The following is a 113,466-nucleotide window of genomic DNA, read 5'->3' on the forward strand; positions in this document are numbered from 1 at the left end:
TTACACCGACAAGAATGGTACGAAGTCGACGGCGCTTGTCATGCGGCGTGATCTTCGTTAGTTCCTGTAGGAATGCAACGCGCCGCGGCGCCTCGAAACGGAAGCATCTGAAAGCCTGACGACGTGATTGACCTTTCAAAAACCCTGGAAGAACTATGTGCCGAGCGCGGAATGCGCATGACCGATCAGCGTCGTGTGATTGCCCGCGTGCTCCAGGAATCTGCCGATCATCCCGATGTCGAGGAGCTCTACCGCCGGTCGTCCGCCGTTGATCCGCGCATCTCGATCTCGACCGTCTACAGGACCGTCAAGCTGTTCGAAGATGCCGGGATCATCGAGAGACACGATTTCCGCGATGGCCGGTCGCGCTACGAGACGATGCCGGAAGAGCACCATGATCACCTGATCGATCTCAAGCACGGCGTGGTGATCGAGTTTCATTCCCCGGAAATCGAGGCGTTGCAGGAAAAGATTGCCCGTGAGCACGGCTTCAAGCTGGTGGACCACAGGCTTGAACTCTACGGTGTTCCCCTCAAATCGGAAGACCACTGAGTGCAAGGTGCCACGGAGCGAATGAAGCGATGACGTGGCTGCGAATCTTCTATCTGGTTGTCATTCTGGCTTTGGTAACGCTGGTGCTGCTGCCGGCGCAGTTGATCTGTCTTGCTCTCGATTTGCCCTTGAGACGCCGCCTGCCGAGACTGTGGCACCGGGTTGCGTGCCACGCGCTCGGCATCAAGGTGCATGTCCACGGCTCGGTCGAGGCGGCAAAGCCGCTGCTTCTGGTGGTCAATCACGTGTCCTGGAAGGATATCATGATCCTGGGCAGCGTCGTGGATGTGGCGTTTATCGCAAAGAACGAAGTTCGCAACTGGCCCATCTTCGGCCTTCTGGCCCGTTTGCAGAAAACCGTCTTCGTTGCCCGTGAGGACAAGCGCAAGGCCGGGGCGCAGGTCAATGAGATTGCGCAACGTCTGGCAGGTGGGGAAATCATCGTTCTGTTTCCCGAAGGCACGACGTCTGACGGCAACCGCCTTCTGCCCGTCAAATCGTCGCTGTTCGGCGCTGCATCGAGTGCCGCCGATCAGGTGCCCGGACAGATGGTCAATGTCCAGCCGGTCGCCATCGCCTATACCGGCATTCAGGGCATGGCCATGGGGCGCTATCACCGCAGCGTTGCGGCTTGGCCCGGCACCATCGAGCTTCTTCCCTCGCTGATGGGCTTGATGCAGGCCGGTAACATCGATGTCGACCTGTGTTTCGGCGAACCGATTCCCTTCCATCGCGGCGACAATCGCAAGGCATTGAGCATGAGCGCGACGACGGCCATACGCGACATGTTGAATTTCGCTTTGCGCGGCGGGTGGCGAAAGTCTCGCTGACAACGCATTTTTCTGTTTAATATGGCTCTCAAAATCATTAGATAGCGGCCATGACCCAGGAAACGATCGGCCTTGAGGCCCCAATTTCTCTTCGCGAAGGCGCAAACAGCCGCAAGGTCTTCATCAAGACCTACGGCTGTCAGATGAACGTCTACGACTCCGTGCGCATGAGCGATGCTCTGGCAAAGGATGGTTACGTCCAGACCGAAGACATGGGCGAGGCGGATCTGGTTCTTCTCAACACCTGTCACATCCGGGAAAAGGCCGCCGAGAAAGTCTATTCCGCGCTGGGCCGCCTGCGTGACATGAAGAAATCCCGTGAAGAGCAGGGGCGTGAGTTCATGATCGGCGTGGCCGGTTGTGTGGCGCAGGCCGAAGGCGAGGAAATCCTGCGCCGTGCACCGGCCGTGGATGTCGTGATCGGACCGCAGACCTATCACCGTTTGCCCGAAGCCTTGAAGCGCGTGCGCGGCGGTGAGCGCGTGATCGAAACCGAATATGCCGTTGAAGACAAGTTCGACCATTTGCCGGTTGCCGAAAAGTCAAAGCTGCGCGCGCGTGGCGTAACCGCATTTCTGACGGTGCAGGAAGGTTGCGACAAGTTCTGCACCTTCTGCGTGGTGCCTTATACACGCGGTTCGGAAGTTTCCCGACCCGTCCACCAGATTGTCGATGAAGCCATGAAGCTGGCCGATGCCGGTGTGCGTGAGATCACGCTGCTGGGCCAGAACGTCAACGCCTGGCGCGGAACCGGCGCCAATGGCGAGCAGTGGGGCCTTGCCGATCTGCTCTACCGGCTGGCCGAAATCCCCGGTCTTGCCCGCCTGCGGTACACGACCAGCCATCCGCGCGACATGGATGACCGCCTGATCGGCGCCCATCGCGACCTGCGCAATCTCATGCCCTATCTTCATCTGCCGGTGCAGTCGGGCTCGGATCGTATTCTCAAAGCCATGAACCGTCGCCATACGGGCGATGAATATATTAGACTTATCGAAAAGATTCGTGCCGTCCGCCCTGATATTGCCATGTCCGGGGACTTTATTGTCGGTTTCCCCGGTGAGACGGATCAGGATTTCGAAGATACGCTCGCAATTGTGGAAAAGGTTAATTATGCGCAGGCCTTTTCGTTCAAATATTCGACACGCCCCGGCACGCCCGGTGCAGATTTGACCGATCAGGTTCCAGAAGACGTCAAGGCCGAAAGGCTGGAGCGACTACAGGCTTTGTTGTTGAAACAACAGCATGATTTTGCCGCATCGCTGGTCGGCAGGACCATGGATATTCTGCTCGAAAAGCCAGGTAGAATGCCGGGACAGTTGATTGGAAGATCTCCTTGGCTTCAATCTGTGAATGTTAATGCAAAAGACATGAAAATCGGCGACATTATTCATGTACGAATCACCGCAACGGGTCCAAACAGCTTGTTTGCCGAGGTGGCATCGAGCTAGAGTGAGGAACCCACACTGATTAGGACGGGAGCCTGACCGCTTGAACGCACACGAATTGGTATCACCCTCATCGCGCCAGCCACGCCCAGCCGCGACCGACGCCAATCACTTCGTCCTCACGTTCGAGAATAACAGGATAGCGGGAGAGCTATTCGGTCAGTTCGATCAAAACCTGAAATTGCTGGAACAGCGACTGAACATCGATGCACGCCCGCGCGGCAACTCCGTTGCCATTACCGGTGAGCTGGTCGCGACCAACCAGGCACGCAGGGCGCTGGATTTCCTCTATCAACGCCTGCTGAAGGGCGGAAGCGTCGAGGAGTCCGATGTCGAAGGCGCCATCCGCATGGCGGTTGCTGCCGACGACCAGCTGACGCTGCCGACCATGGAGCGCAAGGCGAAGATTTCCATGGCCCAGATTTCCACCCGAAAGAAGACGATTGCGGCGCGCACGCCGACGCAGGACGTCTATATGCGGGCGCTGGAGCAATCGGAACTTGTCTTCGGTGTCGGCCCTGCCGGTACGGGCAAGACCTATCTGGCCGTGGCGCACGCCGCACAGCTTCTGGAACGTGGTGTGGTCGACCGCATCATCCTGTCGCGCCCGGCTGTGGAAGCGGGCGAGCGTCTGGGCTTCCTGCCCGGCGACATGAAGGAAAAGGTCGATCCCTATCTGCGCCCGCTCTATGACGCGCTCTACGACATGATGCCGGGTGACAAGGTGGAGCGTGCCATTCAGGCGGGCGTCATCGAAATCGCGCCACTGGCCTTCATGCGTGGCCGCACGCTCGCCAATGCCGCCGTCATTCTCGATGAGGCCCAGAACACCACGACGATGCAGATGAAGATGTTTCTGACACGTCTGGGTGAAAACGGCCGCATGATCGTGACGGGTGACCCGAGCCAGGTGGACTTGCCACGCGGCATGAAATCGGGCCTCGTTGAGGCGCTGCAAATCCTTCCCGATGTCGAGGGCGTATCCATCGTCCGCTTCAAGGATGTGGATGTGGTTCGTCATCCCATGGTCGCTCGCATCGTTCGTGCCTATGAAGCGCAGACGGCAGTGCCGGATGAAAGCCTGCCAAGAGGCATGTGACAGACGAATGACCGCATTGGATATTCAGGTCAGCGTCGAAGCCGACCGCTGGCCTTCAGAAGATGAATTGCTGGCATTCAGCAGCCGGGTCCTTGATCCGGCTGTCGACTTTCTGAAAACGGAAGAGAAGCAGCCCTTTCCGAAGGTGCCGACCGAGCTGTCGCTGGTCTTCACCAATGATGAAGCCATCCGGGAAATCAACGCCGAATGGCGCGACAAGGACAAGCCGACCAATGTCCTTTCCTTCCCGGCCTATCCAATCGAGCCCGGCGACATGCCAGGCCCCATGCTGGGCGACATCGTGATCGCGCGTGAAACGGTGGAGCGCGAAGCACTTGATCTGGAGAAGAGTTTCGAGGATCATTTGACGCATCTTCTGGTGCATGGCTTTCTGCACCTCATCGGTTACGACCACATCGAAACCGATGAAGCAGAAGAAATGGAAGGGCTTGAGACTCGCATTTTGGCCAAGCTTGGTCTATCTGATCCCTATGCGGGACAGGAACCGCTTTGATTTGACAGTTTGGGACAATGAACGAACATTCTGCAAGACCGCCCGCAGAGGGCAAGGACACAGGGGAACAATCCTCATCGGAGGAGGGCAGTAGTCCCTTACGTCAGGATTATCAGGCCAAGCCGCGGGCAAGCCTCTGGTCGCGCATAGCGCGGCTGTTGAAGCCCTCTCAGGGTGAGCGTCTCAGAGAAGACATTACCGACGCCCTGATGACCGACACCGAGATCGGTGCCGCGTTCACGCCCGAAGAGCGGGCAATGCTCAACAACATCCTGCGTTTCCGGGAAGTCCGGGTCGAAGACATCATGATCCCGCGCGTCGATATTGACGGGCTCGATCAGGACATGACCATTGGCGAGGCGATGATCCTGTTTGAAGAAACGGGACGTTCGCGTATGCCCGTCTATGATGAGACGCTGGACAACCCCAAGGGCATGATCCATATACGCGATCTTCTGTCCTTTATCGGCAGGCAGGCCAGAAACAAGCGCCGTGCCGGCTCGAGAGTGTCTCCGGGTGGCGAAGCAAAGGCAGCGAAATCGCCGCGGGCGAATTTTGATCTGGCACGGGTCGATCTGGAAAAGACGCTGGCAGAAGCGGGCATCATCCGCAAGATCCTGTTTGCGCCGCCGTCCATGCTTGCCTCAACGCTTCTGAAAACGATGCAGGCGCAACGCACCCAGCTGGCGCTCGTCATCGATGAGTATGGCGGCACCGACGGTCTGGTCAGCCACGAAGATATCGTTGAAATGGTGGTTGGCGACATCGACGACGAGCACGACAAGGATGAGACGATGTTCTCGCGCCTGTCTGCGGATGTGCTGATTGCCGATGCGCGCGCCGAGTTGACCGAACTTGCAGAAGCAATCGGACCGGATTTCGACGTGCGGGAGCATATCGAGGAACTCGATACCCTTGGCGGACTGATTTTCTTTGCTCTTGGCCGCATCCCGGTCAAGGGAGAGGTCGTCAGGGCGGTGTCCGGCTTCGAATTTCATATTCTCGATGCCGATTCCAGACGCATCAAGGGTGTTCGCATCGTGCGCAACCAGTCGTCTTCCGGTGAGGACGATCAGGCACCGGCCGATGCCGCGAGCACGGTGATGATGACGCTTGCCCCCCCGGAAAACAGAACCGACAACGCTTCGGTCTAGGGCTGGGAGCCCTGGCCCAAAGCTGCGGAATAATGTTCGCAGCTTTGAGCTCGCGGAGGTGAGGTCTGCCGGGGGCGCTGCTCGATGCGGTGGACGTTCCCTTCATTTTAAAGTAAGTCCGATCAAAGAGACAGTGTCGCCTGCTATGTCACGTGTCGGACGGTGCCTTGTAAGGTGGAGACTGCATGGAGCGGCTGGCTGGCAAAATCATGTTGAGCAATGGTTTTGGCCGCGTAGCGATTGCCGTGCTTGCCGGTGCAATCGGAGCGCTTGCGCTGCCGCCTGTCGGCTTCTTCGCCGCGATGTTTGTCTCCTTCACGCTGCTGGTATGGTTGATCGATGGCACCACCGGTGGCCCGGACGGCGGGGGCTGGTCTCGCGGCTTGAGAACCTTCCTTATCGGCTGGCTGTTCGGTCTGGGTTATTTCGTTGCCGGTCTGTGGTGGCTTAGCAATGCCCTGCTTCTGGAGGCGGATGAATTCGCCTGGGCCCTGCCGCTCGCCATGCTGGGTCTTCCCGCCTGCCTTGCCATTTTTTACGGGCTGGCGACCATGCTGGCCAATCTCCTCTGGTCGGATGGCTGGGGAAGAATTGCAGCCCTGTCTGCGTCTTTCGGCCTGATCGAGTGGCTGCGAAGCTTCGTGCTGACCGGCTTTCCCTGGAATGCGGTCGGTTACGGCCTGATGCCGGTCCCCCTGATGATGCAGACGTCCAATCTCGTCGGCATTTTCGGCATGTCCGTCATAGCGGTCTTCCTGTTTTCCAGCCCCGCCCTGATCGGGACGAAAAAGGGACTCATCCCCGGGCTTGCTCTGGCTGCCCTGATGCTGGCGTTTCACCTCGGCTACGGGGCCTATCGCCTGTCGCTGCCGCCCTCCGATGCCGCTGTCGCCACGACGGTCCGGATTGTCCAGCCCAGCATCGACCAGTCGAGGAAGATGCTGAACGAGGATCGGCTGGAGATTTTCCGGGAACATCTGCGTCTTTCCGCACTGCCGCCGCAGCCGGGCCAGAAACGGCCGGATCTGATCGTCTGGCCGGAAACCTCCGTGCCCTTCATTCTGAGCCAGAACCCGGATGCCCTGCAAGACATTGCCAATACGCTTGAGGACGGACAGATCCTGCTCACCGGCGCTGTGCGCATGGAAAATGCCGGTGCCGGTCAGGCGCAGCGCTACTATAATTCCGTCTACGCCATCGATAGTCAGGGCCAGATCATCGGCGCGACCGACAAGGTTCATCTTGTCCCGTTTGGCGAATATGTCCCCTTCGAAGACTTGCTGCGGCGCTGGGGGATCAACAATCTCGTCAGCCTGCCGGGTGGATTTTCCGCTGCGGCAAGCCGGGAGGCGATAACCCTTCCTTCGGGCCAGTCGCTGACGTCCTTCATCTGCTACGAGATCATTTTCCCCGGCGAAGTCCCTGCTGACATCGGAAACTCGGCTGCGATTGTCAACGTGACCAATGACGGATGGTTCGGCGATACGCCCGGCCCATATCAGCATTTCCAGCAGGCGAGGCTGAGGGCAGTCGAGACCGGGATGCCTGTGATTCGCGCGGCCAATACGGGTATTTCGGCGGTCATAGACCCTGTGGGGCGAATTGTCGCAGGGTTGGACTACGGTCAAGTCGGAATAATCGATTCCACCCTGGGTGGCCACGCCGCTGGCGTTGTTACCGCAGATATGCGACAGATACACTTTTGGTTGTTGTTTTTGGTATTGCTCGTTGTATCGTTGTTTTCGCGAATGGGTTTGATGAAACGGAAGAATTGACCAAAAACCCCTAAAATTGCATAGTGAACTTGTCAGGTTGCACAACGCTCATGATATATTCTGTTGCGCAACAATCTAACAGTTCAGGATCTGCACAGGCGTGTAGTCGACAACCCGAAGAAATTGAATGTCAGGATCCCCGTAAATGACAGAAAACAAGAAGAAGCCGAACCCGATTGACATTCACGTCGGGAGCCGTATCCGCCTCCGACGCACGATGCTGGGTATGAGCCAGGAAAAGCTGGGTGAAAGCCTGGGAATCACATTCCAGCAAATCCAGAAGTACGAAAAAGGCACAAACCGGGTCGGCGCGAGCCGTCTGCAGAACATTTCCGGAATTCTGAACGTTCCCGTCTCCTTCTTTTTCGAAGATGCACCTGGCGATCAGGCCGTGGGCGCCTCTGGAATGGCAGAAGCAAGCAGCTCCAACTACGTGGTTGATTTCCTGTCATCCTCCGAAGGACTTCAGTTGAACCGCGCCTTCGTCAAGATCAGCGACCCAAAGGTTCGTCGCCGTATCGTCGACCTCGTCAAGGCGCTGGCCGCCGAAGGCGACGCCGAATAAGCCTCGGTTTAACGCACTGTGAACCTTGATAACGGCCCTTCGGGGCCGTTTTTTATTGCGTAAGGATGGGTTAGGAATTCTCATATAAAGATATATTTATGTCGTTGTGTCCTTGTTTTTTGCGAGCAAAATGACTAACAAACCGGTAGACACTTCTTTGAGGGGAATCCCGAATGCGCGCCAATTACCTGTTCACCAGCGAGTCTGTAGCTGAAGGTCACCCTGACAAGGTTTGTGACCGCATTTCCGACGAAATCGTCGATCTCATCTATCGTGAAGCCGCCAAGACTGGCGTTGATCCGTGGACCGTGCGCATCGCATGTGAAACGCTTGCGACAACCAACCGTGTCGTCATCGCCGGTGAGGTGCGCGTGCCCGATACGCTGCTGAAGAAGGACAAGGAAGGCAACGTCCTCAAGGACGCCGCTGGCCACCCCATGATCAACCCCGCCAAGTTCAAGGCCGCCGCCCGCAAGGCGATCAGGGATATCGGCTATGAGCAGGACGGCTTCCATTGGAAGACGGCCAAGATCGACGTGCTGTTGCACCCGCAGTCTGCCGACATTGCGCAGGGCGTGGACAATGCTTCGGACAAGCAGGGCGACGAAGGCGCTGGCGACCAGGGCATCATGTTCGGTTATGCCTGCAAGGAAACGCCTGACCTGATGCCGGCCCCGATCTATTATTCCCACCGCATTCTTCAGCTTCTCGCCACCGCCCGCAAGAGCGGCGAAGGCGAAGCGGCAAAGCTCGGACCCGATGCAAAGAGCCAGGTGACCGTGCGTTACGTCGATGGCAAGGCTTCAGAGGCCGTGTCCATCGTGCTTTCCACGCAGCATCTGGACCCAAGCTGGGACTCCAAGAAGGTGCGTTCGGTTGTTGAACCCTACATCCGCGAGGCATTGGGCGACCTCAAGATCGCCAATGATTGCCAGTGGTACATCAACCCGACCGGCAAGTTCGTGATCGGTGGTCCCGATGGCGATGCGGGCCTGACGGGCCGCAAGATCATCGTTGACACCTATGGTGGCGCAGCGCCGCATGGCGGCGGTGCATTCTCCGGCAAGGACACGACGAAGGTCGACCGTTCCGCAGCCTATGCAGCCCGCTACATCGCCAAGAACGTCGTGGCCGCTGGCCTGGCAGAACGCTGCACGATCCAGCTGTCCTACGCTATCGGCGTTGCACAGCCACTGTCGGTCTATGTCGATCTGCACCAGACCGGCAAGCTGAGCGAAGACGAGGTCGAAGCCGCGATCCGCAAGGTCATGGACCTGTCTCCGTCCGGCATCCGCCGTCACCTCGACCTCAACAAGCCGATCTATGCCAAGACATCCTCCTACGGACATTTCGGTCGCAAGGCCGGTCGCGACGGTTCCTTCTCCTGGGAGAAGCTGGATCTGGTCAAGCCGCTCAAGGATGCTTTGAAGGCTGCCTGAGCATCTGGCCGATAGCCCGATTGGTATTCGCTCGGTCCATGCCGGGAGGAAAATTGGAGCAGGCATGCGTGCACCCGGACGCGCATTGCCATCCAAGGCTTGTCAATCAGCGTCGATTGAGAGATACGGTCTGAACGTTTTGAACCCGCACGGCGCGAAAAACAGGCGCCGTGCGGGTTATCCATTTGTCTGAGAGTGTTGGAAATGACGGAAGAGCGGCGTTCACGCGCAACGGAAGCGTTTTTTGGAAGGCGTAAGGGCAAGCCGCTGCGCAACCAGCAGGTCGATACCATCGAGACCCTTCTGCCGCTTTTGAAGGTGGACCTGGCGACGCAGCCGCCCAAGAACCTATCCGCTCTCTTTCCTGCCGATGTGAAATCCATTCGCCTCGAAATCGGCTTTGGCGGCGGCGAGCATCTGGTTCACCGCGCCTCTGAAAACCCCTCAACCGGCTTTATCGGCGTCGAGCCCTTCGTCAATTCCATGGCAAAGCTTCTTGGCAGCGTGCGTGAGCGCGAGCTGATGAACATCCGCCTTTACGATGATGATGCGACGCAGCTTCTGGACTGGCTGCCGGATGCCTGCATCGACCATATCGATCTGCTCTATCCGGATCCATGGCCGAAGAAGAAGCACTGGAAGCGGCGCTTCGTTTCCGACGTCAATCTGGCCCGCTTTCACCGTGTGCTGAAACCCGGCGGCAAATTCTGCTTCGCGTCAGACATCGACACCTACATCAACTGGACGCTACAGCATTGCGCCGCGCATGGAGGTTTCGAGTGGACAGCGCAGGTGTCTGCCGACTGGACGACGCCGTTCGATACATGGCCGGGCACGCGCTATGAGAACAAGGCGAAGCGCGAGGGTCGCAGCTCCGCCTATCTCACATTCATCCGACGCTGAGCGTCAGATTTTCGCATCCACCTCTGATGCGACCGGAATGGATGGCTGTGCGCCTTCCCGCGTGCAGGCGAGCGATCCGGCGACGGCTGCGCGGCGAAGCGCCGCCTCGAAATCAAGCCCCGCATCGAGGCTGGCGGCGAGATAGCCGCAGAATGTATCACCCGCACCCACCGTATCAACCGGCTCGATCTTCAGGCCCTTGGCCCGGACCAGCTTGCCATTACGGATGGCGATGACGCCTTCTGCTCCCAGCGTGACGATAAGCGTCTGGCCGGTCTCGTCATGAAGGGCGGCAAGTTCCTTTTCTCGCCCATCGGACGACAGGTCGCTCTTGCCGATCAGCAGTTCGAATTCGGTTTCGTTGGCAATGACGATATCCGCCATCCGTGACAGACGCTGAGCCTGCGACGTCAGCGGTGCCGTGTTGATGATGGTCGTCACACGCTTTGCCTTGGCGGCTTTCAAGGCAGCTTCGATGGCCTGTGCCGGTATTTCAAATTGCAGCATCAGAATATCGCCAGCCGCCATTTCAGAGACGGCACGGTCGGCATCGCTCTCCGAGACCTCGCCATTGGCCGCAGGAATGACCGAAATCATGTTCTCGCCGCCCTCACCGATGAGGATGACGGCGGTGCCGGTGGGCTCGGCGACGGTCTTGACGAGTGCGAGATCGGCCCGCGCGTCCCGCAACAATGTGAGGGCGGGTGCGGCAAAAGCATCGTCGCCGATGGCGCCCGCCATCTTCACGGTAGCGCCAGCGCGCCGCGCAGCCAGCGCCTGATTTGCGCCCTTGCCGCCTGCGGCGGTGGAGAAGGTCTTGCCCGTCACGGTCTCACCGGGCTTCGGCAGGCGGTCGGAAATGGCAACGAGGTCCATGTTGATGGAGCCGAAAACTGTGATCATGCGGGTTGTTCCGAAATAAGGATTAAGCGAGTTGGAATGAGCGCAGACTTTGCCGAGTGGATCACTCGTCGTCAACCACTCTCAGCTTCGCCACATTGGAGCGGCCCTCGGCCAGACGGCGCAGCTGCTCGGCCTCAATATGGGCGATTTCCTTCTGGGACGGCGAAAAATCAAGGCTCTCGATTTTCACGCCGCGTGCCAGAACCTTTTCCGAAGAGGTCAGCATCATATCCACGTCCTTCTGCGCCAGCCCGAAATGGGCTTGCAGCTTGCGGGTCCGCTCATCCAGACGGCGTACATCATCCATCAAAAGCGCGACTTCGCCCTGAATGAGATGCGCCTGTTCGCGCATTCTCTGGTCTTTCAGCACAGACTGGATGACCTGAACGGACAGCATCAGCAGGGAGGGGGACACGATGACGACGCGGGAGCGGTGCGCGCGCTGCACCAGCGGCTCAAAATGCTGGTGGATGTCGGCAAAGATGGATTCCGATGGCACGAAGATGAAGGCCGTATCCTGTGTCTCGCCGGAAATCAGATATTTCTCAGCCACATCGCGGATATGCACTTCCATGTCGCGACGGAACTGCTGTGTAGCCGCACGCTTGGCCTCGGGCGCATCGTCGGCCTTCAACGCATTCCATGCCTCGAGCGGGAATTTCGCATCGATGACGAGCGGAGGCGCGTTGTTGGGCATCCTGATGGTGCAATCGGGCCGGAAGCCGTTGGAGAGGGTTGGCTGCAACTGGTAGGAGCCTGACGGCAGAGCATCGGCAATCAGGGCTTCCATGCGCGCCTGCCCGAACGCGCCCCGCGTCTGCTTGTTGGAGAGAATGGCCTGCAGCCCGATCACGTCCTTGGCGAGATCCTGAATATTGCCCTGCGCGGCATCGATGACCGCGAGCCGCTCCTGCAGCTTGCTGAGGTTCTCATGCGTGGAGCGCGTCTGTTCCGTCAAAGTTGAGCCGATCCGCTGCGACATGCCATCGAGCCGCTCGTTCAACGTCTGGCTCATTTCGTTCTGGCGCGCGCTCAAGGTTTCGGTCATCGCGGCGATACGACCGTGGAGCTCCGACTGCGTTCTCAAGAGTTCGGTAATCTCGTCGCGGGATTGATCGACCGGCGGCGGTTGGCGGCGCCAGGCGAAGATTGCGGCGACAAGACAGCCCGCCACGACGATGCCGAGCAAAGCACCGACCGATATCTGGAGGTTACCGAGACTGAAAGCTGTGGTACCAAATGCGGCGAGATCAATGTTCATGAGCAAATCTAACAGATTTCCGGTGATTCGTAAGATCAAACCAAGAACATTTATCGGGCCGAAATGAGTCCTGACCTGCCTCTAAAACAGGATCTCCGGGCCTCTATTTTTTGTTTCCTAGAAAGATGAGATGGGTTATGGGAAGCCATGACCATCAAACCGCTCATTATTCTGCCTGATCCTCTGTTGCGCGAGAAATCCAAGCCTGTCGAACAGGTGGATGCCGAGATCGTGCGTCTTGCCGACGATATGCTGGAAACCATGTATGATGCGCCCGGTATTGGCCTGGCTGCCATCCAGATCGGCGTTCCCCGCCGTATGCTTGTCATCGATATTTCCCGCGAAGACGAGGAAAGAAAGCCGGTTGTCTTCATCAATCCGGAAATCCTCAAAGTTTCCGATGAGGTTTCGACCTATGAGGAGGGCTGTCTTTCCATTCCGGACTATTATGCCGAGGTGGAACGCCCTGCCGCACTGACCGTTGAATATATCGACCGGGACGGCAAGAAGCAGACAGTGGAAGCGGACGGCCTGCTGGCCACCTGCCTGCAGCATGAGATCGACCATCTCAATGGCGTCCTGTTCATCGATCATATTTCCCGGTTGAAGCGGGATATGGTCATCAAGAAATTCACCAAAGCGGCCCGCGCAAAAATCTAGGTCTCCGGCTGAAGGTTGGACGTGCGGCCAGCAGGGCAGGGGACGAACATGTCATTGCGCATCATTTTCATGGGCACACCGGAATTCTCCGTTCCCACCCTGCGCGCGCTCGTCGATGCGGGTCATGATATTGCTGCGGTCTATACGCAGCCACCAAGGCCCGGCGGGCGTCGCGGACTGGATCTGCAGAAATCCCCCGTTCATCAGGCTGCCGAATTGCTCGGCCTTCCCGTTCTGACGCCCCTCAATTTCAAGGCGGAAGAGGACAGGGCGCAGTTTACGGCCCTCAACGCGGATGTCGCGGTCGTCGTCGCCTATGGGCTGCTGCTGCCGGAAGCGATTTTGAGCGGAACGCGCCTTGGGTGCTACAACGGCCATGCATCACTCCTGCCGCGCTGGCGCGGCGCTGCTCCCATTCAACGCGCCATCATGGCAGGCGATACTGAAACCGGCATGATGGTGATGCAGATGGAAAAGGGGCTGGATACCGGCCCCGTTGCGCTGACCGCTCATGTCGCCATCGAGCCGAACATGACGGCTGGCGAATTGCATGACAGCCTGATGCTGGCAGGTGCGCGGCTGATGCGTGAAGCCATGCTGAAACTGGAAGATGGCGATCTGCCGCTGACACCCCAGGCGGAAGACGGCGTTCTCTACGCTGCCAAGATCGACAAGGCCGAAACGCGCATCCAGTTTTCCCGATCGAGCCAGGATGTGCACAATCATATTCGTGGCCTCTCGCCCTTTCCGGGCGCTTGGTTCGAGATGGAGATTGGCGGCAAGCCGGAGCGGGTCAAAGTTCTGGCAACGGAGATGGCGACCGGCATGGGTGAGGCCGGTTCCGTGCTGGATGATGCGCTCACCATCGCTTGCGCAAGCGGGGCGGTGCGGCTTCTGCGGCTGCAAAAGGCAGGCGGCAAGCCGATGCTGGCTGCAGATTTCCTGCGCGGCACGCCCGTCTCCGTCGGAACGAGGCTCGGCTGATGCCACGCTTTCGCATGACTGTCGAATATGATGGCTCGCCCTATTTCGGCTGGCAGAGGCAGAGCAATGGGCCATCGGTTCAGGGTGCGCTCGAAGCTGCCGTTTTGTCGCTGACGAAGGAAAGCGTCAGCTTTCGCGGTGCTGGCCGTACCGATTCCGGTGTCCATGCAAAAGGGCAGGTCACGCATGTCGATCTGTCGCGGGATTGGGAACCCTACAAGCTGCGCAATGCGCTGAATGCCCATCTTGCCATGGCGGGCGAGGCCATATCGGTTCTGGATGTCGACGCCGTCACGGAGGATTTCGACGCGCGTTTTTCCGCCTTGCGCCGTCACTATCTCTACCGGATCATCTGCCGCAAATCACGGCTGGCGCTGGAGCACAAGCGGGCCTGGTGGGTGTCGAAAGACCTCGATCATATCAGGATGCATGAGGCGGCCCAAGTGCTTGTCGGGCGGCACGATTTCACCACCTTCCGTTCCGTGCATTGCCAGGCCAACAGCCCTATAAGGACGCTCGACCGTCTGGATGTGACACGTGATGGCGACCTGATCGAGATACGCGCGACGGCGCAAAGCTTTCTGCACAACCAGATCCGGTCTTTTGCCGGCACGCTGAAGCTTGCGGGTGAGGGAGCGATGAGTGTCGATGACGTCGCGGCAGCGCTGGAAGCCCGCGACCGCAAGGCCTGCGGTCCGGTGGCGCCACCGGATGGCCTCTATTTCATGCAGGTGGATTATCCCGACGTGATACCGCAGCGTCTGCCCAGAACGGAGACGGCGGTTGCGGATGACGATCTGTGATGATCGCGCCTGTGTAAGCTTCAGCTCGGATAGACGCCAAGGAAGCGTTGCAGCAGTTCCGACAGGATCATGCCGGGAATGAGCAGCGTCATGACGACGGCGGCGACCAGCAATGGCTGATCGCGTATGAAGAACTTGACGATGCGCGAAAAGCTGAAGACCAGCATCAGCAACAGGGCAAACCACAGGATCGCAACAATGCCCTGCAAACGCGGCAGGAACAGCGCAATCAGGATCAATGTTGCATAGCCGTAGGAAAAAGGAAGCGACAGCCAGTTGGCGACCACGACCAGCGCGTTGAACTTCTGCTTTGCGCCATAGGCAAGCAACAAAATTCCGATCAGGATCAGCGGCACCATCCAGCAGATGGCCTCGACCATGGCAAGGCGCAGGAAAAAGATTCCGCCGGTTCCAAGACCTCGCGGCAGCGTCGCGACATAGGCTTCATGCCACCAGTACCAGGACAGCGCCATGGACGGCAGGCACCAGAGCGCGGCGTAGAAGGAGCGGAACATGCCGCGTTCCGTCAGGTCGAGCAGGCGTCCGCCTGCGGGATCTCCCAGGAACAGCAGCCACAATCCCCGAAGATAGAGAGAGACTTCACTAGCTGACGGCATGGTCGAACCAACGCTCGATGAAGGTTTGATAGATGCGGGTCAGCGTTTCCAGGTCTTCAACGGCCACGCGCTCATCCACCATATGCATGGTCTGGCCGACAAGGCCGAATTCCACCACAGGGCAATAATCCTTGATGAAGCGCGCATCCGATGTGCCGCCCGTTGTGGACAGCTTCGGCTCTTTGCCAGTCACGGCAGCCACGGCGCCGGACAGGGACGAGATCAGGGCATTGTTGCGCGTAAGGAAAACATGCGATGGCCGATCCGCCCAGACCAGATCATATCTGACGGGAGAACGGTCCGGCCGCAGGTCGCCTGTGGCGGCGGCTTCATCGAGGCGGCGGATGATTTCCGCACGCAGGGTCTCCGCCGTCCATGTGTCGTTGAAGCGAATGTTGAAGGCAGCGGTTGCTCTGGCGGGAATGACGTTGGTCGCCGCATTGCCGGTATCGACCGTCGTTACCTCCAGATTGGACGGCTGGAAGTTGTCCGTGCCATTGTCGAAGGCCGGGCTCATCAAGGCATGGGTCAATTGCAGCAATCCACGCACGGGATTGTCGGCAAGGTGCGGATAGGCCGCATGGCCCTGAACGCCGTGAACCGTAATGTGGCCCGAGAGCGATCCACGCCGTCCGATCTTGATCATGTCACCGAGCTGATCGGGATTGGTCGGTTCGCCAACCACGCAGGCATCCCAGGTCTCACCTTTGGCGGCGGCCCATTCAAGCAGCTTGGAGGTGCCGTTGATGGACGGGCCTTCCTCGTCGCCGGTAATCAGGAAGGACATCGAACCCTTCGGCTGCCCGTGTTTTTCGATATGGCGGGCAATGGCTGCGACGAAGCAGGCGATACCGCCCTTCATGTCGACGGCGCCGCGTCCGAACATGTCTCCGTCAGCGATCTCTGCCGCGAAAGGCGGGTGGCTCCACGCTGCCTCATCTCCCACCGGCACCACGTCGGTATGGCCCGCAAACATGAGATGCGGACCTTCGCTGCCGATGCGGGCGTAGAGATTTTCGACGTCGGGCGTGCCTTCCTCCGTCGCCGTCATGCGCTCAACGGCAAAGCCGAGGGGAGTGAGCAGGCTCTGAAGCAAAGCAAGCGCGCCACCCTCTGCGGGCGTTACCGAGGGGCAACGAATGAGAGCGGCCAGATTGGCGACGGGATCGGTGGCATTCATGCGTCGGTCTACTTCCCTTAGTCGCGCAGCAACTCGTTGATGGCGGTCTTGGAGCGTGTCTTCTCATCGACGGTCTTGACGATGACGGCGCAGTAGAGGCTTGGGCCCATTTCGCCATTCGGGAAGGGCTTGCCCGGCATGGTGCCAGCGACAACCACGGAATAGGGCGGCACTTCGCCATAGGTAATGGAGCCGGTGGCGCGATCGACGATCTTGGTGGACTTGCCGATGAAGACGCCCATGCCGAGAACGGCACCTTCGCGAATGATGCAGCCTTCAACCACTTCGGAGCGTGCGCCGATGAAGCAATTGTCCTCGATGATGGTCGGGCCCGCCTGAAGCGGCTCCAGAACGCCACCAATGCCGACGCCGCCGGACAGGTGAACATGCTTGCCGATCTGTGCGCACGAGCCAACGGTCGCCCAGGTATCGACCATGGTACCTTCACCCACATAGGCGCCGAGATTGACGAAGGATGGCATCAGCACGACATTCTTGCCGATATAGGCCGAGCGGCGAACGACAGCATTCGGCACGGCCCGGAAACCTGCGCCGCGGAACTGGTTTTCGCCCCAGTTCTCGAATTTGGAAGGCACCTTGTCCCACCAGGTGGATTCACCCGGACCGCCGGTCACGATTTCCATGTCGTTGAGACGGAAGGACAGAAGCACGGCCTTTTTCAGCCATTGATTGACCTTCCAGCTACCATCGGCCTGCCGTTCGGCAACGCGTGCTTCGCCGGTATCGAGAAGGTTCAGAGATGTTTCGACGGCATCCCGAATTTCACCCTTGGTCGAGAGATTGACGCTATCACGATTATCGAATGCGGTTTCGATGATGCTTTCAAGGGAGCCATGTTCCAGGTTGCTCATGAGAATTCCTTAAACTTCGATGACTATCGTCAATGCTGGGAAACATCCGCACCGCTGGCCGGACATGGCCAACTGCTCTAAGCGAGTGTTCGAAGGGCGTCAATGTGATTTGGCGCGGGCATATGAAAGGCATGACGATGGCGAAATTGAAAAACGGCAAATTGCGGCGCAAGGACGGTGTCTGGGATCCGTTGAAGCGCAGTTCCGACGACAAGCAGAGCGCTGAAGGCATCCCCAAGACGCCACAATCGGATTCGCCATCCTATCGTCTTGCCTTCAACGATCCCGATTTCCTTTGCCGCGAGGAATTGCGTCCGGTCAGGCTGCAGCTGGAGCTCCTGAAAACGGAAATGATGCTGGCCGAAAGGGGCATCAAATCGACCGTGGTCATGTTCGGCGGTGCCCGCATTCCCCAGCCCGGCGGCGAGGCTTGGGCGGCGCGCAATGAAACGCAGCGCAAGAACCTCGAAGCTGCATCCGTCTATTATGATGAGGCCCGCAAATTCGCCAAGCTCTGCGCAACCGAAGCACAGAAATACGACCACCGCGAATATGTCGTCGTGACCGGCGGTGGCCCGGGCGTCATGGAAGCGGGCAATCGCGGTGCATCGGAGGCGGGCGCGCCCTCAATCGGCCTTAACATCCTGCTGCCGCATGAGCAGGCGCCTAATCCCTATGTCACGCCGGAACTCAGCTTCAACTTCCACTATTTCGCCATCCGCAAGATGCATTTTCTCATGCGCGCAAAGGCCATCGTGGTCTTCCCCGGCGGGTTCGGCACAATGGATGAGCTGTTCGAAGCGCTGACGCTGATCCAGACCAAGCGCATGGCGCCCATTCCGCTGGTCCTGTTCGGAGAAGCCTTCTGGCGCTCCGTCATCAACTTCAAGGCGCTGGCCGATTTCGGAACCATTGCGCCTGAGGACATGGAGCTTCTGCATTTTGCCGAAACGGCTGATGATGCATGGAAGGTGATTGCCGATTTTTATGAGCTTTGAGTGAGGCGCTCCTTTGCCTCCCTCAACCAGCACATGATCGCAATGGACCCCGGCCCAAGGCCGGGGTGACGGAAGAGACCAATCAGATCCGCGCAAAACGCTCTGTCAGAAGCGCAAAGAAGCCATCGGCATTGACATCCCGCATCACGCGGGCATTCGGCTTGCGGCCCGTTACCTTCCACCAATCGACAACCGTCATGCCGATGGTGAGCTCAGAGTTCACCTCGATCTCGACATTGCAATCGCGACCATCGAACAGGTCCGGCTTGATGAGATAGGCAATGACGGTGGGGTCATGCAGCGGACCGCCATCCGAGCCGTATTTTTCGATGTCGAAACGCTCGAAGAATTCCAGCATCTCGGCCATGGCAATGGCCGGACGGGTGCCGATATCGCGAATGGCTGCCACGCGGGTCTTGGTGGTCAAGAGCTTGTGGGTCACGTCGAGCGGCATCATGACCAGCGGAATGCCGGAGCGGAACACGATATCTGCGGCCTGCGGATCGACATAGATGTTGAATTCGGCAGCGGGCGTGATGTTTCCGCCCTCGAAAAAGCCGCCGCCCATCAGCACCAGTTCCTTGACGCGCGGGGCAATATCGGGTGCCTTCTGCAGGGCGGTCGCGATATTGGTCAGGGCACCCAGCGTGCAGAGCGTGATCGTGCCTTCGGGTTCGCGACGCAGGGTTTCGATGATGAAGTCAACGGCGTGTTGGCCCTGAGCCGTCATTGTCGGCTCAGGCAGGACAGGGCCATCGAGACCAGTGCTGCCGTGCACATGTTCCGCCGTGATCGGATCACGCACCAGCGGGCGGGCGCAGCCTTCATAGACAGGGATTTCGGTGCGGCCGCACAGTTCCAGAACGATGCGGATATTGCGGCTTGTCAGCTTCAGCGGCACGTTGCCAGCAACCGCGCAAAGACCGAGGATCTCGATCTCTTCCGGACTGCCGAGCGCCAGCATGATGGCAGCAGCGTCATCCTGACCTGGGTCGGTGTCGATAATGATTTTTCGTCGCTCGGTCATGATTTTCCCGTTTCTGATGAACTGCCTTTTCAGGCTTGTTTTTAGAGCTTGTCAAGCTTGCGGCCATGGCAACTTTTCGCACGTCGGCATTCTTGCGCTGCAAAATTTGCGTTACCATATTCAGGAAAGCTGCCGCAAACGGGGCTGACGATCGTCGCTTGGATACAAGGACTGCGATATATGAGCCGCATGACACCCTTCACACACCCGCTGATGCTGGGTTTCGACGCCATGGAAAAAACGCTGGAGCGAATGGCCAAGGCGAATGATGGCTATCCTCCCTATAATATCGAGCGTCTTGCAGCCGAGGGCGACAGCCCTGAGCGCTTGCGCATTACCATCGCTGTCGCCGGTTTTTCCGAAGAGGATCTGGAAGTAACGACAGCCGACAACCAGCTGGTCATTCGTGGACGCCAGCAGGAACAGGATGCCCGGGACTATCTCTACAGGGGCATCGCTGCGCGGCAGTTTCAACGCGTCTTCGTTCTGGCTGATGGTATGCAGGTCAATGATGCGCGTCTGCGCAACGGCCTGCTGTCCATCGATCTGACGCGGCCAGAAATCTCCAACGTAGTGAAGAAAATTAACATTTCCGTCTCACACTAGGATTCTGCAGGCAAGTGCCGCATCGCGGCGCAGCGGCTGATGAATGTGGAGGCTGAAATGCTTTTAAAAGAAGCGCATGCGCGTTTGACCAAATCCCAGTTGGCTCATATCGGGGCAGGTGAAGTCGGATATATCCGGAAAATGCGCGCCGAAGAAGTGAACCGCTGTTTTCCCGAAGCGCCCAATATCGATCCGGGTCTTGATCTCTGGGCTCTGTTCGGCGCGGATGGCACGCCAATTCTTCTGACGGACAATCGGTCGAGCACCTTCTTCAAGGCCGCCGAAGACGAGCTGCGCACCATCAGCGTCCATTGATGGCCGCGCCAGCGCAAGATGCCCGACACGCCGGGCGGCAGCGCGCAACAATCGATGTTTTCAAGAAAGGCGCCGAAGGGCGCCTTTTGCATTTTCATCACATGACATCTTCTGGCGGTCTGCCGGGGCGGGCACGATAGCGCGGGAAGGTCCAGCCGAAGATCAGCGCACCGCTTCTGATGGCAAATGCGGTCAGAACACCTGCTGCTGAAGCAATCAGAAGCGGCAGGCCGATGGCATGGGCGGCGGTAAAGACGCAGGCGCCCATCAGGGCGCAGCTGATATAGACTTCGGGCCTGAGGAGAACGGATGGTTCACCGGCAAGAATGTCGCGCAACACCCCTCCGAATGTGGCTGTCATCGTGCCGGTGACGATGGCGACGGTGGGCGAGCCCGTAACGGCAAGCCCCTTGGCCGCACCCATGACGCAATAGGCCGAAAGGCCGATGGCATCGAGCCAGATCAGCAGGCGGTAGCGGGATTCGAGAAGGTGGGCCGTCAGATAGACCAGCCCTGCAACAGCAACGCACACCAGAATATAGGTTGGATTGACCACCCAGAAAACCGGCGCGCGCCCGAGAACGAGGTCACGCAGCGTGCCGCCGCCAATGCCGGTGACGGCCGCAAAGAACAGGAAGCCGATGAGGTCGAGCTGTTTACGCGACGCGGCAAGCGCGCCCGTTGCGGCAAACACCGCCACTCCGGCATAATCGAGAAAGGCCAGAAGGGTCACGAAAGGCACTCCTCGAAAGTTGCCGCGCGGTCAGTGCCGCGCAAGGGCCAGAACTTAATGTCCATCGCCGGTTCAATATATGTCGTTGCTCATGCTTCGGCATCCATAGCGGAAACAGTCCCAAAGGAAAATGCCGTGAAACGCCTTCTCATCACAACACTCCAGGCTCTGGTGTTTCTTGCCGTGCCTGTCGTCTCTCTGGCCCAGCAACAGCTGGTGACCGATCCTGAGATCTATGAGAAGGACCATTTCCGCTCCGAGTGCAAGGTCGCTGAATTCGGCGAAGGCTTCCTGACGCGGCTGGACATCAACAATGATGGCTTGATGGATGCGGTCACCAATCGCGGCGAACTGACATGCGATGGCGACAAGGCCCGCAGCTGCAACGAAGACGGCTGCCCCTTCAATTTTTATGTGCAGGTCAAGGAAGGCGGTTATCTCATGATCGCGACCGCCACGATCTACAGCTATGACTTTGTTCAGCGGTTCGGCAATATGGTCTTCGTTCTGAAAATGCATCCCCGCTATTGCGAACGCACCGACAGCGCGCCTTGCGAGATGACAGTCCGTGTTCGCGGGACCAACTTCGTGACGATTTCCAAGAAATAGCTCGGCAGAAGGGTCAGTTCACCCGTCTGATGGTGACGTTCTGATTGTACCTGCGCCGCAGTGAGCGGGGCATGAAACCGGTGGCAGCGGCGACGGCAAACACCGCTGCGCTGACAGCGGCAAGAGCGACCGTCGGGTAACTGCGTGCCACGATGGCGCCGCACACCGCACCCGTGATCATGCCGAGCCATGGCACGATCTGTATCGTCCAGTCGATTTTTCTTTCGCCGAGCATGAAGCGGCCGATTCCGCGTCCGAAGCGGGAGAGCGCTCCGGTGACGTAGGTCAGGCCGATCGGCAGGCCTTCGATATGCTCCACGGCAGCGTTGATCATGCCCATGGCAAAGACGACGATGCAGAACTGGATGATGCTCATATCCGTCTGTTGCAGAAGGGCGGCGAGGCCGAGCAGGGCGCCAACTGCGCACAACACGTTGAAAATGCGCCGGTAACTCCTGTGGGCGATGACGATGCCGCCTGCATTCCCCGCGACAAAAGCAAAGATCGCCGCAAACAATGTCGCGGCGTGGGTATAATCTCCCGATTGGAGCGACAGCGCAGCGCGGGTGGTGTTTCCCGTCATGAAGGACACGAAATCTCCCGACATGGTGAGGCCGATGGCATCTGTCATTCCCGCGATAAAGGAGATGGCCGCCACCAGAGCGATGCCGGTCGCGGTGCGCCTTGCGCGAATGATCTTGCGCCGTTTCTGCCTTGTCATCGAAATCCCGCATTCTGGCTCAGCCCGTATACCGGATTGTAGACCTGCCAGATTTCCGCCCCGTTAAGACCGAGGCTGCGGCGACGCCATATGGCTATGCGCTGTTGAGGGTGATATCACGCCCGGCAGGAAACAGGATGAGCACCATGGACAAAGCCCCGCGCGTTCAGGAGAAATCGCTGCATGAGCGTATTCTCGGAGACATCGAAGGCCGTATTCTGTCCGGCGAGTGGGCCCCGGGCCACCGCATTCCCTTCGAGCATGAACTGACGCAGGAATATGCGTGTTCGCGCATGACGGTGAACAAGGCGATGGGCGAACTCGTCAAAAGAGGCTTGATCGAACGCCGTCGCCGTTCCGGCAGTTTTGTCACCCAGCCGCACGCTCAATCCGCCGTGCTCGAGATTCATGATATCCAGCGCGAGGTCCAGGCGCTTGGCCTCAAATATCTCTACCGGCTGGACAATCGGCAACTGCGCAAGGCAACGGCGGACGACAGACGCCTGCTGGAGATCAAGCCGAATGCGCCTGTTCTTTCGCTTCTGTGCCGCCATTATGCAGCCGACGTTCCCTTTTGCCTGGAAGAACGCATCATCAATGTCGCGACCGTGCCGGAAGCCAGTGATGCTGATTTCACCGAGGTCGGGCCGGGGTCTTGGCTGCTGAAGATGGTGCCGTGGAGCGCCGCCGAACATCGCATTCGCGCCGTAGCAGCAGACAAGAGCGTTGCCGAGGCGCTTGCCATACCGACCGGCTCGGCCTGTCTGGTCATCGAGCGGCGGACCTGGAACGGGCAGAACTACATTACCCATGTTACCGTGACATATCCCGGAGATCGCCACGAACTGGTGGCGCAATTCATGCCATCACAGCAGATGTGATCTCATCCGTAAACTTTCTGCCTAAAAGAAGAGTTTACAGCACATGTTTTTTGCGGTGTATTAGTTGCCAATCTAACTCAACTTTGTTAGCGGCTGTCAACAAGCGCGATCCGATCAAGATTGCGAGCTTTGGCCGCAGAAGATCGGCACCTTGTTACGGACATCCGGGAATAGCATGATGGCAACTGAAAATCTCACCCTTTCGTTGAACAAGCTGAGTGTGCAAGGCAACCGGCGCAGGGGAAAAACAATTCTGCTGTCACTGGCTCTGAGCATGTACGCGGCAGGTGCCTTTGCTCAGGCAACGCCTGCTCCGCAAGGCCAGACCGCGCCCGCCACGCAGGAGGCTGCCCCGCAAGGCCAGGCCGCGCCTGCCACGCAGGAGGTTGCCCCGCAAGGCCAAACCGCGCCCACTACGCAGCAGGCTGCCCCGGCTTCGCCCGTCCAGCCGCAGCAACCGGCGGCAGCACCTTCCGCAACCGACACCCAGACCCAGCCACCCGCTCCCGCAAGCAGCACGACGCCAGCAGAACAGCCGGCGCCCGTTGTCGAGAACCAGCAACCCGTTCAGCCAAGCCTTGCAACTGCAGAGGAGCAAGCATCCGGCAGCCCGCAGCAACGGACGGATATTCCCCATAACCTGTCCCCCTGGGGCATGTTCATGGCGGCCGACTGGGTGGTCAAGGGTGTCATGATCGGGCTTGCTTTTGCCTCGCTCATCACCTGGACCGTCTGGGTGGCAAAAACGATTGAGCTGGCTGGCGCGCGCATTCGTGCTGGCTCGACATTGAAGATCGTCCACAAGGCGAAAACTTTGTCCGAAGCGACGGATGCCGTCGAGAAAAAGGGCGGACCTGCGGCTCTCATGCTGCGCATGGCGACCCACGAGATGCACCTGTCCGATGCTGTTGTCGACCATACCGACGGTGGCGGTATCAAGGAGCGTGTTTCCTCCGTTCTGTCGCGCATCGAAACCCATGCGGGCCGCCGCATGTCCCGTGGGACGGGTGCTCTTGCAACAATCGGCTCGACGGCACCCTTCGTCGGTCTCTTCGGTACGGTCTGGGGCATCATGAACTCCTTCATCAGCATTTCCGAATCGCAGACGACCAATCTGGCTGTTGTTGCTCCCGGCATCGCCGAAGCCCTGCTGGCAACCGCCATCGGTCTTGTCGCGGCCATTCCTGCCGTGGTCATCTATAACGTCTTTGCGCGGTCCATCACCGGCTACCGGCATCTGCTGGCCGATGTCGCGGCAGGCGTCGAGCGTCTTGTCAGCCGTGACCTCGATTTTCGCCGTATTCCGCCGGGAACATCCGTCAAGCCAGCCGTTTCGCTTGTGGGACGCTGATCATGGCGGGTGGAATTCGCGAAAGCGGTGGGGACGAACTGTCTGAAAACCACGAAATCAACGTTACGCCTTTCATCGATGTCATGCTGGTTCTGCTGATCATTTTCATGGTCGCTGCACCATTGGCGACCGTCGACGTGAACGTCGATCTGCCGGCCTCCTCCGCAAAGCCGGCGGAACGGCCGGATGAGCCGCTCTACCTGACGGTCAAGGACGACCTCTCGCTCAACATCGGCAATGACCCGGTGGCACGGGAGGCGCTGGGAGCACGTCTCGATGCGCAGACTGGCGGCAACAAGGATACACGCATTTTCCTGCGGGCCGACAAGGCCGTCGATTACGGGCATTTCATGGAAATCATGAACATGCTGCGTGACAACGGCTATCTCAAGATTGCGCTGGTCGGTCTTGAGAATGCAGCGGCGGCCAATCCGTCTGCAGCGCCATCTTCAACCGTTCCTGCGACCGCCCCCGCCCCTGTCGGAGCGACGCCATGACCGAGGCCTCTTTTCCCCGTTCCGGTCGCTCCCGGTTGGGAGAAGTTGCACTCTGGACGGTGGCCGGTGTTCTTACCCTGTCCGTCCATGCGGGCGCCGCCTATTACCTGATGCAGGAGCCACCCGTGCCCGAAGCCGATGGTGGCCCGCCTGCCGCCATCATGATCGAGCTCGCCGCCCTTCCAGAAGCTGTCGAAACCGAGGAAACGGTAGAAACGACCGATCTGGAAGATGCTCAGGAGGTCAAGAGCGAGGTTCAGGAGAAGGTGGAAGAGGTTCCGCCGGAGGAAACGCCGCAGCCAGAGCCCGTGGTCGAAGAAACACCGCCGGAGCCCGAGCCCTTGCCTGAACCACCGCAGGAGGTTGTCGAACCTCTGCCTGAGGAGGTGCCTGAACCGATAGAGGAAATCGATCCTATTCAGGAGCAGCAGATGGCAGCGCTTGAAAATGTCGAGGTTCCACTTCCTGTCCTGCGTCCACCGCCGCCTCCGGCTGAGAAGAAGGTGGAGAAGAAGGACGAGCCTGAAAAGAAAAAGGTAGAGCGTCCAAAGCAAACCGCCCAGCCGCAATCGCCCTCGATGGAAAGGGCAAAGGTCGAAACGACGCAGTCGAACCGTACCGCTGCCGCGCGCACCAGTTCGGGCTTTTTCTCGTCGTCCATGACGCCAGCGAAATGGGAATCGAGACTGGTTTCGCATATCAGGCGCAAGAAGCCCCGCGAGATACGTGGAAACGATGCCAGGATCACCGTCGCATTTCGGGTCAGCGATAATGGATCCCTGAATTCCATCCGGCTTTTAAGGTCGACTGGAGACGCATCGCTCGACCAGCAGATCGTTGCGTGGATCGAGCGGGCCTCTCCGGTTCCTGCACCGCCTCCCGAGGCCAGCCGAAGCGTGACCCTGCCGATTGAGATCAAGTAGAATACGGGACTTCTAATTAAAAACCGTTTCTATTGAATGCTGCCCGCGCTATGGCTGGATTTTACCCATCATAGGTCAGATCAGGCATGAAATTCACGATTGAACAGGCAGAAGATTTCGTCGCGTCCATCTTCGAGAAAAACGGTGTCCTGCCGAAAAGTGCACGCTCTACGGCGCGTGCGCTGGTAGCGGCAGAGGCCGCCGGGCAGGGCGGCCACGGTTTTCGACGCATCGCGGCCTATATCAGCCAGCTGCATGTCGGCAAAATCGATGGAAAGGCGATGCCCTCTGCAAAGACCCTTCGCCCCGGCGTGCTGTGCGTTGACGCTGGTCACGGCTATGCTTATCCGGCTATTGATCTTGCAATCGAACTCCTGCCTGCCATGGCGCGCGCCCAGGGTATCGCACTTGGCCTCATCAACCGCTCGCATCATGCCGGCGTGATGGCCCTGACGGTCGAGCGACTTGCCGAGCAAGGACTGGTCGCCTTCATGGTCGCAAATGCCCCGGCCTCCATGGCCCCCTGGGGAGGCATCAAACCGCTCTATGGCACAAATCCGATTGCCTTTGCTGCGCCCGTGGCCGATGCCGACCCGCTGGTCATCGACCTTGCCCTGTCAAAGGTTGCGCGCGGCAAGATCATGGCGGCGCGCCAGAAGGGCGAGACTATCCCTGATGACTGGGCACTGGATTCGCAAGGCCGGCCCACCACCGACCCGAACGAGGCGATCAACGGCACCATGGTGCCTGCGGGTGATGCCAAGGGAGCAGCTCTGGCCTTGATGGTCGAGGTCATGGCGGCGGGCCTGACGGGCGGAAATTTCGGTTTTCAGGCGTCTTCCCTGCTGGATGACACGGGCACGGCTCCGTCGCTGGGGCATACGATCATCGCAATCGATCCCGATATTGCAGGCAATGACGCCTTTGCAACGCGGCTCCGCCTGATGGCGAATGAAATCGAAGGGCAGGAAAATGCGCGCCTGCCGGGACGCCGCAGTCAGGGTGTGCGGAAACATGCTCTGGAACATGGCATCGTCATGGATGATGACATATTGGCCGAGATTTCGAAGCTTTAACGGCTCTGGCTGGCAAGCTGATCGCGCAGGAAGTCTGCGAAGATCGCACCGGATAGCTCCAGAGCGCCGCTATTGTCGATTGTCGTGACATCAAATTCGCCGCAAACCTCCAGCGAACTACGCTGGAGGCGAAGCACGATGTCATCGAGGCTTTCGCGTCCTCGGGCTTCCAGTCGAGCGGTCAGCACATCAGGGGTTGCCACGACATTGACGACTTTCAGCTTCGCAAAAGCTTGCCGGAAGAGGGGAAGCGCGGACCGTGACCCATTGACGACGACGATGTCTCCGTCACGCAATCTTGCCTGCACCGTTGCCGGAATGGCGTAGCTGAGCCCGTGTGCCTGCCACGAAACGCAAAAGTCACCCTCAGCGAGACGACGGTCAAACTCCGCCTGGGTTACGGCTGCGTGGTCCTCGCCTCCGGCATCCCGGTGTCTGGTAATCACCCGCTGCGCAAAGTGAATGCGCTGCTGCTGACCAAGGCGGGCGGCAGCAAAGCCCATGAGCGTGTCCTTGCCGGCGCCGCTTGGGCCGACGACCACGATCATCACCCCGGATTTTTCGCTGTGCGGGTCGGCACGTCCAGGTGATAGCTCACTCATGCGACACGCCGCCCCTGCCGCCAGACCGAGCGGACGATGGGGACGTCGCTTGATCGGTGGACCCGTATGAGGTCGGCACGGAGGCCGGGCGCTATACGGCCGCGATCCGAAAGGCCAACGGTGCGGGCCGGTGTTGCCGTGACCATGGCAAGCGCCTTGGGCAAGCTCATCGACTCGATCTGGTCGGCCAGCAGAAAGGGCGCGCAGAGCAGGCTGAACGGGACATAATCGGAAGACAGGACATCCAGAACGTCGCGTTCGGCAAGATCCCGTGCGGCAATGTTGCCGGAGTGAGATTTGCCACGCACGATATTCGGCGCGCCCATCAGAACGCTCATTCCCGCCTGGTGGGATGCCTGCGCCGCCTCGATGCTTGTCGGGAACTCGGCGAGCTTGACGCCGTGGCCAATCGCCTCCTCGACATGGGCATGGGTCGCGTCATCGTGGCTGGCAATGGTGATGCCGCGCTCAAGGCAGCGGGCGGAAAGATAATCACGGTTCTTGGCGGAGTATTTCGCAGACGCCTCGATGCGGCGGTCCACGAAGGCCTTGAAGACCTCATCGCTGAGACCACGCTTCTTCTGGTAGAAGACGATATATTGATCCATTGTCTGAAACTGGCGCTGCCCCGGCGAATGGTCCATCAGCGATATCAGTTTGACATGCGGGTCGTTTTCGAAATCCTCGAAGTGATCCAGCACATCCGCAGCCGCCACTTCACAGCGCAGATGCAGCAGGTGGTCGGCGCGCAGGCGCCCGTCCGTCTGGGCCTGTTCGATGGCATCTGCCATGTCACGCATTTCCCCACGGGCAAAGCCGCCGTCTTCGTCGGAGCCCAGTCTCAAACAGTCGAAGACAGTCGTGATGCCCGAGGATGCGACTTGCGCATCATGTGCCTGAATGGCGGCAATCTTGTTCCAGGTCACGCCGGGGCGGGGCGCGTAGTGCTGCTCCAGATGGTCCGTGTGCAACTCAACGAGGCCAGCGATCAGATAGTCACCGGCAAAGTCCTCGCCAACCCGCATCGTGCCCTCGCTGATATCAGCGATAAGACCGTCCCGGATCAGCACCGATCCGTGTATGACATCGTCATCCAGGACGATGCGCGCATTCGACAATATTTGCTCGGTCATTCCAGTCATTCTTTCATATCGGTGGGACCGGGCGCAGCCAGTGGCAGCCAGGTATGGATCTTGAAATCGTCACCCCGGGCTGGCTCGATGAACAGCGAAAGGCCGGAGATGGTCAGCGGTCGGTCTGTAAAATCCGAAAATTCGGTCGAAAGCACGTCGGCCATCTCGTCCCGCCGATCTTCTCCGACGGGTCCCGTCAACGTCATGTGGAAGCGGAAGTCTTCCATGACATGCGGATAGCCCCAGCGGGAGAGGTTTTGCCGCTGTCGCTCCGTCAGGTTCTGCGGCTTGCGTCTGGCAATGTCATGCTCCGACAATGGCGCGCGCAACGGCTCGAAATAGTCGACAACCTCTGCCGCAAACTCCTGCAAGGGTTGGTGAGTGCCCTCTGGCACCAGCGCGAAGAAAGGCCCAAGCGAACCGATGACGAGTTTTGGTATATCAAAGACTTGCTGCTTCGCGCAGAACGCCTCGAATGCCGCGAGAAGCTCCCCTTCGCTTGTATTGTCGGAAAGTTCGAAGGGCGCCTTAAGGGTAGCGTGAAAACCATATCGGCGCGGATCGGCTGTGATCTCGGCATAGTCGCGATGATCCTGATAGTGATTGCAGGAAAACGCGTCTCGACCCAGCCACCGCGACGCCTTTCTGGTCATGGCATCATCTTTGGCGGGTGTGAAATAAATCGCATAGCGCACTGTGTCGCACTTTCAGTCTTCAAGCAGGTCTCGATTACCGGCCAGATTCTCTGGCGCGGATCAAGCGAATTAACGCGCCCGCATGACGGAATGATGATCGCGCGGAAAAAAGCTGCGACGCGCTGTCGAAGTATTAACTCGGGAGATGCAAAGATAGCTGGCAGGGAAGTGAACAACGGAAAATGAAACTTCCTGCTGCATCGTGCGTTGTCACTGCAGGAAAGTTAAAGTCTGAAGGAGCTAGAGCTCATGGAAATCGGAATTCTGATCACACTGTTTTTCACAGTATTTGCCGCTTCCAGCGTATTTTGTGCTTACTGGTTCGGCGAACACCGCAACTTCTGAACTGATAATCGGGGAGTTGTAACCTTCGGATGACGCCGTTACTTCCCGAAAACATGCGCCGCCCCTTTGACGAAACGGCGCATATTGATCCGGTTAATGAGCGGCGGACATGTCGCCCAGAACTTCTTTAGAAGAGACCGTCGAGTCTGCGTTAAGCTTGTAGACCATCGGCACGCCGGTCGCGAGGTTGAGCTTCAGAATCTCTTCCTTGCTGAGTTTGTCCAGAACCATGACCAGTGAACGAAGAGAGTTGCCGTGAGCGGCAACCAGGACCTTTTCGCCGCGAAGAACGCGCGGTAGAATTTCAGTCAGGTAATAGGGCCACACGCGGGCACCTGTGTCGCGAAGGCTTTCACCGCCTGGGGGCGGGATGTCGTATGAGCGACGCCAGATATGTACCTGCTCCTCACCCCATTTTTCGCGGGCATCGTCCTTGTTGAGACCGGACAGATCGCCGTAGTCGCGTTCATTGAGCGCCTCGTTGCGGATCGTCGTCAGGTCAGACTGGCCGACATTGTCGAGAATCATCTGGCATGTTTTCTGCGCGCGAATGAGCGAGGAGGTAAAGGCAACATCGAACTTGATGCCGTAATCCGCCAGCGCCTTGCCGCCTGCATTGGCTTCCTGCACGCCAAGCTCTGTCAGGTCGGGGTCGCGCCAGCCGGTGAAGAGGTTTTTGAGGTTCCAGTCACTTTGGCCGTGACGGACGAGGACAAGGGTTCCACTCATATTATGTACTGCTCTCCAGTTGATTACTGATCTTTCGCCAGACCCAGAACGTCCAGCATGGAATAGAGGCCCGGCTTTTCGTCGCGAGCCCAGAGTGCTGCCGCAACGGCGCCGCGCGCAAATATCGAGCGATCGGCCGCGTGGTGAGACAGCGTCACCTGTTCGCCTTCGCCAGCGAAAATCACCGAGTGATCGCCGACCACAGAACCGCCGCGCAGCGTGGCAAAGCCAATCGTGCCTTCCTCGCGCGCGCCTGTGTGCCCGTCGCGCACGCGAACGGACTTCGCGGCAAGGTCGATGCCACGACCCGCCGCAGCTGCTTGCCCTAGAAGCAGAGCGGTGCCGGACGGCGCATCCACCTTGTGCTTGTGGTGCATTTCCAGAATTTCGATATCCCAGCCGATAGCGCCCAGGGCCGTTGCCGTCTGGCGCGTCAGAACGCTCAACAGATTAACGCCGAGGCTCATATTGCCGGATTTGACGATACGCGCGTGGCGGGAAGCGGCGTCGATCTTTTCGTCATCCGCAACGGAGCAACCGGTTGTCCCGACCACGTGCACGATACGGGCCTGCGCCGCGAGACCGGCAAAGACCACAGTTGAGGCAGGTGAGGTGAAATCGATGACGCCATCGGCGTGAAGGAAGGCGGTCAGCGCATCGCTGGTGACGGTAACGCCGGTTTTGCCGAGGCCTGCGAGCTCACCCGCATCGGTGCCGATAAAGCGCGAACCTTCGCGCGCCAAAGCTGCATGTAGTTCGACGCCCGGCGTTTCATCGATGATGCGGATCAGGGCCTGACCCATCTTGCCCGCTGCGCCGACCACCACCAGTTTCATCTTATTGTCGTCGCTCATCTTGTCCTACTTGTGCTCGTCAAAGTCCGCGAACGCCGGTCGCCTGCAAATTGTTGAGGCGAGCGTAAAGGCCATCTTCCTGCCGCGCAAGCGTCTCGTGGACACCTTCCTCGACAACATTGCCCTCATTCATAACGACAATCTTGTCTGCCTTGACAACGGTCGACAGCCGGTGCGCGATGACGATGACCGTGCGTCCCGTCATGGCGGTATCCAGCGCCTTCTGAACGACGGCTTCCGATTCGGTATCGAGCGCGGAGGTCGCCTCATCGAGCAGCAGGATCGGCGCATTGCGAACCAGAGCACGGGCAATGGACAGGCGTTGCCGTTGCCCGCCGGAAAGGGTCATGCCGTTTTCGCCCACCGGCGTATCGTAGCCCTGCGGTTGCGCGAGAATGAAATCATGCGCAAAGGCGAGCCGTGCAGCTTCCTCGATCTCGGCATCCGTAGCCTCCGGCCTGCCATAGCGGATGTTGTCCCGGATCGTTCCCTCGAACAGATAGGGCTGCTGGGAAACATAGGCGAGGTTCTGGCGCAGCGAGAGGGTGGTGATGTCGGCGATGTTCTGGCCATCGATGAAGATGGCACCCGCAGTCGGATCGTAAAACCTTGGCACAAGGTTGATGATGGTCGATTTGCCTGCACCGGACGGGCCGACAAGGGCTGTGGTCTTGCCACCTTCTGCAATGAAGCTGACGCCCTTCAGGATCGGGCCACCATCCTTGTAGGAAAACTCCACATCGCGCAATTCGACCGTCGCATTTGCCACCGTGAGCGGCTTTGCGTCGGGCTTCTGACGTTGCACCGGCTCCATGTCGAGAATGTCATAGATCATCTGCGCGTTGACGACGGCGCGCTCGAGCGAAATCTGAACGCGGGCAAGCCGTCGCGCCGGGTCATAGGCCAAAAGCAGGGCGGTTACGAATGCGAAGAATGCGCCGGGCGGCACATTGTCGTAAATCGCGCGGTAGGCCGCATAGGCCAGCACGCCGGACACCGCCAGACCGGCAATGGTTTCGGTCAGCGGGGCGCTTTTTTCCGTCAGCCTTGCAATGCGGTTGGCGCGCCACTCGGCAGCGTCGATGACCTTGTCGACGCGGGTCTCCAACTGCTTTTCCATCGTGAAGGCCTTGACGATGGCGATGCCCTGCAAGGTCTCCTGCATGGCACCCAGAACGCGGCTGTTGAGAACAACGGCATCACGGGTGGCGCTGCGCAGACGGCGTGAAATATAGCGCAATCCCAGAACAAGCGGCGGTACGATGAAGACGATGACAATCGAAAGAACCGGGTCCTTGATGATCATCACGGAAACCAGCGCGATGAATGTCAGAAGATCGCGCGCGACCGTGGTGACAGTCAGGTTCATGACATCCCTGATACCGCCAATGTTCTGGCTGACCTGAGCTGCCAGATGCGCCGAGCGGGACTCGTTGAGATAGCCGACCGAAAGTGTCATGAGATGCGAGTAGAGCCGCTTCTGATAGCGGGCGACGATGTTGTTGCCGATCTTCGACAGCGCGACGGACTGTCCATAGGTCGCGATACCGCGAATGAAGAATGCGGCAAAGATGGACGCGCAGATCAGCCAGACGAGATCGGCCCGCCGGTTGACGAAGGCTTCGTTGATGATCGAATCCATGATCCAGGCCGTAAAGGCCGTGGTGCCTGCCACAGTCAGAAGGCAGAAGATTGCGAAGGCATAGCCGGGAATATGGTCGCGGGCATTTTCGGCGAAAATGCGCTTCAGGACAGCGGTAATCGTATCGGTATCCACGGGATTCCGTTTTTTGGCGGTCGTCAAATCTTCATCCACCTTGCGTGTTTAAAGCGGACGAGCCGCTTTATTTAATCGGCTCCTATAGCCACTAAGGCGGGTTTTGGCCAGTACCGAGTTCCGTCTAAGCCTGCCAGCGCCGTCCCTCGAGCGTCAGGCCGAACTCTGCGGGTCTGCGGGCATAGCTCGAAAGACCGGCCAGGGCGGCCTGCGGATGGGTCACGACGTGGGTTGGAATGCTGCGCATGAGGGCGCTGTGCGGAGCCTTGTCTTCGAAGGCGGCGCGGAACTCCGGCAGCTTCAAAGCCGGAATGATCTTCTGGGAGATGCCGCCCGCAAGATAAACGCCACCCCGCGCCATGAAGATCAAGGCAAGATCACCCGCCACGCGCCCCAGATAGGTGCTGAACAGCGACAGGGTTTCTGCGGCTTCGCGGTTATCGCCGCTCAGTCCGTTTGCCGTGATGTCGGCAGGATCGGAAAAGGCGGGCGTGATGCCGTCCGCCTTGCAGATGGCGCGGTAGAGGTTCACAAGACCGCGTCCGCAGAGGATCTGTTCACCGGCGACCCGCCCTTCGATGGTCTCGATATGCGGAAAGACCTGATAGTCGCGCGGCGTGCGCGGACCGATATCGACATGGCCACCTTCGCCCGGAACCGGAAACCACATGCCGCGAGCATGGACCAGTCCCGCAACCCCAAGACCGGTGCCTGGCCCCAGCACCACGCGTGATGCGACCATGTCCGGCCGCTTGGGGCCGATGGTCTCGCGATTGTCGTCTCCCAGCGATGCGATTGCCAGCGCCTGTGCCTCGAAATCGTTGATGACGATCACGTCCTGCAGCCTGAGATTGACCAGCATTTCCCTCGGCTTGACCACCCAGTGGCAGTTGGTCAACGGGATTTCATCCGTCTCGATTGGCCCGGCAACGGCCAGAATGGTCGATACGGGCACGAGCGATGTCTTGTCGAGAATGGCGAGCTGGATCGCCTCATCGATATTCTTGAAATCAGCCGTCTTGACGCTGGTCAGCTGGACGGGATCGGCATCTGCATCCGGAAGAATGCAGAACCGGGCATTGGTGCCGCCGATATCGCCAATGAGAATGGGAAAGGAAAGGGTGTCGTTCTGGTTGGGCATTGCTGCTCCTGGATCTCGGGATATCACTATTCAACAGAAGTCTGACAGCATCTCGGCGGTTGCGCGATTGAGAGCCATCGGAATGTCGTAGACGGTCGCAAGTCTCGTCAATGCCTTGACGTCCACATCATGCGGCAGCGAGGTCAGCGGATCGATAAAGAAGATCAGCATATGCACTTCGCCCGTGGCGATCATCGCGCCGATCTGCTGATCGCCACCCAGTGGGCCGCTTTTCAGCCTGATCACGCTCAGACCGGGGCAGGCTTCCTGCACGCGTCCACCGGTGGTGCCGGTCGCGACGATGCGAAACTGCGACAGGGCCTGCTGATGTTCGCGAGCGAAATCCGCCATGTCGTCCTTTTTCAGGTCATGTGCAATCAGTGCGATACAGCGTTGCCCGGCCATGTTTCTTCCTGCTGCCAGCGCCAATGGATGGCCAATTTTAAATCGATTTGAAGCCTTCTATATCAGGTCGGCGGGCTTTGAAAAGCCGCGTATTCCCTATCAATTCAATGAAGGCCGGGAAGAGGGGCGGGGAATATCGGCGGGCGGCATCAGGGCATTCGGGGTGACGGAAGGCGTAGTTGTGTCCATCTCCGGCTGCGCAGCGGGCATCGCCAGTGCCTCTCTGTTGCGAATGAGGGTGGCTCCGGCAGAGGCCGACTGCGCACTGGCAATGGCTGCACAGGCTCTGGGCAGATCCGAGACCATGACGGGACGCGGCGGCTTTGGCGGCTTGGCGTTGGGGTCTTTCTTCGGTGCTGCCCATGGTTCCTTGGAGAACCACCAGGCCAACGACTTGTCGCAGCCATCACCAGCGCCCACGGCTGCCTGCGGTTTGCAGTTGGGTGCGCCTGGAGGGCATTCGAGGCGAACGTGGAAATGTTCGTCATGTCCGTAGATGGGCCGGATCTTGCCCATATAGGTGCGATCGCCCTTCCATGTCTGGCAAAGCTTCTGCTTGATGGCGGGGTTGACGAAAATACGCTCCACCTGCGGATAGCTTGCCGCCAGCATGACCAGCTTGGCATTGAGGGGAGACCATTTGCGATCATCCACCGTCAGGAACTTGCTCTTGTCGAGCATGGAAATGAAGGGTGTGCTTTCGCGCTGATCGGCGCTCATGACGCGGTCCGGCATGGGACGCCACCAGATATCGGCATCAAGACCGATCTGGTGCGATGCATGGCCGGTCAGCATGGGGCCGCCGCGCGGCTGCGATATATCCCCGATCAGCAGGCCCGGCCAGCCGATCTTCTGGGCATCCTGCGCGAAACGTTCGATGAAGGCTATCATCTGCGGCTGGCCCCAGCGGCGATTGCGCGAAAGGCGCATGGCCTGGAAACCCTGGCCTTCGGTCGGAAGCGCGACTGCCCCCGATTGGCAGCCTTTGGCGTAGGAACCATAGGACGCGGACGGACCGGCGGATGGCAGCGCGATATTGCCGAAGACCTGTTTGGCCGGAGCGTCCTGCGCAAAAGCGGAATACCCATCCATGGCCAGTATGGACATTACCGATAGTGCCAGGAGTGATGCCTTGCCCACGCCTTCTGCCTGTTTTCCCATGTCGTCTGCCGCCTGGATGCTTGAAATGATTCTCTTGGAAATATTACGCTGGAATGCGATTTTGGTGAAAGCATGTTTGCCTCATATCTGCGGCATAAACTGCTTGTGAGCCAAAACCCCTATATTTTGCCAATCTTTGTCTTATGGTGCGCCGTAATGAAAACCAAAAAGGATCGTCGCTTCATGACATTGGCAAGGTTGAAATCCAGCTTGTTGGCTCTGGCTGCAGCATCTCTCGTGCTCGCACCCATGGGGGCATCCGCTGCTGATGGCGACAACTGGCGCAGCGGGATTTCGACGGTCGGTGAGTTGAAGCATCCAGACGGTTTTGAGCGTTTCGACTATGTAAACCCGGATGCGCCCAAGGGCGGGACGTTGCGGATGTCGACGACCGGAACCTACGATACGGTCAATCCGGTTCTCGCCAAGGGTGAGCTTGCGACAGGGCTCGCTCTGGTCTTCGACACGCTGATGAAACCTTCGGAAGAAGAGCTTTCGTCATCATATGGTCTTCTGGCCGAGGCGGTCAGCTTTCCCGAAGATATTTCCAAGGCCAGTTTCCGGCTGCGAAAAGAAGCGAAGTGGGCAGACGGGCAACCGGTAACGCCGGAAGACGTCGTCTTCAGCTTCGAAAAATCCAAGGACCTGAATCCGCAGCTGGCAAGCTATTACACCCATGTCACCAAGGCGGAAGTCACCGGCGAGCGGGAAGTTACCTTCACCTTCGACGAGAAGAACAACAAGGAACTGCCGCAGATCGTGGGCCAGCTTCTCATCGTGCCGAAACACTGGTGGGAGGCCAAGGGCGCGGACGGCAAGCCTCGCGACATCTCGCGCGGGACGCTTGAGCCGGTCATGGGTTCGGGGCCCTACAAGATTGCCTCCATCGCACCCGGTTCGACCATAAGCTACGAGCGTCGCGACGACTATTGGGGCAAGGACGTCAACGTCAATGTCGGCTTGTATAATTTCAAAACCGTGACCTACACTTTCTACGCGGATCGAGACGTCGAGTTTCAGGCCTTCAAGGCGGGAAATACGGATTTCTGGCAGGAGAATTCTGCTTCGCGCTGGGCGACGGGATATGATTTTCCCGCAGTCAAGGACGGTCGCATAAAGCGGGAAGAACTTCCCAACATCTACCGCTCCGTCGGTATCATGCAGGCCTTCGTACCCAATGGGCGCAGAGACAAGTTCAAGGACCCGAAGGTGCGTCTGGCCTTGAACTATGCCTTCGATTTCGAGGAGATGAACCGCACGCTGTTCTATAACCAGTATCAGCGCATCAACAGCTTCTTCATGGGTAGCGATCTGGCCTCTTCCGGCTTGCCGCAGGGCAAGGAGCTGGAAATTCTCAACGGCATCAAAGATCAGGTTCCGCCGGAGGTGTTTACGAAGGAATATCGCAATCCTATGGGCGGCGATCCTGCAAAGCAGCGAGATAATCTCCGCGAGGCCGTCAGGCTGATGAAGGATGCCGGATATGAACTGCGCGGCAACCGCATGGTCAATGTCTCGACAGGCAAGCCCTTCGAGTTCGAAATTCTTGTCGATTCCGCCGCCATGGAACGTGTCGCCGTGCCCTACAGCCAGAACCTGAAAAGAATCGGCATAGGCGCGACGGTACGGCTGGTGGATACGTCGCAGTATACAAACCGCACCCGCTCCTTCGACTTCGACATGGTCGTCAATCTCTGGGCCCAGAGTTCGAACCCCGGCAACGAGCAGGCTGACTATTGGGGTTCCAAATCCGTTGACCGCCAGGGCTCCAAGAATTTTGCGGGTATCAAGAACCCGGCCATCGATGTGCTCGTCAACAAGATCATTTTTGCCAAGGATCGCGACGATCAGGTGGCGGCGGTAAAGGCGCTGGACCGGGTGCTGCTGGCGGGCAACTACGTCATCCCGCAATTCTATCGCGGGGAAATGACGCTCGCCTATTGGAACACGCTGGTTCAGCCGAAAGAGCTTCCACGCTACGGCATCGGTTTCCCCGAGGCCTGGTGGTCTGCAAGTGCCGGAAAATGACCTTGGCCTTGCTTTATGAGCCAAGCCTTGATTCACATGAGCCATAACGAATCACGCCGCCTGCGGTATTGTCCGCAGGCCCGAAAGGAAACGGTTTGACGAAACCGATGATGACCGAACCTCTTGCCGTGCAGGGACGTGCCTGATGGGAGCCTATATTCTGCGGCGTCTGGCCCTTATGATTCCGACCATCATCGGCATCATGGGCATTTCTTTTCTCGTCATCCAGTTTGCGCCCGGTGGCCCGGTCGAGCAGGTTGTCGCGCAGCTTTCCGGCTCCGGTGACAGCGCCTCCGACCGGCTCTCCGGCGGCGGCGATCTGATGGGCGGCGGGCTTGATGAAAGCGGTTCGAAATATCGTGGTGCCCAGGGGCTCGACCCGGAGCTGATCGCCAAGCTGGAAAAGCAGTTCGGTTTCGACAAGCCGCCGCTGACCCGCTTTCTCGACATGATGTGGAACTACATCCGTTTCGACTTCGGCGACAGTTTCTTTCGAAATTCTTCCGTCATCGATCTCATCATCGAAAAGCTGCCGGTCTCGATCTCCCTTGGTTTCTGGATTCTCATCATTTCCTATGCGATTTCCATTCCGCTCGGCATCAAGAAGGCGGTGTCCGACGGATCGACATTCGATGTCTGGACATCGGGCATCATCATCGTCGGTTATGCGGTGCCGAGCTTCCTCTTCGGCATCCTGCTCATCGTGGTTTTTGCCGGTGGATCCTTCTTCGACTGGTTCCCGCTGCGTGGTCTTGTGTCCGACAATTTCGCCGAGCTGACATGGTGGCAGAAGATCATCGACTATTTCTGGCATCTCGCCCTGCCGCTGACGGCGCTCATTCTGTCTGCCTTTGCGACCACGACATTGCTGACCAAGAATTCCTTCATCGATGAGATCAAGAAGCAATACGTGGTGACTGCGCGTGCGAAAGGTCTTTCGGAAAGCAAGGTGCTCTACGGCCACGTCTTCCGCAATGCCATGCTGATCGTCATTGCCGGTTTTCCCGGTGCCTTCATCTCGGCCTTCTTTACCGGATCGCTGCTGATCGAGAATATCTTCTCGCTGGATGGCCTCGGGCGGCTGGGCTATCTCTCCGTGGTCAACAGAGACTACCCGATCGTGTTTGGAACCCTGTTCATCTTCTCGCTCATGGGTCTCGTCGTCAGCCTCATCTCCGACCTTATCTATACGTGGATCGATCCGCGCATCGACTTTGAACGGAGGGATGTGTGATGTCGACATCGTCACCCGCCGTTGAAGCTGCGCCCATGCCGCAAAAGCGTCCGTTCTTTTCTCCCACCAGCGTCCGGCGCTGGCAGAACTTCAAGGCAAACCGCCGGGGCTACTGGTCCTTCTGGCTTTTCCTGCTGCTGTTCGGGCTCAGCCTGTTTGCGGAGTTTATCGCCAATGACAAGCCGATCCTTGCCTCCTACAAGGGTGAGCTTCTGGTGCCGGTCATGGTGGATTATCCGGAAGAAAAGTTTGGCGGCTTCCTGGCGCAGACGGACTACAAGTCGTCCTTCATTCAGGATGAGATCAAGGCAAATGGCTGGATGATCTGGCCGCCGATCCGCTATTCCTATCAGACGGTCAATTCCAACATTCCGCATTCCGCGCCAACAGCGCCCTTCTGGCTGATGGATGCGCAGGAGCGTTGCTCCGGCTACCCGCAGGGAACGGCGGACCCCGGCTGCACGCTTGGCAACCTCAACTGGCTGGGCACCGATAATCAGGCTCGCGACGTGGCGGCACGCGTCATCTACGGTTTCCGTATCTCCGTGCTGTTCGGGCTTGCGCTGACCATAGCTTCGGCGGTTGTCGGTGTCACCGCCGGCGCCGTGCAGGGCTATTTCGGTGGCTGGACGGATCTTCTGATGCAGCGCTTCATCGAGATCTGGTCATCGATGCCGGTGCTTTACATCCTCCTCATCATCGCAGCCATTCTGCCGCCCGGCTTCTTCGTTCTTCTCGGCATCATGCTGCTGTTTTCGTGGGTGGGCTTCGTGGGTGTAGTGCGAGCGGAATTCCTGCGCGCCCGAAACTTCGAATATGTCAATGCCGCACGCGCGCTGGGGGTTGGCAACGGCACGATCATGTACCGGCATCTTCTGCCCAATGCGATGGTGGCGACGCTGACATTCCTGCCGTTCATCCTGTCGGGTTCGATCACGACCTTGACGTCGCTGGACTTCCTGGGCTTCGGAATGCCGCCCGGTTCACCTTCTCTGGGAGAGCTGATTGCGCAGGGCAAGAACAATCTTCAGGCGCCATGGCTCGGCCTTACCGCGTTTTTCACCATGTCGATCATGCTTTCTCTGCTGATCTTCGTCGGTGAAGCGGTGCGCGATGCCTTCGATCCGAGAAAGACATTCCGATGAGTGCCATGAAGGATACCAATACAGCTCCCCTTCTTGCGGTGCGTGACCTCTCCGTCGCCTTTCATCAGGGCGGCCAGCAAACCACTGCGGTCGATCATGTCTCCTTCGACATCATGCCGGGCGAGGTGGTGGCGCTGGTTGGCGAGTCGGGTTCCGGCAAGTCGGTCACGGCAAACTCCATCCTGAAACTTCTGCCCTATCCTGCCGCCAGCCATCCCTCTGGCCGGATCGTGTTCGATGGCAAGGATTTGCTCGACGCTTCGATAAGCGAACTGCGCTCCGTGCGCGGCAATGACATCACGATGATCTTTCAGGAGCCGATGACATCGCTCAATCCGCTGCACAGCATCGAGCGGCAGATTGGCGAGATCCTCGAATTGCACCAGTCCATCACGGGCGCAGAAGCGCGCAAGCGCATTCTGGAGCTGCTTTTGCAGGTCGGCATTCGCGAGCCGGAAAAGAGACTGAAAGCCTATCCGCACGAATTGTCCGGCGGGCAGCGACAGCGCGTCATGATCGCCATGGCATTGGCGAACAGGCCAAAGCTCTTGATTGCCGACGAACCGACGACGGCGCTGGATGTGACCGTGCAGGCGCAGATTCTCGAGCTTTTGAGCGACCTGAAAAACCAGCATGGCATGTCCATGCTGTTCATCACCCATGATCTCGGCATCGTGCGCAAATTCGCCGACCGCGTCTGCGTCATGACCAAGGGCAAGATCGTGGAAACAGGTACGGTGGAGCAGGTCTTCAACAGCCCGCAGCACCCCTATACCCGCCACCTGCTCGCAGCCGAACCAAAGGGTGAGCCGCCGCTTTCCGATACCAGCAAGCCTGTCGTGATGCAGGGCAACGATATCAAGGTCTGGTTCCCCATCAAGGCCGGCCTCATGCGCAAGGTGGTGGATCACGTCAAGGCGGTGGATGGCATCGACATCACCCTGCGGTCCGGACAGACGGTCGGCGTCGTTGGCGAATCCGGCTCGGGCAAGACGACGCTCGGCCTTGCCCTGTCCCGCCTGATTTCGTCCAAGGGACGCATCAGCTTCATCGGCCAATCCATCGACGCCTATTCCTACGCCATGATGAAGCCGTTGAGAAACCGGCTTCAGGTCGTGTTTCAGGACCCCTACGGCTCGCTTAGCCCACGCATGTCGGTGGGTGAAATCATCGCCGAAGGCCTCAAGGTGCATGAAAGATCGCTGTCGGCAGACGAGCGCGACCGTCGCGTTGCGCAGGCGCTGGACGAGGTCGGTCTCGATCCGGCCACGCGCTGGCGCTATCCGCATGAATTTTCCGGAGGGCAGAGGCAGCGCATAGCAATTGCGCGCGCCATGGTGCTGAAGCCCCGTTTCGTGATGCTGGATGAACCGACCTCGGCGCTCGATATGAGCGTGCAGGCGCAGGTGGTCGACCTTTTGCGGGACCTGCAGGCCAAGCACGACCTGGCTTATCTCTTCATCAGTCACGACCTCAAGGTGGTCAAGGCGCTGGCCAATGAGGTGATTGTCATGCGTCACGGTAAGGTCGTGGAAAGCGGCCCGGCAAAGGCAATCTTTGATGCGCCGACGCAGGATTACACCAAAGCCCTGATGGCCGCAGCCTTCAATATAGAAGCGGTCAAGACGACGGCAATCAGTCAATAGAGTTTCCGAAGGTCTCAAAGCACTGGATTGAGCAATGGCAGCGGATGTGATCGTTCTGGGTGCGGGGATCGTCGGAGTGTCGGTGGCGCTGCAGCTGGCAAGGCGCGGCACGTCTGTCGTGCTGGTCGATCGGCGCGGCCCCGGCGAGGAGACGTCGTTCGGAAATGCCGGTCTCATTCAGCGGGAAGGCGTGGTTCCCTACGGCTTTCCCCAGGATCTGGCATTGCTTGCACAATATGCGCTGAACAACCGGGTCGATGCCCATTATCATGCTGGTGCTCTTCCGGGGATTGCTCCCTTCCTGGCGCGCTACTGGTACCATTCGCGACCGGTACGGCATCAGGCCATTGCGCGCGCTTATGCCCCGTTGATCGAGAACTCCCTGTCCGAACACGATATTCTGGTGCGCGAGGCGGGTGCAGACGACCTCATCGCCAGGCAAGGCTGGATTGAGCTCTATCGCAGCCACGCCAAGCGTGATGCGAATTATGCCGCAGCGGAGAAAGTCGAGAAGGACCATGGACTTCACCACCTCAAGCTTGACGCCAAGGCCCTGGCCGCCGCAGAACCGAACCTGACCTATCCCTTTACAGGGGCTCTGCAATGGACCGATCCATGGGGCGTGAAAGATCCACATGCCCTGACACTTGCCTATGTGCAATTGTTCGAAAGCCTTGGTGGTACCTTCGTCAAGGGCGATGCTTTGACGTTGAGCCAGACCGCGACCGGCTGGAAGGTCAAGACACGGGATGGAGAGATGGAAGCGGAGAGCGCGGTCGTGGCGCTGGGCCCTTGGTCGGACGTTTTGACATCGCGCTTGGGCTACCGTTTCCCGCTGGGCGTCAAGCGTGGCTACCATATGCATTACGCAGCGCAGAACGGCACGACGTTGAACAACTGGCTGCTCGATGCCGAACGCGGTTATCTTCTGGCGCCCATGAACAAGGGGATCAGGCTGACGACGGGTGCGGAGTTTACCCACCGCGATGCCCCGAAATCACCTGTTCAGGTGGACCGTGCCGAGAGGATTGCGCGCACCATCATTCCACTCGGTAACCGACTGGATGCGGAGCCGTGGATGGGTGCGCGGCCCTGTACGCCGGACATGATGCCGATCATCGGCAAGGCGCCCCGCCACTCCGGGCTCTGGTTCTCCTTCGGACATGCCCATCACGGGCTGACGCTTGGGCCCATAACCGGGCGCATACTGGCCGAGACCATGCTGGGTGAAGCGCCGGTCATTTCCATCGACGCCTACAGGCCCGAGCGCTTCAATCCCTGATGGCGAAAAACAGGCTGGCCTTATCCGCCAAGCCAACGTAACATGGGGCGGGGAATATTGAGAACTGCGGGGCATGATGTCATCATGACGGCTCGATATCTGATCTATCAGCAGCAGGATGCTTTTCGTTAGCAGCACTTGTGCCGCACCCAAAACGAAACAAACATTCTGGTGAGTGATGGCCGATATTGAATACGCAAAGACCTTTTTCGAACAAAATCCCGATATCGAAATTCTCGAAGCCTTCGTCATTGACGTGAATGGCGTGCCGCGCGGCAAATGGATTCCGCGCGAAAGAGCCATCGACGTTCTGGAAAAAGGCATGGCCCTGCCGCGCTCCGTCTATGCGCTGGATATCTGGGGGCGAGACGTCAATGCCGCCGGTCTTGCCGAGGGTACCGGCGATCCCGATGGCCTGTGTTTTCCAGTGCCGGGAACATTGTCACGCGTCACGTGGCTTGGTCGCCCGACGGCGCAGGTGCTTCTGGCCATGCAGGACCCGAACGGGAACGGCTTTTATGCCGACCCGCGCAACGTACTGGCCCAGGTCCTCAATGGATATACCAAGCGTGGCCTGACGCCTGTCGTGGCAACCGAACTGGAATTTTATCTGATCGATCCGGTACGCTCGGCGCTGGACCCGGTGCGGCCGCCCCGCAGTCGCGAAGGGCGCTGGCACACCGGCCAGACCCAGGTCCTGTCGATTTCCGAACTACAGGATTTCGAAGAGGTCTTTCACGACATCGCCACAGCCTGCCGGGCGCAGAACGTGGCTGCGGATACGACCCTTCGCGAAAACGGTCCGGGTCAGTATGAAATCAACCTCAACCATGTGCCGGATGCTCTTCAGGCCGCCGACTTTGCCGTGTTCCTCAAACGTATTGTCAAGGGCGTTGCGCGCAGACACGATCTCGATGCGACCTTCATGGCAAAGCCCTACGGTATGCAGGCGGGCAATGGAATGCACGTCCATTTCTCCATTCTGGATCGGGACGGCAGGAACATCTATGTCGGCGACGACGGGCCGTCCGAGGCGCTGATGCATTCCGTTGGCGGACTGCTGGAAAACATGGGGGAAAGCATGGCGGTCTTTGCGCCCCATGCCAATTCCTACCGGCGCCTGCGCCCCAGTGAACATGCGCCGACCTATGCATCCTGGGGGGTGGATAACCGGTCTGCCGCCGTTCGTGTGATTACGGCAAGCAGGCCCGCAACCCGCATCGAACACCGTGTTGCTGGTGCGGATGCCAATCCCTATCTCGTGCTGGCGATGATCCTCAGCGCTGCGCTGGCGGGCATGAAGGAAAAGCGCCAACCCGGCGGTGCGATCTCCGGCGACAGCCATGCAATCAATCACGAGCCGTTGCCGACCAATTGGGATTATGCCTTGCAGCGGTTTACGCGGTCCAGCTTCGCCTACGCGACCTTCGGGCAAAAATATCGTACGCTATATTCAACGTGCAAGATGCAGGAGCTTTCCGAGTTTGCCTTGCGCGTGACAGATGTCGAATATGACGCCTATATCAGGACGGTGTGAGATGGCCAAGGTAACGAACTCTCCCAATCCCGGCCACACCTCCTCGTGGTATGCTGCCTCCGCCAACGACAAGAGGGTGCGACCATCGCTGGAAGGCGAGGAGACCGCCGACATATGCATCATCGGTGCCGGCTTTACAGGGCTGTCGGCCGCACTTGAAATGGCAGAGCAGGGCTTTTCCGTCATCGTTCTTGAAGGCGAGCGCATCGGTTTCGGCGCTTCGGGCCGAAATGGCGGCCAGATCGTCAACGGCTACAGCCGCGATCTGGAAACGATTGCGGGCCGTTACGGGCGGGAAAAAGCGGTACAGCTGGGCGAGATGTCGCTGGAGGGCGGAGAGATCATCCGGCAGCGCGTTCAGAAATACGGGATCGATTGCGATCTGGTCGAGGGCGGCTTCTTTGCCGCATTCACCTCGAAACAGATCAAGGAGATGGAAACCAACAAGAGCAACTGGGAAAAGCACGGCCATTCCGGGCTTGAGATGGTTTCAAAAGCCGAGGTCGGCAAATATGTGAAGTGTGACCGCTATGCGGGCGGCATGATCGACCGGTTCGGCGGCCATATCCACCCCCTCAACTACGTGCTTGGCGAAGCGTCCGCCATTGAAAGCCTCAATGGACGCATCTTTGAAAATTCGAGGGTTGTCTCCGTCGAAAAAGGCGCGCAGGTAACGGTTCGCACAGACCGTGGTTCGGTAAAGGCAAAATATCTTCTCGTCTGCGGTAACGCCTATCTTGGCGGTCTGCTGCCGGAAATCGGAGAGCGGATGATGCCGGTTTCCAGCCAGGTCATGGCAACGGAGCCCTTGGACCAGGGATTGATCGAAGATCTTCTGCCGGCCAACTATTGCGTCGAGGATGCCAATTACATTCTCGACTACTACCGGCGCACATCCGACAACCGGCTGCTTTATGGCGGCGGTATCGGATATGGCGGCAGCGATCCCGCCGACCTGACCGGCGTCATTCGTCCCAACATGCTCAAGACATTTCCGCAGCTGAAAAACACCAGGATCGATTTTGCCTGGAGCGGTAATTTCGCGCTGACGCTGACGCGCGTCCCGCACATTGGACGACTGTCGGAGAATATCTACTTCTCCCATGGCGATAGCGGCCACGGGGTTACGACCACCCAGCTTCTGGGCAAGATACTGGGCGAGGCAGTGGCGGGGCACGCCGGTCGTTTCGACGTCTGGTCGTCGCTGCCCAATTATCCCTTCCCGGGCGGCAAGACATTTCGCGTGCCGCTGACCGTGCTGGGTGCCTGGTGGTATGGTCTGCGCGACAGGCTTGGTGTCTGACAAGCCCGGCGCTCAGCGTTCAGAGCGCCGACAGCCCCTTGAAGGCATTGTCCACGATGGCTTGAGGCGTCGCATCGATGTTGACGGTCACCACGCCGTCCTCCCCGGATGGCGCTTCGAGCGTGGCCAACTGGGTCTTCAGCAGGGACAAAGGCATGAAGTGTCCGGTGCGCGCGCCCATGCGCTCGGTCAGAAGCGCTTCGCTACCTTCAAGATAGACAAATGCCAGTGGTCCGCCGCAGGCCTGGCGCAGCCGGTCACGGTAGATCTTCTTCAGTGCAGAGCACGAGACGACAATGCCGCCTGCCTCGTAACCCTTGCGCAGTTCTGCGCCAACGAGATCGAGCCACGGCCAGCGGTCGTCATCGTCAAGCGGCGTGCCTGCGGCCATTTTCGCAACATTGGCGGCTGGGTGCAGCTTGTCCCCCTCCATGAAAGGGATGCCAAGTCTGCCTGCGAGTTCTTCCCCGACGGTCGACTTGCCACAGCCGCTCACACCCATGACGATAATTGCTTTTTTCACGAAAAACTCCACATTCCCGGATCATCTTCCGTTGCATAGCGTATCAGCGTCATGATCGGAAATGGTTTTGCCCAGTTGTTCAACTTACAGGGCGACCCGACGGGCTGCCTTCGCCTCCAGCATCGATAGGGCGCTATGGATAAGAACCGCCAGCCCCGCCACGATCAGCCCTCCCTGCAGAATGAAGGCGAGGTTGTTGGATTGAAGCCCTGCAATGATGACTTCGCCGAGTGTGCGGGCCGCAACCGTTGAACCGATGGTGGCCGTCGAAAGGCTGATGACGGCCGATAGCCTGATACCCGCCAGAATGGACGGCAAGGCGAGCGGAAGCTCTATTCGCCAAAGTCTCTGCAGCCCGGTCATTCCGGCGCCACGCGCTGCCTCGCTCACAGGCGATGGAATGGTCGTGAGGCCCGTGACGGTGTTTTCGAAAATGGGCAGCAGAGCATATAAAAACAGCGCAATCAGCGTCGGCTTCTGGCCAAAGCCAATAATCGGGACGGCAAGTGCAAGCACGGCGACAGGTGGGAACGTCTGGCCGATATTGACGATGCTGCGTGAGAGGGGCAGGAACTCCGAGCCAAATGGTCTGGTGACGAGGATTGCCAGGCTCCCGGCAATCAGGATTGCGGCGCCAGTCGCCATGGCGACAATCGACAGATGCGATAGCGTCAGCGCCAGCAGGCTGGCCTGCGTGTAGATTGCGGGTGCGTTGGTCTGGACCAGCGGTTTGAAGAGCGGCTCGAACAGTTCGGGAAAACCGATGAAGGCGACGAGGGCTGCACAAAGCGCCGTCAGCAGAATGGGCGCTGTCGGGCTCTTCATACCTGTCCCGCCGCCCTGCTCAGCAAGGTGTCGCGCCGTATCAGCCCAGCCTTTTGACCGTCGGGCCGGATGACGGGAAGTGTCTCCCTGCCGGTCCACAACATCGCCGAGAGGGCATCGCGTTGGCTCATCGTCGTTTGCAGTGGCTCGCCCTCGGCATCGCCGGTTTCGACAATGTCTGCAACGGTGCCGACGGACAGGAGGCGCAAGGGTCTTTCCCGCTCGCCGATCATGGTTCGGACGAAATCCGATGCCGGTTTCAGCACAAGTTCGGCAGGCTTGCCATATTGGACAATCCTGCCCTGGTCCATGACGGCAATGCGATCCGCAAGGTGGAAGGCTTCATCCATGTCGTGCGTGACCAGCACGATGGTAACACCGAGCTTTCGTTGAATGGCAAGAAGATCGTCCTGCGCCTTCGCGCGAATGATGGGGTCGAGCGCACCGAATGGCTCATCCATCAGGAGAATATTGGGCTCTGCGGCGAGCGCTCTTGCGACGCCAACGCGCTGCTGCTGGCCGCCGGAAAGCTCGCCCGGGAAACGATTGGCATAAAGGGAGGGATCAAGCTGGAAAAGCTCGAGCAGGGCGGAAACCTTCGACTGGACGCGCTGCCCATCCCATCCGACCAGCTCCGGCACGGTTGCAATGTTCTGGGCGACGGTTCGATGCGGGAAGAGGCCATGACCCTGGATCGCGTAACCAATGCTGCGCCGAAGCTTGTAGCCCTGCATATCGAGGATATTCTGCCCGTCTATGCGGATCGTGCCGGAGGTTGGTTCGACCAGACGGTTGATCATGCGCAGAAGCGTCGTTTTGCCCGATCCCGATGTACCGACGATCACGGTAATGCTGCGCGCTTCCATCGTCAGCGATACATTGTCGACGACCCTGTTGCCGTCATAGTCCTTAACGAGATTTTCGACCTCGATCATGTGCTGCGTCCCCTTTTCAGGAATAGGCTGTCGATGAGCGCATCCAGCAGGATCGCAGCTGTAAAGCCGAGGATAACCGTGGGAAGGGTGCCCAGAAGGACAAGATCCATCGCCGTCTGCCCGATGCCCTGAAAGACGAACACGCCAAAGCCGCCGCCGCCTATGAGGGCGGCAATGGTTGCGAGGCCGATATTCTGGACAAGCACGATACGAATGCCGGTCAAGATGATGGGCAGCGCCAACGGAAAATCGATCTTCAGGAGCCTTTGCGCTGCGGTCATGCCAAGCCCGCGGGCGGCTTCCCTGACCGAGCCGGACACGCCGTCCAGCCCAACGACCGTGTTCGATACGATGGGCAGCAGCGAATAAAGGAAAAGCGCGACGAATGCCGGTGCCATCCCGATACCGCGAATGCCGATCTCGGATGCGCCGGGAATATTGGCGGCCATCCAGCCAAGAGGCGCGATCAGCAGGCCAAACAGTGCAATAGAGGGAATGGTCTGGACGATGTTGAGGCTGTTGAGCACGAAAGCCCGGAGCCGATTGATCTTGTAACACAGGACGCCCAGGGGCAGACCGACTGCGACCGCCGCAAGCAGTGACCCAAAGGCAAGCTGAAGGTGTCTTATCGCTTCCGTCCAGAAGATATCACGGCGGCTGCCATATTCCTTGATGATGGAAAGATCATCCCACCGCCCTGACGCAAGGACGATACCGGTGACAAGGAGCACCAGAACGAGAAGAATGACGCGTGTGACCGGTTTCGGTTTCAATCGGGCGATAGCGTCGGTCGCCATCACGATCAGGCCAGCAAGCAGCAGCCAGAATCCGCTTGCAGGCGAGACGCGGGCATAGCTGTTCCCGTCAGGGGTCAAATGCGTTGCGGCAAGACCGATCAGATAGGCGAGTGTCGACAGGCCGACCAATGCTGCCAGCAGCCGCAGCCGCGCATCCGTTCGGAAAAACGCGATGGCAACACAGGCTGCCAGCACCACGGAAAGGCAGGTGACGGCCAGACCTGGCATGGAGTTGACGAGGGAAATGCTCTCGCCCTGAACGATGCGGTTTGCCCGCAGGGTTGCAAAGGGCAGGGCCAGCGCCGCGTAACTGATCAGCGCGGCGATGAGCAGCCCGACCTTGTCGGGCTGGAATGGGAAGGATTTCGTGCTGCCCGCTAAGCGCTGCACCACCGACCCTACTGGACGAGGCCGTTTTTCGTCAGGAAGTCGAGTGCCACGGTCTTGGCCTGTTCTCCCCCAACCTGCACACGTCCGTTAAGCTCTTGCAGCGTCGCAAGATCCAGCTTTTCGAAGACGGGCTTCAACAATTGCTCGATATTGGGATGCTTCTTCAGCACTTCTTCGCGAATGATCGGTGCCGGTTGATAGACCGGCTGAACATTCTTGTCGTCTTCGAGAACGACCAGACCGGATGGTGCGATGCCGCCATCGGTACCATAGACCATGGCCGCATTGGCATTGTTTGTCTGGTTTGCCGCCGCCGCAATCGTTGCGGCAGTATCACCGCCGGAGAGCGTGATCAGCTGATCGGATTTCAGCGTAAAGCCATAGGTTTTCTGAAAGGCCGGTAGCGCCGCTGCGGAGTTGACGAATTCCGAAGACGCTGCGAGCACAAGCGAGCCGCCGCCAGAAACATATTTACCCAGATCGCTGAGCGTTTTCAGATTGTTTTTCTCGGCAACATCCTTGCGGATCGCGATGCCCCATGTGTTGTTGGCCGAAGACGGTGTCAACCAGACGATCTTGTTGGCGTCATAGTCGAGGGTCTTGGCTTCCTCATAGGCCTTTGCCGCGTCCTTCCAGAGCGGGTCGTCGGCCTTTTCGAAAAAGAAAGCGGCGTTGCCGGTATATTCCGGGTAGATGTCGATTTCGCCTGCAGTGATCGCTTTGCGGACAACCGGTGTGGCGCCCAGCTGAATCCGGTCCGTCGTCTCGATGTTGTTCTTCATCAGGACTGTCAGGATGATGCTGCCGAGGACGCTGCCCTCCGTATCGATCTTGGAGGATACGACGACCTGGGCCTGGGCAATGGACGCATAGAGTGCGAGTGCCAACCCGGCGCCGGTCAGCTTCATCAAACGCTTCATCAAACTCTCCAATCGGGTGGATGCGGACGCAAGGGCAGACCGGGCACAAATGCCCGGAATTACCGGTTCAGTGGGCGGTAACGAAATCGCGAGCGAGTTGGTTGCATCGCCGTCGCAATTTATTCTCACATGCGAAAATGAGTCTTGTGGCCACTCAGGAACTGGATGCCAAAAGGGGTTCGGGGCGCATGAGTGGCACCGAAGCGCCCGACCTAATCCTGCTTTCGCCTCGCATCCCGGCCCATGACGAGCGGCATGAGAACGGAAAGAAACAGCAGGCGCAGCACGTGATGAGAGCCGACATAGGCGGTATCTGCGTGCATCATGACAGCCATTGCGGCCATGGTTTCAAGTCCACCGGGTGAAAAGGCGATCATGACGGCATTCATCGGCACGCCGGTCAGTTTCGAGACCAGGACGGCGATGATGGAGGCCAGCAGCATGACGGCAATCGTCACGACGCCCCCGGCCACGAAGGCTTTGCGCATATCGCGCAGCGACGCGCGGGAAAAGCGGGTGCCAATAAGGCTGCCTAGCACGATATAGGTGGGTTGGCTCAGCCAGCTGGGAACGCCCCCGCTCGTCATGCCGGTAATGTGGGTGGTAATGGAAACGGCAACCCCGCCCAAAAGCAGGGCGGCTGGAAAACGCCACCGAAGAAAGATCCAGCCTACGGCAAGCGATGCAGCCACCGTCGCTGCCAGAATGGCCGGATGCATGGGCGCTGGCAGGATCGCAGGTTCAAGGCCGATCAGGTCGAGATATTCAACGATCAGGGGCACAGCCAGCGTCAAAGCCAGAACCCGCACGCTCTGGATGACGCTGACGGTCGCAAGATCGCTTCTCGTTTCCGCAGTCAGGCTGATGATGTAGCTGAGATGGCCGGGGGAAGCGCCAAGCATGGCCGTGGTGCGGTCATAGCCGAAGCCTCTCAAAATCCAGTAGGCAGCGTAGAGAAGCACGACAACCGTTGCCAGAACCGCCAGAAAGCTCAGCGGCCAGGTCTGCGCTGCCGCAATCACGTCAGGGGTTACGCTCGTTCCCATCGATATGCCGACGATCACGAAGGCTGCATTGCGCAGCAGCGTTGGAATGGAGAGCCGAAGTCCCAGAAGCCCGGCAAAGGTTACCGCAAGCGCGGGACCGCACAGAAAGGGGGCGGGAACGGCGAGAGCAAATGCCACGGTCGCGCCGATACCGCCGATAAGGGCGGTCAGGGCATAACTCAGGAGGTCTGGTCTGGAAATCATCGGGATAAAATCGGGAGGCTCTGCGGAATTCAGCTTCCCAGTTGCCCCTGTTGAGACCTGAAGGTCAACCTTTTAGCCGCAAATAAAAGCCCGCGACAGGGTATCGCGGGCTGTAGAACGCTATGATCTGGCGATCAGGCTGCTGGGGCTGTGGCGATTGCCGCTGTCGGGCGACGCTTTGCCATCGTGTCTTCCAAGCCCAGCAGGAAGCTGATCTGCGGACGTGCCTTGACGAGATCGTCGATGGAATACTGTGTCAGAACATCGAAGAACGCATTCAGCGCCTTACGAAGCGCGGAATTGAGACCGCAGCTGTCAACGAGTGGACATTCCACAGCACCTTCTTCGAAACATTCCGCCATGGCGAAGCTGTCTTCGGTGACTTTGACCACATCGAAAAGGCTGATCTTGTCCGCCGGCTTGCCGAGCTTGACGCCGCCGTTACGGCCACGAACGGTTTCCACAAGACCCGCCTTGTTCAGCGGCTGGAGGATCTTGAACAGGAACAGTTCAGACACGCCATAAGCCTTGGCAATTTCGGGAATGCGGCTCAGATTGCCATCATTGGCGGCGCAGTACATCAACATGCGGACGGCATAGTTGGTTTGTTTTGTCAGGCGCATGCTGGTCTCCGAACTCCATGAATGTGGAGTTATATAGTCGCTTTTTCACTTTAGAACAATTCCAGATTTAAAAAATTCCTAAACAGAATTTCACATCATCCGACTGCTCTGTTGACCGGTCATTCGATTCATGAACAAACAACTCAAGAATCTAATGTAGCGGAGGCATTTCCCATGGCAAGCGTGAAATCCCTAATTTATGCGGCGGTAGCGACGGCAGCCTTGACGAGTGGCACAATGTCCACAGCTTTTGCGGGTGGGGAGGTCAATATCTACTCCTATCGCCAGCCAGAGTTGATCCAGCCTTTGCTGGATGCCTTTACGAAAGAGACGGGAATCGAAACCAATGTCCTGTTTCTCGACAAGGGTCTGGTGGAACGGCTTCAGGCGGAAGGAGAGAATTCTCCTGCCGACATATTGCTGACCGTCGATATCGCGCGGCTGGTGGAAGCCAAGGAGGGAAAGGTAACGCAGCCGGTTCTAAACGATCCCGTGATCGAAAAGGATATTCCGGCCAACCTGCGTGATCCGGAAGGTGAATGGTTCGGCCTGACCACAAGGGGCAGGGTGGTCTACGCCTCCAAGGACCGCGTCTCCCAGAAGACTATCACCTATGAAGAGCTGGCCGAGCCAAAATGGAAGGGCAAGATCTGCATTCGTGACGGGCAGCATTCCTACAATATCGCGCTTTTTGCCTCGATGATTGCCCACCACGGCGTCGATTATACCCGCACCTGGCTGATGGCGCTCAAGAACAATCTTGCCCGCAGGCCAGACGGAACGGACCGCAGCCAGGCGAAATCCATCTATTCCGGTGAATGCGATATCGCGCTGGGCAATACCTATTATGTCGGGCTGATGCTGACCAATGAGCAGGAGCCGGAAGAAAAGGTCTGGGGCAATTCTGTCAGGGTCATCTTCCCCAATGCCGAGGATCGCGGCACGCACGTCAATATATCCGGCGTGGCGATGACGAAATATGCGCCCAACCGGGACAACGCACTAAAGCTGATGGAGTTTCTGGCCTCAGGCGAGGCCCAGGAGATCTATGCCCGTCAGGTCTTCGAATATCCGGTGCTGCCTGGCGCCCAGCCTTCTGATGTCGTCAAGAATTTCGGCCCGATCAAGCCGGACACGCTGTCATTGACCGAAATTGCCGCGCATCGCAGGCAGGCATCGGAACTGGTGGATGAGGTCGGGTTTAACGACGGCCCTTCGAACTGAGCCTTAGGCTCGGAGGAAGGAGCAACAGCGCCACCTTGCTCGTGGCGCTGGCAGTCCTGGTCAGCCGCGTTTGCGGCGAAGACGGATGACGACGTCGACATGGGCAATCTCCATGCCTTCCGGCGGCTCCGGCAGGTTGCCGATCTGGAGATTGTTGACGGGGATGTCGAGAACCTCGTTTTCACCTTCCACAAAGAAATGGTGATGATCCGAAACATTCGTGTCGAAATAGGTTTTCGCACCTTCAACGGCCAATACGCGGATAAGACCGGCTTCGGTGAACTGATGCAGCGTGTTGTAGACGGTTGCCAGAGAAATCGGCACGCCGGCGTTTACCGCCTCGTCATGCAACTCCTCGACGGTCAGATGCCGGTCCCCCTTGGCAAACAGGAGGTCGCCCAACGCCACCCGCTGCCGGGTGGGGCGAAGGCCGAAACGGCGCAACCTTGTTCCTATATCCAGTGTGGCGTCAAATGCCATGCAAAGCGGCCCCAAAAACCCATAAAATAAAGTCGATTGGGAATGCATATAACTTTTACGCGCAGTCCTTTCAATAGTTTCCGCTCTGTCGCTGCGCGGCAAATGGCTGCAAGGCGGTGGTTTTTGCAAATTTCCTCTGGTGAGGGCCTTACGCTTCCTGTATGCGGGCGCCATGTTTAGACAAGGTCTGCACCGCAAGGTCGAGTAACCAGATGTGCAAGCTGCCCTTGTGGCGCTTCATTTTGGACTTAACTTGCTCTACAGAAGTCGTTCAACAACTGGTCAACGGGGAAACGGAAGCAATATGGCAACGAGGCAATCCAGCTATAATTACGAGGAAATTCTGGCCTGCGGACGTGGCGAATTGTTCGGCCCGGGCAATGCACAGCTTCCTCTGCCTCCCATGCTCATGGTTCATCGCATCACCGAAATCTCGGAAACGGGCGGTGCTTTCGATAAAGGCTTCATCCGCGCGGAATATGATGTTTCCCCCGATGACTGGTATTTTCCCTGCCACTTTCAGGGCAACCCCATCATGCCGGGATGCCTTGGCCTTGACGGCATGTGGCAGCTGACCGGCTTCTTCCTTGGCTGGCTGGGTGAGCCCGGTCGCGGCATGGCGCTCTCTACGGGCGAAGTGAAGTTCAAGGGCATGGTTCGCCCGGAAACAAAGCTGTTGCAATACGGCATCGATTTCAAGCGCGTCATGCGCGGCCGCCTCGTTCTCGGCACCGCCGATGGCTGGCTGAAGGCCGATGGCGAAACAATTTATCAAGCGTCGGACCTGCGTGTCGGCCTGTCGAAAGAAAAGACCGCCTGATCCTCGACCTTTGCGATGGGCGGTTCACCCGCCATCCAGCAAAGACGTCAGTCGGCAAACAGAGAAAAGGTCAACTTCATGAGAAGAGTTGTAGTCACCGGCCTCGGTATTGTTTCATCGATCGGCAGCGATGCCGCAGAGGTTACGGCATCCTTGAGAGATGCGAAGTCGGGAATCTCGTTCTCACCTGATTTTGCCGAGCACGGCTTCAAGTGCCAGGTCTGGGGCAAGCCATCGCTTGATCCGACAGATCTGGTCGATCGTCGCGCCATGCGGTTCCTCAGCCAGGGCGGCGCATGGAACCATGTTGCCATGAAGCAGGCGATTGCCGATTCCGGCCTGGAAGAAAGCGTCATCAGCGGCAATGAGCGCACCGGCATCATCATGGGCTCCGGTGGACCTTCCACCCGCACCATCGTCGAGGCCTCCGATATCACGCTGAAGAACAACAGCCCCAAGCGCATTGGCCCCTTTGCCGTGCCGAAGGCCATGTCTTCGACGGCTTCCGCCACGCTTGCCACATGGTTCAAGATCCACGGCGTCAACTACTCGATCTCTTCTGCCTGCTCGACCTCCGCGCATTGCATCGGCAATGCTGCCGAAATGATCCAGTGGGGCAAGCAGGATGTGATGTTTGCTGGCGGCCACGAGGATCTCGACTGGTCTATGTCCAACCTGTTCGATGCCATGGGCGCCATGTCGTCCAAGTACAACGATACGCCGTCGCTGGCGTCCCGCGCCTATGATGCCAACCGCGATGGTTTCGTCATTGCAGGCGGCGCAGGCGTGCTGGTTCTTGAAGAACTCGAACATGCCAAGGCCCGCGGCGCCAAGATCTATGCTGAAATTGTTGGCTATGGCGCGACCTCCGACGGTTACGACATGGTTGCGCCATCCGGTGAGGGCGCCGTGCGTTGTATGCGTCAGGCTCTGGCCACGGTGAAGGGCGACGTCGACTACATCAACACCCACGGAACATCGACACCTGTTGGCGACAGCAAGGAAATCGGTGCGATCCGGGAAGTTTTTGGCGATAAGATTCCGCATATTCAATCCACCAAGTCGCTGACGGGTCACTCTCTGGGCGCTGCGGGCGTGCAGGAATCCATCTACGGCCTGTTGATGATGCAGGAGCGTTTCATCGGCGAAAGCGCGCATATCGAGACGCTCGATCCGGAATTCGAAGGCGTGAACATTGTTCGCAAGCGCATCGATAACGCGAAGATCGATACGGTTCTTTCGAACTCCTTCGGTTTTGGCGGCACGAACGCCACGCTCGTCTTCCAGCGCTACAACGGATAACTGCCCATGAATGGCATCATGCAGGGAAAGCGCGGCCTCATCATGGGCGTCGCCAACAACCATTCCATCGCCTGGGGCATTGCCAAGGCGTTGGCCGGGCAGGGCGCTGAACTGGCTTTCACTTTTCAGGGCGAAGCCTTGGGCAAGCGCGTCAAGCCGCTTGCCGCTGAACTGGGATCCGACTTCATCGTCCCCTGCGATGTCGAAGATATCGCGTCTGTCGATGCGTTGTTTGAAGCCGTGCGTGAGCGTTGGGGTTCGCTGGATTTCGTCGTCCACGCCATCGGCTTTTCCGACAAGAATGAGCTGAAGGGCCTTTACGCCGATACGACGCGGGAAAACTTCAGCCGTACCATGGTGATCTCCTGCTTCTCCTTCACCGAAATCGCAAAGCGTGCCGCAGCGCTGATGACGGATGGCGGGTCCATGCTGACCTTGACCTATAATGGATCGCAGCGGGTCATCCCCAATTACAACGTCATGGGCGTGGCCAAGGCAGCACTCGAGGCGTCGGTGCGGTATCTGGCTGCTGACTACGGTCCGAAGGGCATTCGTGTGAATGCCATCTCCGCTGGCCCCGTGCGCACACTTGCCGGCGCCGGTATTTCGGACGCGCGCGCGATCTTTTCGTGGAATCAGAAAAACGCGCCCATGCGTCGTACGCCCGATATCGATGATATCGGCGGATCGGCACTCTACCTCCTGTCGAATCTCTCGCGGGGCGTCACGGGCGAATGCCACTATGTCGATGGCGGTTTCAACATCACCTCGATCCCGACACTCGACGTGCTTCACAATGCTGACAGCGAATAGCTGACGTCTCATCACCTTCAAAGGCCCGGCTCAGCCGGGCTTTTTTGTGTCACCGGTCGGCTGGCGCAAAGCCAAAGAGCTCTTCCGGATTCGTGACGAGCGCTCTGTAGCGCGCCTCCCCGGATGGCAACCAGGACAACACCGTGTCGAGAAGTGCTGCATCGTCTGGATAGTCAGCCGTCGTTTTTGCGTTGTTATGCGGCCAGTTCGTGCCCCAGATGATGCGTTCGGGCGCGTGCGCGGCCATCGCCCGTGCAACAGCGGCGATATCCTCGAAATCGGGGCCTCCGGACCGGCTGGATTCATAGCAGCCTGCGAATTTGAACCAGCAGCGGCCGCGATCGATCAGTCGCTTCAGTGCCTCGATTTGCGGGCTATCGGGCGTAACGCCCGCAAAGAATTTTCCGTGATGATCGAAAATCCAGCGGCTCTTGAGGCCGGAAAGGCGCTGTTCGTGTTCAAGCAGCCGCGACCCATCGAACTGAATCGCAATACACCAGCCAAGCTGGCTTGCCATATCGTCCACCTCTTCCAGATGTGAAAGATCGACGGCACCGCCCGGAAGGTCCATGATACGCGCGCCCACCACGCCAGCTTCGGCAAGCTCCTGCAACTGGTCCGGAGAGGTCTGGCGGGTAATGACGGCCACGCCTTTTGCCGCGGGCCCCATGGCGCGAAGACAGGCAACCAGGTTGCCATTGTCGCGCTGATGGGCGTTGCCCTGGGTAATGACGACCCGATCAATCCCAAGCCATTGCATCAGCCGGCGGTATTCCTCGGGACCGGGTGCATCCTCGGGCAGGGGAGGCCCGCCCTCTTGTCCGGGAAACTCCGGCAGATACATGTGCATCTGCGTATCGATCGTACCTTTCGGCAGAGCGATACCCGGCTGCCTGCCCTCGAATGTTCTGATGATTGTCATGACGTCTCCGCTCCTTCGGCACGACTGGGTGGGGCTAGGGGAGTGTCGATCTGGCCGCTCTTGCTGCGACCTAGCGGTCTACGTGCCGCAGCATTGCCCGGTACCGCTGCTGGCTGCCCTTGAGGTGCTGTCGCATCGCTTCGCGCGCTGCCGAGGAATCGCCATCGGAGATGGCATTGACGATCGTCTCATGTTCATTCTGCAGCTGGTTGAGATAGGCCGCCGCAGATTTTTCCGATTGCGATGCCCGAAGTGCCGCACGCGGAATGACGTTTTGCCCCATCACCTCAAGGAATTCGCGAAAACGCGGATTGTTTGTGGCATCGGCAATGGCGAGGTGAAGCTTGAAGTCGGCCTCTGCGGTTGGTTGTCCCTTCTCGATACAGTCCTGTACGACGGAAAGACAGCGCATGATCGCCTCTTCCTGAGCAGGGGATCTGCGAATGGCAGCCAGTTCCGCCGCTTCCGTTTCGACAGCGGCGCGCAACTCCAGCAGCTCAATGATGGATGAAATGCGGTCGTGGTCCACATCCTGAAAAGGCTGCGCCTGCTGCGCGGGAAGGGCCAGCACGAATATGCCCGCTCCGTGTCGGGCTTCCACCAGCTTGTCGGCTCGCAGCGCCGCCACAGCCTCACGTACGACGGTGCGGCTGACCTTATACATCTCGGTCAGGCCTGCTTCGCTTGGCAATTTGTCACCCTGTTTGTATTCGCCCGAAAGGATTGCATGACGCAAGGCGTCGGCGGTCTGGGTGACGAGCGAACCGCCCGCGCGGCCGATCGATGACTGTTCTTTCGTGCTGCCTTCGATGTTTTCGTTCAAGCTGGCCACCCATCACTCCAGGCAATATTGAGGCGTGTTTCCGCGACCTCGACTTTAATTTTCCCGCGCAAATATCCCGTAATTCCACGCAATAGGCAATATTTATATTATTTCCAGAGGATATTGATATGAGGTCCTGAAGGCTTTGGTCGTCTGGAAATCGTTTCATCGAAGCAATGCGATGTTTTCGTGCAAGAAAATGTAAACGAAGCCGTCATATGCTTTGTCTCGCATAAACGCTTTCGGGCAGAAATGCTTTCCTGTCATGAAGATTGAAAAAGCTCGATGCGATTACTTGTTTCGAAAGCCAGACTTGCCCGGCGCTTCGCGGCTTCGCGCGAGGGGGCGGCAGCGATAGAGTTTGCCATTCTGGCAATTCCCTATTTTCTCGTTGTCTTCGCCATCATCGAGACCTTTCTGGCGCTGGTGGGCGAGCAGCTGGTGACCAACGCGACAGATACGCTGGCACGCAAGCTGCGCACCGGACAGATTTCCAACACCATCACCCGCGAAGACTTCAGAAAACAGTTCTGCGCCGAAGTTTCCATTCTCATCACCTGCTCGGCCGATGAAATCAGAACACCGCAGAAGCTTTATATCGATCTGAGGCGGTTCAACGCTTTTGCGGATATTCCAAAAAACATCGCGCTCGTTCCAAACGGACAGTATTTCGATCTCGATACGTCGGCTTTCGGCTTTTCACCAGGAGGTCCGTCATCCATCAACATGTTGCGGGTCTATTATCGCTGGCCGGTCATCACAGATCTGGTTCGTCCCTATCTGACGAAAATCCGCCCGTTGGACGGGTCGATGCCATCCCACTTTCTGATCGTTGCAACGGACGCCTTCCGCAATGAAGCCTATCAGTGAGCGCCGACAGATGATGACACGGTCAAAAAAGATGCTGAGCGCGCTTGGCCGAACGCTGAACAGGCTCAAAGGTGATCGTCAGGGGTTGGGCGCGGTTGAATTCGCGATCATCTTCCCGATCCTGCTTTCGCTTTATATCACGGCCTTTGAGCTGACGATCGGCTTTAGCGTCTATAAGCGGGCAACGCGCGCAGCCGGAGCGATAGCCGATCTGGTTTCGCAGCCGCAGACGGTCAACAAGGCCTATCTCGCCACGATGACGGACGTGGCATCGGCTGTTTTCGCCCCCTACCAGACCACCGGGATGACGTTGAAGATCAGCGGTATCCAGATCGACGCGAACAAGGTCGCCAGGATCGCCTGGTCATGGGAACAGAGCGGAAAGCCGGCCTACAATGAAGGTACGATTGTCAGCATTCCCAATAACTTCAAGCAGGCGAACGGCTTCATCATTCACTCCGAACTGACGATCCCTCATTCCCTGCTGATGTTCATGTCCTCGCTGTCATCGACGATAACGCCGATAACCATCAGCCGGGACTACTATTTCGCCAAGCGCGAAGCTGACCCCATCACCTGTGGCGATTGCTGACAGCAATTTCAGTCTCGATATTCTTTTCGGACAATAGAACACCGCAGAGTGGTCGTCACTCTGCGGTGTTGATTGCCGATATTCACTCGGACGGCATGTCCAGCGTGCGGCTGAAATACAGCGCGACGATGGTGCAGACGGCGCCAGACAGAAGATAGATACCGACTGCGAAGAGTCCGAACTTGGACGAGAAGCCAAGAGCCACGAGTGGTGCAAAGCCCGCACCGATCAGCCAGGAAATATCCGACGTCAGCGATGCACCCGTGTAGCGATATTCACGGCTGAAGCGGGACGCCAGCGCACCACCCGATTGACCGAAGGACAGGCCGAGCAGGGCAAAGCCGATCAGCACGAAGAGATAACGTCCGATGTCACCCGAGGCCAGCAGCACCGGCGCTGCAAAGCTGAAGATGGCAATCAGGGCTGCCGCGATGCCGATCAGCTTGCGGCGACCGATCTTGTCGGACAGTACGCCGGAAACGACGATCATGCCGCCAGCGATAATGGCGCTGACGAACTGGACGAACAGGAAGTCGGACACTCTCTGGCTGGTGTTGAGCGAAACCCAGCTCAAGGGAAATACGGTCACAAGGTGAAACAGCGCGAAGCTCGCAAGCGGCACGAAGGCGCCGGTCAAGACAACGCGGGACTGATTGCGCAGCATCTGGAACATGGGCTTGGGCTCAAGCTCATGCTGTTGCAGCATGGTCTGGAACTCGGGCGTCACGATCATGCGCAGGCGGGCAAACAGGGCGAGCACGTTGAGAGCCAAAGCCACGAAGAAGGGGAAGCGCCAGCCCCAGGCGAGGAATTCCGGATTGGAAAGCTGCGTCGTGAAGATGATGAAGAAGGCACTGGCAAGGCCAAAGCCCATGGCGGCACCAAGCTGCGGCATCATCGCATACCAGCCACGCTGTCTTTCCGGCGCGTTCATGGCCAGAAGCGACACGAGGCCATCCCATGCGCCACCGAGGCCAATACCCTGACCTATGCGGAACACGGCCAGCAGGATGGGCGCTATCATTCCGGATTCGGCGTAAGACGGCAGGAAGCTGATGGCCATGGTGGAGCCGCACAGCGTAAACAGGGCAGCTGTGAGTTTCACGCCGCGACCAAACTTCCGGTCTATCTGGAGGAAGATGAGCGAGCCAATCGGGCGGGCGATGAAGGCAAGCGAGAATACCGCAAAAGAATAGAGGGTCGCGGTAAGCGGATCGACGAAAGAGAAGAAGACGTGAGGGAAAACAAGTGCCGAGGCGATGGCATAGACGAAGAAGTCAAAAAACTCAGTCATTCTTGCCAGGATGACCGCAATCGTGATGCGGTCCGGATCGACAGCGACAGGCGCTTTGGCTTGGCCGTTTATCTGATTTCCGTCTTTGTAAGATGAGGCCGTGTCGACATAACTCATAAAATTCCCTCCTGCGTATGGTCTTGCCATGTCAGTAACGCGCACGGCTCCTCATCCGTTCACATCACTGCGGCGGATTGTCACACACGGGTTTCACCTCGTCAAATGAAGTTTGTCGCCAAGGGTTGCCCAAAGGGCATCCTGTGAGATAATGCAGCGACTTCTGCATAAAAGGCCGATTTCTGGTAGCCGCGATGAGCGCGGTCAGAAACTTATGTTGCACCGCGACAAACTACCTCATGTCATTTATGACGTTTGCTAAGTATACGCCACAATACCCAAAACAGTACGAGTCCCAAAACGTGCGCACGCTTATGAAATTACCCCCAGCCCTCGTGGCTATTTCGTCCATGCTGCTCCTGAGCGGCTGTGACCTCGTTGTGATGAATCCATCCGGAGACATCGCCGTCCAGCAGCGAGATCTCATCATCACCTCTACGGTCCTGATGCTGCTGATCATCGTTCCGGTTCTGGCGCTCACCCTGTTCTTCGCCTGGAAGTACAGAGAGTCTGCCAAGGCCGAGGATTATGATCCCGAGTGGCACCATTCCACGCGTCTGGAAATGGTTATCTGGTCCGCTCCGGTGGCGATCATTCTCATGCTTGGCACGGTGACGTGGATTTCGACACACCGTCTGGATCCTTATCGCCCGATCGAGCGGATCGACGAAGACCGTCAGGTGACGGCCGACATGAAGCCGATCACGGTCGAAGTCGTCGCCATGGACTGGAAGTGGTTGTTCTTCTATCCAGAGCTGGGCATTGGCAGCGTCAATGAATTTGCAGCACCGGTCGACGTGCCGATCAACTTCAAGATCACCGGCACGACGGCGATGAACTCGTTCTTCGTTCCGGCGCTTGCGGGGCAGATCTATGCCATGGGTGGCATGCAGACCAAGCTGCACGCGGTCATCAACAAGCCGGGCGTCTATGACGGCTTTTCGGCCAACTTCTCCGGTCCCGGCTTTTCGCACATGCGCTTCAAGTTTCATGGCTTGAGCCAGGAAGGCTTTGACCAGTGGGTTGCCAAGGCCAAGGAAGGCGGCAAGGGCTTCGGCCGCATGGAATATCTGGAGTTTGCCAAGCCGAGCGAGCGTGAGCCGGTGCAGTATTTCGCCAATGTCGATCCTGAGCTTTACGACGCAATCCTCAACCGCTGCGTCGAACCCAACAAGCTGTGCATGCGTGACATGATGCATATCGACGCCAATGGCGGCGGCGGCAAGGAAGGTATCGATGTTGCCAAGGCGCTGAACTCTGTCGTCTGCACGCCTCTTTCGCCTTACGGCGTGGCGTCCGGTCCGCAGTCTCTGCCAGCAGCGATCGAAGGCCAGACATTCCAGCCGGCTGCTCTGCCTGCTGACACGAAAGCGCAACTGCAGCCCGCCAGCAAAAGCGCTGGCTGACCAGGTGAATTGCATGGGGGCGTGCGCGGCACTCGCGCAGCCCTGAGCGTCGGATCGTCCGGTGCGTAAATTCAATGATGTGGAGTGATTGTTGTCGTCCCGTTGGACGGCTGCGCTCCAGAAAATCGCAAGAGGCTAAAATGGTCGTCAATACCGATCAAACGTCGTTCCTTTTCGGGAAGCTGACGTGGGAGTCAATTCCCCTCCATGAGCCAATCCTGATCGTGACCTTTGCGGTCGTGGCCCTTGGTGGGGCCGCCCTTCTGGGTGCGATCACCTATTTCCGGCTCTGGGGCTATCTCTGGAAGGAATGGTTCACCAGTATCGATCACAAGAAGATCGGTATCATGTACATCATTCTCGCCCTCGTGATGCTGATGCGCGGCTTTGCCGACGCCATCATGATGCGTCTTCAGCAGGCCATCGCATCCGGCGGTTCGGAAGGCTATCTCAACCCGCACCACTATGACCAGATCTTCACCGCCCACGGCGTGATCATGATCTTCTTCATGGCGATGCCGATGATCACCGGCCTGATGAACTACATCATTCCGTTGCAGATCGGCGCGCGTGACGTGTCGTTCCCGTTCCTCAACAACTTCTCGTTCTGGATGACGACTGCCGGTGCCATCATCACCATGATCTCGCTGTTCATCGGTGAATATGCGCAGACAGGCTGGCTCGCCTATCCGCCACTGTCGGGCATTCAGGGCAGCCCGAGTGTGGGTGTCGACTACTATATCTGGGGATTGCAGATCGCCGGTGTGGGAACGACCCTGTCAGGTATCAACCTTATCGCCACCATCATCAAGATGCGCGCACCGGGCATGACCATGATGCGCCTGCCGATCTTCGTGTGGACCTCGCTGTGTTCCAACATCCTGATCGTGGCCTCCTTCCCGATCCTGACCGGAACGCTCGCACTTCTGACGCTCGATCGCTACGTCGGCACGAACTTCTTCACCAACGACCTTGGTGGAAATCCGATGATGTATGTCAACCTCATCTGGATCTGGGGTCACCCTGAAGTCTATATCCTCGTGCTGCCTGCCTTCGGCATTTTCTCGGAAATCGTTTCGACCTTTTCCAACAAGCGCCTCTTTGGCTATGCCTCGATGGTGTATGCGACGGTGGTCATCACCATTCTGGCCTATGTCGTGTGGCTGCACCACTTCTTCACCATGGGCTCGGGCGCCAGCGTCAATGCCTTCTTCGGCATTACCACGATGATCATCTCGATCCCCACGGGCGCGAAGATCTTCAACTGGCTCTTCACCATGTACAAGGGCCGCATCAAGTTCGACGTTCCCATGCTGTGGGCCATCGGCTTCATGATCACCTTCGTCATCGGCGGCATGACCGGCGTTCTTCTCGCCGTGCCTCCAGCGGACTTCGTGTTGCACAACTCGCTGTTCCTGATCGCCCACTTCCACAACACGATCATCGGCGGCGTCGTCTTTGGTGTTCTGGCCGGTATTGCCTACTGGTTCCCGAAGGCCTTCGGCTATCGTCTGGATCCATTCTGGGGCAAGCTGTCCTTCTGGTTCTGGTTCGTCGGCTTCTACTTCGCCTTCATGCCGCTCTATGTTCTCGGCCTGATGGGCGTGACCCGCCGCCTCAGCCAGTTCGAAGACACCTCGTTGCAGATCTGGTTCATCGTCGCTGCCTTCGGTGCATTCCTCATCGCACTCGGCATCGCCTCCTTCATCATCCAGCTCATCGTCAGCTTCCTGCGCCGTGAAGAGTTGCGTGATGTCACCGGCGATCCCTATGGCGGTCGTACACTGGAATGGTCCACCTCTTCACCGCCGCCTGCCTACAACTTCGCTTTCACGCCGGTCGTGCATGAAATCGATGCCTGGGCGCATATGAAGAAGCACGGTGCAGAACGCCCGGTCGATGGCTTCATCCCCATCCACATGCCGAAAAACACCGGCACTGGCGTGATCATCAGCGCGATCAGCGTCGTGCTCGGCTTCGCACTGGTGTGGCACATCTGGTGGCTGGCAATCGTCTCGATGGTTGCGATCATCGCGGTCTCCATCGCCCACACCTTCAACTACAATCGCGACTATTACATCCCGGTTTCGGATGTGACGGAAGTCGAAGCAGAACGTACGAAGCTGCTGGCAACTCAGGCGTAACAGAATGTCTCAAGCACCTGCCCAGAGCGCCGATGGCGCAGAAAAGCCGGTCTTCTACCTGAAGGAAGACCACCACCCGGAAAACGGTACATCCATCGGTTTCTGGCTGTACCTGATGAGCGACTGCCTTATCTTCGCAACGCTCTTTGCAACCTATGCCGTCGTCGGCCGCAGCTATGCGGCCGGTCCTTCCGGCGCAGATCTGTTCGATCTCAAGCTGGTGGCGATCAACACGGCCTTCCTGCTTCTGTCCTCCATCACCTATGGCTTCGCCATGCTGGAGGCAGCCAAGAAGAACGTCAACACGACGCTGGTGTGGCTGGCCATTACCGGCCTGTTCGGCCTCGCCTTCCTCGGGCTTGAACTTTACGAGTTCTCCCACCTGATCCACGAGGGTGCAACGCCGCAGCGCTCCGCCTTCCTGTCGGCCTTCTTCGCGCTGGTCGGCACGCACGGTCTGCACGTCACCTTCGGCGTCATCTGGCTGGTGACGCTGATGGTGCAGGTCAAGAAGTTCGGCCTGCATCCTGAAAACATGCGTCGCCTGACCTGCCTGTCCATGTTCTGGCACTTCCTCGACGTGATCTGGATCGGCGTCTTTTCCTTTGTCTATCTGGTTGGAGTTCTGTGATGGGTTCGAACGCACACGACCATAGCCACGCGCATGATCACGGTCATGATCACCACCACGACAGCGGTGAGGATCACGGTTCCTTCAAGAGCTACATGATCGGCTTCATTCTCTCGGTCATCCTGACGGCAATACCCTTCTGGCTGGTCATGGGTGATGTCATCGAAAACCGCACGACAACCGTGATCGTCATCATGATCTTCGGCGTCATCCAGGTTTTCGTGCACATGATCTACTTCCTGCACATGAACACCAAGTCGCAGGGAGGCTGGACCTTCATGTCGCTGCTGTTCACGCTAGTCGTCGTCATGATCACGCTCGTCGGTTCGCTCTGGGTCATGTACAACATGAACAAGAACATGATGCCGACCATGACGATGGAGCAGATGCGCAACATGCCGTAACCGGCATCGCGGCAACCTTCTGGCGGCCCGCGCAACAAGCGGGCCGCTCTTCTCCGAGAGACACAAAACCCCATGAATCGGAGATCGGATTCATGGGGTTTTCTGTTGAGCGGGAAAGCTCGAATGACCATTCAAAATGAAAATACGCCGCGCAGGGGCATCCGCCCTGCGGCCATCGTCGTTATCCTCATGACCGTTGTGCTGACCGGTTGCCTTTTGGCGCTCGGCACATGGCAGGTCAACCGGCTGGCATGGAAGCGGGACCTGATTGCCAATGTCGAGGAGCGTGCGCACGCCGCCCCCGTGGAGGTGCCTGCGGTTAGCGAATGGACTGCCATGACCGACCCATCGCAATACGAATATCGCCGCGTCCACCTGTCCGGCACATTCCGCCATCGCGACGAGGTGCAGGTCTATACGGTCTCCGATCTCGGCCCCGGCTACTGGGTGCTGACGCCGCTGCAACGGGATGATGGTTCCTCCGTCATCGTCAACCGCGGCTTCGTGCCGACCGAAAAGCGCGAGCCGTCTACGCGTCCGCAAGGCGAGGTCGAAGGCCGTGTCGATGTTGTTGGTTTGATGCGCGCGCCTGAGACCGGCGGGCTTTTCCTGCGCACCAACGATCCGCAGAACAATCGCTGGTATTCGCGCAATATCGCCCAGATTGCCGAGACCAGACAGATCGCGAATGCCGCACCCTTTTACGTCGATGCTGATGCAACGCCCAATCTGGGCGGGCTTCCCATCGGCGGCAAGACCATGCTGACCTTCCCCAACAATCACCTGTCCTATGCCATTACCTGGTATATCCTGGCAGGCATGGTCGTGGCTGCGGGCTGGTACGTCACGCGTAATCTTAATGCGCCGAAGGCAGGCAGAGCCGGTGATCCGGCGTCCGACGCACAAGACAGTGCTTAAAGAAAGCGTTTCCCCTTTTCTCCCGCGGTGATTATATCACTCGTTTGTTATCGCGGCCCTCTGCGCCGCGCTTTTTGTGGTGACGCATGGCACGGGCCTTTCTTCTCGTTCTTGATTCCTTCGGCGTGGGTGGCGCGCCGGATGCCGAGCAATATGGTGATCTCGGTTCCAACACGCTTGGGCATATCGCGGAATTCTGTGCGGCCGGTGCTGCCGATCGCGCAGGCCTGCGCTCCGGCCCCTTGAAGCTGCCGAACATGTCGGCGCTTGGGCTTTTGAATATCGCCCATCTCTCGAGCGGAGAGGCGCCAGCGGGAATGGAGCCGCCGGAACGCATCTATGGCATTCACGGCTGCGCCAATGAGGTTTCCAAGGGCAAGGACACTCCGTCGGGCCATTGGGAAATTGCAGGGACACCGGTGCGCTTCGACTGGGGCTACTTCCCGACGGAAGGTGACGCCTTCTCGCCCGAACTGGTCGAGGCCATCTGCGAACAGGGCGAGGTTCCCGGCATTCTCGGCAATTGCCATGCATCCGGGACCGAAATTATTGCCCGCTTCGGCGCCGAGCACATCCGTACCGGCAAGCCCATCTGTTATACCTCCTCGGACTCGGTGTTTCAGATCGCCGCCCATGAGCAGCATTTCGGGCTGGAGCGTCTGATCGCTTTTTGCCAGACGGTGCGCAAACTGGTCGATCCCCTGAATATCGGCCGCGTCATTGCTCGGCCATTTACCGGCGAAACCGTTACCACGTTTGAGCGAACCGGCAATCGCCGCGATTTTTCCGTTCTGCCGCCGGAACCGACCCTGCTCGACCGTCTGGTGGAAATGGACCGCAAGGTTCTCGCCATCGGCAAGATCGGCGATATCTATGCGCATCAGGGTGTTTCCCGCGTCATCAAGGCCAATGGCAACGAGGCGCTGATGGATGCGACATTGCAGGCGATGGAAGAGGCCGAAAACGGCGATCTCGTCTTCACCAATTTTGTCGATTTCGACATGATCTATGGCCACCGCCGCGATGTGGCAGGTTATGCCGCAGCACTCGAGGCATTCGACGCCCGTCTGCCGGAAATTCACCGCAAGATGCATCCGGGCGATATCGCCATTCTTACCGCCGACCATGGCTGCGACCCGACATGGCGCGGCACGGACCATACGCGTGAGCGAGTGCCGATCATGGCCTTCGGCCCCGGCATTCGTGAACGCAATATCGGGATACGCTCGAGCTTCGCCGATATCGGCGAAAGCATCGCCTCCCATCTCAGCATCCCAACCGGCCGCCACGGCAGGAGTTTCATGTGACGTCGCATTTGTTGAAAGCAGAAATCCACTGCCATCTGGAAGGTGCCGCCCCGCCCGCGCTGGTGGCAATGCAGGCCCGGAAATACGGCATCGACAGCAGCAGCTTCCTGCGCGATGGCGCCTATATCTGGACCGATTTTGCCGAATTCATCCGCTGTTATGACGCCGTGGCGCAAGTCTTCAAGACCGAGGAAGATTACGCGCTTCTGACCGAGACCTATCTGACCGAACTGGCCGGTGAAAACACCATCTACAGCGAACTCATCATTTCGCCCGATCACGGCGACCGCATATGCCTGGGCGCGGATGCCTATCTCTCCGGCATCGCTGCAGGCATTGCGGCGGCAAAGGAAAAGACCGGCATCGAGGCGCGCATCATCGTTACCGGCGAGCGCCATTTCGGCCCGGACAGCGTGATTGCCGCTGCGGAATATGCGGCGCGCGTCAAACACCCGCTGATAACGGGCTTCAACATGGCGGGCGAAGAGCGGATGGGCCGGGTGGCGGATTATGCCCGTGCCTTCGATATCGCCCGCGATGCCGGGCTGGGGCTGACCATTCATGCGGGCGAAGTCTGCGGCGCGTTCAGCGTGGCCGATGCGCTCGATCTTATCAAACCACAGCGGATCGGCCATGGTGTGCGCGCCATCGAAGACGATGCATTGGTGGCGCGGCTGGTGGAACTCGGCACGGTGCTGGAAGTCTGCCCCGGCTCCAACATCGCGCTCAACGTCTACCCGGATTTCGAAAGCCACCCCTTGAAGCGTCTTCGCGATGCGGGCGTGCGCGTCTGCATCAGCTCCGACGACCCGCCGTTTTTCCACACCTCGCTGGCGCAGGAATATGAGATTGCCCGGCATGCCTTCGGTTTCAGCGATGCGGAGATCGATGCCATGACCCGCACCTCGCTGGAGGCTGCGTTCGTGGACGAGGAAACGCGGGCGCGACTTCTGGCGAAGCTGGATGCGCACGCAACCGCCTGAGCATCGATCAAGCGAAGGCAGGGCAAAATGCGCTTCCGGTCTTGCGAAATCCCCTCATTCGGTGAAATACAGAAAACATCATAGATCAGAGAAAAGGCCAGTTTTCATGGACGGCGTCACCGTTATCGATCATCCGCTCGTGCGGCACAAACTTACCATCATGCGCAAGAAGGAAACTTCCACGGCAGGCTTTCGCCGCCTGCTGCGCGAAATTTCCACGCTTTTGTGCTACGAGGTCACGCGCGATCTGGAAATGACGATGGAAACCATCGAAACGCCGATGCAGACCATCGAAGCGCCGGTTCTGGAAGGCAAGAAGCTTGTCTTCGCTTCCATCCTTCGCGCTGGCAACGGCCTTCTGGAAGGAATGCTCGAACTCGTTCCCTCCGCTCGCGTCTCGCATATCGGCGTCTATCGCGATCATGACACACTGGAAGCGGTGGAATATTACTTCAAGGCACCGGAAAATCTCGATGCCCGCCTGATCATCGTTGTCGATCCGATGCTGGCAACCGGCAATTCGTCCATCGCCGCTGTCGAGAAGCTGAAGGAACGCGGCGCAAAGAATATGCGCTTCCTCTGCCTGCTGGCCGCCCCGGAAGGTATCAAGAACTTCCGCGAAGCCCACCCGGATGTTCCAATCTACACCGCCGCCATCGACAGCCACCTCAATGAGCAGGGCTATATCATGCCCGGCCTGGGTGATGCGGGCGACCGCATGTACGGCACCAAGTAATCAAATTTCGAAGTCTATCGGACTGCTTGTTATCAGCATCCGTCAGAAACGCCGCCCAAAAGCGGCGTTTCTGCTTTTTCAAGCCGGAACGGCATTGACGGAAAGATCAACCCCAATTGCTACGGCTGCTGCCGAGTTCACCTCAGGCCGATCGGCGAAGCGATAACCCTTTTCCAGCAGTCGCTGCGTGAATTGCTTGTTGTAAAGGAAGCAGAAAATCAGTTGCGCGATCCCACAGCTGAAAATCGCCAGAAAAAAATGCAGCACGGCAACTCCCAGTTCGCCCCTGATGAGTGGAACGAACCAGCCGAAGAATAAGTATGTCCATGAAAAACCGTAGAAGCCCTTTCTCAGGACGCCATTTTCATTGTTTTTCATCATAACTGTTTTAGCCATTCAAATAATCCTTTCTGAGAAAATGAAGCGATAGAAAGGAATTATGAAAATACGAATTAAGTCCTGATAACAAAAAAAGGCGACCTTAAAAGATCGCCTTTCTTGTAAGAAAAATGAAACGATTACATCGAAACTACTTCATCGTCGGCATGACGAATTCTGCGCCGCTCTTGATGCCGGACGGCCAGCGCGCCGTGACCGTCTTGGTCTTCGTCCAGAACTTGATCGAGTCGGTGCCGTGCTGGTTGAGATCGCCGAAGCTCGAAGCCTTCCAGCCGCCGAAGGAGTGGTAGGCCAAGGGAACCGGGATCGGAACGTTGATACCGATCATGCCGACATTCACGCGGCTGGCAAAGTCGCGGGCCGCATCGCCATCACGGGTAAAGATCGCGACGCCGTTGCCATATTCATGCTTCATCGGCAGCTCAAGCGCGTCCTCGTAGTTCTTGGCGCGAACGACGGACAGAACCGGTCCGAAGATTTCCTGCTTGTAGATGTCCATGTCGGTCGTGACATGGTCGAACAGGCAGCCGCCGACGAAATAGCCGTCTTCATAACCCTGAAGCCTGAAATCGCGACCATCGACCAGAAGCTTTGCGCCCTGTTCGACGCCGCTGTCGATCAGTCCCTTGACGCGGGTCTGTGCTTCCTTCGTCACCAGCGGGCCCATATCGGCCTTGTCATCGGTGTAAGGGCCGATCTTCAGCGCCTCGATCTGCGGAATGAGCTTTTCGACGAGGCGATTTGCGGTTTCCTCGCCAACGGGAACGGCGACGGACACAGCCATGCAACGCTCACCGGCAGAACCGTAGCCCGCACCCATCAAGGCGCTGACAGCCTGGTCGAGATCGGCATCCGGCATGATGATCATGTGGTTCTTCGCACCACCGAAGCACTGGGCGCGCTTGCCGTTCATGGCTGCCGTGCCATAAACATAGCGTGCGATTGGGGTCGATCCGACAAAGGATATTGCGCCGATGTCAGGGTTGGTCAGCAAGCCGTCAACCGCGCTCTTATCGCCATTGATGACATTGAGGATACCGGCTGGAAGGCCAGCTTCCATCATCAGTTCCGCTAGACGGATAGGCAAAGACGGATCGCGCTCCGAAGGCTTCAGGATAAAGGCGTTGCCGCAGGCGATGGCCGGGGCGAACATCCACATGGGTATCATGCCGGGGAAGTTGAAAGGCGTGATGCCAGCGCCGATGCCCACAGGCTGGCGCAGCGAATACATGTCGATGGACGGGCCAGCACCTTCGGTGAACTCACCCTTCTGCAGATGCGGAATGCCGCATACGAACTCGCAGACTTCTAGACCACGGATGATGTCGCCCTTGGAATCTTCCACCGTCTTGCCATGTTCGCTGGAAAGCAGCGTGGCAAGCTCGTCCATGTTCTGGTTCAGCAATTCGACAAACTTGAAGAACACACGGGCGCGACGTTGCGGGTTGGTGGCCGCCCATTTTGGCTGTGCGTTTTTCGCACTTTCGACGGCGGCGAGAATTTCCGCATCGCTTGCCAGAGACAGCGTGGCCTGCACTTCGCCGGTTGCCGGATTGTAGACGTTGGACGTGCGGCCGCTGGTGCCTGCCACCTGCTTGCCGTCAATGAAATGGCCGATCTGCTTCACGGGTCGTTCCTCCATAAAATGATGGTCCCAGTTTTGCGCTTTGAATTGCGCAAATCAATGGCCTGCAATAATCATCCATTGTGCAGAAATAGGCATAAGGGTTGCGCTATGAATTGGGACGATGTGCGTTTTTTCTTAAACGTGGCCCGAAGCGGGCAGTTTCTGGCGGCCGCCAGAAAGATGGGCGTCAACCACGCAACGCTGAGCCGCAGGGTTTCGGCGCTGGAGGCGACGCTTGGCTGTCAGCTGTTTCTGCGCAGCACCACCGGCTGCACATTGACGGAGGATGGCACGCGCTTTCTGGCCTCCGCAGAACGGATGGAAACGGAAATGCTGAGCGTGCAGTCCGATCTCGGGCGCGGGGATGCCGCAATTACTGGCACCGTGCGAATTGGTGCGCCCGATGGCTTCGGCGTCTCGTTTCTGGCGCCGCGTCTCGGCGCGCTGACAGCGCTTCATCCCGATCTGACAATCGAGCTGGTGCCGGTGCCGCGCTCCTTCTCGCTGTCGCAGAGAGAGGCGGACATCGCAATTACGATCGAGCGGCCAGAACAGGGGCGGCTGGTGTTTTCGAAACTCACCGACTACTCGCTTGGCCTCTATGCGTCGACGTCATATCTGGCCAGCTATGGCGTGCCGACGACGGTCGAAGACCTCAAGGACCATCGCCGCATCGGCTATGTCGAAGATCTCATCTTCTCGCCGTCGCTCAATTACACCGGCGAAATCCTGCGCGATTGGGGAGCAAGCTTTGCCATATCCAGCGCCATAGGACAGACGGAAGCCGTGAGATCCGGCGCAGGCATCGGCATTCTCCATGACTATATCGCCAGAAACCATGGAGACCTCATGCGTATTCTGCCGAGCATCTCAATCCACCGCTCCTACTGGACCGCCTTCCATGAGAACGCCCGCCAGTTGGCACGCGTCAGAACCGTGGCGCAATTTCTGCAGGACATCGTCGCAGGCGAAAGGTCCATCTTCAGCCCTGCGGCGTGAGACGGATTACATAGCAGACGATGTCATCGGCCTGAACATCCGTCGCGACGTCAATCGACATCGCATCCAGTGCCCCCAAGGCAAAGGACTGGTGAGCCGACACGGCAAAAGCATCACCCGTTGCCAGCACGAAAACACGGTCGCTTGGTGCATTCCTGCTGACGCAGAAACGACCCGTTACGCGCTCTACGCTGTGACTGAAACGTCCTCGCCTTGTCATGACGTTCAGGTCTGTAATCGGTCCATCGACCAGCCTTGCCACCACAGGCACATCCGCCGCAAATGTCAGCGGCTGGCTTTCACGCATCAGCAGCACGGCCGCTTTGCCATCAATCTCCAGCCCCATGCCGTTTCCATCCAGGATGGATAGTGTGCGATCTATCCCGGGGAAAATCGAAAACGCACCATCGCTGGCAACCGTCGCCATGCTGATGCGCCAGTCGAAATCATCGACCGATGCATGGGGAGGAAAAACGGCGATCTCCACCGTCTCTCCGCCACCGTTCTTCCACGGCATCCGCTTGTGTTCGCTTGCGCGGAAGAGTGCCATGGCGCTCAGTTGCCCAGAATGCCGGGAAGGCGCAGGCCCTTTTCCTTCGCACAATCCAGCGCGATGTCGTAACCGGCATCGGCATGGCGCATGACACCCGTTGCGGGGTCGTTCCACAGCACACGATCCAGTCTGCGGGCCGCATCATCGGTACCATCGGCGCAGATGACAACGCCCGAATGCTGCGAGAATCCCATGCCGACGCCTCCGCCGTGGTGCAGGGAGACCCAGGTCGCACCCGAGGCCGTGTTGAGGAGGGCGTTGAGCAGCGGCCAATCGGACACAGCGTCCGAGCCATCCTTCATCGCTTCCGTCTCGCGGTTGGGCGAGGCCACGGAGCCACTATCGAGGTGATCGCGACCGATAACGACGGGCGCTTTCAACTCCCCGCTTTTGACCATCTCGTTGAACGCCAGCGCCAGTCGATGGCGGTCGCCAAGGCCAACCCAGCAGATGCGGGCGGGAAGGCCCTGAAAGGCGATGCGCTCCCGAGCCATGTCGAGCCAATTGTGCAGGTGGGTGTTGCCCGGCGTGAGCTCCTTCACCTTGGCGTCCGTCTTGTAGATATCCTCAGGGTCGCCCGAAAGAGCCGCCCAGCGGAAGGGGCCTATGCCGCGACAAAAGAGCGGGCGAATATAGGCGGGAACGAAGCCGGGAAAGGCGACGGCGTTTTCCATGCCCTCTTCCTTGGCAACCTGGCGGATATTGTTGCCGTAATCGAGCGTGGGAACGCCAGCATTCCAGAAATCCACCATGGCTTCGACCTGCAGCCGCATGGAAGCGCGCGCCGCCGCCTCCACGGCTTTCGGGTCGCTCTCCTGTTTGGCGCGCCATTCGGCAACCGTCCAGCCGATCGGCAGATAACCGTGAACAGGATCATGCGCCGAGGTCTGGTCGGTGACGATATCAGGACGAATGCCGCGTCTGACGAGCTCCGGGAAAATTTCGGCAGCATTTCCGAGAAGACCGACGGACTTGGCTTCACCTGCCTTCGTCCATTGGTCGATCAGCTCAAGCGCCTCATCCAGCGTATGCGCCTTTGCGTCCACATAGCGCGTGCGCAGCCGAAAATCGATGCGGGTTTCGTCACATTCCACGGCAAGGCAGCAGGCGCCGGCCATGACGGCAGCAAGAGGTTGCGCCCCGCCCATGCCGCCAAGGCCACCGGTCAGGATCCATTTGCCCTTCAGATTGCCGTCATAATGCTGGCGACCGGCTTCCACGAAGGTCTCATAGGTTCCCTGCACGATGCCCTGGGTGCCGATGTAGATCCACGAACCGGCGGTCATCTGGCCATACATGGCCAGCCCCTTCTTATCCAGTTCGTTGAAGTGCTCCCACGTTGCCCAATGCGGAACCAGGTTGGAGTTGGCGATCAGCACGCGCGGCGCGTCCTTGTGTGTGCGAAACACGCCCACGGGCTTGCCGGATTGCACCAGCAAGGTCTCATCCTCGTTGAGGTCCTTCAGGGTGGCGAGAATCCTGTCGAAATCCTCCCAGGTGCGTGCGGCGCGACCGATGCCGCCATAGACCACCAGCTCATGCGGGCGCTCCGCCACATCGGGGTCGAGATTGTTCATCAACATGCGCAGCGGCGCTTCGGTCATCCAGCTTTTGGCGTTAAGCTCCGGTCCGCGTGGCGCACGGACCTCGCGTTCATTGTGGCGCGGGTTGGTCATGCTGTTACTCCCCTGTCCTTGGCATCGAGCGCGAATTTTTCCAGGCGCTGCAGAATGTCCTTGAGATGAATGCGTAGCCTTGAGGCCTTGTCGCTGTCATAGGCGAAAGGTGGCGTTTCCGTTGCGAGATGGGTGGATTGGGCCAGTTCCATCTGGATGGCGTGAACGCCGGTTTCAGGCTTTCCATAATGGCGTGTCGTCCACCCACCCTTGAAGCGGCCGTTCAACACGGAGGTGTAGCCTTGCGCCTCCGCCCCACCATCGCGGACGATCGTTTCGATGGCAGGGTCGCAGGTGCGGCCCATATCCGTGCCGATGTTGAAATCTGGCAGCGCGCCATCGAACAGGAACGGAATATGAGAGCGGATCGAGTGGCAATCATAGAGAATGGCAATGCCGTGGATGGCCTTCACCCGCGCAATTTCAGCCGAAAGGGCTGCGTGATAGGGCGCGTGAAACTGTTGCAGCCGCTTTGCGATATCCGCATCGGTCGGCTCCTCTCCCTCGTTCCAGATCGGATTGCCATCGAAATCCGTCTCAGGCACAAGGCCGGTCGTATTCTGGCCGGGGTAGAGGCTCACACCCGCAGGATCGCGGTTCGCATCGATGACATAGCGGTGGAACGTGGCTCGAACGGTCGTCGCGTCATCCAGCAGTCCGGCGTAGAGGTCGTGAATGTGCCAATCGGTATCGGCAAGGGTTCTGCCATTGCCGTTCAGCCGCTCCCATATGTCCGCTGGCACTTCGGTGCCGGTGTGCGGCAGCCCTAAAATGATCGGCGATGATCCCTGATGGAGTTCGAAAACCGGCATCCTCATCCCTCCAGTTTGGGCAGAATGCCGTCCGAAATGACCGAAACGAGCGCGCCGGATGCGATCAATTCCGATGCAGCCTTCAGATCGGGAGCCATGTAACGGTCATCATCCAGCGAGGGAATGACGCCGCGCAGCACGGCAACGGCTTTGAGCAATTCCGGGCTGGTCTTCAGCGGTCCGCGCAATTCCACGCCTTGCACCGCAGACAATGCTTCGATGCCGAGAATGGCAAACAGGTTTTCCGTCATCGGCAAAAGCCGCCGCGCCCCGTGGCACGCCATGGAAACATGGTCTTCCTGATTGGCAGAGGTGGGCGTGGAATCGACCGAGGCCGGGTGAGACATCTGCTTGTTCTCGCTCATCAGGGCTGCGGACGTTACCTCGGCAATCATCAGGCCGGAATTGAGCCCGGGTTTTTTCGACAGGAAAGCGGGCAGGCCGTAGGACAGGGCGGGATCGACCAGCAGGGCGATACGGCGCTGGGCGATGGCACCGATTTCGCAGATCGCCAGCGCCGTCTGGTCGGCCGCAAAGGCCACCGGCTCTGCATGGAAGTTGCCCCCGGAAACAACCGAATTGTCGGAGAGAACAAGCGGATTGTCGGTGACCGCATTGGCTTCGATTTCCAGGGTACGCGCGACCTGTCGCAGAAGGTCTAGGCAAGCGCCATCCACCTGCGGCTGGCAACGGATGCAATACGGGTCCTGCACGCGCTCATCGCCCTCGATGTGGCTCACCCGAATTTCCGAACCCTCCAGCAGGCTGCGAAGCGCAGCTCCGGCGTCGATCTGGCCCTTATGGCCGCGCAGCGAATGAATATCAGGGTGGAACGGTGCGGAAGACCCCATCGCGGCATCGGTGGAGAGAGCGCCTGTCACCAGCGCGGCCTGTGCCGCCCGGTGTGCCCGAAACAGCCCGGCCAGCGCCAGCGCAGTGGACGTCTGCGTGCCGTTGATGAGCGCCAGACCTTCCTTTGCCGCAAGGACGACAGGCTTGAGACCGGCCTTCTCCAGCGCGTCTGCGGCGCTCATGCAGGCGCCGCCGTAAAATGCCTCGCCTTCACCCATCATAACGGCGGCCATATGCGCAAGCGGTGCCAGATCGCCGGATGCGCCGACCGATCCCTTTTCCGGAATGGACGGGATCACGCCCTTATCAAGCATGTCCTCGATCAGCCGCACGAGTTCCAGCCGGACGCCGGAGGCTCCACGACCGAGCGAGATCAGCTTCAGCGCCATGATCAGACGAACGACATTTTCCGGCAATGCCGCGCCCACGCCGCAGCAATGCGAAAGAATGAGGTTGCGCTGGAGCGTTGCCACATCCGCAGCATCGATACGGATCGATGCCAGTTTTCCAAAGCCCGTATTGATGCCGTAGACCGGGGCGTTGCCGGCTGCGATCTCCGCAATCCGCCGGGCGGCCTTTTCAATGCCCGCATCGAAGGACGAATGAAGCCTTGCCGCGCCATTGTTCCAGTAGATGTCAGCGAGATCGCCAAGCGTTACGGAGCCGGGGTGAAGAATGATGCTCATGGTTTGATGGTCCGTCCTTTGAAAACATGCGCATGAAGCGGATTAAAGCCGATGCGGTAGACAAGCTCGGCAGGTCGTTCGATGTCCCAGATCGTGAAGTCAGCTGATTTTCCGGTCTCCAAAGTGCCGGTTTGCGCCGAGAGGCCCAGGGCTTTCGCCGCGTTTCGGGTCGTGCCCGTCAGGCATTCGTCGACCGTCAGACCAAACAGGGTTGCGCCCATGTTCATGGTCAATAAAATTGAAGTCAGGGGCGAGGTTCCGGGGTTGCAATCGGTCGCCAGCGCCATGTCGACGCGCAGGTCGCGAAGCATCTGCACCGGCGGTTTGCGTGTTTCCCGTAAGGCATAAAACGCGCCGGGAAGAAGGACCGCAACCGTGCCTGCCTTTGCCAGCGCGCCTGCCCCCGCCTCGTCCAGATATTCCAGATGATCGCTGGACAGGGCGGAATAGGACGCCGCAAGCTCCGCACCGCCGAGATTGGACAATTGTTCGGCGTGAAGTTTGACCGGCAGGCCCAGTGCCTTCGCCTTCTCAAAGACAGGCTGCATCTCTTCGACGGAAAATGCGATGCCTTCACAGAAGCCGTCGACGGCATCGATCAGCCCCTCGGCATGGCCGCGCTCCATACCGGGCAAGACAATGTCGGCGATGTAATCTCTGTTGCGCCCCTTGTATTCGGGCGGGGTGGCGTGAGCCGCCAGATAGCTGGTGACGATCCGCACGGGTCGCAAGCTTGCAAGTCTGCGCGCGACGCGAAGCATTTTCAGCTCCGTTTCGATATCGAGGCCATAGCCCGATTTGATTTCCACCGTCGAAACGCCCTCGCCAAGAAGCGTATCCAGACGCCGCAGTGCCTGCTCCGTCAGTTCCTCTTCGGAAAGGCTGCGGGTGGACCGCACGGAGGAAAGAATACCGCCGCCCGCCCTGGCGATCTCCTCGTAAACAGCGCCATTCAGCCGCATCTCGAACTCCATGGCGCGATCACCGCCGAAGACCAGATGGGTGTGGCAATCGATGAGGGCAGGGGTAATCCAGCGCCCGGCGCAATCGAAACGCTCGCCAGCCATGGCAAGGTCACCGGGAAGCTCTTCCTGCAGCCCCGCAAAGGCTATTTTTCCATCACGAACGGCAATCACACCGTTTTCAACAATTCCAAGGCCGGGCAGGGTTGGGGCGAGGGTCGCCAGCCTCGCATTGTACCAAAGCGAGATGCTGTTTTCCTGTCCGCCGACGGTTGAATCGAAGTTTGCGGTCATGCCAGATTTTCCTTCCCTTGGGTTTAATATGTATATACATAATAGAACCGTAGGCAAGTGCCATGATCAGGAAATTGAGGTGCTCGAATGTGGATCCACGCCGAAACCGCTTTGTTGCCAGAGGGTTGGCAGAACAATGTCAGGCTCGAAATTGTCGATGGCAGGATCGCTTCGGTCGCCGCCGGTGTCCCGGCGCAAGCTGGTGACGACCGGCAACAGCTTCTTGTGCCTGCGATGCCGAACCTCCACAGCCACGCATTCCAACGCGCCATGGCAGGTCTGGTCGAAAGGCGAGGAGAGACGGCCGACAGTTTCTGGAGCTGGCGCAAGCTCATGTATCATTTCGCACTGACCATGACGCCGGATCAGATGGAGGCGATCGCCGCGCAGCTCTACATGGAAATGCTGGAGGCGGGTTTTGGGCGTGTCGGCGAGTTTCACTATCTCCACCATGACAGGGATGGCGGACATTACGCCAACATTGCCGAACTGTCGGAGCGCATCGCCTCGGCGGCGTCGCACACAGGAATTGGGCTGACACTCTTGCCCGTTTTATACGCCCATGCGGGTTTTTGCGGGCTGGCACCGGTCGAAGGGCAAAGGCGTTTCATCAATGGTCCCGATAGTTTTGCGCAGCTTTTCGAAGCTGCGACACGGGTGGTTTCGACGCTGCCCGGTGGCGTCATTGGCGTGGCTCCCCACAGCCTGCGCGCGGTAACGCCGGAAGAACTGGCCTTCGCCACCCGGCTCGCACCTTCGGTCCCCCTGCACATTCACATCGCCGAACAGGTCCGGGAAGTGGAAGATTGCCTTGCATGGTCCGGCCAGCGACCGGTGGAATGGCTGCTGGACAATGCCGATGTGACGGACCGGTGGTGCCTGATCCACGCCACCCACATGACGCAGGAAGAAACGGCTGGCCTTGCCCGCAGCGGCGCAGTCGCGGGCCTTTGCCCGGTAACCGAGGCCAATCTCGGTGACGGTACGTTTCCCGCCCGCCAGTTCATCGATGCCGGTGGGGCGCTGGGCATAGGGTCCGACAGCAATGTGCTGATCGGCGTTGCCGATGAGTTGCGGCAGCTGGAATATTCACAAAGGCTGGCTGATCGCGCGCGCAGCGTGCTGGCGCCCGCGGGCGGATCGACCGGCAGAGCCCTGTTCGATGCCGCCATTGCCGGTGGCGCGCAATCTCTGGGAACAAGGGCAGGCATCGCAGAGGGCCTTTCGGCAGATTTCCTGTCGCTCGACACATCGGCAGCACCCTACCTGACCCGTGACGATGTGCTGGACGGATGGATATTTGCCGGTCTCGCAAAGCCTGACACCGTCTGGATCAATGGCAGGCCGGTTGTGCGCAACGGGCGGCACGTGCAGCGTGACGTCATTTCAAAACGCTTTCTCGCGGCCATGAGAGACCTCATGTTGAAATAGATATCCCTAAATTACATATCTGCTCACCCCAGGGCTTGACTTGGAAAAGGGCCTCATCGATCCATGGAATCTCCAGGGAGTGCAGATAATGCCCAATTTCATTCGCCAGCTTTCCCCCACCGGTCTTGGGGTGGCTGTCATGCTGCTCGGTATGCTTCTTTTTGCGTTGAACGATGCCATGGGCAAATGGCTGGTCTCCACCTATAGTCTGGGCCAGGTCATCCTGATCCGCAGCGCCGCTGCACTCATCATTCTGGTTCCCATTCTCTGGCGTGCGAACATATCCAGTGTCCTGCGCGTCGAGCGCCCCATGCTGCAGGCTTCCCGTGCCATGTTCTCGACGGCAGAGCTGTTCTGCTTCTACTTTGCCGTCAAGGCGTTGCCCCTGGCGGATGTGATGACCTACTGGCTCGCCGCACCGATCTATGTTGCGGCACTGTCGCCTTTCCTTCTGGGGGAAAAGGTCGGCTGGCGGCGCTGGACGGCAATCGCCATCGGCTTTGTGGGCGTGCTCATCGCGCTCAAGCCAAGCTCGGCTTCGCTCACGCCAGCCGCACTCTTCTCCATTCTGGGCAGCGCCGCCTTTGCATTCATGATGCTGTCAGGCCGTCAGCTGAGGAATACGCCGGATACCGTGCTTGCGTTCTGGCAGATCATCGGTGCGGCCCTTGCCGGGATCGTCGCAATTGCCGTCACGCCAGACGGATGGGTGCCGTTGAAATCAGGCTTCGATCTCTCCCTGCTTGCCCTTCTCGGTATCGTCGCCATGGCTGCACATATGCTCGTCAACAGGGCGCTGAAGCTGGCCGATGCAGCGACGGTTGCGCCGCTGCAATATACGCTGCTGCTCTGGGCTGTCGTCTTTGGCTGGCTGATGTTTGGCGATATTCCGCAGCCAAGCATTGTCATCGGAGCGGGGCTCATCGTTCTGTCCGGTCTTTACATCTTCTTTCGGGAAAATGCGCTCAAACGCAGGCTGGCAACAGCCGCAAACGCGCCGCTCGAGGACGTCGTCTAGCTCGTTCCCGCCGCCATTTTCCCATGGTGAAAGAAGCATCCGGTCAAAGCGGCGCGATCTTGGTCGCAAAGATGGAGATGCAACTTTTATTTGCATTATCGGCTATATTAGCCGCGATTAATCTGAATTGGCCGCGAAAAACAACTTTAAACTTGACGAAATCAAAACTTTGAGAGACTACAGCCTGACATGGCCCCTGACATCGGGCCTTGATTGAACTTTGGTGCCGGGCCCCTCTGGCGAGAGTTTTACGGCGCTCTCGCGATGTCGGTACCGCCTGCTTATGACGCCGGCGGATTTAAACCCATGAATAATCTGTCCATGCATTCCATGCGTGCGCTTTGCGCAATGCCTGCTCCACGTTTTCCCGTTCGGCCAGCAAGCGCGGGGGCACTGTGATGACACCGACAACAAAATCCTCACTCACCTATTTCAAATGGGCCTTCATCGTTACCGTCGTCGGCCTTTTGCTGGGCGGTTGGCTCGGTTGGGAAATGACGGGAACGATCAGCGGCACCGCAACGATCTTCTTCATCTGTGCCGTTCTGGCGGTTCTGGAAATCTCCCTTTCCTTCGATAATGCCATCGTCAATGCCAACAAGCTGAAAGAAATGACGCCGGAATGGCAGCATCGCTTTCTGACATGGGGCATTCTGATCGCAGTTTTCGGTATGCGTATCGTGTTCCCGCTGCTCATCGTCGTCATCGCGGCCAATGTCGGTCCGTGGAGCGCCATGGTCATGGCCGCGACGGAGCCTGAGCGCTACGCCCAGATCATGCAGGATGCCCATTTGCCGATTGCGGCCTTTGGCGGAACCTTCCTGATGATGGTTGGCCTCAGCTTCTTCTTCGACCATGAGAAGGACGTTCACTGGGTTCGCTGGTTTGAGGAAAAGATCGCAACCTATTCGTCGATCAAGGGCATCGAGATCGCCTTTGTTCTGGTCGTCATGCTGATCTTCTCGCGCATCATCAGCAACAGCGATGATCCGAGCCTCGGTCCCGAAGCTGCGACCCTCTTCTTCAGTTCAGCCATCTGGGGTCTGCTGACCTTCCTTCTGGTCGAAGTTCTCGGTGGCATTCTGGACCGCAGCCAGCAGGTGCTGGAAGGCGCAGCCAAGGGCGGCTTCGGCGCGTTCCTCTATCTCGAAGTGCTGGATGCCAGCTTCTCCTTCGATGGCGTCATCGGTGCCTTTGCGCTGACCTCCAACCTGTTCATCATCGCCATTGGTCTTGGCATCGGTGCCATGTATGTGCGCTCGATGACCATCATGCTGGTCGAAAAGGGAACTCTGGCCGAGTACCGCTATCTCGAGCACGGCGCATTCTACGCCATCCTCATCCTCTCGGTCATCATGTACGTCCAGAGCCTTGTCCACATTCCTGAGGTCATCACCGGTCTGGGTGGTGCGGCTCTCATCGGTCTCTCCCTGTGGTCCTCCATCCGCTACAACAAAAAGGAGCGGGCACGGGAGATTGAAGGCGCACAGGGCGCAGAGATTTAACCTCTCAAAGAATGCGCCTGCTCTATCGGGCGGCGCATTTTTGTGCGAGGCAAAAATATCGCTTAAAATCTAGGCTTCGGTGACTACGTCATCGGAGCCTTTCTGTTTTCCATCGCCCGGAAAAGATGGTGTTTCGGCGCCTTAATCCAACTGGCACGTTTGATGCTTCTCTACTGTCAAGTCCAGAGGGGACATGTCGCTCAAAATGAGCACAGCAGCCGCCGCCAGACCGATGCGCCAGTTTTGGCCTTCGTGATTGGCGGCGGTTTCGTTTTGTTCACTGATTTGCGCCAAGATTGGCGGATATGACAACGCCACGCAAAGAAACGGAGTTGGAACGTGTCTGTCGAACTGTCCCCTAGTCAGGCGCTGGGCCTTTGGCACAGGGTCGTGCTTGCACAGGTCGAGCAGGATGCGCCTGATCTCACATCACGGCAGATGGCCTTGCTGCTTCACATCTACCTCGTTCCGCCGCCGCACACGGTCAGAGGGCTTGCCAGCGTGCTGGGCGTCACCAAGCCGGTCATTACGCGAGCGCTCGACAGCATGGGGGCGATGGGGCTGGTTGACCGCGAGCGCGATAGCCGTGACCGCCGCAATGTCATCATCAAACGCACGGTCAGCGGTGCTCTCTATCTGGAAAAATTCGGCGATCTCATCATCGAACAGGCCCGGAGGGCTTAGCGGGCGGTGCCGAAACGTGTATTCCGGTAAAACTGAAAGACATGAGGTAGGCCGAAATGACAGAAACCGAAACGAAACTCGATCGTCGCCTGAATATCTTTCGTCCCGATCTGGCCGATGAAAAACTTCAGGGCAAGGTTACGGCAGAGCGTTTTGTTAAAGGCTCACCCGCGCAGATAACGGTTCCTGTCATCGGGCTGAGACCGAAGCCGGATCTGACCGCCGGTATCGATACGGAACTGCTTCTGGGCGAAACACTGCAGGTCTTCGAAAGAAGCAATGGCTGGGCCTGGGTGCAGGCCGATGCGGATGGCTATGCGGGCTACCTGCCGGAGACGGCATTCGGTGAAACCGTTGTTGCCACACACCGCATCTCAGCGCCGCGCACCTTCCTTTACCCGCAGGCCGAACTCCGCAAGCCACCGCTTGCGGCGCTGTCCATGGGAAGCCTTGTCCGCTTCGTCGGTGAAGAGGAAACACGCGGCACCCGTTACCTGATGACGGAAAAGGGCGAGGGCGTCATTGCCGCCCATTGCCAGAGCGTCGAAGAGGCACAGACCGGCGACTATGTTTCCATCGCCCTCCGGTTTCTGGAAACGCCCTATCTTTGGGGCGGTCGCTCGGGATTCGGTATCGATTGCTCCGGTCTCGTCCAGCTTTCCATGGCGATGACGGGTAAATCGGTCCTGCGGGATACCGATATGCAGGTAAAATCCGTCGGCACCGAAATCGACCGCGCGGATCTCCGCCGCGGTGACCTTGTTTTCTGGAAGGGGCATGTCGGCATCATGGAAGACGAGAAAACGCTTCTCCACGCCAATGGCCATACCATGAATGTGGCACGGGAAAATCTCGACGAAGCGATCAAGCGCATCGGTTGGCTTTACGAATTGCCCACTGCTTTTCGTCGCCCCTGAGCTTCACGAAAACGTTTGGCGCATCGGCTGTTCTCGCCCATGCGCCGCTCTATATATGGGGCAGAGATGTTTCCCGCAGGACCAGACGATGGCACGATCAGCAATCATCCCGGTAATTGTTTTCAGTAGTCTTTTCGCAGCCTCGGCGGTTCAGGCGCAGACGGTCTATGAAAATGGCTATATGCCAGCGCCGGACGCCTATGCCAATCTGCCGGGCGTGAAGGATCCGAAAACCCTGCAGCCGAAAGAACGCTACAATTGCCACACGACGTCGGTCGCATCATCCTATCCCGATGGCCCGTATCGCGATGTGTTCGGTAGCAGCGGTCTGGCCGTTCAGGGTTATCGTTGCACAGGCTCTGCAGGTGCCTCTGCCACCGGAACACGCGTGCCCACGTCGAAGGACTGGTATCCCGGCATCAATCCGCCAGCGGTTGATTTCTGATCGCACGCCGCTCCATGCGGTTTTCTGCCAGCACGTTCCTTCGGGCAGCTTTAGAACCATCTCTGCTGCAACCGGTCTGGACTTGCCGCTGTCTTATCAGATAAGTCTTTGTTTGCGGAGCAGATCAGGCTCTTGAAGGCTCAAGGCCTTTTCGAAATGCGCGGCGATACCGGCGAGGTCCGGTTCGGGGGATAGCAGCAGCAATGACGAAGACAGATATCGCGACCCGTGTACACAATCACACATGGAAGCTCGACCCCATCATCCGCAGCCTCATCGATACGGATTTCTACAAGCTGTTGATGTTGCAGATGATCTGGAAACTCTATCCGGAGGTCAATGCCACATTCTCGCTCATCAATCGCACCAAGTCCGTAAAGCTTGCCGATGAGATCGATGAGATGGAGTTGCGCGAGCAGCTGGACCATGCACGCAGCCTGCGGCTTTCCAAGAAGGAAAGCATCTGGCTTGCGGGTAACACATTCTATGGTCGCTCGCAGATTTTCGAGCCGGAATTCCTGTCATGGCTGGATAGCTACCAGCTGCCCGAATATGAGCTTTTCAAGCGCGATGGCCAGTATGAGCTGAATTTTCACGGGCGCTGGATGGATACCACGCTATGGGAAATTCCGGCTCTCGCCATCATCAACGAGTTGCGGTCACGCAGCGCCATGCGGTCGCTCGGTTATTTCACGCTCGACGTGCTCTATGCCCGCGCCAAGGCCAAGATGTGGGAAAAGGTCGAGCGCCTGAGAGAGTTGCCGGGCCTGCGCATTTCCGACTTCGGCACACGCCGTCGCCACAGCTTTTTGTGGCAGCGCTGGTGCGTGGAAGCCCTGAAGGAAGGCATCGGCCCGGCCTTCACCGGCACGAGCAATGTATTGCTGGCTATGGATTCCGATCTGGAAGCGGTCGGCACCAATGCGCATGAGTTGCCCATGGTGGTTGCGGCCCTTGCTGAGACCGACGAAGAACTGGCGGCCGCGCCCTATCAGGTCATGAAGGACTGGAACCGTCTCTATGGCGGCAATCTGCTGATCGTCCTGCCGGATGCATTCGGCACCGCGGCCTTTCTGCGCAACGCCCCTGAATGGGTTGCCGACTGGACGGGATTTCGTCCCGACAGCGCGCCTCCCAAGGAGGGCGGCGAGAAAATCATCGAGTGGTGGCAGAAGATGCACCGTGACCCGAAGAAAAAGCTGCTCATTTTCTCCGATGGTCTGGACGTCGATGCGATCATCGACACCTACAAACACTTTGAAGGGCGTGTGCGGATGAGTTTCGGTTGGGGCACGAACCTGACCAATGATTTTGCCGGATGTGCGCCAAAGACCATCGAAAGCTTGAAGCCCATATCGATTGTCTGCAAGGTCATCGATGCCAATGGTCGCCCCGCCGTCAAACTGTCTGACAATCCGCAAAAAGCGACGGGCGAGCCGCATGAGGTCCAGCGTTATCTGAAATTCTTCGGTCAGGAAGACCGCAAGGAACAGATCGTCCGGGTGTGAAGCGAGGGCGTCTGCACGCCCTCGCGGTCGCGCCTACTTCTTCGCGAAGCTGCGTGAGATATAGTGGAACAAGGCGCGTATGGCCTGCGCTTCGCCGCCTATGGAAGAATGCGGGCGTTCGCTCAAGGACCAGCCATAGATGTCGAAATGTGCCCATTTCTTCGTCTGCGTTACAAAACGCTTGAGGAAGAGTGCGGCGGTGATCGACCCTGCCATGCCGCCGGCGGGCGCGTTGGTAATATCGGCTGCACGTGAGCGGATATCCTTTTCATAGCCCATATAGAGCGGGAGCCGCCATAAGGGGTCATCGACATCGATGCTGGCTTCGGCGATGCTGTGCGCCAGATCCTCGTCGTCGGTGAAGAAGGGCGGTACATCCGGACCCAGCGCAACGCGGGCAGCACCCGTCAGTGTCGCCATATCGATCATCAGATCCGGCGCATCCTCATCGGCATAGGCCAGGGCATCGGCCAGAACCAGTCTGCCTTCGGCATCGGTATTGTCGATCTGTACCGTCAGGCCCTTGCGGCTCTGGTAGATGTCGCCGGGACGGAAGGCATTCGAAGAGATCGAGTTTTCAACCGCAGGCACGAGGACCCGCAGGTTGACCGGCAGTCGCGCATCCATGATCATCAAGGCCAGGCCAAGCACGTTGGCGGCGCCGCCCATGTCCTTCTTCATCAGCGCCATGGATGACGATGGCTTGATGTCGAGGCCGCCCGTATCGAAGCAGACACCCTTGCCCACCAGTGTCAGACGTGGATTACCCTTCTTGCCCCATGTCATTTCCAGGAGCCGTGGCGCACTCTCGCTGGCGCGACCGACCGCATGGATGAGCGGGAAGTTTTCCTTCAGAAGATCCTCCCCGGCAACGACCGATACATGCGCCTTGTAATGCGCTGCAAGGCTGCGAAATGCGATTTCCAGCTGGTCCGGGCCCATGTCGTTGGCAGGCACGTTGATCAGGTCGCGGGCGAGATAGACCCCGGCCAGAACACGCTTGATCTCGGCATCTTCAGCGTCGCGAGGGATGAGAAGCTTTGCGCCACTTCCCTTGACCGTGCGGTACTTGTCGAAGCGATATGCCCCGAGGCCAAAGCCCATGATAAGACGATTGACCGTCAGCGGTGCCGTTTCGATGTGCCAGTCGCCTTCGGGCAGTTCCCGGGCCAGCTTGCCGGTAATGAAGGGCAGTTCTGACGGGTTGGTACCGAGGCCGAGAAGCGCGCCCCCTAGCGCGCCTTCTGCGGAAGGGATCAACAGAATCGCGCCCGCATCGGCCTTGAAACCCGCCTTTTTCGCCCAGTCCAGCGCGATGGGATCAATCGCACCCTGTTCGATATGGGCCGGCGTCACGGCAAAAACAGGCAGCGTCTTGCCCGCTTTGGAACTGAAAGGCGTGGTGCGTTCGATATATTGATAGAGGGCCATAGGCTGCTTTCGTAAAGCTCAAGAATCGGCAAATTAACACTCTGTTAGGGTTAACAGATTATTGCTGGAGCGAGGGTTGCGTCGCGTGAATCACGCGGCCAAAGCCCTATCTGCAACCGAACCGGGGCGATGTCATGATTGCTGTTTTTAACATCTCAGCGTGTCGGACGACATTGCTTCGCAGCACATGCGCGGTTGCTCTTGCGCTTTTTCTTGGCGGTTGCGGTGCCACCAACAAGCCTGACCGCATCTCGACGGGGTCAGTGGCTCCGGTTTCTCACTCCTATGATCAGATGAACATGGAGCAGTTGAAACAGGCGGAAGCCTCCATGGGCAAGGCCTATGAGCGCAACCCGAAGGATCGCAACACTGGCCTCAACTACGCCAATCTTCTGATGATGACGGGCAAGAACACGCAGGCTCTGGCCGTCATGCAGCAGGTGGCCATCGCCTATCCGGCAGACCGCGAGGTTCTGGCATCCTATGGCAAGGCGCAGGCAGCCGCAGGTCAGCTGGAGCAGGCGCTCAACACCATTAACCGTGCGCAAACGCCGGATCGTCCGGACTGGCGCCTTTTTTCAGCCGAAGGGGCGGTTCTGGACCAGCTCGGCCGCTCGAACGAAGCCCGCGCCAAATACCGTCAGGCGCTGGATCTAAAGCCGAACGATCCGAGCATTCTGTCCAATCTTGGCATGTCCTACGTGCTTCAGAGCGATCCCCGCACCGCCGAGACCTATCTTCGCTCCGCAGCGTCGCAGCCCGGTGCCGATAGCCGCATCCGCCAGAACCTGGCGTTGGTGGTGGGCCTTCAGGGGCGTTTCGAAGAGGCGCAACGCATTGCCATGCAGGAATTGTCCGCCCAGCAGGCGCAGGCAAATCTCGCATATCTGCGTGGCATGTTGGCCCAGCAGAATGCCTGGTCGCAGCTTTCCGACAAGAACAAGAAGACCGCCACCAACTGATCCGGTCTCATCGCTTTTTCAGTAAGCCTTCGCCGTCGACCCTGCCTAAGGACGGTGTCAGAATGTGTCGGCGATGCGAATGCCCGCCGGGCCGAGAATGACGGCCACCAGGACGGGTAGAAAGAACAGGATCATCGGCACGGTCAGTTTCGGGGGCAGGGCGGCGGCTTTCTTTTCCGCCTCGTTCATCCGCTCGTCGCGGCCTTCCTGCGCCAGAACCCGCAGGGCCTGCGCCAGCGGCGTACCATATCGTTCCGCCTGGATAAGGGCCTGCACAACGCTTTTCACACCATCCAGCTGCGTTCGAAGCCCGAGGTTTTCGAGCGCCGTACGCCTGTCTTGCAGGAACGACAATTCGGCGGTCGTCAGCACCATCTCTTCGGCCAGTTGCGGAGACTGGTCGGCCATTTCCTCGGCCACCCGGCGCATGGCTGCTTCCATGGAAACACCAGACTCGACACAGATCAACATCAAGTCCAGCGCATCCGGCCAGGCGCGCTTGATGGATTTCTGTCGCTTGGACATCTGGTTGGAAACGAAGATGTTGGGCGCGTAGAACCCCAGATATCCAAAGCCGAGAACGACCATGAGGCGCAGGCCGAAGGGTCTTTCGCCGAGATTTCCCATCATGAACACCCACAGGAACGCCAGGATGAGGAAGACGAAGGGAAGAATGAAACGTGCTGCAAGGAAGGTATTCAACGCATTCTGCGAGCGATAGCCGGCGGCTCTGAGCTTGTTGACCGTATTGGCATCGACGAGTGCTTCGCGCAGATTGAAGCGTTCAACGATTTTGCTTGCCGATTTGTTGTTGTTGGCGCGCAGTGTGGCCTTGCCCCCCTTGGAGGCTTCGCTCATGCGGTCGCGCTCCCGGCTTCTGATCTGGTCTCTCTCCGTCGAGACGGCCTTCATGCGTTTGGAGAGGTCACCCTTGTCGAAATAGGGAGCGGCCAGCGTGTAAAAGGTGGCAAAGACCGCGATGGATACCAGCACGGCAACGATAAGATGCAGATTGGTGAGGCTGGAAAGAAGTTGATCCGTCATGACTGCCTCAAATATCGAAGTTGATCATCTGGCGCATGACGAGAATACCGATGGACATCCAGAGCGCCGATACGCCCAGAATGAGATGTCCACGCGTATCGGTAAACAGCACCATGATGTAGTCTGGCGAGGTGAAATAGACGAGCATTGCCACGATGAAGGGAAGCGCGCCAATGATGACCGCCGAAGCTTTCGCCTCCATTGACAGGGCGGAAACCTTGGCTTTCATTTTGCGCCTTTCGCGCAGGACCTTGGAGAGATTGGCGAGAGCCTCCGACAAATTGCCGCCCGCCTGGGCCTGAATGGTGATGACAGTGCCGAAGAAGTTCACTTCCGACAGCGGCATGGTCAGCATCATGCGGTTGATGCCCTCAGGAATGCTCATGCCAACCTGCTGCGCTTCCACGACCCGCTGAAACTCGCTCTTGACCGGCTCCTGGCCGTCGGAGGCAATCAACCGCACCGAGTCATTGAGCGGAAGGCCTGACTTGATGGAGCGGTACATGACGTCCAGCGCATTGGGAAACTCTTCCAGAAACCTGTTCTGGCGCCGTTTGACGAGAAAACTCAAGACCCATCTTGGTAGCCCGAGTGCGCCGACAAATCCGCCGCCCAACGCCAGCAGCAATGGAGCTTCATACAGCAGGGCTACCAAAAACACGACCAGTCCAAGACCGCCGCTCATGAGGTAGAATTTTCGCACGGATATGGAGAGACCAGCCTGGACCAGCCTGCCGCGCAGGCTCGTATCCTTCCGGTCTTTTAGTTTTTCACTCTGCTTGCGTTCAAGATCCTTGAGCGTATCCTGCACAGATTTCCGGCGCTTGCTCAGCTCCTGCACCCGGTCGCGCGCGGCCTTGATCTTGGTGTGGTCGGTTTCTGCGGATTTGACACGGCTTACCCTGCTTGCGGTCTTCTTCTCCACCTCTATCTGGGAAAACAGGAAGACGTAGGCAATCGCTCCTGCCGATATGGCGACGAGAACGATAAGCAGCATCACCGACATGTTCATCTAGTGTCCGCCCTGACCAGTCTGTGTCCTGCGCTGCGCGCCAAGGTGCCTCATTGGGATTTGCTCTCCATTTCGTCGAGCGCCGCCGCCAGGCGTTTTTCCTCATTGAAGTAACGGGCGCGATCCCAGAAATGCGGCTTGCTGATGCCGGTGGAAACGTGCCGACCGATGATGCGACCGCTCGCGTCCTCTCCCTCCATCTCGTAGCGCATGAGATCCTGCGTGATGATGACATCGCCTTCCATGCCAAGCACTTCCGTGACCTGAGTGATGCGGCGCGAACCATCGCGAAGCCGGGCGGCCTGAATGACCACATCGACCGACGAGGAAATGATCTCGCGCACCGTCTTGGCGGGAAGGCTGAAGCCGCCCATGGCGATCATCGATTCCATGCGGCTTAAGCACTCACGCGGGGTATTCGCGTGGATCGTCCCCATGGAACCATCATGGCCGGTATTCATCGCCTGCAGAAGGTCGAAGACTTCAGGTCCGCGCACTTCACCGACGATGATGCGTTCAGGCCGCATACGCAGGCAGTTCTTGACGAGATCGCGCATGGTGATTTCGCCTTCGCCTTCGATGTTCGGCGGGCGGGTTTCCAGGCGCACCACATGCGGCTGCTGAAGCTGCAGTTCGGCTGTGTCCTCGCAGGTAATGACACGTTCGGTCTTGTCGATGTAACTTGTCAGGCAGTTGAGAAGCGTCGTCTTGCCCGAGCCGGTGCCGCCAGAGATGACGACATTGCACCGCACACGCCCGATGATCTGCAGCAGCACTGCACCCTCGGGCGTGATCGCTCCGAAACGAACCAGCTGGTCAAGTGTCAGCTTGTCCTTCTTGAACTTGCGGATCGTCAGCGCCGGGCCATCGATGGCAAGCGGCGGGGCGATGACGTTGACACGCGATCCATCGGGCAGGCGCGCATCGCAGATCGGGCTCGATTCGTCCACGCGGCGGCCCACCTGGCTGACGATGCGCTGGCAGATCGACAGAAGCTGGGCATTGTCGCGAAAGCGAATATCGGATTCGATGGTCTTGCCGCCGACTTCGATGAAGGTCTGGCCCGAACCATTGACCATAATATCGGCGATATCGTCGCGGGCGAGAAGCGGTTCCAGCGGACCATATCCAAGAACATCGTTGCAGATGTCTTCCAGCAGCTCTTCCTGCTCGGAGATCGACATGGCGAAGTTCTTGATGGTGATGATATCGTTGACGATATCGCGTATTTCTTCGCGCGCGCTTTCTGTGTCGAGCTTGGCGAGCTGCGAGAGGTCAATCGTATCGATCAGCGCGGAAAAAACCTGCGCCTTCGTCTGGTAATAATCCTCAGTCCTGGCACGCTTACGCGGTTGCTGCGCAGGGGCGTGAGATAAGGATTGTGTCGGAGCCGGTGCCAAAGAAACCCTTTCGGCGGGCTCTATGCGGGGAGCAATGACAACAGGAGCCGCCACAGGCGCGGCGGCGGCCGGACTGTTGTTTGTGGCTCTGGGGAAGCCTTCGTTGCCACGTTTTCCGAACATGTTTTTCTTCCGGCAGATCGCTGCGCAGGCAGCGATGCATTACTTGCGTTTGATGAGGTCCATGAATTTGCCGAGACCCGCACGCTTTGCCTTGCGCACGGTGGAACGGCCGGTGACGATGTGTGAAATTTGCGAGAATGTTTCGGCAATCGGTGATTTCGCGTCGATTTCGCTGATCATCCGCCCGCTATTGGCCGCATTGCCAAACAGTTGGACATCAAAGGGTATGATCGCAATCGGCTCGATTTCCAGTGGCTCGAAGAAGTCCGCAGGTGAAATTTCAGGGCGCTTCATCATGCCGACCTGGTTGAGCACGAGATGCGGGACCTTGTCGTTCGGCCGCAGTTTCTTCAGCGCGTCGAGTAGGTTCTTGGTGTTTCGCAGATTGGCAAGATCCGGCACCGCCGTAATCACCACCTCGTCAGCTTCGGCAAGCACGGTCTGCGACCATTCGGACCAGATATGCGGCACGTCAAGCACGGCCACCGGCGTGCTGCGCTGCAGAAGCTCCAGCAATGGCTGAAAGCTCAGCCGTTCGAAATCATAGGGCCGGTCCAGAAGGGAAGGGGCGGCAAGCAGCGAAAGATGTTCGGAACATTTGGTCAGAAGGCGATCGAGGAAGACCTCGTCCAGCCGCTCCGGAGAATAGACCGCTTCGGCAATACCCTGCGCAGGGTCCTGGTCGAAATCGATATTGGCGGTGCCGAAGGGCAGGTCCAGATCGGCAAGAATCGTTTCCGTCGAGAACAGGCTGGAAATGCCGAACGCGCAATTATGGGCAATGGTGGAAGATCCCACACCACCCTTGGCGCCGATGAAAGCGATGTTGCGGCCAAGCGGCTCTGCCTCGGGATCCACGAAGATCGCCGAGATGGATGAGAGCAGGTCCGGCAGATTGATGGGCGCAACGAGATATTCCGAAATTCCGTTGCGAATGAGATCGCGGTAAAGTGCAATGTCGTTATGGCGGCCGATGATGATGACGCGCGTCGTCGGATCACAGACTTCCGCCAGCGGCGCCAGATCGTTGAGCAAGGTTGCAGGCTCACGCCCGGTTTCGAGAATGATGAGGTTCGGTGTCGGACTGGACGAGAACATCGTCGCCGCCGCCTCGATTTCACCATTGGTGATTCTCATGCTCACCTTGGTCATGCGACGGTCGCTGGAAAGGCGCTCCATCAGCCTCTGGACGCTGTCACTTTCGCAGAATGCGTGAACCGATATGCGCGGCAATGGCCTCAGCGCATCGAGATCGCCTGCGCGCACGGGCTCCTCGGCATAGGCCTCGTTCGGTTCCTCGCGGTGAATATCGTAGTCTACCGGGCTCATTGTGCTTCCTGTGGGCGCGTGCGGTCCATCGTGAACATTAATCCGTGGTTGCCGTGGTCTTGCCGGAACGATAATTGCCGATCACGACGGAGCGCCGCTCGGCGTCGATCGGGCTCATGCCACGGGGCCCGACCAGATCCATCGGATTTGCCACCTGTGCTGCAAGATTGTTCTGGGATGCGCAGCCGAAATTGTACCAGTTCTTGTTGGAATAGGTATTGTCGGAAAGATCTTCTGGCCATTGCCCGCACTGCCCGGTCATGGCGGTCATCGCAATGAAGCTGAGCCGGATGGGTGCGGCATCTCCGCTTGGCGAAGCGCCATAATGGGTCTCGACGATCTTGCCTGAGGGTACGCCGGAAGAAGCAAGCACGGACCGCACATGGCGCTTGAGGATCGAGGCCGCAGCGGAATTTGGCGATCCCGTCGGCACCTGGATCTGCACAACGCCTGACGACGTTGCCGTATAGCTCTGCGCAAAGCCCTTGATGTTATCGGCCATCGCAATGGTTAGGCGGTTGTCGCCGGAGGAAACCGGAATATCGAGCGAATGCTGCGCTTCCGAAAGCGTTATCGGATGGCGCGTGCGATAGTCGTCAGGAATTGCTCCCGTCGACATGGGGTCGCGGGCACATGCCTGCAGCAGCGTGGCGGCGGCCAGAACCGCGACTGTAAGGCCGGTCCGGCGCAGCGGTTGAGAAACAGGTTTCATCGAATGCATCTTTGTCATTTGTAGATAAACCCTACCGAGCCCTGATAGGGCTGTGTGTGAGCCTGCTGCCTGTTGCCATAGACCTTGTTGACGCGGTTCATGAAATACATCGCCGCATCGGCTTCCGGATTGAAATTGTCGTCGGGCCGGGCGATTTCGTTGCGCGAGACCGGACGCACGAGATAAGGCGTGGCGATGATGACGAGCTCCGTCTCGTTGCGGATGAAGTCCTTGCTGCGGAACAGCGTGCCGAGAACCGGGACCTTGGAAACACCCGGTATTCCGGACATCGCCTGCCGCACATTATCCTGCACCAGACCGGCAATGACGATGGAGCCACCGGATGGCAGCTCGACGCTGGTGGAGGCCTCGCGTTTACGGATGGATAGATAGGTGCTGCCGGGTACGCTGATGGTACTTCCGTTGCCGGTCGCAACGCTGCCCTCATAGGTGGGCTCGGAAACATTGGTTTCGATCTTCAGGCTGATACGTCCAGGCGACAGGACCACCGGACGGAAATTCAGCTCGATGCCGTAGTCAACCGTGTCGGTGGATCGCGTGACGGTGGGTTGGCCGGTCGTGCTGTCGATCGTAACTTCCTGTTCGGCCGGCAGACGAAATTCGCCGCCGACATAGAACTTGGCCTGCTCTCCCGAGATGGCAGTCAGGCTGGGCTCCGCCAGCGTGCGCATGACGCCAGCCTGCTCCATGGCATTGAAATAGCTGCTGAGTGCGACCTTGCCAATTGTGCCAGCAATGTTGCCGGTACCGGCCAGGCTGGCCGCATTGCCCAGATTGGCCGGGTTGGAGAAGGAGATGCGTCCGCTCAGATCGCTGCCGGAGCCGCTGATCGAGCCGTTGAAGCCGAGTTGCTTGAGAACCTGACGGCTGACTTCAGCCACGGTTACCTTCAGGGTTACCTGATCCTCGCCCTCGATGGTCAGCATGTTGACGATGGAAGATTGCTGCCGGTCTTCGGCGAAGATGGCAACGGCGCCATCTCCATTGCTCTGGCTTGTCTCGGTGATGTTGCGGGTGGTGGCTTCACCGCCCTTCAGAAACGCGGAGGCAAGCTGCACGGCACGGGCAGAATCCTGCGGGGTGCGCACACTGCCGGAAAGAACGATGTTGTCAGAGACGATTTCAACGCGAATATCCGATTCGGGAATGAACCGGCGCAGATTGGCCTGAAGCCCGGAAATATCGCGCTCGACTTCCAGATCGAGGCTGACGATTTCCTGACCCTGATCACCGAAGATGAAGATATTGGTCTGGCCGACGGACTTGCCGAACAGGTAGATGCGCCGCGAGCTGCGCGTCACAGCATCCGCCATGCCGGGGTCTGCGACGAGAATGTCATGCGCATCCTCAGGCAGGTCGATGACGAGAGCCTTGTTGAGGCCGAGTTTCAGGCGCTTGCGAACACCCTGTCCACTTTCGTTGATACGCACGATGCTGGCGCTCTGTGCCAAAGCTTCATTGCTGGGCGTGCCGAAAGAGGCCGGTATTCCGGGAAAGCCCGCAAAGGCGACACAAAAGGCCAAGCCGCCAGCGACGGATGACCGCATGGCCCGGGCAAGACGCGCGCTTGAGTAAAAGCTGGTCATTGCGAAGCTCCTCCCTGTCCTTCACGGACGATCGAGCCTGATTTGATCACCTGGATCGCCGGTTGGCCGCTGCTTCCGCTCAGCAGGTAATCCGCAGCGGTGGTGTCATTGTCCTGCGCATCGGCAACCGAGCGCAGGGCAAGCGTCAGCCGGTCTGCCATCTGCTGGGCGACGGTCATGATCTTGGCCTGTTCAGGCGTCAGTTCCAGCGTTGCGGTGGCGCCCACGACGGCACTGGTGCCATCCTCGCCTTCCTTGATCTGCTGATCGATGGCGAGAACGCGGACATTGTTGAGAACATTTTCGGTCAGGAAGGATCCACCCTCGCCCTTGCGCACCATGATGACATCGACGCGGTCATTGGGAAGCACGAAGCCGCCAGCACCGGTCGCGACAGAGATTTCCGTCGCCACCGCCCGCTTTCCTGCCGGAAGCAGCGAGGACATGATCCGCGTGCTGGAATCGACGACTTTCTCGGCGCGAAGCGGTTCGCCTTCAAACAGCGGCAGGCGAACGATCGAGCCGGTCAATTCGACGATGGCGTCGGGACGTTTGTTTTCGGTGACGAAACTGTCGTTGATGGCACCTTGCGGCCATGGCGCCCAGCGCATCGAATCAGCGGCCAGACGGCTGCCGACCGGGAGATTGGCCGACGACACCAGCACATTGACCGTCGGTTCCTTCTGGATGATGGCTTCCGCTTTTTCCACGACCTGCTGAGGGCTTGCCAGCTGCATGGCCAGAAGACCGGCAAGTGCGGCGGCAACAACGGCTACGGAAAGAATGATGACGCGCGACGGTTTCATGCACAGGCCTTGAGGGGGATCAGAATCTCTTCTGCCACCATGGCCTGCCATTCGTGTAATTATGGTTAATAAATTGTCTTCGTGACTGGTTAATGAGAAATAAACGAGGGTTCGACCTCGTTAGACCAGCATCACATCATGTGCTGCATGGCCAGCTGGACCAGGGGCGCCTCGGGATAGGTCAGCAGTCCGGCAATGGCAATGGCGATGCCGTAGGGCACCTTCTTGGCAACAAGCAGCGAATCGGGAACCGGCAGGCCGGTAATCATGATTTCCTGGCGGTAGGACCGGATGAACAGGATACCAACGGTAAGGATGCCACCAAAGAGAGCGACGGCAACCATATAGACCGCCAGCGCCTGATCAAAGCCGAACCAGATGGCCGATGCGGTCAGCAGTTTTGCGTCACCGCCGCCCATCGTATTCAACGCAAACAATGCAAAGGTTGCCGCAAAAACGGCAAGGCCCGCAACAAGGCTCATGGCGAAGGTCTGCATGTCCATGCCGGACAGTGGTGCGACGACCACGAAGGACAAGGCCAGGATGATGGAGATGCGATTGGGGATCGTCATCGTGAAAAGGTCATTCAGCGCTGCAAAGGCAAGACACAGCGGCACGATGAGAAATATGGCTGCGGTTACCATGAAGCGCCTCTGACGTGACTGACCTATTCTAAATAGCATTGCGCCGCCCTTCAGGAGGGCGGCGTCTATGCCGCAGACTCGAGTCTGTTAGTTTGTGGCAGCAGGCATGTTTGCGTTCAGGCGAGCACCGAGGTTCGTGAACATTTGACCAAGGCGTGTTCCAACTGTCGTAGCGCCTGTGATGATCGCAACGGAAATCAGGGCGGCAATCAGGCCGTATTCAATGGCGGTCGCGCCGGACTCGTCTTTCATGAAGCGAGCGAAAATCTGTGTCATGCGGTTTCTCCTAAACTCTTTCAACTTTGTTCAGCACGCCGACAACTGTTTGCCGTTGTTCGGTTGCTGGTGAAGCTACAGAAGTTGGATTTCCAACCACTTAAAAAATCTCCTTAAAAAATGATTAAACAGACCCTGCGATGTAAATAGTAAACAGATAATTCAAGTATATTTTCAAATTTTAATGAGATGAAAAACCGCTTATTATTATGGGTTCCTGGGCTTCAAACGGCTTGTTTCCTGCCCCAAAAGGATGCTCGGGGCTGTGCTATTATGAAGCAACTCCTTTGCTTTTGTCCCGTAATGGAAATCGTCTCTGGCGCAATACCATTATGGGATTCGAGCTTAACGCTTCATTCACCAATCCCGCGCATGGTGAAAGCATCCGATCTTCCGTTCAAGGCTGCCCAGGTAAATGTCGTCCGCTTCCAAGGCTCGAATCGCTGTTGTTCTGACCGTGCTTGCCGCAATGCCGGCCACCGCGGTCCTGGCAAGTGATGAAATGCTGCGTGTGTCCATGAACCATGCGCGCGTCCTGAAGCTGGACAGACCCGTCAGCAAGGTCATTATCGGCAATTCCAAGGTGGCGGATGCGACCGTGGCAGATGCCCGCACGATTGTGCTGACAGGCCGCAGCTTCGGTACGACCAATCTCGTTCTTCTGGATGCGCAGGGCAACGCGATCGTGGACGAGCGGGTCATCGTTTCCATCGATGAAGGCAACACAGTGCGCGTCTTTCGCCAGACAGCGCGGACCGTTCTGTCCTGCACGCCCAATTGCGAAGAGCACTCTCCCAACGAGAGCGCATCTGCAGGAACCAGCGCGAGCCAATAGGCCAATTTTACTGATTTAACGTGAGAACGAAGCCCTGCCGGAAAAGCGCGCGGTGGTGGAAGCGATGCCTGTTGCGCGGCTGGAAAAAGCAGCGCGTGACGTCCGCCCGGCGGGCGATTTTCACTGTTGCAATTTCGGTAAGTTGTTGATCTGGCTAAGATCAAAATGGAATGGTGCCCAGAAGAGGACTCGAACCTCCACACCCTTTCGAGTACCAGCACCTGAAGCTGGCGCGTCTACCAATTCCGCCATCTGGGCGACGAGGAGCCATGTACGGGGGCAGCCGTCTGGTGTCAACAGAGATTTTGAAGTTTTGTGACGATCTTTGATTTTTCAGCAGAAAAACTGATTGTGGAAAGCGGTTAGGGGGGCGGTCCCCATGCGCGGTGCCTCCCTTGGCCAGAATCAGCTGTCGGCTCCGTCACTGTTGGATCGGTCCAGGTGGCCAAGGTCGCGGTCTGGTTCGATGACATCTCGCACACGCTGTTTGAGGTCCTTCGGCCCCGGAAATCCGCCGTCGCGCTTGCGTTCCCATATGACGTCACCGTCAACAAGGATTTCAAAGCGCCCGCCGGTCGCTGGAACCAGTGCCACTTCCGAAAGGCTGTCGGAAAATGTGTGCAGCAATTCCTGCGCCATCCAGGCTGAGCGAAGCAGCCAGTTGCACTGGGTACAATAGATGATGGAAATCCGGGGCTTGGGTGCTGCGTCTGACATGGCGGTCCTCTTCAAGGTGTTTTGTAACAGGGCTGTTCAGTCGTCGGTTTTTTGCAGTGGCAATTGCGACCCGACCTGGCCGATCCGCTTGTAGAATATCGTCGTGTCGCAATAACGCCCATCCGGAAAAAGCGCATAGTCGGGGATGATGCCCACATGTTGCCATCCCAGCCTCGGGTAGATCGCCTCGGCTTCGCTGCCGGTTGCGGTGTCGAGTACCAGAAGTGTTCGGCCTTTTGCCACCGCCTCGGCTTCTGCCCGTTCGGTCAGTTTGCGCGAAAGGCCAAGGCCGCGCGCGCGGCGGTGCACCAGAAGTTTCATCAGATCGCCACGGTGCGGCTGGTTGGGCTTATCTGCCAGACCCACCTGCACGGTGCCGACAATTTTCCCATCCATTTCCGCAGCAACGTGGATGGTGTCACCATTGCCGACGGACTTTGCCACCTTTTGCCAGAAAGCTGTCGCTTCCCTGTCCGTGAAGGGCAGCATGAAGCCCACCGATGCGCCACCATTCACGCAGTCCGACAGGATGTCGCACAGATCGGGCAGCGCCGAGAGTGTTTCTTCGCTGTTCAACATCCGGATTGTTGCCATTTTATCTCTCCTTGCAATGTCAGCGCTTGCGCTGGTCCAGCACCACGGCGTAGCGGGCGGCTGTGTCGGACGGGTTGTGGAATGCGTGTCCGTCGCCCACCGGCATGAAAAGGCAATCGCCAGCGGACATCAGGTATTCTTCATCGCCGGTCGTCATCTTCAGCGCACCTTCCAGCAGCCAGACATATTGCGTCATGCCGCGACTGGCCGTGTGAGGGGGAAAGCTGACCCTGGCATGGGCAGGAAGATGAACCTCGACAATATCGACATCGGAGCCAACTCGGGGAGGAGAAATGGCGCGACGTATGTAGCCCGTCTCGGGGTCCTGCCATGTGGGTTGGTCTGCACCCCTGACCATTGGCGATACCACCTCGTCATCCTCGGCAAAAAAGCCGGAAAGCGAGAGACCGAGAGCCGCACAGATGCGCGCAAGAAGTGCTGCCGTGGGGCTTGCCTCTCCCCTCTCGATGCGGGAAATCATGGCGCGGCTGACGCCGGACGCGCTCGCCAACTGGTCCAGCGTGAGGTTGCCCTCAATGCGCAAATGCTTGATCCGCTCTGCGATGGAGCGCTCGAATGTACCGGTTTCGTTTTCCATCATGTGAGATTATTTATCTCATATGATGGAGTCAATATCCCGGATCGTGGAAAATAGTGGCAGATACAGAAGCTGTATTTGACGCGGGTCTCGACTGCACTCATTTCGCGGCCCTTAAGCTGCGTTACCGACTGGAAAAGCCCAACTTTAAAGGCTTTTAACCAAATTCCCGCTTTTCCGGCGCAAGAGCCCCTGCTATAGCGCGGAGCATGAGCACACAATCGACCCGCACACCGCTTGACCATATCCGCAACTTCTCCATCGTCGCCCATATCGACCATGGCAAATCGACCCTTGCCGACCGGTTGATCCAGTCGACGGGCGGGCTTGCCGAGCGCGACATGTCCGAGCAGGTGCTCGACAACATGGACATCGAGCGGGAACGCGGCATTACGATCAAGGCACAGACCGTGCGCCTGCATTACAAGGCGAATAACGGTGAAACCTACGTTCTGAACCTCATCGACACCCCCGGCCACGTCGACTTTGCCTATGAAGTCTCGCGCTCGCTTTCGGCTTGCGAAGGCTCGTTGCTGGTTGTCGATGCCTCTCAGGGTGTCGAGGCGCAGACGCTGGCCAATGTCTATCAGGCGATCGACAACAATCATGAGCTGGTGACCGTTCTCAACAAGATCGACCTGCCTGCCGCCGAACCTGACAGGATCAAGGAACAGATCGAAGAGGTCATCGGTATCGATGCTTCGCAGGCGGTCCTCATTTCTGCAAAGACCGGTCTTGGTATTCCAGATGTGCTGGAAGCCATCGTGCATCAGTTGCCGGCGCCCAAGAGCGAACTTGGCGAAAAGGGCCCGCTCAAGGCTCTGCTGGTTGACAGCTGGTACGACACCTATCTCGGCGTCATGGTTCTGGTGCGCGTGCTTGATGGCGTCCTGACCAAGGGCCAGACCATCCGCATGATGGGCACGGATGCAAAATATCAGGTTGAACGCGTCGGCGTTCTCACGCCTAAGATGGTCGCGGTCGACAGTCTCGGTCCGGGCGAAATCGGTTTCATCACCGGTTCCATCAAGGAAGTGGCCGATACCCGTGTTGGCGATACGATCACTGAAGACAAGCGCCCGACGGCCAAGGCGCTGCCAGGCTTCAAGCCCGCGCAGCCCGTGGTCTTCTGCGGCCTGTTCCCGGTCGATGCCGCGGATTTCGAAGATCTGCGCGCCGCCATGGGCAAGCTTCGTCTGAACGACGCATCCTTCTCGTTCGAAATGGAATCGTCTGCGGCGCTCGGTTTCGGCTTCCGTTGCGGCTTCCTCGGCCTGCTTCACCTTGAAATCATTCAGGAACGTCTCGAGCGTGAGTTCGATCTCGATCTCATCGCAACCGCTCCATCGGTTGTTTACCAGCTGACGATGACGGACGGTTCCGAGCGCGAGTTGCACAATCCCGCCGACATGCCTGATGTCGTCAAGATTGCGGAAATTCGCGAGCCCTGGATCAAGGCAACGATCCTGACGCCGGATGATTATCTCGGTGGCATCTTGAAGCTCTGCCAGGACCGTCGCGGCATTCAGACCGAGCTGACCTATGTCGGCAAGCGCGCGATGATCACCTATGAGCTGCCATTGAACGAAGTCGTCTTCGATTTCTACGACAGGCTGAAATCCATCTCCAAGGGTTACGCATCCTTCGATTATCATCTGGATGGCTACCGCGAAGGCAATCTCGTGAAGATGTCGATCATGGTCAATGGAGAGCCGGTCGACGCGCTGTCCATGCTCGTCCACCGCATGGCTGCAGAAAAGCGTGGCCGCGACATGTGCGAGAAGCTGAAAGATCTCATTCCGCGTCACATGTTCAAGATCCCCATTCAGGCGGCAATCGGCAGCAACGTCATCGCCCGCGAAACGATTTCTGCGATGCGCAAGGACGTGACCGCCAAGTGCTATGGCGGTGACGCCACGCGTAAGCGCAAACTTCTGGACAAGCAGAAGGAAGGCAAGAAGCGGATGCGCCAGTTCGGCAAGGTCGACATTCCGCAGGAAGCCTTCATTGCAGCTCTGAAGATGAAGGACGACTGAGGCTCAAAACCTCGCGACTGTTCAACGCGCCGCAAAGGCATGTACCAAACGAAAAGAGCCGCTTGCATGTCGCAAGCGGCTCTTTCGCATTCATAACACTACGCTGTTACGGCTGTGTGGACGTGCCACCAGTGTTCGGCGAGGCAGGAGCCGTATTGTTAGGCGCTGCTGGCGTCATCGGTGCCGGTGCAGGTGCCTGCTCGGTTGCTGCCGGTGCCGTCGTCGAGGACGTTGTGGTCGGGTCCGTCGTAGACGGGGCGCTCATCTGCATCCAGATGAAGCCGCCGACCAGGAGAACTGCGATGATGGCTGCCCAAGGTGCCCAGCCCGCGGACTTGCGCGCCGCTTCGGGCGTTGTGCGCAGTTCAGGGCGGTCAGGTCTCAAGTTGGGATCGCGTGGCATGTTAGGGTCAAAAGTCATGTTTTCTCTCCTCTTGCTGTGGGGAGAAAATGCACATCTTCTAAATTTGTTCCAGATACGTGAGAAAGACGAAATATACCCTCAGGAAGAGCACTGCGCGGCCGCTATCCCCTCCTTGAGGATTTTAATCATCTCAGGATGATCACATTGCGAAACATTGAAGCGCATGAAGCCCGAAGATATTTGCCCCTGGCTGAAGATATTTCCGGGGGCAAGCACCATGTTCTTCGTCAAGGCATGACGTGCAACCGCTGCGGCATCGATGCCGGAAGGCAGGCGACACCACAGGAAAATACCGGCCGCAGGCTCCATCCAGGGCATGATGCCGACCTCGCTCAATTGCGAAGAAACCCGCAGCCGGGCCTGTGACAGCCGCATTTTGACGCTTTCCATGTGGCGGCGATACTGCGTGTCCTTAAGTGCGCTGAAGACGATCGTCTCATTGATGCGGTTTCCGGAAAATGCGGTCGCAATCTTGATGTCCGTCAGTGGCTCGATCCAGTCACGTGGCGCTGCAATATATCCGCAGCGGGCTGAAGCCGAGAGCGTTTTGGAAAAGCTGCCGATCTGCACGCTTCGCCGCAAGCCATCGAAAGCGGCGAGGCGAGGGGCTTTCTGTTCCTCGAAATCCGCAAAGATATCGTCTTCGATCACGGTCACGCCCGCCCGTTCGGTCAACATCAACAGCCGATGCGCAGTCGCCGGTGAAAGAACGGAACCGGTCGGGTTGTGAATGGCTGAATTGGTAATGTAGAGGCGCGGCTGGTGCTCGTTCAGCGCTTGCTCGAACCGCGCCACATCCGGCCCATCCCGCAGATAGGGGATGCCGACGACCTTTACCCTGTGAGCGCGTAGCAACGCATGAAAATTGAAGTAGCAGGGATCGTCCACCAGCACGGTCTGCCCAGGCTCCAGCAGGAAACGACAGAGGAGATCGATGGCATGAGTGCCGGAATCGACAAGCATGATCTGCTCTGGTCCTGCCATCACACCCTGCTCGCTCAAGCGGCGGGAAAGGAGTTCCCTGAATGGCAGAAGACCAAGCGGACTGCTGTAGTCGCTCAAATCGGCTTCCTGCCCGCGTGAAGCGCTGCGCAGGGCGCGACGCATCACCTCCTGCGGCATCCAGGAGGCGGGCAACCATCCGCATCCGGGCTTCGACATCGCATCGCTTGCCTCCAGTGCAAGACGCGATACCCAGAACGGATCGATCGCCCGGTCAAGCCTCGGTCCAAGATCGGCAAGGGAAAGCGGAGCAAGGGCATTGGCAACATAAAAACCGGACCCCGGGCGTGACCGGATCGCATCATCCGCGACCAATCTCTCATAGGCCTCCACCACGGTTGACGTGGAGACATCCATTGACTTGGCAAAGCTGCGGACCGAAGGCAATCGCGCCCCCGGCAGCAGGGCACGCGATGCGATGCGACGCCTTATTTCCATCATCACCGCATGGGTTCGCGGCGCCGCCTGCCTATGTCCATCGTTGCTTCCGTGCATCTGTACTGCTTCCCGTACCATTACAGTATTTTGAAATTGTAATGCATTGTCACTGTCATGGCCATGGGGGCTGGGGCATGACCGGTGCATGAGCGGGAGTGGTATCATGAGCAAGACATCGAGCGGGTGGTGGAGCGGATTTCTGGGGGTGGTGATCTTTAGCGGGTCGTTGCCCGCAACCCGTATTGCCGTAGAAGGCTTCGATCCCGCCTTTCTGACCCTTGCCCGGGCCAGCATTGCGGGCGTGCTGGCGCTGGCTATTCTGTGCATATTCCGGCAAAAACCGCCCGCGAAGTCCGACCTCGCGTCGCTCTCCATCGTTTCACTTGGCGTGGTGATCGGCTTTCCGCTGCTGACGGCTCTGGCGCTGAGGGAAATAACCTCCGCGCATTCCATTGTCTTTATCGGGCTGTTGCCGCTCGCGACGGCAATATTCGCGGTCCTGCGTGGCGGTGAGAGACCTCGCCCGGCTTTCTGGTTCTTTTCCTGCTTCGGAAGCATCCTTGTCGCAGGCTTTGCGCTGCTTCAGGATATGGCGGGCTCCATGGTTGGAGACGGTCTCATGGTCTGCGCTGTGATAGTTTGCGGGCTTGGTTATGCGGAAGGTGCGGCGCTGTCGCGACGTCTGGGCGGCTGGCAGGTGATTTCCTGGGCCCTGGTCCTGTCGCTCCCGGTCATGCTGCCGCTTGCCGTGTTTCTGGCGCCGCACTCCTTCGCGGATATAACGGGTGCCGCCTGGGGCGGACTGTTCTACGTCTCGCTTTTCAGCATGTTGATCGGCTTCATCTTCTGGTATCGCGGGCTTTCGCTCGGTGGCATCGCAGCCGTTGGGCAACTGCAATTGCTGCAGCCCTTCTTCGGCCTGGCGCTTGCCGCCACGCTGTTGGGCGAACCGGTCAGCGTGGCGATGGTCGGCGTCACGCTCGGGGTTGTCGCCTGCGTGGCGGGTGCCAGGAAGTTTTCGAAATAGGGTGAGGGCGGTCAGCCGTTGCCGCCGCGCGACCACCTGTTCCATGCCTCTTCGCTGCCACTGAAGACGTTGAGGTCGATCTTTCCTTCCACACCATGCGAAAGGCCGGAACCGGAATACTGCCAGAACAACCACTTGCGGTCCGGATAGACACGCGACGGATGCTGGGCAACTGCGCGCAGCCAGAAGGGGTAATTCAGGAATTCACCGGACAGGTGGTCCTTGTAGAAGTCCGGCGCGGTATAGATGATCGGCCGCTGGCCATAGTGGCGCTCCAGCATGTCCATGAAGACCTGCATCTTTTCCAGAACCTTGGCGCGCGGCAAACGCATCTTGCAGCTGGATTCGCCATTATATTCCACGTCGATGACCGGCGGCAGCGCGTCGGGGTCACGCGGTACGTTGCGAATGAACCACTCGGCTTGGTGGCTTGCGGCTCGGCACCAGTAGAAGAAGTGGTAGGCACCACGCTTCACGCCCGCTGCCTTGGCGCGGTTCCAGTTTGTCTTGAACATGGGGTCCAGATGGTCGCCACCATCGGTCGCCTTGATGAACGCGAAATTCGCACCGCGGGAGCGCAGGCGTTCCCAATCGATATTGCCCTGCCAGCGGGAGACATCGACACCGTGGACGGGGAAATGGCGGGGCGTGACCTTGCCGAAATTGATCGGCTTTGCGTCGCTGAAATTCGATCTGAAGATGCGCGAGCGAACGGCAGACCCGGCGCTGATGGCGGGCGCGCCGGCCATGGCAAGCTGGACGGGTCGCTCATTGGGAAGGGCTGCGCCGATTTGCGGAGCGATGGAGGCGCGCGGTTGCGGCAATGTCGGCGCTGCTGCAGTCTGCTGGTCCACGGCTGCAAAAGCGGGCGAGCCGGAAGGCATGGGGCCGCCCCAGGCCAGCACCTTCTGTGCCGGTTCGGCGCGCAATGGCGCGCGAGTTTCGCCAACGCTTGCCTGCGGGACTGGCGCTGTCGGCGTAACCGAACTCGTGGTTTCCCTGGAGGGAATGCCTGCCACAAGGGCTTCCGGCCCTGAACTGGACGTACAGCCCGTAATGGATAGGCAGGCTAGGACAAAGGCTGGCACTGTCGATCGATGCATGAGAACCCGTACGCAAAACAAGCGGGCAGGCACAATGCGACCACCCTGAGACCCAAAAAACTATGACTAACGACAAATTATCAAAAAAGGCTGAATGCAATCTTTACGCCCGGCAGAGATCGGGCCGGACCGAAGCGGTTTCGCCATCACCATCACGCTATTGCGGCGTGAGCGCATAAAAAACGCGCGGACTTTCTGGGTCCGCGCGTTTCGTGTGAATTCGCTTGCTGCTTACGCGGCGAAACGGTTGGCTCTGTGAACCTCCTGCGACGCGGCAAGGCGGAACTGAGCCAGAAGTGCCAGCAGCTGATCCGTCTCTTCGGTCAACTGCTCGCTTGCGGCGCTGGTTTCTTCCACCATCGCAGCATTCTGCTGTGTCAGCAGATCGACTTCACCGACGGAGCTGTTGATCTGCTGCATGGCAACGGACTGGTCCTGTGTCGCCTGCGTGATCCTCTTGACCTGGTCGCTGACGTCAGAAATCTGGCTGCCGATCTTGGCCAGAGCTTCCCCGGTCTTGGAAACCAGCCTGGAGCCTGCGGCAACCTCGCTGGATGAAACCGCAATCAATTCGCGGATTTCCTTGGCCGCTGCTGCAGATCTCTGTGCCAGCTCCCGCACCTCATGGGCAACAACGGCAAAGCCCTTGCCCGCTTCCCCGGCGCGCGCCGCCTCAACGCCCGCATTGAGCGCGAGCAGATTTGTCTGGAAGGAAATGGAGTCGATGACTTCGGTGATGTTGCCGATGGTCTGGGATGCATTCTCTATCCGCTGCATGGCGGATACGGCACTGCGCACGATGACCAGCGATTCCTCGGTGTTGCGGTGTGTCTGGTCAACGATTGCGTTTGCCTCACGTGCGCGATCGACGGCATTGCGCATGTTGGAGTTGACCTCATCGACCGCCGCTGCCGTCTCCTCAAGGGAAGCGGCCTGCCGCTCGGTGCGCCGGGCCAGATCCACTGCCGAAGCCGACATCTGCTGCGCATTCTCGCGGATGGCACCGGCATTTTCGCGGATGCCGCCGATCGTCTCGCGCAGTCGCAGCATGGACTGGTTGAAGTCCACACGCAGCTGTTCCAGACGACCGTTGAAGGGTGTGTCGATGGTGGTGGAAATATCGCCGGAGGAAAGGCGCTCCAGACCCGCTGCCAGCGCGCTGACCGCAAACTGGATCTGGCGTTCCACTTCCTTGCGTTCGGCGTCGTTGGACTGGCGCTGCGCCTCGGCAGAAGCGCGTTGCTCTTCGGTTGCCGCTTCCAGTCGAATGCGCTCTTCTGCATTTTCCTTGAAGACTTCCAAGGCGCGCGCCATGTCGCCTATTTCGTCGTGGCGGTTCTTTCCTTCGAGCGCGATATCGACATCCCCCGTCGCCAGACGCTTCATGGCGCCGACGATACCCAGTATCGGTCCCTTGAAGGTCAGAACGAGGCCGATGCCGGCGAAAATCGCAACCAGCACGCCGATGACCATTGCAGACAGCGAAATCCCATCGGCCTTGCTGCGTTCGGTATCGGCGGCGGTGCGCTGCTTTTCGGCAAAGCCTGTGAGACTGGTCCAGACGCGGCGAATTTCCTCTTCGGCGTTGGCAAAGGCGACCTTGCGCTGTTCGGACAAGGCGAAAAGCTCTGCTGCTGCCCGGTCCAGCTTGGTTGCACTGTCGTCAATGGCCTGCGCACTCTTGCGCGCGGCGTCCGACACTGCGGCATCACCGGTCATGGCACCAGCCGAGACGTTCAGGCGGAATGCCACATCGCGAAACTTTTCCAACCCAGCCTTTGTGGGGGCGGCAACGAAGCCGGCCATTTCCAGCTGAAGGTTCTTTGCGTCGTCGCCAATCTGTCGGGCGGTGGCCAGGAATGTCGTTGCCTGTTCGATTGGCTGGTCAAGCTGGCCGAAGACTTCCGTCGCCTGCCGCGACTTCACTGTCGCAAAACCCTGCAGACGGATCGTAGCAGGGCGCATGAGGTTGACGACGCGCTCGATGGTTCCGACGGTTGCGTCGTTGATGATGCCGATGTCCAGCTGCGCGCGGATCTGCGTCACGCCTTCGGCAAGCTGCTCGATGATCATCTTCTGATCGACGGAGGCGATGGCAACGAGTTCCTTGATGGTCGCTTCCAGTGTGCCGATGGCGGCCTTCACCACCGCCGTCTTTTCTTCCTGTGAGGTCACGCGGTTGAAGTCGGTTACGACGGTTGCGATGAGATTGGCGCCGCGGTTCAACTTGTCCGCCTCGCGCAACAGCAGCTTGGCCTTCGTCTCGTCGGTCAGCAGCGTGTTACGGATGTTTGTCGCGTTTGCGAGAAGGCCGTTCAGTTCCTTCAGGACAATTGCGAGGTCGCCGCTCATGGACGCGCGAAGGGCTTCTTCCTTCTGGTGACTCGACCACAATTGATCGACCTGTTCGGTAATAATTTTTGTTCGTGCGATGGCATCTTTTATCTCGCCTGACTCGCCATCTTCCGTTGCGCGCAGAAAATTGGCCTGTTCGGCAAGTTGGCGGTTCAGGGAGCCGCGGGTCTCTTCGTTAGTATTGGTAAGAAACGATGTCATTCCACCATAGACTTCCTTGAAACCTGTCAAGGACTGGAGGATCGTGTTGGAAACATCCATTCGGCTTTGTAGCAGGTTCGACGCGTATAGACCCGAAAAACCAACCGCAAGAATACTCGCCACGAATGGCGCAATGAAGACGATGACTTTGGTTTGGATTTTAAACCGCGCCAGCAAATTATCAATTATCATTAATTTTCCCCAAGGCCCAATTTGAACCAACGTCTCTGTTTTCTGATGAGATCGTCGTCCCTGAACTTGTGCAGCCAAGGTTTGAAAAATCCATTAATTTTAGGGGTGTAGCTTTACATGGTTGAGGCCAGCATTCTGTGCCGGCCTCAACATGGACTGTTGTTGCAATCGTCTTGCCGAAGCTCATTTGTTAATTTTCAAAGTTTCTTTAAAAGCATTTACGATCAGTTCCGCCAGCTGCCGGTGAATGTCAGCCCGGTCGCGGCCAGTCGAAACGCAGATCGGATCGATCTCTCCCACCGACTTCAGAAACGCGTCCGCCTCCGGCTTGCAGACCGGCAGGAAGCTGAAATGATCCGCGTCATCAACCTGCGCATAGGTTGCGCCAGGCACATCCTTGGCCAGTTGATCGGACAGAACGGAAACAGGGATCTTGCCTTGGCTGCCCAGATTGATGAAGGTCAGGGGGATATCGATGGCCTTGAGGCTGTCTTTCGTGAAAGCGACTTCCAGTCCGGGATCGACCAGAACGGCACTGCGGATGCGCCCATCATGGTTGGACTGTTCGAAACGCGCTCTATCCACACTGCGCAGATCGAATTTCGGCACGCTGATCGCTTCGCCGTCCTTAAAGCCACGCCCGCCGGAGAACCATGTGCAATCCATCGATTGCGCATAATCCACGCAATATTGGACATAGGCATCCAGATTGGCCCGTGCACCCGCAAGCTCCATCGCCGTGCTGCCACCCAGTGAGAATCCGAGAACACCGATCCTGTCAGCATCGACGGATTTCGACCATTCCGCATCAGACGAGAGCGAGCTTATGATGGTGGAGATATCATCCGTACGCTCCCAGATACTGGGTGTGTCGGCAGGGGTGGAATCGCCGCTGGTCGTGCCGGGGTGATCGGGCGCCACGACGAGGAAGCCTGCCTCGGCCAGTTCCTGCGCAATCCAGGCCATGGCGATGCCGCGAGAGCCGGAGCCGTGCGACATGATGACGACAGGCAGCTTTCCGGGTTGAATGGCTGCGTTCCTGAAGGCTGCGGCACCTTTAAAAATCCTGTTATCGCCGACCTTCACCGGTTCGCCCTTGCCATCGGACGGATACCAGAGCGTGACGACCAAATTCTTGGCACGGGCGGGCGAGGGGACGGCGATGTCGCCTGTGCCGACAGGCTCGCTTGCCAGAGCGGGTTGCAAAGCCAGCGCCGACAGGAGAAGGGTGGTAGAGAGAAGGAAACGCATGGTGGACCTCATGGGGTTGAAACAACGTATCCCATTGTGATCGAGCCCCTGTTTTTCACGCCCTCAAACATGTTTTAGGTCGTGCGCCAACGCGATCTGGTCCATGGAAAAGCATGATCCTTTCGTTTCAGGTTGTCCGCCGTGATTTTCCTACCCCTGCCAATCGTCGTCGCACTGCTTCTGTTTCTGCTTCTTCTGTCCGTCCTGAGAGCGAAAGGCGAAGGCAGGGCCAATCACCCCTTTCTCCTGTTGCTTGCTCTCAGCGCAACCCAATCGGCACTCGTTGGCCTTCGCTGGGGCTATGGCATCGAGCAGTTGAAATTCGCCCTGCCGCTCATGGCGTCGCTGTTGCCACCCCTGGCCTATGCCAGTTTCCGCAGTCTGATCAGCGGCTGGGAGATGAAACGTGTAGCAAATATTGCGAGCCTTACGCTGCCGCCACTGGTCGTCGCTGTTACCTTGGCCGTCTTTCCGGTCGCTATTGATCTGGTCCTGATCGCGCTCTTCGTGGGTTATGCCATCGCCATTGTTCTGCTGGGGCGGCGTGGACCGGACGGCCTGGATGAAGCGCAATTTGCCAGCGTTACATCGGTGCACCGCGCGCTTTACATCGCTGCCGCCGCACTTTGTTTTTCCGCCGTCTTCGATGTCGTCGTCCTCCTGGATTTTCAATGGGCGAGGGGCGTCAATGCGGGCATCATCATCAGCAATGGCAACCTGCTCGGCCTTCTCATGATCGGCCTGACGGCATGGGTCGCAGGAGACAGCAAGCCGGAAACATCGCGTCGTGTGACCGAGGCGGAGCCGCCGCCATCAGGTCCGACTGCGGAGGATCACGAGATCATGGTGCGTCTGGAGGAGCTGATGGCACGGCAGCACGTATACAGGGATGAGAACCTCAATCTGACGCGACTTGCCCGCAAGCTGTCTCTGCCCAGCCGGCAGATTTCGCAGGCCATCAATCGGGCCACCGGCGGCAATGTCTCGCAATATATCAACCAGTTGCGGGTGAGGGATGCCTGCCGCCTGCTGGAAGAGACGGATCAGTCGGTGACATCCATTATGCTTGAAAGCGGCTTCCAGACGAAGTCCAACTTCAATCGTGAGTTCCGCCGCATCACCGGCATGAGCCCGCTGGCATGGCGCGAGCGGGAGGTCTGGAAGCTTGTGTCCACAGACAGAAAAGGCCGCCCGGCATAATCGGACGGCCCCTCGATTTTTTGACTTTGATGATTACAGATTGCCGTTGCGCTGCTGGATCATCATGTAAGTGTCATAGGTATATTCGGAGATCTGCGCCCAGAGATAGGCATCCTTCTTGAAGGCCTGCTGGCTTTCATAGATCTTCTTGAAGTTCTCGTTGACCGCAGAGATTTCCGCATAGGTTTCGAGCGCCGCCTTGTGGCAGACATCAAGAATTTCCTGGCTGAATGGACGCAGGATCGCGCCCTGTGCGACCAGTTCCTTCAGGGCCTTCGGGTTTCGCGCATCGTAACGCTCCAGCATGGAGGCGCTTCCGGCAGCGCAGGCATCCTTAAGGATGCGCTTGTAGTTTTCCGGCAGGCTGTTGAACTTCTCGAGATTGACGAAGGCGTGGCAGGCCGGGCCACCTTCCCACCATGCGGGATAGTAGTAATATTTCGCAACCTTGTAGAAGCCAAGCTTCTGGTCGTCATAGGGGCCGACGAATTCCGTCGCATCGATTGTGCCCTTTTCCAGCGCCGCATAGACGTCGCCGCCTGCGATCTGCTGTGGCGTGATGCCAACCTTCTGCATGACCTGGCCGGTCAGGCCGGCAATGCGCATCTTCAGACCCTTCAGGTCATCGATGGTGTTGATTTCCTTGCGGAACCAGCCGCCCATCTGGGCGCCGGTGTTGCCGAGCAGGATGGAATAGATGTTGTGCTTGGCCAGAAATTCGTTGAGCAGCTCGTTACCGCCTGCCTGGTTGAACCATGCATTGGTCTGGCGCGCATTGAGACCGAAGGGAACGGAGGTGCCCAGAGCGAAGGTCGGATCTTTCCCGACATAGTAATAGGAGCAGGTATGGGCCATTTCGACCGTGCCCGATGTCACGGCATCCGCGGCCTGCAGGGCCGGCACGATTTCACCGCCGGCAAAATGCTGGATGGTGAAGTTGCCGCCGGACGCTTCCTTGACGTGGTCGGCAACGATCTGGCCAGCGCCAAACAGAATGTCGAGACCCTTGGTAAAGGACGAAGTCATGCGCCAGGTTATCTTTGGATTTTCCTGGGCGATGGCCGGTGCGGCAAGTGCTGTTGCGGTAATGCCAGCGCCTGCGGCGCCTGCATTGCGGATGAATGATCTGCGATCCATTTCGATTCTGCCCTGAATGAAGACTATAAGGCGAACCGCCTGGTACGCCTCCCGCGAACTACTAATCATGTCCGCCTTTAGCCTTCAAGATAAACTTGGTCATATTGCGTCAAGAATGCCCGTTTTCTAATGAACGCAATCGTTGCCGCGTCACCGCTTGCGGGCCGGGTCATCAAGGGCGGGATTGTAGAACAGCGACAGCATCAGGCTGCGTGCGATGCGCTCGGCGGTTGCCATGAACCAGTCATGGGTTTCACGGTTGGGCGCGATATCGCGCAGC

General features: G+C 58.5%; 112 protein-coding genes and 1 tRNA gene (2 of these 113 only partly in view). 57 read left to right on the forward strand and 56 right to left on the reverse strand.

Annotated features, from left to right (window positions below; genetic code table 11):
- The 11 genes from ASF69_RS11090 to trmB form a co-directional block, all read left to right on the forward strand.
- Positions 1-61 carry the 3' portion of an N-acetyltransferase gene (locus tag ASF69_RS11090; RefSeq protein WP_062587394.1) on the forward strand. 434 nt of this gene lie to the left of the window's left edge, so 61 of the gene's 495 nt are visible here — the last part of the coding sequence; its start codon lies beyond the left edge, outside the window; it ends in the stop codon at positions 59-61.
- 62 nt (positions 62-123) lie between these two features.
- On the forward strand, positions 124-552 hold the full coding sequence (locus ASF69_RS11095; RefSeq protein ID WP_062587395.1) for a Fur family transcriptional regulator: 429 nt from the start codon (positions 124-126) through the stop codon (positions 550-552).
- Between the two features lie 29 nt (positions 553-581).
- Positions 582-1,382 carry a lysophospholipid acyltransferase family protein gene (locus ASF69_RS11100; protein WP_062587396.1) on the forward strand — a complete coding sequence of 267 codons (801 nt, stop codon included), beginning with the start codon at positions 582-584 and terminating at the stop codon, positions 1,380-1,382.
- A 50-nt stretch (positions 1,383-1,432) separates the two neighbouring features.
- Positions 1,433-2,833, forward strand: a complete 1,401-nt coding sequence (gene miaB / locus ASF69_RS11105) for a tRNA (N6-isopentenyl adenosine(37)-C2)-methylthiotransferase MiaB (protein WP_062587397.1) — start codon at positions 1,433-1,435, stop codon at positions 2,831-2,833.
- 40 nt (positions 2,834-2,873) lie between these two features.
- Entirely contained in the window at positions 2,874-3,929 is a 1,056-nt protein-coding gene (locus tag ASF69_RS11110) for a PhoH family protein (protein ID WP_062587398.1), read from the forward strand.
- Between the two features lie 7 nt (positions 3,930-3,936).
- On the forward strand, positions 3,937-4,443 hold the full coding sequence (gene ybeY, locus ASF69_RS11115) for an rRNA maturation RNase YbeY (protein WP_062587400.1): 507 nt from the start codon (positions 3,937-3,939) through the stop codon (positions 4,441-4,443).
- A gap of 17 nt (positions 4,444-4,460) precedes the next feature.
- Positions 4,461-5,597, forward strand: a complete 1,137-nt coding sequence (locus ASF69_RS11120; RefSeq protein ID WP_062587402.1) for a hemolysin family protein — start codon at positions 4,461-4,463, stop codon at positions 5,595-5,597.
- 185 nt (positions 5,598-5,782) lie between these two features.
- Positions 5,783-7,372, forward strand: coding sequence for an apolipoprotein N-acyltransferase (gene lnt / locus ASF69_RS11125; RefSeq protein WP_062587404.1), 1,590 nt, complete (start codon positions 5,783-5,785; stop codon positions 7,370-7,372).
- Positions 7,373-7,517: 145 nt separating this feature from the next.
- Positions 7,518-7,937, forward strand: a complete 420-nt coding sequence (locus ASF69_RS11130) for a helix-turn-helix domain-containing protein (RefSeq protein ID WP_062587407.1) — start codon at positions 7,518-7,520, stop codon at positions 7,935-7,937.
- 173 nt (positions 7,938-8,110) lie between these two features.
- Positions 8,111-9,376 carry a methionine adenosyltransferase gene (metK, locus tag ASF69_RS11135; protein WP_062587409.1) on the forward strand — a complete coding sequence of 422 codons (1,266 nt, stop codon included), beginning with the start codon at positions 8,111-8,113 and terminating at the stop codon, positions 9,374-9,376.
- Positions 9,377-9,580: 204 nt separating this feature from the next.
- Entirely contained in the window at positions 9,581-10,279 is a 699-nt protein-coding gene (trmB, locus tag ASF69_RS11140; protein ID WP_062587411.1) for a tRNA (guanosine(46)-N7)-methyltransferase TrmB, read from the forward strand.
- Between the two features lie 3 nt (positions 10,280-10,282).
- Here the strand turns inward: trmB and ASF69_RS11145 are convergent, their stop codons facing one another.
- Together ASF69_RS11145 and ASF69_RS11150 are read right to left on the reverse strand one after the other, a co-directional pair.
- A complete protein-coding gene (locus ASF69_RS11145) occupies positions 10,283-11,182 on the reverse strand; it encodes a ribokinase (RefSeq protein ID WP_062587413.1) in 900 nt (299 codons plus the stop codon).
- 61 nt (positions 11,183-11,243) lie between these two features.
- The gene (locus ASF69_RS11150; protein WP_062587415.1) at positions 11,244-12,443 is read right to left on the reverse strand and encodes a DNA recombination protein RmuC; all 1,200 of its coding nucleotides are present in this window, start codon (positions 12,441-12,443) and stop codon (positions 11,244-11,246) included.
- A 147-nt stretch (positions 12,444-12,590) separates the two neighbouring features.
- Here ASF69_RS11150 and def point away from each other — a divergent pair, with 147 nt between their 5' ends.
- The 3 genes from def to truA are packed head-to-tail and all read left to right on the forward strand — an operon-like array spanning position 12,591 to position 14,890.
- On the forward strand, positions 12,591-13,103 hold the full coding sequence (gene def, locus ASF69_RS11155) for a peptide deformylase (protein ID WP_062587417.1): 513 nt from the start codon (positions 12,591-12,593) through the stop codon (positions 13,101-13,103).
- Positions 13,104-13,151: 48 nt separating this feature from the next.
- On the forward strand, positions 13,152-14,087 hold the full coding sequence (gene fmt / locus ASF69_RS11160; RefSeq protein ID WP_062587419.1) for a methionyl-tRNA formyltransferase: 936 nt from the start codon (positions 13,152-13,154) through the stop codon (positions 14,085-14,087).
- Positions 14,087-14,890 carry a tRNA pseudouridine(38-40) synthase TruA gene (gene truA / locus ASF69_RS11165; RefSeq protein WP_062587420.1) on the forward strand — a complete coding sequence of 268 codons (804 nt, stop codon included), beginning with the start codon at positions 14,087-14,089 and terminating at the stop codon, positions 14,888-14,890. The genes fmt and truA overlap by 1 nt, the downstream gene beginning before the upstream one ends.
- A 20-nt stretch (positions 14,891-14,910) precedes the next feature.
- On the opposite strand, the gene ASF69_RS11170 is transcribed toward truA, so the two are convergent.
- From ASF69_RS11170 to dapD, 3 genes are read right to left on the reverse strand one after another with little or no spacing between them, the layout of a single operon-like run.
- Positions 14,911-15,507 (reverse strand): hypothetical protein, encoded by a 597-nt coding sequence (locus tag ASF69_RS11170; RefSeq protein ID WP_062587422.1) that lies wholly within the window; start codon positions 15,505-15,507, stop codon positions 14,911-14,913.
- Positions 15,494-16,687, reverse strand: coding sequence for a succinyl-diaminopimelate desuccinylase (gene dapE, locus ASF69_RS11175; RefSeq protein WP_062587424.1), 1,194 nt, complete (start codon positions 16,685-16,687; stop codon positions 15,494-15,496). Before dapE ends, ASF69_RS11170 begins: the two co-directional genes overlap by 14 nt.
- Before the next feature lie 17 nt (positions 16,688-16,704).
- Complete coding sequence (gene dapD / locus ASF69_RS11180; protein ID WP_062587426.1) at positions 16,705-17,559, reverse strand: 2,3,4,5-tetrahydropyridine-2,6-dicarboxylate N-succinyltransferase; 855 nt, start codon at positions 17,557-17,559, stop codon at positions 16,705-16,707.
- A gap of 137 nt (positions 17,560-17,696) precedes the next feature.
- Here dapD and ASF69_RS11185 point away from each other — a divergent pair, with 137 nt between their 5' ends.
- Positions 17,697-18,557: an LOG family protein gene (locus ASF69_RS11185; RefSeq protein WP_062587708.1), complete on the forward strand. Its 861-nt coding sequence runs from the start codon at positions 17,697-17,699 to the stop codon at positions 18,555-18,557.
- An 82-nt stretch (positions 18,558-18,639) separates the two neighbouring features.
- On the opposite strand, the gene ASF69_RS11190 is transcribed toward ASF69_RS11185, so the two are convergent.
- Complete coding sequence (locus ASF69_RS11190) at positions 18,640-19,584, reverse strand: nucleoside hydrolase (protein ID WP_062587428.1); 945 nt, start codon at positions 19,582-19,584, stop codon at positions 18,640-18,642.
- A 180-nt stretch (positions 19,585-19,764) separates the two neighbouring features.
- On the opposite strand from ASF69_RS11190, the gene ASF69_RS11195 reads away from it, so the two are divergent.
- The gene (locus ASF69_RS11195) at positions 19,765-20,190 is read left to right on the forward strand and encodes an Hsp20 family protein (RefSeq protein WP_062587430.1); all 426 of its coding nucleotides are present in this window, start codon (positions 19,765-19,767) and stop codon (positions 20,188-20,190) included.
- Positions 20,191-20,247: 57 nt separating this feature from the next.
- Complete coding sequence (locus ASF69_RS11200; protein ID WP_062587710.1) at positions 20,248-20,505, forward strand: DUF1150 family protein; 258 nt, start codon at positions 20,248-20,250, stop codon at positions 20,503-20,505.
- A 97-nt stretch (positions 20,506-20,602) separates the two neighbouring features.
- Here ASF69_RS11200 and ASF69_RS11205 read toward each other — a convergent pair whose 3' ends face one another.
- The gene (locus tag ASF69_RS11205) at positions 20,603-21,238 is read right to left on the reverse strand and encodes a trimeric intracellular cation channel family protein (RefSeq protein ID WP_062587712.1); all 636 of its coding nucleotides are present in this window, start codon (positions 21,236-21,238) and stop codon (positions 20,603-20,605) included.
- Between the two features lie 135 nt (positions 21,239-21,373).
- Between ASF69_RS11205 and ASF69_RS11210 the strand changes: the two genes are divergently transcribed.
- Positions 21,374-21,847, forward strand: a complete 474-nt coding sequence (locus ASF69_RS11210; protein WP_062587713.1) for a hypothetical protein — start codon at positions 21,374-21,376, stop codon at positions 21,845-21,847.
- 13 nt (positions 21,848-21,860) lie between these two features.
- On the opposite strand, the gene ASF69_RS11215 is transcribed toward ASF69_RS11210, so the two are convergent.
- Positions 21,861-22,568: a YoaK family protein gene (locus ASF69_RS11215; protein ID WP_062587432.1), complete on the reverse strand. Its 708-nt coding sequence runs from the start codon at positions 22,566-22,568 to the stop codon at positions 21,861-21,863.
- A gap of 146 nt (positions 22,569-22,714) precedes the next feature.
- Between ASF69_RS11215 and hutC the strand changes: the two genes are divergently transcribed.
- From hutC to ASF69_RS11240, 5 genes are all read left to right on the forward strand, one after another.
- Positions 22,715-23,449: a histidine utilization repressor gene (gene hutC / locus ASF69_RS11220; RefSeq protein WP_062587715.1), complete on the forward strand. Its 735-nt coding sequence runs from the start codon at positions 22,715-22,717 to the stop codon at positions 23,447-23,449.
- Between the two features lie 274 nt (positions 23,450-23,723).
- Positions 23,724-24,800, forward strand: a complete 1,077-nt coding sequence (exbB, locus tag ASF69_RS11225) for a tonB-system energizer ExbB (protein ID WP_112963408.1) — start codon at positions 23,724-23,726, stop codon at positions 24,798-24,800.
- Positions 24,801-24,802: 2 nt separating this feature from the next.
- On the forward strand, positions 24,803-25,297 hold the full coding sequence (exbD, locus tag ASF69_RS11230) for a TonB system transport protein ExbD (protein ID WP_062587434.1): 495 nt from the start codon (positions 24,803-24,805) through the stop codon (positions 25,295-25,297).
- Positions 25,294-26,220 carry an energy transducer TonB gene (locus tag ASF69_RS11235; protein WP_062587436.1) on the forward strand — a complete coding sequence of 309 codons (927 nt, stop codon included), beginning with the start codon at positions 25,294-25,296 and terminating at the stop codon, positions 26,218-26,220. Before exbD ends, ASF69_RS11235 begins: the two co-directional genes overlap by 4 nt.
- Before the next feature lie 86 nt (positions 26,221-26,306).
- Positions 26,307-27,296 carry an Ldh family oxidoreductase gene (locus ASF69_RS11240; RefSeq protein WP_062587437.1) on the forward strand — a complete coding sequence of 330 codons (990 nt, stop codon included), beginning with the start codon at positions 26,307-26,309 and terminating at the stop codon, positions 27,294-27,296.
- On the opposite strand, the gene phnN is transcribed toward ASF69_RS11240, so the two are convergent.
- The 9 genes from phnN to mepA form a co-directional block, all read right to left on the reverse strand.
- Entirely contained in the window at positions 27,293-27,898 is a 606-nt protein-coding gene (gene phnN, locus ASF69_RS11245) for a phosphonate metabolism protein/1,5-bisphosphokinase (PRPP-forming) PhnN (RefSeq protein WP_062587439.1), read from the reverse strand. The two genes, ASF69_RS11240 and phnN, sit on opposite strands and share 4 nt — an antisense overlap.
- Positions 27,895-29,031: an alpha-D-ribose 1-methylphosphonate 5-triphosphate diphosphatase gene (locus ASF69_RS11250; RefSeq protein WP_062587441.1), complete on the reverse strand. Its 1,137-nt coding sequence runs from the start codon at positions 29,029-29,031 to the stop codon at positions 27,895-27,897. Before ASF69_RS11250 ends, phnN begins: the two co-directional genes overlap by 4 nt.
- 5 nt (positions 29,032-29,036) lie before the next feature.
- A complete protein-coding gene (locus ASF69_RS11255; protein WP_062587443.1) occupies positions 29,037-29,726 on the reverse strand; it encodes a DUF1045 domain-containing protein in 690 nt (229 codons plus the stop codon).
- Between the two features lie 438 nt (positions 29,727-30,164).
- A complete protein-coding gene (locus ASF69_RS11260) occupies positions 30,165-30,800 on the reverse strand; it encodes a 2,3-bisphosphoglycerate-dependent phosphoglycerate mutase (protein ID WP_062587445.1) in 636 nt (211 codons plus the stop codon).
- A gap of 23 nt (positions 30,801-30,823) precedes the next feature.
- Complete coding sequence (gene dapB, locus ASF69_RS11265) at positions 30,824-31,654, reverse strand: 4-hydroxy-tetrahydrodipicolinate reductase (protein ID WP_062587447.1); 831 nt, start codon at positions 31,652-31,654, stop codon at positions 30,824-30,826.
- Between the two features lie 19 nt (positions 31,655-31,673).
- Positions 31,674-33,458, reverse strand: a complete 1,785-nt coding sequence (locus ASF69_RS11270) for an ABC transporter ATP-binding protein (protein WP_062587449.1) — start codon at positions 33,456-33,458, stop codon at positions 31,674-31,676.
- 97 nt (positions 33,459-33,555) lie between these two features.
- Positions 33,556-34,572: a glucokinase gene (locus tag ASF69_RS11275; protein ID WP_062587451.1), complete on the reverse strand. Its 1,017-nt coding sequence runs from the start codon at positions 34,570-34,572 to the stop codon at positions 33,556-33,558.
- Between the two features lie 30 nt (positions 34,573-34,602).
- The gene (locus ASF69_RS11280; RefSeq protein ID WP_062587453.1) at positions 34,603-34,977 is read right to left on the reverse strand and encodes a methylglyoxal synthase; all 375 of its coding nucleotides are present in this window, start codon (positions 34,975-34,977) and stop codon (positions 34,603-34,605) included.
- Positions 34,978-35,076: 99 nt separating this feature from the next.
- A complete protein-coding gene (mepA, locus tag ASF69_RS11285) occupies positions 35,077-36,138 on the reverse strand; it encodes a penicillin-insensitive murein endopeptidase (protein WP_062587455.1) in 1,062 nt (353 codons plus the stop codon).
- A 183-nt stretch (positions 36,139-36,321) separates the two neighbouring features.
- Between mepA and ASF69_RS11290 the strand changes: the two genes are divergently transcribed.
- From ASF69_RS11290 to ASF69_RS11320, 7 genes are all read left to right on the forward strand, one after another.
- Entirely contained in the window at positions 36,322-38,166 is a 1,845-nt protein-coding gene (locus ASF69_RS11290) for an extracellular solute-binding protein (RefSeq protein WP_062587719.1), read from the forward strand.
- A 145-nt stretch (positions 38,167-38,311) separates the two neighbouring features.
- A complete protein-coding gene (locus ASF69_RS11295; RefSeq protein WP_062587457.1) occupies positions 38,312-39,400 on the forward strand; it encodes a microcin C ABC transporter permease YejB in 1,089 nt (362 codons plus the stop codon).
- A 35-nt stretch (positions 39,401-39,435) separates the two neighbouring features.
- Complete coding sequence (locus ASF69_RS11300; RefSeq protein WP_200939074.1) at positions 39,436-40,545, forward strand: ABC transporter permease; 1,110 nt, start codon at positions 39,436-39,438, stop codon at positions 40,543-40,545.
- The gene (locus tag ASF69_RS11305) at positions 40,542-42,191 is read left to right on the forward strand and encodes an ABC transporter ATP-binding protein (RefSeq protein ID WP_162238076.1); all 1,650 of its coding nucleotides are present in this window, start codon (positions 40,542-40,544) and stop codon (positions 42,189-42,191) included. Before ASF69_RS11300 ends, ASF69_RS11305 begins: the two co-directional genes overlap by 4 nt.
- A gap of 34 nt (positions 42,192-42,225) precedes the next feature.
- Complete coding sequence (locus tag ASF69_RS11310) at positions 42,226-43,473, forward strand: FAD-binding oxidoreductase (protein ID WP_062587461.1); 1,248 nt, start codon at positions 42,226-42,228, stop codon at positions 43,471-43,473.
- A gap of 175 nt (positions 43,474-43,648) precedes the next feature.
- Positions 43,649-45,010, forward strand: a complete 1,362-nt coding sequence (locus tag ASF69_RS11315) for a glutamine synthetase family protein (RefSeq protein ID WP_062587463.1) — start codon at positions 43,649-43,651, stop codon at positions 45,008-45,010.
- A gap of 1 nt (position 45,011) precedes the next feature.
- Positions 45,012-46,313, forward strand: coding sequence for an FAD-binding oxidoreductase (locus ASF69_RS11320; protein ID WP_062587465.1), 1,302 nt, complete (start codon positions 45,012-45,014; stop codon positions 46,311-46,313).
- 19 nt (positions 46,314-46,332) lie between these two features.
- Here the strand turns inward: ASF69_RS11320 and ASF69_RS11325 are convergent, their stop codons facing one another.
- The 7 genes from ASF69_RS11325 to rirA form a co-directional block, all read right to left on the reverse strand.
- Positions 46,333-46,815, reverse strand: a complete 483-nt coding sequence (locus tag ASF69_RS11325) for a gluconokinase (RefSeq protein ID WP_062587724.1) — start codon at positions 46,813-46,815, stop codon at positions 46,333-46,335.
- A 105-nt stretch (positions 46,816-46,920) separates the two neighbouring features.
- Positions 46,921-47,661, reverse strand: a complete 741-nt coding sequence (locus tag ASF69_RS11330; protein ID WP_062587467.1) for an ABC transporter permease — start codon at positions 47,659-47,661, stop codon at positions 46,921-46,923.
- Positions 47,658-48,596 carry an ABC transporter ATP-binding protein gene (locus ASF69_RS11335; RefSeq protein WP_062587469.1) on the reverse strand — a complete coding sequence of 313 codons (939 nt, stop codon included), beginning with the start codon at positions 48,594-48,596 and terminating at the stop codon, positions 47,658-47,660. Before ASF69_RS11335 ends, ASF69_RS11330 begins: the two co-directional genes overlap by 4 nt.
- Positions 48,593-49,783, reverse strand: a complete 1,191-nt coding sequence (locus tag ASF69_RS11340; protein ID WP_062587726.1) for an ABC transporter permease — start codon at positions 49,781-49,783, stop codon at positions 48,593-48,595. The genes ASF69_RS11335 and ASF69_RS11340 overlap by 4 nt, the downstream gene beginning before the upstream one ends.
- Before the next feature lie 8 nt (positions 49,784-49,791).
- Positions 49,792-50,703 (reverse strand): ABC transporter substrate-binding protein, encoded by a 912-nt coding sequence (locus tag ASF69_RS11345; protein WP_062587471.1) that lies wholly within the window; start codon positions 50,701-50,703, stop codon positions 49,792-49,794.
- Positions 50,704-50,915: 212 nt separating this feature from the next.
- Positions 50,916-51,953, reverse strand: coding sequence for an AbrB family transcriptional regulator (locus ASF69_RS11350; RefSeq protein WP_062587473.1), 1,038 nt, complete (start codon positions 51,951-51,953; stop codon positions 50,916-50,918).
- Positions 51,954-52,087: 134 nt separating this feature from the next.
- Positions 52,088-52,576, reverse strand: a complete 489-nt coding sequence (rirA, locus tag ASF69_RS11355) for an iron-responsive transcriptional regulator RirA (protein WP_062587475.1) — start codon at positions 52,574-52,576, stop codon at positions 52,088-52,090.
- A gap of 174 nt (positions 52,577-52,750) precedes the next feature.
- On the opposite strand from rirA, the gene ASF69_RS11360 reads away from it, so the two are divergent.
- Entirely contained in the window at positions 52,751-53,800 is a 1,050-nt protein-coding gene (locus ASF69_RS11360; RefSeq protein ID WP_062587477.1) for a Fe(3+) ABC transporter substrate-binding protein, read from the forward strand.
- 60 nt (positions 53,801-53,860) lie between these two features.
- On the opposite strand, the gene irrA is transcribed toward ASF69_RS11360, so the two are convergent.
- A complete protein-coding gene (irrA, locus tag ASF69_RS11365) occupies positions 53,861-54,280 on the reverse strand; it encodes an iron response transcriptional regulator IrrA (RefSeq protein ID WP_062587728.1) in 420 nt (139 codons plus the stop codon).
- Positions 54,281-54,584: 304 nt separating this feature from the next.
- Here irrA and fabA point away from each other — a divergent pair, with 304 nt between their 5' ends.
- The 3 genes from fabA (at position 54,585) to fabI (ending at position 57,215) form a co-directional block, all read left to right on the forward strand.
- Complete coding sequence (fabA, locus tag ASF69_RS11370) at positions 54,585-55,100, forward strand: 3-hydroxyacyl-[acyl-carrier-protein] dehydratase FabA (RefSeq protein ID WP_062587479.1); 516 nt, start codon at positions 54,585-54,587, stop codon at positions 55,098-55,100.
- Positions 55,101-55,178: 78 nt separating this feature from the next.
- The gene (gene fabB / locus ASF69_RS11375) at positions 55,179-56,402 is read left to right on the forward strand and encodes a beta-ketoacyl-ACP synthase I (protein WP_062587730.1); all 1,224 of its coding nucleotides are present in this window, start codon (positions 55,179-55,181) and stop codon (positions 56,400-56,402) included.
- Between the two features lie 6 nt (positions 56,403-56,408).
- Positions 56,409-57,215, forward strand: a complete 807-nt coding sequence (gene fabI / locus ASF69_RS11380; protein ID WP_062587480.1) for an enoyl-ACP reductase FabI — start codon at positions 56,409-56,411, stop codon at positions 57,213-57,215.
- Between the two features lie 49 nt (positions 57,216-57,264).
- On the opposite strand, the gene ASF69_RS11385 is transcribed toward fabI, so the two are convergent.
- Together ASF69_RS11385 and ASF69_RS11390 are read right to left on the reverse strand one after the other, a co-directional pair.
- On the reverse strand, positions 57,265-58,137 hold the full coding sequence (locus ASF69_RS11385; protein WP_062587482.1) for an amidohydrolase family protein: 873 nt from the start codon (positions 58,135-58,137) through the stop codon (positions 57,265-57,267).
- Between the two features lie 70 nt (positions 58,138-58,207).
- The gene (locus ASF69_RS11390; protein WP_244475455.1) at positions 58,208-58,960 is read right to left on the reverse strand and encodes a FadR/GntR family transcriptional regulator; all 753 of its coding nucleotides are present in this window, start codon (positions 58,958-58,960) and stop codon (positions 58,208-58,210) included.
- Between the two features lie 285 nt (positions 58,961-59,245).
- Here ASF69_RS11390 and ASF69_RS11395 point away from each other — a divergent pair, with 285 nt between their 5' ends.
- On the forward strand, positions 59,246-59,830 hold the full coding sequence (locus ASF69_RS11395) for a TadE/TadG family type IV pilus assembly protein (protein ID WP_062587484.1): 585 nt from the start codon (positions 59,246-59,248) through the stop codon (positions 59,828-59,830).
- The gene (locus tag ASF69_RS11400) at positions 59,814-60,422 is read left to right on the forward strand and encodes a TadE/TadG family type IV pilus assembly protein (protein WP_244475451.1); all 609 of its coding nucleotides are present in this window, start codon (positions 59,814-59,816) and stop codon (positions 60,420-60,422) included. The genes ASF69_RS11395 and ASF69_RS11400 overlap by 17 nt, the downstream gene beginning before the upstream one ends.
- Positions 60,423-60,504: 82 nt before the next feature.
- Here the strand turns inward: ASF69_RS11400 and ASF69_RS11405 are convergent, their stop codons facing one another.
- On the reverse strand, positions 60,505-61,833 hold the full coding sequence (locus ASF69_RS11405; protein WP_062587487.1) for an MFS transporter: 1,329 nt from the start codon (positions 61,831-61,833) through the stop codon (positions 60,505-60,507).
- A 314-nt stretch (positions 61,834-62,147) separates the two neighbouring features.
- On the opposite strand from ASF69_RS11405, the gene cyoA reads away from it, so the two are divergent.
- The 8 genes from cyoA (at position 62,148) to upp (ending at position 70,362) form a co-directional block, all read left to right on the forward strand.
- Positions 62,148-63,239, forward strand: coding sequence for a ubiquinol oxidase subunit II (gene cyoA / locus ASF69_RS11410; protein ID WP_062587489.1), 1,092 nt, complete (start codon positions 62,148-62,150; stop codon positions 63,237-63,239).
- Positions 63,240-63,379: 140 nt separating this feature from the next.
- Positions 63,380-65,383, forward strand: a complete 2,004-nt coding sequence (gene cyoB, locus ASF69_RS11415; protein WP_062587491.1) for a cytochrome o ubiquinol oxidase subunit I — start codon at positions 63,380-63,382, stop codon at positions 65,381-65,383.
- Between the two features lie 4 nt (positions 65,384-65,387).
- The gene (gene cyoC, locus ASF69_RS11420) at positions 65,388-66,014 is read left to right on the forward strand and encodes a cytochrome o ubiquinol oxidase subunit III (RefSeq protein WP_062587492.1); all 627 of its coding nucleotides are present in this window, start codon (positions 65,388-65,390) and stop codon (positions 66,012-66,014) included.
- A complete protein-coding gene (cyoD, locus tag ASF69_RS11425; protein WP_062587494.1) occupies positions 66,014-66,418 on the forward strand; it encodes a cytochrome o ubiquinol oxidase subunit IV in 405 nt (134 codons plus the stop codon). Before cyoC ends, cyoD begins: the two co-directional genes overlap by 1 nt.
- A 123-nt stretch (positions 66,419-66,541) precedes the next feature.
- Positions 66,542-67,336, forward strand: coding sequence for an SURF1 family protein (locus ASF69_RS11430; protein WP_062587496.1), 795 nt, complete (start codon positions 66,542-66,544; stop codon positions 67,334-67,336).
- A gap of 86 nt (positions 67,337-67,422) precedes the next feature.
- A complete protein-coding gene (locus ASF69_RS11435) occupies positions 67,423-68,643 on the forward strand; it encodes a phosphopentomutase (protein ID WP_062587499.1) in 1,221 nt (406 codons plus the stop codon).
- The gene (locus tag ASF69_RS11440) at positions 68,640-69,626 is read left to right on the forward strand and encodes an adenosine deaminase (protein WP_062587501.1); all 987 of its coding nucleotides are present in this window, start codon (positions 68,640-68,642) and stop codon (positions 69,624-69,626) included. The genes ASF69_RS11435 and ASF69_RS11440 overlap by 4 nt, the downstream gene beginning before the upstream one ends.
- 106 nt (positions 69,627-69,732) lie before the next feature.
- Positions 69,733-70,362, forward strand: a complete 630-nt coding sequence (upp, locus tag ASF69_RS11445; RefSeq protein WP_062587503.1) for a uracil phosphoribosyltransferase — start codon at positions 69,733-69,735, stop codon at positions 70,360-70,362.
- A 78-nt stretch (positions 70,363-70,440) separates the two neighbouring features.
- Here upp and ASF69_RS11450 read toward each other — a convergent pair whose 3' ends face one another.
- Entirely contained in the window at positions 70,441-70,758 is a 318-nt protein-coding gene (locus ASF69_RS11450; protein ID WP_062587505.1) for a hypothetical protein, read from the reverse strand.
- A 133-nt stretch (positions 70,759-70,891) separates the two neighbouring features.
- Positions 70,892-72,388 (reverse strand): CoA-acylating methylmalonate-semialdehyde dehydrogenase, encoded by a 1,497-nt coding sequence (locus ASF69_RS11455; RefSeq protein ID WP_062587736.1) that lies wholly within the window; start codon positions 72,386-72,388, stop codon positions 70,892-70,894.
- A gap of 108 nt (positions 72,389-72,496) precedes the next feature.
- On the opposite strand from ASF69_RS11455, the gene ASF69_RS11460 reads away from it, so the two are divergent.
- Positions 72,497-73,387, forward strand: a complete 891-nt coding sequence (locus tag ASF69_RS11460; RefSeq protein WP_062587506.1) for a LysR family transcriptional regulator — start codon at positions 72,497-72,499, stop codon at positions 73,385-73,387.
- Here the strand turns inward: ASF69_RS11460 and ASF69_RS11465 are convergent.
- The 5 genes from ASF69_RS11465 to hutI are packed head-to-tail and all read right to left on the reverse strand — an operon-like array spanning position 73,371 to position 79,222.
- Positions 73,371-73,937: a HutD family protein gene (locus tag ASF69_RS11465; protein WP_062587509.1), complete on the reverse strand. Its 567-nt coding sequence runs from the start codon at positions 73,935-73,937 to the stop codon at positions 73,371-73,373. The two genes, ASF69_RS11460 and ASF69_RS11465, sit on opposite strands and share 17 nt — an antisense overlap.
- 5 nt (positions 73,938-73,942) lie before the next feature.
- The gene (gene hutU, locus ASF69_RS11470; protein ID WP_062587510.1) at positions 73,943-75,616 is read right to left on the reverse strand and encodes a urocanate hydratase; all 1,674 of its coding nucleotides are present in this window, start codon (positions 75,614-75,616) and stop codon (positions 73,943-73,945) included.
- Positions 75,613-76,428 carry an N-formylglutamate deformylase gene (gene hutG, locus ASF69_RS11475; RefSeq protein ID WP_062587512.1) on the reverse strand — a complete coding sequence of 272 codons (816 nt, stop codon included), beginning with the start codon at positions 76,426-76,428 and terminating at the stop codon, positions 75,613-75,615. The genes hutU and hutG overlap by 4 nt, the downstream gene beginning before the upstream one ends.
- A 2-nt stretch (positions 76,429-76,430) precedes the next feature.
- On the reverse strand, positions 76,431-77,966 hold the full coding sequence (hutH, locus tag ASF69_RS11480; RefSeq protein ID WP_062587514.1) for a histidine ammonia-lyase: 1,536 nt from the start codon (positions 77,964-77,966) through the stop codon (positions 76,431-76,433).
- The gene (gene hutI, locus ASF69_RS11485) at positions 77,963-79,222 is read right to left on the reverse strand and encodes an imidazolonepropionase (RefSeq protein ID WP_062587515.1); all 1,260 of its coding nucleotides are present in this window, start codon (positions 79,220-79,222) and stop codon (positions 77,963-77,965) included. Before hutI ends, hutH begins: the two co-directional genes overlap by 4 nt.
- Positions 79,223-79,309: 87 nt before the next feature.
- On the opposite strand from hutI, the gene ASF69_RS11490 reads away from it, so the two are divergent.
- From ASF69_RS11490 to pncB, 7 genes are all read left to right on the forward strand, one after another.
- A complete protein-coding gene (locus ASF69_RS11490) occupies positions 79,310-80,653 on the forward strand; it encodes a formimidoylglutamate deiminase (RefSeq protein WP_062587518.1) in 1,344 nt (447 codons plus the stop codon).
- 88 nt (positions 80,654-80,741) lie between these two features.
- The gene (locus tag ASF69_RS11495; protein WP_062587738.1) at positions 80,742-81,671 is read left to right on the forward strand and encodes a DMT family transporter; all 930 of its coding nucleotides are present in this window, start codon (positions 80,742-80,744) and stop codon (positions 81,669-81,671) included.
- Positions 81,672-82,069: 398 nt separating this feature from the next.
- Positions 82,070-83,176, forward strand: a complete 1,107-nt coding sequence (locus tag ASF69_RS11500; protein ID WP_062587739.1) for a DUF475 domain-containing protein — start codon at positions 82,070-82,072, stop codon at positions 83,174-83,176.
- 339 nt (positions 83,177-83,515) lie between these two features.
- Positions 83,516-83,860 carry a MarR family winged helix-turn-helix transcriptional regulator gene (locus ASF69_RS11505; protein ID WP_062587519.1) on the forward strand — a complete coding sequence of 115 codons (345 nt, stop codon included), beginning with the start codon at positions 83,516-83,518 and terminating at the stop codon, positions 83,858-83,860.
- A 56-nt stretch (positions 83,861-83,916) separates the two neighbouring features.
- Positions 83,917-84,777 (forward strand): NlpC/P60 family protein, encoded by an 861-nt coding sequence (locus ASF69_RS11510; RefSeq protein WP_062587522.1) that lies wholly within the window; start codon positions 83,917-83,919, stop codon positions 84,775-84,777.
- 88 nt (positions 84,778-84,865) lie between these two features.
- On the forward strand, positions 84,866-85,222 hold the full coding sequence (locus ASF69_RS11515; RefSeq protein WP_062587525.1) for a hypothetical protein: 357 nt from the start codon (positions 84,866-84,868) through the stop codon (positions 85,220-85,222).
- Between the two features lie 203 nt (positions 85,223-85,425).
- Positions 85,426-86,730 carry a nicotinate phosphoribosyltransferase gene (gene pncB, locus ASF69_RS11520; protein WP_062587527.1) on the forward strand — a complete coding sequence of 435 codons (1,305 nt, stop codon included), beginning with the start codon at positions 85,426-85,428 and terminating at the stop codon, positions 86,728-86,730.
- 33 nt (positions 86,731-86,763) lie between these two features.
- Here the strand turns inward: pncB and ASF69_RS11525 are convergent, their stop codons facing one another.
- Positions 86,764-88,161, reverse strand: coding sequence for a M17 family metallopeptidase (locus tag ASF69_RS11525; protein ID WP_062587529.1), 1,398 nt, complete (start codon positions 88,159-88,161; stop codon positions 86,764-86,766).
- Between the two features lie 248 nt (positions 88,162-88,409).
- On the opposite strand from ASF69_RS11525, the gene ASF69_RS11530 reads away from it, so the two are divergent.
- Positions 88,410-89,123 (forward strand): tetratricopeptide repeat protein, encoded by a 714-nt coding sequence (locus tag ASF69_RS11530; protein ID WP_082469706.1) that lies wholly within the window; start codon positions 88,410-88,412, stop codon positions 89,121-89,123.
- Positions 89,124-89,180: 57 nt separating this feature from the next.
- Here the strand turns inward: ASF69_RS11530 and ASF69_RS11535 are convergent, their stop codons facing one another.
- The 9 genes from ASF69_RS11535 to ASF69_RS11575 form a co-directional block, all read right to left on the reverse strand.
- Positions 89,181-90,167, reverse strand: a complete 987-nt coding sequence (locus ASF69_RS11535) for a type II secretion system F family protein (RefSeq protein WP_062587532.1) — start codon at positions 90,165-90,167, stop codon at positions 89,181-89,183.
- Between the two features lie 7 nt (positions 90,168-90,174).
- Positions 90,175-91,179 carry a type II secretion system F family protein gene (locus tag ASF69_RS11540; protein WP_062587534.1) on the reverse strand — a complete coding sequence of 335 codons (1,005 nt, stop codon included), beginning with the start codon at positions 91,177-91,179 and terminating at the stop codon, positions 90,175-90,177.
- A 50-nt stretch (positions 91,180-91,229) separates the two neighbouring features.
- Complete coding sequence (locus ASF69_RS11545) at positions 91,230-92,702, reverse strand: CpaF family protein (protein WP_062587536.1); 1,473 nt, start codon at positions 92,700-92,702, stop codon at positions 91,230-91,232.
- Positions 92,703-92,741: 39 nt separating this feature from the next.
- The gene (locus ASF69_RS11550) at positions 92,742-94,031 is read right to left on the reverse strand and encodes a CpaE family protein (protein WP_062587538.1); all 1,290 of its coding nucleotides are present in this window, start codon (positions 94,029-94,031) and stop codon (positions 92,742-92,744) included.
- Positions 94,032-94,068: 37 nt separating this feature from the next.
- Positions 94,069-94,743: a CpaD family pilus assembly protein gene (locus ASF69_RS11555; protein WP_244475452.1), complete on the reverse strand. Its 675-nt coding sequence runs from the start codon at positions 94,741-94,743 to the stop codon at positions 94,069-94,071.
- Positions 94,744-94,757: 14 nt separating this feature from the next.
- Positions 94,758-96,350, reverse strand: a complete 1,593-nt coding sequence (locus ASF69_RS11560; RefSeq protein WP_062587542.1) for a type II and III secretion system protein family protein — start codon at positions 96,348-96,350, stop codon at positions 94,758-94,760.
- Positions 96,347-97,156: a Flp pilus assembly protein CpaB gene (gene cpaB / locus ASF69_RS11565; RefSeq protein ID WP_062587544.1), complete on the reverse strand. Its 810-nt coding sequence runs from the start codon at positions 97,154-97,156 to the stop codon at positions 96,347-96,349. The genes ASF69_RS11560 and cpaB overlap by 4 nt, the downstream gene beginning before the upstream one ends.
- A gap of 131 nt (positions 97,157-97,287) precedes the next feature.
- Positions 97,288-97,800 carry a prepilin peptidase gene (locus tag ASF69_RS11570; protein WP_062587546.1) on the reverse strand — a complete coding sequence of 171 codons (513 nt, stop codon included), beginning with the start codon at positions 97,798-97,800 and terminating at the stop codon, positions 97,288-97,290.
- An 87-nt stretch (positions 97,801-97,887) separates the two neighbouring features.
- Complete coding sequence (locus ASF69_RS11575; protein ID WP_062587548.1) at positions 97,888-98,076, reverse strand: Flp family type IVb pilin; 189 nt, start codon at positions 98,074-98,076, stop codon at positions 97,888-97,890.
- Between the two features lie 469 nt (positions 98,077-98,545).
- Here ASF69_RS11575 and ASF69_RS11580 point away from each other — a divergent pair, with 469 nt between their 5' ends.
- Positions 98,546-98,911, forward strand: coding sequence for a pilus assembly protein N-terminal domain-containing protein (locus tag ASF69_RS11580; protein ID WP_244475456.1), 366 nt, complete (start codon positions 98,546-98,548; stop codon positions 98,909-98,911).
- Between the two features lie 171 nt (positions 98,912-99,082).
- Here ASF69_RS11580 and ASF69_RS11585 read toward each other — a convergent pair.
- The 4 genes from ASF69_RS11585 to ASF69_RS11600 form a co-directional block, all read right to left on the reverse strand.
- Positions 99,083-99,169 (reverse strand) — tRNA-Leu (locus ASF69_RS11585).
- Between the two features lie 147 nt (positions 99,170-99,316).
- Positions 99,317-99,628, reverse strand: coding sequence for a SelT/SelW/SelH family protein (locus ASF69_RS11590; RefSeq protein WP_062587552.1), 312 nt, complete (start codon positions 99,626-99,628; stop codon positions 99,317-99,319).
- A gap of 36 nt (positions 99,629-99,664) precedes the next feature.
- Positions 99,665-100,222, reverse strand: coding sequence for a GNAT family N-acetyltransferase (locus tag ASF69_RS11595; RefSeq protein ID WP_062587554.1), 558 nt, complete (start codon positions 100,220-100,222; stop codon positions 99,665-99,667).
- 19 nt (positions 100,223-100,241) lie between these two features.
- On the reverse strand, positions 100,242-100,823 hold the full coding sequence (locus ASF69_RS11600) for a helix-turn-helix domain-containing protein (protein ID WP_062587556.1): 582 nt from the start codon (positions 100,821-100,823) through the stop codon (positions 100,242-100,244).
- Between the two features lie 194 nt (positions 100,824-101,017).
- On the opposite strand from ASF69_RS11600, the gene lepA reads away from it, so the two are divergent.
- Positions 101,018-102,856: a translation elongation factor 4 gene (gene lepA, locus ASF69_RS11605; protein WP_062587558.1), complete on the forward strand. Its 1,839-nt coding sequence runs from the start codon at positions 101,018-101,020 to the stop codon at positions 102,854-102,856.
- 106 nt (positions 102,857-102,962) lie between these two features.
- On the opposite strand, the gene ASF69_RS11610 is transcribed toward lepA, so the two are convergent.
- Together ASF69_RS11610 and ASF69_RS11615 are read right to left on the reverse strand one after the other, a co-directional pair.
- A complete protein-coding gene (locus ASF69_RS11610) occupies positions 102,963-103,277 on the reverse strand; it encodes a lipase chaperone (RefSeq protein WP_062587560.1) in 315 nt (104 codons plus the stop codon).
- Between the two features lie 81 nt (positions 103,278-103,358).
- Positions 103,359-104,777: a PLP-dependent aminotransferase family protein gene (locus ASF69_RS11615; RefSeq protein WP_062587562.1), complete on the reverse strand. Its 1,419-nt coding sequence runs from the start codon at positions 104,775-104,777 to the stop codon at positions 103,359-103,361.
- 106 nt (positions 104,778-104,883) lie between these two features.
- On the opposite strand from ASF69_RS11615, the gene ASF69_RS11620 reads away from it, so the two are divergent.
- The gene (locus ASF69_RS11620) at positions 104,884-105,747 is read left to right on the forward strand and encodes a DMT family transporter (RefSeq protein WP_062587564.1); all 864 of its coding nucleotides are present in this window, start codon (positions 104,884-104,886) and stop codon (positions 105,745-105,747) included.
- An 11-nt stretch (positions 105,748-105,758) separates the two neighbouring features.
- Here the strand turns inward: ASF69_RS11620 and ASF69_RS11625 are convergent, their stop codons facing one another.
- From ASF69_RS11625 to ASF69_RS11635, 3 genes are all read right to left on the reverse strand, one after another.
- Positions 105,759-106,850 carry a GH25 family lysozyme gene (locus ASF69_RS11625; RefSeq protein ID WP_062587741.1) on the reverse strand — a complete coding sequence of 364 codons (1,092 nt, stop codon included), beginning with the start codon at positions 106,848-106,850 and terminating at the stop codon, positions 105,759-105,761.
- A gap of 231 nt (positions 106,851-107,081) precedes the next feature.
- Entirely contained in the window at positions 107,082-109,598 is a 2,517-nt protein-coding gene (locus ASF69_RS11630) for a methyl-accepting chemotaxis protein (RefSeq protein WP_062587566.1), read from the reverse strand.
- Between the two features lie 183 nt (positions 109,599-109,781).
- Entirely contained in the window at positions 109,782-110,849 is a 1,068-nt protein-coding gene (locus tag ASF69_RS11635; RefSeq protein WP_062587568.1) for an alpha/beta fold hydrolase, read from the reverse strand.
- A 141-nt stretch (positions 110,850-110,990) separates the two neighbouring features.
- Between ASF69_RS11635 and ASF69_RS11640 the strand changes: the two genes are divergently transcribed.
- Positions 110,991-112,049, forward strand: coding sequence for an AraC family transcriptional regulator (locus tag ASF69_RS11640; RefSeq protein ID WP_062587743.1), 1,059 nt, complete (start codon positions 110,991-110,993; stop codon positions 112,047-112,049).
- 33 nt (positions 112,050-112,082) lie between these two features.
- Here the strand turns inward: ASF69_RS11640 and ASF69_RS11645 are convergent, their stop codons facing one another.
- Both ASF69_RS11645 and ASF69_RS11650 read right to left on the reverse strand, forming a co-directional pair.
- Positions 112,083-113,186 carry a TRAP transporter substrate-binding protein gene (locus ASF69_RS11645; protein WP_062587570.1) on the reverse strand — a complete coding sequence of 368 codons (1,104 nt, stop codon included), beginning with the start codon at positions 113,184-113,186 and terminating at the stop codon, positions 112,083-112,085.
- A 150-nt stretch (positions 113,187-113,336) separates the two neighbouring features.
- On the reverse strand, positions 113,337-113,466 hold the final stretch of the coding sequence (locus ASF69_RS11650) for a globin (protein WP_062587572.1). The gene runs 335 nt beyond the window's last position; only the last 130 of its 465 coding nucleotides appear in the window; its start codon lies beyond the right edge, outside the window; the stop codon is at positions 113,337-113,339.

It is taken from the genome of Rhizobium sp. Leaf311 (assembly GCF_001423445.1).
Lineage (GTDB): Bacteria > Pseudomonadota > Alphaproteobacteria > Rhizobiales > Rhizobiaceae > Agrobacterium.

Excerpts from the sequence above, each read along its gene's own strand:
- hutU (WP_062587510.1), bottom strand. The coding sequence starts at position 75,616 with ATGACCAACCCGCGCCACAATGAACGCGAGGTCCGTGCGCCACGCGGA.
- ASF69_RS11515 (WP_062587525.1), top strand. The coding sequence starts at position 84,866 with ATGGCACGATCAGCAATCATCCCGGTAATTGTTTTCAGTAGTCTTTTC.
- ASF69_RS11310 (WP_062587461.1), top strand. The coding sequence starts at position 42,226 with ATGGCAGCGGATGTGATCGTTCTGGGTGCGGGGATCGTCGGAGTGTCG.
- dapB (WP_062587447.1), bottom strand. The coding sequence starts at position 31,654 with ATGAGCGACGACAATAAGATGAAACTGGTGGTGGTCGGCGCAGCGGGC.
- ASF69_RS11580 (WP_244475456.1), top strand. The coding sequence starts at position 98,546 with ATGCCGGCCACCGCGGTCCTGGCAAGTGATGAAATGCTGCGTGTGTCC.
- dapD (WP_062587426.1), bottom strand. The coding sequence starts at position 17,559 with ATGAGCAACCTGGAACATGGCTCCCTTGAAAGCATCATCGAAACCGCA.
- fabA (WP_062587479.1), top strand. The coding sequence starts at position 54,585 with ATGGCAACGAGGCAATCCAGCTATAATTACGAGGAAATTCTGGCCTGC.
- truA (WP_062587420.1), top strand. The coding sequence starts at position 14,087 with ATGCCACGCTTTCGCATGACTGTCGAATATGATGGCTCGCCCTATTTC.
- ASF69_RS11560 (WP_062587542.1), bottom strand. The coding sequence starts at position 96,350 with ATGACCAGCTTTTACTCAAGCGCGCGTCTTGCCCGGGCCATGCGGTCA.
- ASF69_RS11625 (WP_062587741.1), bottom strand. The coding sequence starts at position 106,850 with ATGCATCGATCGACAGTGCCAGCCTTTGTCCTAGCCTGCCTATCCATT.
- ASF69_RS11215 (WP_062587432.1), bottom strand. The coding sequence starts at position 22,568 with ATGACAAGGCAGAAACGGCGCAAGATCATTCGCGCAAGGCGCACCGCG.
- ASF69_RS11260 (WP_062587445.1), bottom strand. The coding sequence starts at position 30,800 with ATGAGTGGAACCCTTGTCCTCGTCCGTCACGGCCAAAGTGACTGGAAC.
- ASF69_RS11525 (WP_062587529.1), bottom strand. The coding sequence starts at position 88,161 with ATGGCCCTCTATCAATATATCGAACGCACCACGCCTTTCAGTTCCAAA.
- exbB (WP_112963408.1), top strand. The coding sequence starts at position 23,724 with ATGTACGCGGCAGGTGCCTTTGCTCAGGCAACGCCTGCTCCGCAAGGC.
- ASF69_RS11465 (WP_062587509.1), bottom strand. The coding sequence starts at position 73,937 with ATGGCACTCTTCCGCGCAAGCGAACACAAGCGGATGCCGTGGAAGAAC.
- ASF69_RS11595 (WP_062587554.1), bottom strand. The coding sequence starts at position 100,222 with ATGGCAACAATCCGGATGTTGAACAGCGAAGAAACACTCTCGGCGCTG.
- ASF69_RS11590 (WP_062587552.1), bottom strand. The coding sequence starts at position 99,628 with ATGTCAGACGCAGCACCCAAGCCCCGGATTTCCATCATCTATTGTACC.
- ASF69_RS11490 (WP_062587518.1), top strand. The coding sequence starts at position 79,310 with ATGTGGATCCACGCCGAAACCGCTTTGTTGCCAGAGGGTTGGCAGAAC.
- ASF69_RS11100 (WP_062587396.1), top strand. The coding sequence starts at position 582 with ATGACGTGGCTGCGAATCTTCTATCTGGTTGTCATTCTGGCTTTGGTA.
- hutI (WP_062587515.1), bottom strand. The coding sequence starts at position 79,222 with ATGACCGCAAACTTCGATTCAACCGTCGGCGGACAGGAAAACAGCATC.
- trmB (WP_062587411.1), top strand. The coding sequence starts at position 9,581 with ATGACGGAAGAGCGGCGTTCACGCGCAACGGAAGCGTTTTTTGGAAGG.
- ASF69_RS11450 (WP_062587505.1), bottom strand. The coding sequence starts at position 70,758 with ATGGCTAAAACAGTTATGATGAAAAACAATGAAAATGGCGTCCTGAGA.
- ASF69_RS11190 (WP_062587428.1), bottom strand. The coding sequence starts at position 19,584 with ATGACCGAGCGACGAAAAATCATTATCGACACCGACCCAGGTCAGGAT.
- ASF69_RS11550 (WP_062587538.1), bottom strand. The coding sequence starts at position 94,031 with ATGAGCCCGGTAGACTACGATATTCACCGCGAGGAACCGAACGAGGCC.
- ASF69_RS11395 (WP_062587484.1), top strand. The coding sequence starts at position 59,246 with ATGCGATTACTTGTTTCGAAAGCCAGACTTGCCCGGCGCTTCGCGGCT.
- ASF69_RS11170 (WP_062587422.1), bottom strand. The coding sequence starts at position 15,507 with ATGCCGTCAGCTAGTGAAGTCTCTCTCTATCTTCGGGGATTGTGGCTG.
- hutG (WP_062587512.1), bottom strand. The coding sequence starts at position 76,428 with ATGCCGGTTTTCGAACTCCATCAGGGATCATCGCCGATCATTTTAGGG.
- ASF69_RS11495 (WP_062587738.1), top strand. The coding sequence starts at position 80,742 with ATGCCCAATTTCATTCGCCAGCTTTCCCCCACCGGTCTTGGGGTGGCT.
- ASF69_RS11195 (WP_062587430.1), top strand. The coding sequence starts at position 19,765 with ATGAGCCGCATGACACCCTTCACACACCCGCTGATGCTGGGTTTCGAC.
- ASF69_RS11620 (WP_062587564.1), top strand. The coding sequence starts at position 104,884 with ATGAGCAAGACATCGAGCGGGTGGTGGAGCGGATTTCTGGGGGTGGTG.
- fabB (WP_062587730.1), top strand. The coding sequence starts at position 55,179 with ATGAGAAGAGTTGTAGTCACCGGCCTCGGTATTGTTTCATCGATCGGC.
- ASF69_RS11275 (WP_062587451.1), bottom strand. The coding sequence starts at position 34,572 with ATGCCCAACCAGAACGACACCCTTTCCTTTCCCATTCTCATTGGCGAT.
- hutH (WP_062587514.1), bottom strand. The coding sequence starts at position 77,966 with ATGAGCATCATTCTTCACCCCGGCTCCGTAACGCTTGGCGATCTCGCT.
- def (WP_062587417.1), top strand. The coding sequence starts at position 12,591 with ATGACCATCAAACCGCTCATTATTCTGCCTGATCCTCTGTTGCGCGAG.
- ASF69_RS11430 (WP_062587496.1), top strand. The coding sequence starts at position 66,542 with ATGACCATTCAAAATGAAAATACGCCGCGCAGGGGCATCCGCCCTGCG.
- ASF69_RS11460 (WP_062587506.1), top strand. The coding sequence starts at position 72,497 with ATGAATTGGGACGATGTGCGTTTTTTCTTAAACGTGGCCCGAAGCGGG.
- ASF69_RS11290 (WP_062587719.1), top strand. The coding sequence starts at position 36,322 with ATGACATTGGCAAGGTTGAAATCCAGCTTGTTGGCTCTGGCTGCAGCA.
- ASF69_RS11610 (WP_062587560.1), bottom strand. The coding sequence starts at position 103,277 with ATGACTTTTGACCCTAACATGCCACGCGATCCCAACTTGAGACCTGAC.
- ASF69_RS11250 (WP_062587441.1), bottom strand. The coding sequence starts at position 29,031 with ATGACCGAGCAAATATTGTCGAATGCGCGCATCGTCCTGGATGACGAT.
- ASF69_RS11400 (WP_244475451.1), top strand. The coding sequence starts at position 59,814 with ATGAAGCCTATCAGTGAGCGCCGACAGATGATGACACGGTCAAAAAAG.
- ASF69_RS11295 (WP_062587457.1), top strand. The coding sequence starts at position 38,312 with ATGGGAGCCTATATTCTGCGGCGTCTGGCCCTTATGATTCCGACCATC.
- ASF69_RS11320 (WP_062587465.1), top strand. The coding sequence starts at position 45,012 with ATGGCCAAGGTAACGAACTCTCCCAATCCCGGCCACACCTCCTCGTGG.
- cyoA (WP_062587489.1), top strand. The coding sequence starts at position 62,148 with ATGAAATTACCCCCAGCCCTCGTGGCTATTTCGTCCATGCTGCTCCTG.
- fmt (WP_062587419.1), top strand. The coding sequence starts at position 13,152 with ATGTCATTGCGCATCATTTTCATGGGCACACCGGAATTCTCCGTTCCC.
- dapE (WP_062587424.1), bottom strand. The coding sequence starts at position 16,687 with ATGAATGCCACCGATCCCGTCGCCAATCTGGCCGCTCTCATTCGTTGC.
- ASF69_RS11325 (WP_062587724.1), bottom strand. The coding sequence starts at position 46,815 with ATGGGTGTGAGCGGCTGTGGCAAGTCGACCGTCGGGGAAGAACTCGCA.
- ASF69_RS11635 (WP_062587568.1), bottom strand. The coding sequence starts at position 110,849 with ATGCGTTTCCTTCTCTCTACCACCCTTCTCCTGTCGGCGCTGGCTTTG.
- ASF69_RS11345 (WP_062587471.1), bottom strand. The coding sequence starts at position 50,703 with ATGAAGCGTTTGATGAAGCTGACCGGCGCCGGGTTGGCACTCGCACTC.
- pncB (WP_062587527.1), top strand. The coding sequence starts at position 85,426 with ATGACGAAGACAGATATCGCGACCCGTGTACACAATCACACATGGAAG.
- ASF69_RS11200 (WP_062587710.1), top strand. The coding sequence starts at position 20,248 with ATGCTTTTAAAAGAAGCGCATGCGCGTTTGACCAAATCCCAGTTGGCT.
- miaB (WP_062587397.1), top strand. The coding sequence starts at position 1,433 with ATGACCCAGGAAACGATCGGCCTTGAGGCCCCAATTTCTCTTCGCGAA.
- fabI (WP_062587480.1), top strand. The coding sequence starts at position 56,409 with ATGAATGGCATCATGCAGGGAAAGCGCGGCCTCATCATGGGCGTCGCC.
- phnN (WP_062587439.1), bottom strand. The coding sequence starts at position 27,898 with ATGAGTGAGCTATCACCTGGACGTGCCGACCCGCACAGCGAAAAATCC.
- cyoB (WP_062587491.1), top strand. The coding sequence starts at position 63,380 with ATGGTCGTCAATACCGATCAAACGTCGTTCCTTTTCGGGAAGCTGACG.
- cyoD (WP_062587494.1), top strand. The coding sequence starts at position 66,014 with ATGGGTTCGAACGCACACGACCATAGCCACGCGCATGATCACGGTCAT.
- irrA (WP_062587728.1), bottom strand. The coding sequence starts at position 54,280 with ATGGCATTTGACGCCACACTGGATATAGGAACAAGGTTGCGCCGTTTC.
- hutC (WP_062587715.1), top strand. The coding sequence starts at position 22,715 with ATGGACAAAGCCCCGCGCGTTCAGGAGAAATCGCTGCATGAGCGTATT.
- ASF69_RS11300 (WP_200939074.1), top strand. The coding sequence starts at position 39,436 with ATGCCGCAAAAGCGTCCGTTCTTTTCTCCCACCAGCGTCCGGCGCTGG.
- ASF69_RS11570 (WP_062587546.1), bottom strand. The coding sequence starts at position 97,800 with ATGGTAACCGCAGCCATATTTCTCATCGTGCCGCTGTGTCTTGCCTTT.
- ASF69_RS11120 (WP_062587402.1), top strand. The coding sequence starts at position 4,461 with ATGAACGAACATTCTGCAAGACCGCCCGCAGAGGGCAAGGACACAGGG.
- ASF69_RS11600 (WP_062587556.1), bottom strand. The coding sequence starts at position 100,823 with ATGATGGAAAACGAAACCGGTACATTCGAGCGCTCCATCGCAGAGCGG.
- ASF69_RS11435 (WP_062587499.1), top strand. The coding sequence starts at position 67,423 with ATGGCACGGGCCTTTCTTCTCGTTCTTGATTCCTTCGGCGTGGGTGGC.
- ASF69_RS11555 (WP_244475452.1), bottom strand. The coding sequence starts at position 94,743 with ATGAAACCTGTTTCTCAACCGCTGCGCCGGACCGGCCTTACAGTCGCG.
- ASF69_RS11645 (WP_062587570.1), bottom strand. The coding sequence starts at position 113,186 with ATGGATCGCAGATCATTCATCCGCAATGCAGGCGCCGCAGGCGCTGGC.
- ASF69_RS11130 (WP_062587407.1), top strand. The coding sequence starts at position 7,518 with ATGACAGAAAACAAGAAGAAGCCGAACCCGATTGACATTCACGTCGGG.
- ASF69_RS11535 (WP_062587532.1), bottom strand. The coding sequence starts at position 90,167 with ATGACGGATCAACTTCTTTCCAGCCTCACCAATCTGCATCTTATCGTT.
- lnt (WP_062587404.1), top strand. The coding sequence starts at position 5,783 with ATGGAGCGGCTGGCTGGCAAAATCATGTTGAGCAATGGTTTTGGCCGC.
- metK (WP_062587409.1), top strand. The coding sequence starts at position 8,111 with ATGCGCGCCAATTACCTGTTCACCAGCGAGTCTGTAGCTGAAGGTCAC.
- ASF69_RS11335 (WP_062587469.1), bottom strand. The coding sequence starts at position 48,596 with ATGATCGAGGTCGAAAATCTCGTTAAGGACTATGACGGCAACAGGGTC.
- ASF69_RS11350 (WP_062587473.1), bottom strand. The coding sequence starts at position 51,953 with ATGATTTCCAGACCAGACCTCCTGAGTTATGCCCTGACCGCCCTTATC.
- ASF69_RS11360 (WP_062587477.1), top strand. The coding sequence starts at position 52,751 with ATGGCAAGCGTGAAATCCCTAATTTATGCGGCGGTAGCGACGGCAGCC.
- exbD (WP_062587434.1), top strand. The coding sequence starts at position 24,803 with ATGGCGGGTGGAATTCGCGAAAGCGGTGGGGACGAACTGTCTGAAAAC.
- ASF69_RS11575 (WP_062587548.1), bottom strand. The coding sequence starts at position 98,076 with ATGACACAGATTTTCGCTCGCTTCATGAAAGACGAGTCCGGCGCGACC.
- ASF69_RS11145 (WP_062587413.1), bottom strand. The coding sequence starts at position 11,182 with ATGATCACAGTTTTCGGCTCCATCAACATGGACCTCGTTGCCATTTCC.
- upp (WP_062587503.1), top strand. The coding sequence starts at position 69,733 with ATGGACGGCGTCACCGTTATCGATCATCCGCTCGTGCGGCACAAACTT.
- ASF69_RS11540 (WP_062587534.1), bottom strand. The coding sequence starts at position 91,179 with ATGAACATGTCGGTGATGCTGCTTATCGTTCTCGTCGCCATATCGGCA.
- ASF69_RS11235 (WP_062587436.1), top strand. The coding sequence starts at position 25,294 with ATGACCGAGGCCTCTTTTCCCCGTTCCGGTCGCTCCCGGTTGGGAGAA.
- ASF69_RS11280 (WP_062587453.1), bottom strand. The coding sequence starts at position 34,977 with ATGGCCGGGCAACGCTGTATCGCACTGATTGCACATGACCTGAAAAAG.
- cpaB (WP_062587544.1), bottom strand. The coding sequence starts at position 97,156 with ATGAAACCGTCGCGCGTCATCATTCTTTCCGTAGCCGTTGTTGCCGCC.
- ASF69_RS11545 (WP_062587536.1), bottom strand. The coding sequence starts at position 92,702 with ATGTTCGGAAAACGTGGCAACGAAGGCTTCCCCAGAGCCACAAACAAC.
- mepA (WP_062587455.1), bottom strand. The coding sequence starts at position 36,138 with ATGGGAAAACAGGCAGAAGGCGTGGGCAAGGCATCACTCCTGGCACTA.
- ASF69_RS11385 (WP_062587482.1), bottom strand. The coding sequence starts at position 58,137 with ATGACAATCATCAGAACATTCGAGGGCAGGCAGCCGGGTATCGCTCTG.
- ASF69_RS11305 (WP_162238076.1), top strand. The coding sequence starts at position 40,542 with ATGAGTGCCATGAAGGATACCAATACAGCTCCCCTTCTTGCGGTGCGT.
- ASF69_RS11185 (WP_062587708.1), top strand. The coding sequence starts at position 17,697 with ATGGCGAAATTGAAAAACGGCAAATTGCGGCGCAAGGACGGTGTCTGG.
- ASF69_RS11500 (WP_062587739.1), top strand. The coding sequence starts at position 82,070 with ATGACACCGACAACAAAATCCTCACTCACCTATTTCAAATGGGCCTTC.
- ASF69_RS11330 (WP_062587467.1), bottom strand. The coding sequence starts at position 47,661 with ATGAAGAGCCCGACAGCGCCCATTCTGCTGACGGCGCTTTGTGCAGCC.
- ASF69_RS11405 (WP_062587487.1), bottom strand. The coding sequence starts at position 61,833 with ATGAGTTATGTCGACACGGCCTCATCTTACAAAGACGGAAATCAGATA.
- ybeY (WP_062587400.1), top strand. The coding sequence starts at position 3,937 with ATGACCGCATTGGATATTCAGGTCAGCGTCGAAGCCGACCGCTGGCCT.
- ASF69_RS11240 (WP_062587437.1), top strand. The coding sequence starts at position 26,307 with ATGAAATTCACGATTGAACAGGCAGAAGATTTCGTCGCGTCCATCTTC.
- ASF69_RS11615 (WP_062587562.1), bottom strand. The coding sequence starts at position 104,777 with ATGCACGGAAGCAACGATGGACATAGGCAGGCGGCGCCGCGAACCCAT.
- ASF69_RS11510 (WP_062587522.1), top strand. The coding sequence starts at position 83,917 with ATGACAGAAACCGAAACGAAACTCGATCGTCGCCTGAATATCTTTCGT.
- rirA (WP_062587475.1), bottom strand. The coding sequence starts at position 52,576 with ATGCGCCTGACAAAACAAACCAACTATGCCGTCCGCATGTTGATGTAC.
- cyoC (WP_062587492.1), top strand. The coding sequence starts at position 65,388 with ATGTCTCAAGCACCTGCCCAGAGCGCCGATGGCGCAGAAAAGCCGGTC.
- ASF69_RS11630 (WP_062587566.1), bottom strand. The coding sequence starts at position 109,598 with ATGATAATTGATAATTTGCTGGCGCGGTTTAAAATCCAAACCAAAGTC.
- ASF69_RS11150 (WP_062587415.1), bottom strand. The coding sequence starts at position 12,443 with ATGAACATTGATCTCGCCGCATTTGGTACCACAGCTTTCAGTCTCGGT.